Source organism: Amycolatopsis sp. NPDC031561 (genome assembly GCF_055580625.1).
In genome coordinates this window covers 222,248-337,077 of sequence record NZ_JBVILA010000005.1, presented here as the reverse complement: position 1 = coordinate 337,077, position 114,830 = coordinate 222,248, and the positions used below count along the sequence as shown (strand labels likewise).

At 68.8% G+C, this 114,830-nt stretch carries 101 protein-coding genes, 1 tRNA gene and 2 pseudogenes (1 of these 104 cut by a window edge); 41 read left to right on the top strand and 63 right to left on the bottom strand.

Features of this window, described 5'->3' with window-relative positions:
• Window positions 1-206: 206 nt before the first annotated feature.
• The 9 genes from ACZ5IK_RS15595 to dnaA all read right to left on the bottom strand — a co-directional run bounded on the left by ACZ5IK_RS15595 (window position 207) and on the right by dnaA (window position 12,336).
• Window positions 207-280 (bottom strand) — tRNA-Ile (locus ACZ5IK_RS15595).
• Between the two features lie 48 nt (window positions 281-328).
• The gene (locus tag ACZ5IK_RS15590) at window positions 329-1,015 is read right to left on the bottom strand and encodes a DUF3566 domain-containing protein (protein ID WP_101611587.1); all 687 of its coding nucleotides are present in this window, start codon (window positions 1,013-1,015) and stop codon (window positions 329-331) included.
• A gap of 36 nt (window positions 1,016-1,051) precedes the next feature.
• Window positions 1,052-3,577: a DNA gyrase subunit A gene (gyrA, locus tag ACZ5IK_RS15585; RefSeq protein WP_465488270.1), complete on the bottom strand. Its 2,526-nt coding sequence runs from the start codon at window positions 3,575-3,577 to the stop codon at window positions 1,052-1,054.
• A 51-nt stretch (window positions 3,578-3,628) separates the two neighbouring features.
• On the bottom strand, window positions 3,629-5,596 hold the full coding sequence (gene gyrB, locus ACZ5IK_RS15580; protein ID WP_101611585.1) for a DNA topoisomerase (ATP-hydrolyzing) subunit B: 1,968 nt from the start codon (window positions 5,594-5,596) through the stop codon (window positions 3,629-3,631).
• Between the two features lie 204 nt (window positions 5,597-5,800).
• A complete protein-coding gene (locus tag ACZ5IK_RS15575) occupies window positions 5,801-6,292 on the bottom strand; it encodes a DciA family protein (protein ID WP_101611584.1) in 492 nt (163 codons plus the stop codon).
• Between the two features lie 274 nt (window positions 6,293-6,566).
• On the bottom strand, window positions 6,567-7,721 hold the full coding sequence (gene recF, locus ACZ5IK_RS15570) for a DNA replication/repair protein RecF (RefSeq protein WP_465488269.1): 1,155 nt from the start codon (window positions 7,719-7,721) through the stop codon (window positions 6,567-6,569).
• A gap of 26 nt (window positions 7,722-7,747) precedes the next feature.
• The gene (gnd, locus tag ACZ5IK_RS15565) at window positions 7,748-8,635 is read right to left on the bottom strand and encodes a phosphogluconate dehydrogenase (NAD(+)-dependent, decarboxylating) (protein WP_465488268.1); all 888 of its coding nucleotides are present in this window, start codon (window positions 8,633-8,635) and stop codon (window positions 7,748-7,750) included.
• Window positions 8,636-8,674: 39 nt separating this feature from the next.
• Window positions 8,675-9,808: a DNA polymerase III subunit beta gene (gene dnaN, locus ACZ5IK_RS15560; RefSeq protein ID WP_020632653.1), complete on the bottom strand. Its 1,134-nt coding sequence runs from the start codon at window positions 9,806-9,808 to the stop codon at window positions 8,675-8,677.
• A gap of 911 nt (window positions 9,809-10,719) precedes the next feature.
• Window positions 10,720-12,336, bottom strand: a complete 1,617-nt coding sequence (gene dnaA, locus ACZ5IK_RS15555; RefSeq protein WP_465488267.1) for a chromosomal replication initiator protein DnaA — start codon at window positions 12,334-12,336, stop codon at window positions 10,720-10,722.
• 607 nt (window positions 12,337-12,943) lie between these two features.
• Here dnaA and rpmH point away from each other — a divergent pair.
• From rpmH to ACZ5IK_RS15510, 9 genes are all read left to right on the top strand, one after another.
• Window positions 12,944-13,087: a 50S ribosomal protein L34 gene (rpmH, locus tag ACZ5IK_RS15550; protein WP_005154511.1), complete on the top strand. Its 144-nt coding sequence runs from the start codon at window positions 12,944-12,946 to the stop codon at window positions 13,085-13,087.
• A gap of 23 nt (window positions 13,088-13,110) precedes the next feature.
• Window positions 13,111-13,521 (top strand): ribonuclease P protein component, encoded by a 411-nt coding sequence (gene rnpA, locus ACZ5IK_RS15545; RefSeq protein ID WP_410601558.1) that lies wholly within the window; start codon window positions 13,111-13,113, stop codon window positions 13,519-13,521.
• Window positions 13,522-13,525: 4 nt separating this feature from the next.
• Window positions 13,526-13,831 (top strand): membrane protein insertion efficiency factor YidD, encoded by a 306-nt coding sequence (gene yidD / locus ACZ5IK_RS15540; RefSeq protein WP_410601557.1) that lies wholly within the window; start codon window positions 13,526-13,528, stop codon window positions 13,829-13,831.
• A 4-nt stretch (window positions 13,832-13,835) separates the two neighbouring features.
• Window positions 13,836-14,939, top strand: coding sequence for a membrane protein insertase YidC (gene yidC, locus ACZ5IK_RS15535; RefSeq protein ID WP_465488266.1), 1,104 nt, complete (start codon window positions 13,836-13,838; stop codon window positions 14,937-14,939).
• Between the two features lie 30 nt (window positions 14,940-14,969).
• Entirely contained in the window at window positions 14,970-15,527 is a 558-nt protein-coding gene (locus ACZ5IK_RS15530; protein ID WP_465488265.1) for a Jag family protein, read from the top strand.
• 213 nt (window positions 15,528-15,740) lie between these two features.
• Window positions 15,741-16,421, top strand: coding sequence for a 16S rRNA (guanine(527)-N(7))-methyltransferase RsmG (rsmG, locus tag ACZ5IK_RS15525; protein WP_465488264.1), 681 nt, complete (start codon window positions 15,741-15,743; stop codon window positions 16,419-16,421).
• 64 nt (window positions 16,422-16,485) lie between these two features.
• A complete protein-coding gene (locus ACZ5IK_RS15520) occupies window positions 16,486-17,415 on the top strand; it encodes a ParA family protein (protein ID WP_465488263.1) in 930 nt (309 codons plus the stop codon).
• Window positions 17,412-18,428 carry a ParB/RepB/Spo0J family partition protein gene (locus ACZ5IK_RS15515; RefSeq protein WP_465488262.1) on the top strand — a complete coding sequence of 339 codons (1,017 nt, stop codon included), beginning with the start codon at window positions 17,412-17,414 and terminating at the stop codon, window positions 18,426-18,428. Before ACZ5IK_RS15520 ends, ACZ5IK_RS15515 begins: the two co-directional genes overlap by 4 nt.
• 123 nt (window positions 18,429-18,551) lie before the next feature.
• Window positions 18,552-18,938, top strand: a complete 387-nt coding sequence (locus ACZ5IK_RS15510; RefSeq protein ID WP_465488261.1) for a hypothetical protein — start codon at window positions 18,552-18,554, stop codon at window positions 18,936-18,938.
• Between the two features lie 48 nt (window positions 18,939-18,986).
• Here ACZ5IK_RS15510 and ACZ5IK_RS15505 read toward each other — a convergent pair whose 3' ends face one another.
• The gene (locus ACZ5IK_RS15505; protein ID WP_101611572.1) at window positions 18,987-19,937 is read right to left on the bottom strand and encodes a D-alanine--D-alanine ligase family protein; all 951 of its coding nucleotides are present in this window, start codon (window positions 19,935-19,937) and stop codon (window positions 18,987-18,989) included.
• A gap of 37 nt (window positions 19,938-19,974) precedes the next feature.
• Window positions 19,975-21,294, bottom strand: a complete 1,320-nt coding sequence (locus ACZ5IK_RS15500) for an aminotransferase-like domain-containing protein (RefSeq protein WP_101613632.1) — start codon at window positions 21,292-21,294, stop codon at window positions 19,975-19,977.
• A 196-nt stretch (window positions 21,295-21,490) separates the two neighbouring features.
• Here ACZ5IK_RS15500 and ACZ5IK_RS15495 point away from each other — a divergent pair, with 196 nt between their 5' ends.
• The gene (locus ACZ5IK_RS15495) at window positions 21,491-22,135 is read left to right on the top strand and encodes a GNAT family N-acetyltransferase (RefSeq protein ID WP_101611571.1); all 645 of its coding nucleotides are present in this window, start codon (window positions 21,491-21,493) and stop codon (window positions 22,133-22,135) included.
• A gap of 316 nt (window positions 22,136-22,451) precedes the next feature.
• Here the strand turns inward: ACZ5IK_RS15495 and ACZ5IK_RS15490 are convergent, their stop codons facing one another.
• The 10 genes from ACZ5IK_RS15490 to ACZ5IK_RS15445 form a co-directional block, all read right to left on the bottom strand.
• Window positions 22,452-23,600 (bottom strand): N-acetylmuramoyl-L-alanine amidase, encoded by a 1,149-nt coding sequence (locus tag ACZ5IK_RS15490; protein WP_101611570.1) that lies wholly within the window; start codon window positions 23,598-23,600, stop codon window positions 22,452-22,454.
• 261 nt (window positions 23,601-23,861) lie between these two features.
• A complete protein-coding gene (trxA, locus tag ACZ5IK_RS15485; RefSeq protein WP_101611569.1) occupies window positions 23,862-24,185 on the bottom strand; it encodes a thioredoxin in 324 nt (107 codons plus the stop codon).
• A gap of 38 nt (window positions 24,186-24,223) precedes the next feature.
• Window positions 24,224-25,219, bottom strand: a complete 996-nt coding sequence (trxB, locus tag ACZ5IK_RS15480) for a thioredoxin-disulfide reductase (protein WP_465488260.1) — start codon at window positions 25,217-25,219, stop codon at window positions 24,224-24,226.
• Between the two features lie 163 nt (window positions 25,220-25,382).
• Entirely contained in the window at window positions 25,383-26,177 is a 795-nt protein-coding gene (locus tag ACZ5IK_RS15475; protein WP_465488259.1) for a hypothetical protein, read from the bottom strand.
• Window positions 26,174-26,833, bottom strand: a complete 660-nt coding sequence (gene sigM, locus ACZ5IK_RS15470; protein ID WP_101611566.1) for an RNA polymerase sigma factor SigM — start codon at window positions 26,831-26,833, stop codon at window positions 26,174-26,176. Before sigM ends, ACZ5IK_RS15475 begins: the two co-directional genes overlap by 4 nt.
• Window positions 26,834-26,864: 31 nt before the next feature.
• Window positions 26,865-28,424: a protein kinase family protein gene (locus ACZ5IK_RS15465; protein WP_465488332.1), complete on the bottom strand. Its 1,560-nt coding sequence runs from the start codon at window positions 28,422-28,424 to the stop codon at window positions 26,865-26,867.
• A gap of 120 nt (window positions 28,425-28,544) precedes the next feature.
• Window positions 28,545-30,680: a murein biosynthesis integral membrane protein MurJ gene (gene murJ, locus ACZ5IK_RS15460; RefSeq protein WP_465488258.1), complete on the bottom strand. Its 2,136-nt coding sequence runs from the start codon at window positions 30,678-30,680 to the stop codon at window positions 28,545-28,547.
• Window positions 30,623-30,883: a hypothetical protein gene (locus tag ACZ5IK_RS15455; RefSeq protein ID WP_465488257.1), complete on the bottom strand. Its 261-nt coding sequence runs from the start codon at window positions 30,881-30,883 to the stop codon at window positions 30,623-30,625. The genes murJ and ACZ5IK_RS15455 overlap by 58 nt, the downstream gene beginning before the upstream one ends.
• Before the next feature lie 99 nt (window positions 30,884-30,982).
• Window positions 30,983-33,133, bottom strand: coding sequence for a DUF6049 family protein (locus ACZ5IK_RS15450; RefSeq protein ID WP_465488256.1), 2,151 nt, complete (start codon window positions 33,131-33,133; stop codon window positions 30,983-30,985).
• Complete coding sequence (locus ACZ5IK_RS15445) at window positions 33,130-33,654, bottom strand: NUDIX hydrolase (RefSeq protein WP_465488255.1); 525 nt, start codon at window positions 33,652-33,654, stop codon at window positions 33,130-33,132. Before ACZ5IK_RS15445 ends, ACZ5IK_RS15450 begins: the two co-directional genes overlap by 4 nt.
• Before the next feature lie 160 nt (window positions 33,655-33,814).
• Between ACZ5IK_RS15445 and ACZ5IK_RS15440 the strand changes: the two genes are divergently transcribed.
• The 4 genes from ACZ5IK_RS15440 to ACZ5IK_RS15425 all read left to right on the top strand — a co-directional run bounded on the left by ACZ5IK_RS15440 (window position 33,815) and on the right by ACZ5IK_RS15425 (window position 38,306).
• Complete coding sequence (locus tag ACZ5IK_RS15440; RefSeq protein ID WP_465488254.1) at window positions 33,815-35,236, top strand: CCA tRNA nucleotidyltransferase; 1,422 nt, start codon at window positions 33,815-33,817, stop codon at window positions 35,234-35,236.
• 11 nt (window positions 35,237-35,247) lie between these two features.
• Complete coding sequence (locus ACZ5IK_RS15435) at window positions 35,248-36,051, top strand: DUF4241 domain-containing protein (protein ID WP_465488253.1); 804 nt, start codon at window positions 35,248-35,250, stop codon at window positions 36,049-36,051.
• A 79-nt stretch (window positions 36,052-36,130) separates the two neighbouring features.
• Complete coding sequence (locus ACZ5IK_RS15430) at window positions 36,131-37,438, top strand: sensor histidine kinase (protein WP_465488252.1); 1,308 nt, start codon at window positions 36,131-36,133, stop codon at window positions 37,436-37,438.
• 16 nt (window positions 37,439-37,454) lie between these two features.
• Window positions 37,455-38,306 (top strand): class I SAM-dependent methyltransferase, encoded by an 852-nt coding sequence (locus tag ACZ5IK_RS15425; protein WP_465488251.1) that lies wholly within the window; start codon window positions 37,455-37,457, stop codon window positions 38,304-38,306.
• 82 nt (window positions 38,307-38,388) lie between these two features.
• On the opposite strand, the gene ACZ5IK_RS15420 is transcribed toward ACZ5IK_RS15425, so the two are convergent.
• From ACZ5IK_RS15420 to ACZ5IK_RS15375, 10 genes are read right to left on the bottom strand one after another with little or no spacing between them, the layout of a single operon-like run.
• A complete protein-coding gene (locus tag ACZ5IK_RS15420; protein ID WP_465488250.1) occupies window positions 38,389-40,314 on the bottom strand; it encodes a TNT domain-containing protein in 1,926 nt (641 codons plus the stop codon).
• Between the two features lie 40 nt (window positions 40,315-40,354).
• On the bottom strand, window positions 40,355-41,443 hold the full coding sequence (locus tag ACZ5IK_RS15415) for an ADP-ribosylglycohydrolase family protein (RefSeq protein WP_465488249.1): 1,089 nt from the start codon (window positions 41,441-41,443) through the stop codon (window positions 40,355-40,357).
• A 4-nt stretch (window positions 41,444-41,447) separates the two neighbouring features.
• Window positions 41,448-43,475: a YrhB domain-containing protein gene (locus ACZ5IK_RS15410; RefSeq protein WP_465488248.1), complete on the bottom strand. Its 2,028-nt coding sequence runs from the start codon at window positions 43,473-43,475 to the stop codon at window positions 41,448-41,450.
• Between the two features lie 16 nt (window positions 43,476-43,491).
• Window positions 43,492-45,738, bottom strand: a complete 2,247-nt coding sequence (locus ACZ5IK_RS15405; protein WP_465488247.1) for an ADP-ribosylglycohydrolase family protein — start codon at window positions 45,736-45,738, stop codon at window positions 43,492-43,494.
• On the bottom strand, window positions 45,739-47,208 hold the full coding sequence (locus tag ACZ5IK_RS15400; RefSeq protein ID WP_465488331.1) for a TNT domain-containing protein: 1,470 nt from the start codon (window positions 47,206-47,208) through the stop codon (window positions 45,739-45,741).
• A 5-nt stretch (window positions 47,209-47,213) separates the two neighbouring features.
• On the bottom strand, window positions 47,214-47,669 hold the full coding sequence (locus tag ACZ5IK_RS15395) for a hypothetical protein (protein WP_465488246.1): 456 nt from the start codon (window positions 47,667-47,669) through the stop codon (window positions 47,214-47,216).
• The gene (locus ACZ5IK_RS15390) at window positions 47,666-54,892 is read right to left on the bottom strand and encodes a WXG100-like domain-containing protein (RefSeq protein ID WP_465488245.1); all 7,227 of its coding nucleotides are present in this window, start codon (window positions 54,890-54,892) and stop codon (window positions 47,666-47,668) included. Before ACZ5IK_RS15390 ends, ACZ5IK_RS15395 begins: the two co-directional genes overlap by 4 nt.
• Window positions 54,893-54,902: 10 nt before the next feature.
• On the bottom strand, window positions 54,903-55,232 hold the full coding sequence (locus ACZ5IK_RS15385; RefSeq protein WP_465488244.1) for a WXG100 family type VII secretion target: 330 nt from the start codon (window positions 55,230-55,232) through the stop codon (window positions 54,903-54,905).
• Complete coding sequence (locus ACZ5IK_RS15380; RefSeq protein ID WP_465488243.1) at window positions 55,232-55,852, bottom strand: YbaB/EbfC family nucleoid-associated protein; 621 nt, start codon at window positions 55,850-55,852, stop codon at window positions 55,232-55,234. Before ACZ5IK_RS15380 ends, ACZ5IK_RS15385 begins: the two co-directional genes overlap by 1 nt.
• Window positions 55,853-55,907: 55 nt before the next feature.
• The gene (locus tag ACZ5IK_RS15375) at window positions 55,908-57,206 is read right to left on the bottom strand and encodes an MFS transporter (protein ID WP_465488242.1); all 1,299 of its coding nucleotides are present in this window, start codon (window positions 57,204-57,206) and stop codon (window positions 55,908-55,910) included.
• Window positions 57,207-57,414: 208 nt separating this feature from the next.
• Between ACZ5IK_RS15375 and ACZ5IK_RS15370 the strand changes: the two genes are divergently transcribed.
• Entirely contained in the window at window positions 57,415-57,996 is a 582-nt protein-coding gene (locus ACZ5IK_RS15370; protein WP_465488241.1) for a YqgE/AlgH family protein, read from the top strand.
• Here the strand turns inward: ACZ5IK_RS15370 and ACZ5IK_RS15365 are convergent.
• Window positions 57,993-58,424, bottom strand: coding sequence for an SdpI family protein (locus ACZ5IK_RS15365; RefSeq protein ID WP_101611549.1), 432 nt, complete (start codon window positions 58,422-58,424; stop codon window positions 57,993-57,995). The two genes, ACZ5IK_RS15370 and ACZ5IK_RS15365, sit on opposite strands and share 4 nt — an antisense overlap.
• 65 nt (window positions 58,425-58,489) lie before the next feature.
• Here ACZ5IK_RS15365 and ACZ5IK_RS15360 point away from each other — a divergent pair, with 65 nt between their 5' ends.
• The 3 genes from ACZ5IK_RS15360 to ACZ5IK_RS15350 all read left to right on the top strand — a co-directional run bounded on the left by ACZ5IK_RS15360 (window position 58,490) and on the right by ACZ5IK_RS15350 (window position 63,489).
• Window positions 58,490-59,641, top strand: coding sequence for an esterase-like activity of phytase family protein (locus tag ACZ5IK_RS15360; protein ID WP_465488240.1), 1,152 nt, complete (start codon window positions 58,490-58,492; stop codon window positions 59,639-59,641).
• Window positions 59,642-59,806: 165 nt separating this feature from the next.
• Complete coding sequence (leuS, locus tag ACZ5IK_RS15355; RefSeq protein WP_465488239.1) at window positions 59,807-62,662, top strand: leucine--tRNA ligase; 2,856 nt, start codon at window positions 59,807-59,809, stop codon at window positions 62,660-62,662.
• A gap of 89 nt (window positions 62,663-62,751) precedes the next feature.
• Window positions 62,752-63,489 carry an SDR family oxidoreductase gene (locus ACZ5IK_RS15350; RefSeq protein ID WP_465488238.1) on the top strand — a complete coding sequence of 246 codons (738 nt, stop codon included), beginning with the start codon at window positions 62,752-62,754 and terminating at the stop codon, window positions 63,487-63,489.
• Here ACZ5IK_RS15350 and ACZ5IK_RS15345 read toward each other — a convergent pair.
• Window positions 63,486-64,202 (bottom strand): TetR/AcrR family transcriptional regulator, encoded by a 717-nt coding sequence (locus ACZ5IK_RS15345; RefSeq protein ID WP_465488237.1) that lies wholly within the window; start codon window positions 64,200-64,202, stop codon window positions 63,486-63,488. The genes ACZ5IK_RS15350 and ACZ5IK_RS15345 overlap by 4 nt on opposite strands.
• Before the next feature lie 17 nt (window positions 64,203-64,219).
• Window positions 64,220-64,612: a hypothetical protein gene (locus tag ACZ5IK_RS15340; RefSeq protein ID WP_465488236.1), complete on the bottom strand. Its 393-nt coding sequence runs from the start codon at window positions 64,610-64,612 to the stop codon at window positions 64,220-64,222.
• A 190-nt stretch (window positions 64,613-64,802) separates the two neighbouring features.
• Between ACZ5IK_RS15340 and ACZ5IK_RS15335 the strand changes: the two genes are divergently transcribed.
• From ACZ5IK_RS15335 to ACZ5IK_RS15300, 8 genes and pseudogenes are all read left to right on the top strand, one after another.
• Complete coding sequence (locus tag ACZ5IK_RS15335; protein ID WP_465488235.1) at window positions 64,803-65,351, top strand: YbaB/EbfC family nucleoid-associated protein; 549 nt, start codon at window positions 64,803-64,805, stop codon at window positions 65,349-65,351.
• A gap of 26 nt (window positions 65,352-65,377) precedes the next feature.
• Window positions 65,378-65,716: a hypothetical protein gene (locus tag ACZ5IK_RS15330; RefSeq protein ID WP_465488234.1), complete on the top strand. Its 339-nt coding sequence runs from the start codon at window positions 65,378-65,380 to the stop codon at window positions 65,714-65,716.
• Window positions 65,709-66,722, top strand: a complete 1,014-nt coding sequence (locus ACZ5IK_RS15325; RefSeq protein ID WP_465488233.1) for a hypothetical protein — start codon at window positions 65,709-65,711, stop codon at window positions 66,720-66,722. Before ACZ5IK_RS15330 ends, ACZ5IK_RS15325 begins: the two co-directional genes overlap by 8 nt.
• A 65-nt stretch (window positions 66,723-66,787) precedes the next feature.
• Entirely contained in the window at window positions 66,788-67,891 is a 1,104-nt protein-coding gene (locus ACZ5IK_RS15320; RefSeq protein ID WP_465488232.1) for a DUF6346 domain-containing protein, read from the top strand.
• A gap of 322 nt (window positions 67,892-68,213) precedes the next feature.
• Window positions 68,214-69,073: pseudogene (locus tag ACZ5IK_RS15315) on the top strand (ribokinase).
• Between the two features lie 68 nt (window positions 69,074-69,141).
• Entirely contained in the window at window positions 69,142-70,776 is a 1,635-nt protein-coding gene (gene ptsP / locus ACZ5IK_RS15310) for a phosphoenolpyruvate--protein phosphotransferase (RefSeq protein ID WP_465488231.1), read from the top strand.
• A gap of 48 nt (window positions 70,777-70,824) precedes the next feature.
• Window positions 70,825-71,358: a cadmium resistance transporter gene (locus ACZ5IK_RS15305; protein WP_465488330.1), complete on the top strand. Its 534-nt coding sequence runs from the start codon at window positions 70,825-70,827 to the stop codon at window positions 71,356-71,358.
• A gap of 68 nt (window positions 71,359-71,426) precedes the next feature.
• A pseudogene (locus tag ACZ5IK_RS15300) lies at window positions 71,427-72,832 on the top strand (MFS transporter).
• Here the strand turns inward: ACZ5IK_RS15300 and ACZ5IK_RS15295 are convergent.
• Window positions 72,829-73,494 (bottom strand): DUF1707 SHOCT-like domain-containing protein, encoded by a 666-nt coding sequence (locus ACZ5IK_RS15295; RefSeq protein ID WP_465488230.1) that lies wholly within the window; start codon window positions 73,492-73,494, stop codon window positions 72,829-72,831. The pseudogene ACZ5IK_RS15300 and the gene ACZ5IK_RS15295 sit on opposite strands and share 4 nt — an antisense overlap.
• Window positions 73,495-73,683: 189 nt before the next feature.
• Between ACZ5IK_RS15295 and ACZ5IK_RS15290 the strand changes: the two genes are divergently transcribed.
• Window positions 73,684-74,610, top strand: coding sequence for a hypothetical protein (locus ACZ5IK_RS15290; RefSeq protein WP_465488229.1), 927 nt, complete (start codon window positions 73,684-73,686; stop codon window positions 74,608-74,610).
• A 1-nt stretch (window position 74,611) separates the two neighbouring features.
• On the opposite strand, the gene ACZ5IK_RS15285 is transcribed toward ACZ5IK_RS15290, so the two are convergent.
• From ACZ5IK_RS15285 to ACZ5IK_RS15275, 3 genes are read right to left on the bottom strand one after another with little or no spacing between them, the layout of a single operon-like run.
• Entirely contained in the window at window positions 74,612-75,271 is a 660-nt protein-coding gene (locus ACZ5IK_RS15285; protein WP_101611536.1) for a response regulator, read from the bottom strand.
• On the bottom strand, window positions 75,268-76,434 hold the full coding sequence (gene macS, locus ACZ5IK_RS15280) for a MacS family sensor histidine kinase (protein ID WP_465488228.1): 1,167 nt from the start codon (window positions 76,432-76,434) through the stop codon (window positions 75,268-75,270). Before macS ends, ACZ5IK_RS15285 begins: the two co-directional genes overlap by 4 nt.
• Window positions 76,431-77,627 carry an AI-2E family transporter gene (locus ACZ5IK_RS15275; RefSeq protein ID WP_465488227.1) on the bottom strand — a complete coding sequence of 399 codons (1,197 nt, stop codon included), beginning with the start codon at window positions 77,625-77,627 and terminating at the stop codon, window positions 76,431-76,433. The genes macS and ACZ5IK_RS15275 overlap by 4 nt, the downstream gene beginning before the upstream one ends.
• Before the next feature lie 276 nt (window positions 77,628-77,903).
• Here ACZ5IK_RS15275 and ACZ5IK_RS15270 point away from each other — a divergent pair, with 276 nt between their 5' ends.
• Together ACZ5IK_RS15270 and ACZ5IK_RS15265 are read left to right on the top strand one after the other, a co-directional pair.
• Entirely contained in the window at window positions 77,904-78,902 is a 999-nt protein-coding gene (locus tag ACZ5IK_RS15270) for a hypothetical protein (RefSeq protein ID WP_465488226.1), read from the top strand.
• Window positions 78,903-79,098: 196 nt separating this feature from the next.
• Window positions 79,099-82,359 (top strand): beta strand repeat-containing protein, encoded by a 3,261-nt coding sequence (locus ACZ5IK_RS15265; RefSeq protein WP_465488225.1) that lies wholly within the window; start codon window positions 79,099-79,101, stop codon window positions 82,357-82,359.
• 76 nt (window positions 82,360-82,435) lie between these two features.
• Here ACZ5IK_RS15265 and ACZ5IK_RS15260 read toward each other — a convergent pair whose 3' ends face one another.
• Entirely contained in the window at window positions 82,436-83,623 is a 1,188-nt protein-coding gene (locus ACZ5IK_RS15260) for an ROK family transcriptional regulator (protein WP_465488224.1), read from the bottom strand.
• Window positions 83,624-83,713: 90 nt separating this feature from the next.
• Between ACZ5IK_RS15260 and ACZ5IK_RS15255 the strand changes: the two genes are divergently transcribed.
• Window positions 83,714-84,880: an MFS transporter gene (locus tag ACZ5IK_RS15255; RefSeq protein WP_465488223.1), complete on the top strand. Its 1,167-nt coding sequence runs from the start codon at window positions 83,714-83,716 to the stop codon at window positions 84,878-84,880.
• On the opposite strand, the gene ACZ5IK_RS15250 is transcribed toward ACZ5IK_RS15255, so the two are convergent.
• Complete coding sequence (locus ACZ5IK_RS15250; protein ID WP_465488222.1) at window positions 84,877-85,647, bottom strand: dioxygenase family protein; 771 nt, start codon at window positions 85,645-85,647, stop codon at window positions 84,877-84,879. The two genes, ACZ5IK_RS15255 and ACZ5IK_RS15250, sit on opposite strands and share 4 nt — an antisense overlap.
• A gap of 60 nt (window positions 85,648-85,707) precedes the next feature.
• Window positions 85,708-86,076: a MarR family transcriptional regulator gene (locus ACZ5IK_RS15245; RefSeq protein ID WP_465488221.1), complete on the bottom strand. Its 369-nt coding sequence runs from the start codon at window positions 86,074-86,076 to the stop codon at window positions 85,708-85,710.
• 63 nt (window positions 86,077-86,139) lie between these two features.
• Here ACZ5IK_RS15245 and ACZ5IK_RS15240 point away from each other — a divergent pair, with 63 nt between their 5' ends.
• Complete coding sequence (locus ACZ5IK_RS15240; protein ID WP_465488220.1) at window positions 86,140-86,601, top strand: MarR family winged helix-turn-helix transcriptional regulator; 462 nt, start codon at window positions 86,140-86,142, stop codon at window positions 86,599-86,601.
• Here ACZ5IK_RS15240 and ACZ5IK_RS15235 read toward each other — a convergent pair.
• A complete protein-coding gene (locus ACZ5IK_RS15235) occupies window positions 86,577-86,948 on the bottom strand; it encodes a VOC family protein (protein WP_465488219.1) in 372 nt (123 codons plus the stop codon). The genes ACZ5IK_RS15240 and ACZ5IK_RS15235 overlap by 25 nt on opposite strands.
• An 89-nt stretch (window positions 86,949-87,037) precedes the next feature.
• Between ACZ5IK_RS15235 and ACZ5IK_RS15230 the strand changes: the two genes are divergently transcribed.
• Window positions 87,038-87,997, top strand: coding sequence for a helix-turn-helix transcriptional regulator (locus ACZ5IK_RS15230; RefSeq protein ID WP_465488218.1), 960 nt, complete (start codon window positions 87,038-87,040; stop codon window positions 87,995-87,997).
• Here ACZ5IK_RS15230 and ACZ5IK_RS15225 read toward each other — a convergent pair.
• Window positions 87,951-89,147 carry an FAD-dependent monooxygenase gene (locus ACZ5IK_RS15225; RefSeq protein ID WP_465488217.1) on the bottom strand — a complete coding sequence of 399 codons (1,197 nt, stop codon included), beginning with the start codon at window positions 89,145-89,147 and terminating at the stop codon, window positions 87,951-87,953. The two genes, ACZ5IK_RS15230 and ACZ5IK_RS15225, sit on opposite strands and share 47 nt — an antisense overlap.
• An 84-nt stretch (window positions 89,148-89,231) precedes the next feature.
• On the opposite strand from ACZ5IK_RS15225, the gene ACZ5IK_RS15220 reads away from it, so the two are divergent.
• Entirely contained in the window at window positions 89,232-89,726 is a 495-nt protein-coding gene (locus tag ACZ5IK_RS15220; protein ID WP_465488329.1) for a MarR family winged helix-turn-helix transcriptional regulator, read from the top strand.
• A gap of 21 nt (window positions 89,727-89,747) precedes the next feature.
• Here ACZ5IK_RS15220 and ACZ5IK_RS15215 read toward each other — a convergent pair whose 3' ends face one another.
• Window positions 89,748-90,932 (bottom strand): serine hydrolase domain-containing protein, encoded by a 1,185-nt coding sequence (locus tag ACZ5IK_RS15215; RefSeq protein WP_465488216.1) that lies wholly within the window; start codon window positions 90,930-90,932, stop codon window positions 89,748-89,750.
• Window positions 90,933-91,126: 194 nt separating this feature from the next.
• On the opposite strand from ACZ5IK_RS15215, the gene ACZ5IK_RS15210 reads away from it, so the two are divergent.
• The 3 genes from ACZ5IK_RS15210 to ACZ5IK_RS15200 all read left to right on the top strand — a co-directional run bounded on the left by ACZ5IK_RS15210 (window position 91,127) and on the right by ACZ5IK_RS15200 (window position 93,079).
• Window positions 91,127-92,089 (top strand): NADP-dependent oxidoreductase, encoded by a 963-nt coding sequence (locus ACZ5IK_RS15210; RefSeq protein WP_465488215.1) that lies wholly within the window; start codon window positions 91,127-91,129, stop codon window positions 92,087-92,089.
• 125 nt (window positions 92,090-92,214) lie between these two features.
• A complete protein-coding gene (locus ACZ5IK_RS15205) occupies window positions 92,215-92,715 on the top strand; it encodes a TetR/AcrR family transcriptional regulator (RefSeq protein WP_465488214.1) in 501 nt (166 codons plus the stop codon).
• 13 nt (window positions 92,716-92,728) lie between these two features.
• The gene (locus ACZ5IK_RS15200) at window positions 92,729-93,079 is read left to right on the top strand and encodes a hypothetical protein (RefSeq protein WP_101611522.1); all 351 of its coding nucleotides are present in this window, start codon (window positions 92,729-92,731) and stop codon (window positions 93,077-93,079) included.
• Between the two features lie 199 nt (window positions 93,080-93,278).
• Here the strand turns inward: ACZ5IK_RS15200 and ACZ5IK_RS15195 are convergent, their stop codons facing one another.
• A complete protein-coding gene (locus ACZ5IK_RS15195) occupies window positions 93,279-93,785 on the bottom strand; it encodes a hypothetical protein (protein WP_465488213.1) in 507 nt (168 codons plus the stop codon).
• A 486-nt stretch (window positions 93,786-94,271) separates the two neighbouring features.
• Between ACZ5IK_RS15195 and ACZ5IK_RS15190 the strand changes: the two genes are divergently transcribed.
• Entirely contained in the window at window positions 94,272-94,730 is a 459-nt protein-coding gene (locus ACZ5IK_RS15190) for an SRPBCC family protein (protein WP_465488212.1), read from the top strand.
• Window positions 94,731-94,837: 107 nt separating this feature from the next.
• Here the strand turns inward: ACZ5IK_RS15190 and dnaB are convergent, their stop codons facing one another.
• The 12 genes from dnaB to ACZ5IK_RS15130 all read right to left on the bottom strand — a co-directional run bounded on the left by dnaB (window position 94,838) and on the right by ACZ5IK_RS15130 (window position 104,734).
• Window positions 94,838-96,247 carry a replicative DNA helicase gene (gene dnaB / locus ACZ5IK_RS15185; RefSeq protein ID WP_410601913.1) on the bottom strand — a complete coding sequence of 470 codons (1,410 nt, stop codon included), beginning with the start codon at window positions 96,245-96,247 and terminating at the stop codon, window positions 94,838-94,840.
• Between the two features lie 464 nt (window positions 96,248-96,711).
• Window positions 96,712-97,509 (bottom strand): ESX secretion-associated protein EspG, encoded by a 798-nt coding sequence (locus ACZ5IK_RS15180; RefSeq protein WP_465488211.1) that lies wholly within the window; start codon window positions 97,507-97,509, stop codon window positions 96,712-96,714.
• Between the two features lie 97 nt (window positions 97,510-97,606).
• Window positions 97,607-98,974, bottom strand: coding sequence for a PPE domain-containing protein (locus ACZ5IK_RS15175; RefSeq protein WP_465488210.1), 1,368 nt, complete (start codon window positions 98,972-98,974; stop codon window positions 97,607-97,609).
• A gap of 3 nt (window positions 98,975-98,977) precedes the next feature.
• Window positions 98,978-99,574, bottom strand: coding sequence for a DUF3558 domain-containing protein (locus ACZ5IK_RS15170; RefSeq protein WP_465488209.1), 597 nt, complete (start codon window positions 99,572-99,574; stop codon window positions 98,978-98,980).
• Entirely contained in the window at window positions 99,574-99,984 is a 411-nt protein-coding gene (locus ACZ5IK_RS15165) for a hypothetical protein (RefSeq protein ID WP_184897715.1), read from the bottom strand. The genes ACZ5IK_RS15170 and ACZ5IK_RS15165 overlap by 1 nt, the downstream gene beginning before the upstream one ends.
• A gap of 167 nt (window positions 99,985-100,151) precedes the next feature.
• Entirely contained in the window at window positions 100,152-100,607 is a 456-nt protein-coding gene (gene rplI / locus ACZ5IK_RS15160) for a 50S ribosomal protein L9 (protein ID WP_005168124.1), read from the bottom strand.
• Window positions 100,608-100,619: 12 nt separating this feature from the next.
• Window positions 100,620-100,868, bottom strand: a complete 249-nt coding sequence (gene rpsR, locus ACZ5IK_RS15155) for a 30S ribosomal protein S18 (protein ID WP_005168122.1) — start codon at window positions 100,866-100,868, stop codon at window positions 100,620-100,622.
• Between the two features lie 75 nt (window positions 100,869-100,943).
• Window positions 100,944-101,459 (bottom strand): single-stranded DNA-binding protein, encoded by a 516-nt coding sequence (locus tag ACZ5IK_RS15150; RefSeq protein WP_465488208.1) that lies wholly within the window; start codon window positions 101,457-101,459, stop codon window positions 100,944-100,946.
• Between the two features lie 16 nt (window positions 101,460-101,475).
• Window positions 101,476-101,796 carry a 30S ribosomal protein S6 gene (gene rpsF, locus ACZ5IK_RS15145; RefSeq protein WP_174720483.1) on the bottom strand — a complete coding sequence of 107 codons (321 nt, stop codon included), beginning with the start codon at window positions 101,794-101,796 and terminating at the stop codon, window positions 101,476-101,478.
• 101 nt (window positions 101,797-101,897) lie between these two features.
• Entirely contained in the window at window positions 101,898-102,794 is an 897-nt protein-coding gene (locus ACZ5IK_RS15140) for a hypothetical protein (RefSeq protein WP_465488207.1), read from the bottom strand.
• 118 nt (window positions 102,795-102,912) lie between these two features.
• A complete protein-coding gene (locus ACZ5IK_RS15135; RefSeq protein WP_465488206.1) occupies window positions 102,913-103,806 on the bottom strand; it encodes a hypothetical protein in 894 nt (297 codons plus the stop codon).
• Window positions 103,807-103,930: 124 nt separating this feature from the next.
• Complete coding sequence (locus ACZ5IK_RS15130) at window positions 103,931-104,734, bottom strand: hypothetical protein (RefSeq protein WP_465488205.1); 804 nt, start codon at window positions 104,732-104,734, stop codon at window positions 103,931-103,933.
• A 121-nt stretch (window positions 104,735-104,855) separates the two neighbouring features.
• Between ACZ5IK_RS15130 and ACZ5IK_RS15125 the strand changes: the two genes are divergently transcribed.
• Entirely contained in the window at window positions 104,856-105,635 is a 780-nt protein-coding gene (locus ACZ5IK_RS15125) for a deoxyribonuclease IV (RefSeq protein WP_465488204.1), read from the top strand.
• A gap of 56 nt (window positions 105,636-105,691) precedes the next feature.
• Here ACZ5IK_RS15125 and ACZ5IK_RS15120 read toward each other — a convergent pair whose 3' ends face one another.
• Entirely contained in the window at window positions 105,692-106,171 is a 480-nt protein-coding gene (locus ACZ5IK_RS15120) for a hypothetical protein (protein ID WP_465488203.1), read from the bottom strand.
• A 111-nt stretch (window positions 106,172-106,282) separates the two neighbouring features.
• Here ACZ5IK_RS15120 and ACZ5IK_RS15115 point away from each other — a divergent pair, with 111 nt between their 5' ends.
• Both ACZ5IK_RS15115 and ACZ5IK_RS15110 read left to right on the top strand, forming a co-directional pair.
• Complete coding sequence (locus tag ACZ5IK_RS15115) at window positions 106,283-106,792, top strand: hypothetical protein (protein WP_465488202.1); 510 nt, start codon at window positions 106,283-106,285, stop codon at window positions 106,790-106,792.
• A gap of 45 nt (window positions 106,793-106,837) precedes the next feature.
• A complete protein-coding gene (locus tag ACZ5IK_RS15110; RefSeq protein ID WP_465488201.1) occupies window positions 106,838-107,176 on the top strand; it encodes a hypothetical protein in 339 nt (112 codons plus the stop codon).
• Here ACZ5IK_RS15110 and ACZ5IK_RS15105 read toward each other — a convergent pair.
• The 3 genes from ACZ5IK_RS15105 to ACZ5IK_RS15095 form a co-directional block, all read right to left on the bottom strand.
• The gene (locus ACZ5IK_RS15105) at window positions 107,133-108,677 is read right to left on the bottom strand and encodes a glycosyltransferase family 87 protein (protein ID WP_465488200.1); all 1,545 of its coding nucleotides are present in this window, start codon (window positions 108,675-108,677) and stop codon (window positions 107,133-107,135) included. The genes ACZ5IK_RS15110 and ACZ5IK_RS15105 overlap by 44 nt on opposite strands.
• A 68-nt stretch (window positions 108,678-108,745) precedes the next feature.
• Complete coding sequence (locus ACZ5IK_RS15100) at window positions 108,746-109,090, bottom strand: hypothetical protein (RefSeq protein WP_465488199.1); 345 nt, start codon at window positions 109,088-109,090, stop codon at window positions 108,746-108,748.
• A 70-nt stretch (window positions 109,091-109,160) separates the two neighbouring features.
• Window positions 109,161-110,234: an ROK family transcriptional regulator gene (locus tag ACZ5IK_RS15095; RefSeq protein WP_465488198.1), complete on the bottom strand. Its 1,074-nt coding sequence runs from the start codon at window positions 110,232-110,234 to the stop codon at window positions 109,161-109,163.
• Window positions 110,235-110,289: 55 nt separating this feature from the next.
• On the opposite strand from ACZ5IK_RS15095, the gene ACZ5IK_RS15090 reads away from it, so the two are divergent.
• Complete coding sequence (locus tag ACZ5IK_RS15090; RefSeq protein ID WP_465488197.1) at window positions 110,290-111,339, top strand: Gfo/Idh/MocA family oxidoreductase; 1,050 nt, start codon at window positions 110,290-110,292, stop codon at window positions 111,337-111,339.
• An 84-nt stretch (window positions 111,340-111,423) separates the two neighbouring features.
• Here ACZ5IK_RS15090 and ACZ5IK_RS15085 read toward each other — a convergent pair whose 3' ends face one another.
• Together ACZ5IK_RS15085 and ACZ5IK_RS15080 are read right to left on the bottom strand one after the other, a co-directional pair.
• Window positions 111,424-113,970 (bottom strand): transglycosylase domain-containing protein, encoded by a 2,547-nt coding sequence (locus tag ACZ5IK_RS15085; RefSeq protein ID WP_465488196.1) that lies wholly within the window; start codon window positions 113,968-113,970, stop codon window positions 111,424-111,426.
• Between the two features lie 162 nt (window positions 113,971-114,132).
• On the bottom strand, window positions 114,133-114,830 hold the 3' end of the coding sequence (locus tag ACZ5IK_RS15080; RefSeq protein WP_465488328.1) for a transglycosylase domain-containing protein. The gene runs 1,690 nt beyond the window's last position; only the last 698 of its 2,388 coding nucleotides appear in the window; the start codon falls outside the window, past its right edge; the stop codon is at window positions 114,133-114,135.

The window sequence follows — 114,830 nt, the reverse complement described above, 5'->3', positions numbered from 1 at the left end:
CGCCTGGCGCCCACGTTCCACGTGGAACCACCCCATAGACCCGCCACGCGACCACGACCACGCGACCCACGACCACGCGACCAAACACGTTGGGGGGTCCAGGGGGGCGAAGCCCTCCCTGGCGGGGGTCTGGGGGTTCGACCCCCAGAACGAAAAACACCCGGTCGCGATCTGCGCTTTCTGCAGATGCAACCGGGCTAACCGGGTGGGCCCACCAGGACTTGAACCTGGGACCTCTTCGTTATCAGCGAAGCGCTCTAACCGCCTGAGCTATGGGCCCGAACGAGGAGAAGATTACAGGACGCCTTTCGGCGCCCTGCAACCGGGTTCACTCTCGTTCGGAAAGGGTCACTTCGAGGCCTCCGGCCAGATCGGCGGAGACGTTGTAGATGAACGCGCTGACCGTGGCGAGGGCCGAGATCAGCACGATGTTGATGGCGCCGAGGATGGCCGCGATCCCGAAGACGCGACCGGCACTGATCAACGGGTCGGCCGGCGCGTCGGCCCCTTCCCCGCCGACGAGCGACGAGTAGGTCCCGTTGAGTTTGTCCCAGACGCCCATGCCGTCGAGGACGGTGTAGAGGACGCCGACGGCGACGAGCCACACGAAGAACAGCGCGACGCCGAGGACGAGGGACAGTTTCAGCACCGACCAGGGGTCGAAGCGTTTGATCTGCAGGCTGGCGCGACGCGGTCCGCGGCCGGGGCGGCGGAGCGCGGTCGGAGCGGCGCGGGTGCGGGAGGCCGACGGGATGGCGGAGGGGGCGGGTTGGTCGCCCTCTCCGCTGTCGCCGAACAGCCTCTTCGCGGCGGTGCCGCTGACCCCGTGGTAATCGGTCACGGTTGCCGCGTCCTGCTTCGGTTCCGAGTGGGCCACGTCTTCGGTGGCGACCGAAGACACCGAGACCGTCTGCTCACTGGCGCCTTCGGCCTCCCCGGCGCTGTCGCGCTGCCAAGGCGGGCTCGACGAACCCGCCTGCGAGCCGCCTGCTTCGGGCTTCTCGGATGGTGTCACGAGGTGTCAGTCCTTACCCAGTACGTGGGGCGTCGCTCACTGCTCCGACGCCGGCGTGTCTTCTTCTCCTTCAGCACTGCCTGCAGTGGCGACGTCTGAGGGCTCGTCCGCGTTGCGTGCGACCGCGAGAAGAGTGGTTCCTTCGTCGAGATTCATCAGCCGCACTCCCTTCGTCTGCCTGCCGGCCTTGCGCACCTGTCCGGCCGAAGTCCGGATCACCCCACCGCTGGAAGTGATGGCGTAAAGCTCGTCTTCGGCGTCGACGATGACCGCGCCCACCAGCCTGCCACGTTTCCGGTCGTACTGAATGGTGAGCACACCCTTGCCGCCGCGGCCTTGGACCGGGTAGTCGTCGGTCGGGGTGCGCTTGGCGTAACCACCGTCGGTGGCGACGAGGAGGAACCTGTCCGGCTGGACGACGTTGATGCCGAGCAGTTCGTCACCGTCGTTGAACCGCATGCCCAGCACACCGGAGGTCGCGCGGCCCATCGGGCGCAGTGCCTCGTCGGTGGCGTGGAAGCGGATCGACTGGCCTTCCGCGGACACCAGGAGCAGGTCGTCTTCCGCGGCCGCGAGTACGGCCCCGACCAGTTCGTCGCCTTCGCGGAGGTTGACCGCGATGAGGCCGCCGGCGCGGTTGGAGTCGAAGTCGGTGAGCTTGGTCTTCTTCACCAGGCCACGCCGGGTCGCGAGCACCAGGTACGGCGAGACCTCGTAGTTCGGGATCTCGATGACCTGGGCGATCTTCTCGTCCGGCTGGAACGCGAGCAGGTTCGCGACGTGCTGGCCGCGCGCGTTGCGGTTGGCCTCGGGCAGGTCGTAGGCCTTGGCCCGGTAGACGCGGCCCTTGTTCGTGAAGAACAAGATCCAGTCGTGGGTCGAGCAGACGAAGAAGTGCTGGACGATGTCGTCCTGCTTGAGCGTCGCGCCCTGGACGCCCTTGCCGCCGCGCTTCTGCGAGCGGTACAGATCGGTTTTCGTCCGCTTGGCGTAACCCGTGCGGGTGATGGTGATGACGACGTCCTCGACGGCGATGAGGTCTTCGACCGAAACCTCGCCGTCGAACGGGATGATCTTGGTGCGCCGGTCGTCGCCGTACTTGTCGACGATCTCCTGCAGTTCCTCGGCGATGATCGAGCGCTGACGCTCGGGCTTCTCGAGGATGTCCTTCAGGTCGGCGATCTCGAGTTCGATCTCCGCCAGGGTGTCGACGATCCGCTGCCGCTCCAGTGCCGCGAGACGGCGGAGCTGCATGTCGAGGATCGCGGTCGCCTGGATCTCGTCGACGTCGAGCAGGCTCATCAGGGCGGGCCGGGCCTCTTCGGCCGAGGGCGAGCGCCGGATCAGGGCGATGACCTCGTCGAGCATGTCCAGCGCCTTGACCAGACCGCGCAGGATGTGGGCGCGCTCTTCGGCCTTCCGCAGCCGGAAGCGGGTCCGGCGGACGATGACCTCGATCTGATGCTTCACGTAGTGCCGGATCATCTGGTCCAGGCGCAGCGTGCGGGGCACGCCGTCGACCAGGGCCAGCATGTTGACACCGAAGTTCTGCTGCAGCTGGGTGTGCTTGAACAGGTTGTTCAGCACGACCTTCGCGACCGCGTCGCGTTTGATCGTGACGACGATGCGCATGCCGCTGCGGCTGTTGGACTCGTCGGCGATGTCGGAGATGCCGGTGAGCTTGCCGTCGCGGACCAGGTTCGCGATGTTCTCGACCAGGTTGTCCGGGTTGACCTGGAACGGCAGCTCGGACACGACCAGGATCGTGCGGCCCTTGGCGTCTTCTTCGATTTCGACGACCGCGCGCATGCGCACGGAGCCGCGGCCGGTGCGGTACGCGTCTTCGATCCCGGAGGTGCCGAGGATCATCGCCTTGGTCGGGAAGTCCGGGCCCTTGACCCGGACCAGCAGCGCGGCGAGGAGTTCGTCGTCGGTCGCCTCGAAGTTCTCCAGCGCCCATTTGACGCCTTCGGCCACCTCGCGCAGGTTGTGCGGCGGGATGTTCGTCGCCATCCCGACCGCGATCCCGGAACCACCGTTGACCAGCAGGTTCGGGAACCGCGCCGGCAGGACGTCGGGCTCCTGGGTGCGGCCGTCGTAGTTGTCGGAGAAGTCGACGGTGTCTTCTTCGATGTCCTGCAGCATGTGCATCGCGAGATGCGCGAGCCGGGACTCCGTGTACCGCATGGCCGCCGCGGGGTCGTTGCCCGGCGAGCCGAAGTTGCCCTGGCCGTCGATCAGCGGGTACCGCAGCGACCACGGCTGGGCGAGCCGCACCAGCGCGTCGTAGATCGCGGAGTCACCGTGCGGGTGGTAGTTGCCCATCACGTCGCCGACGACGCGGGAGCACTTGTTGTACCCGCGTTCGGGGCGGAAGCCGGAGTCGAACATCGAGTACAGCACGCGGCGGTGCACCGGCTTGAGGCCGTCCCGCACGTCCGGCAGTGCCCGCGACACGATGACGCTCATCGCGTAGTCGATGTAGGAGCGCTGCATCTCCTGCTGGATGTCGACCGGTTCGATCCGGTCGTGGTCCGGAGCAGGCGGCAAGGTTTCCGTCATGAGGTCCTTCTCGTGAGGGCAGTCCTGGTGGGACAGAGAAACGGGACGTGACTACACGTCGAGGAAACGAACATCCTTGGCGTTGCGCGTGATGAAGGAACGGCGCGCTTCGACGTCCTCGCCCATCAGGACGGAGAAGAGGTCGTCGGCCTGCGCGGCGTCGTCCAGGGTGACCTGGCCGAGCAGCCGGTTCGCCGGGTCCATCGTGGTCTCCCACAGCTCTTCGGCGTTCATCTCGCCGAGACCCTTGTAGCGCTGGATCGCGTCGTCCTTGGGAAGGCGCTTGCCCCGCTCGACACCGGCCTGGATGACGGCGTCGCGCTCGCGGTCGGAGTAGGCGTACTCCGGCTCGGCCCGCGGCCACTTGATCTTGTACAGCGGCGGGCGCGAGAGGAACACGTGGCCGTGCTCGATCAGCGGGGTCATGAAGCGGAACAGCAGGGTGAGCAGCAGCGTGGTGATGTGCTGGCCGTCGACGTCGGCGTCCGCCATCAGCACGACCTTGTGATAGCGCAGCTTTTCGAGGTCGAATTCTTCGTGGATACCGGTGCCGAGCGCGGTGATCAGCGACTGGACCTCGGTGTTCTTGAGGACGCGGTCGATACGGGCCTTCTCGACGTTGATGATCTTGCCCCGGATCGGCAGGATCGCCTGGTACATCGAGTCGCGGCCTTCCTTGGCCGAACCGCCCGCCGAGTCACCCTCGACGATGTAGAGCTCGCATTCCGACGGGTTGGTCGACCGGCAGTCCTTGAGCTTGCCCGGCAGGCCGCCGATCTCCAGCGCGCCCTTGCGGCGGACCAGGTCGCGCGCCTTGCGGGCGGCCATCCGCGCCTGCGACGAGGAGATCGACTTGTTGATGACCGTCTTCGCCTCGGTGGGGTTGCGCTCGAACCAGTCGGCCAGCCACTCGTTCGACGTCTGCTGCACGAACGTCTTCGCCTCGCTGTTGCCCAGCTTGGTCTTGGTCTGGCCCTCGAACTGCGGCTCGGCCAGCTTGATCGAGACGATCGCGGCGAGACCCTCGCGCACGTCGTCACCGGTCAGGTTGGCGTCCTTCTCCTTGAGCAGCTTCTTCTCGCGCGCGTACGCGTTGACGACGCGGGTGAGCGCGGCGCGGAAGCCCTCTTCGTGCGTGCCGCCCTCGTGCGTGTTGATCGTGTTGGCGAAGGTGTACACCGACGGCGTGAAGCCGTTGTTCCACTGCATGGCGACCTCGACCTCGAGGCCGGTGCCCTTGGCCTCGAAGGAGATCACGCTGTTGTGGATCGGGTCCTTGCTGCCGTTGATGTGCTTGACGAAGTCTTCGAGACCGCCGGGGTAGCAGTAGGTCTTTTCCTTGACCCGCGCCGCCTGGCCGGAAGCGTCCTCTTCGGTCTCTTCGTCGGCGACGCGCTCGTCGCGCAGTGAGAGGGTCAGGCCCTTGTTGAGGAAGGCCATCTCCTGAAGACGCCGGGAGATCGTCTCGAAGTTGTACGTCGTGGTCTCGAAGATGTCGCCGTCGGCCCAGAAGGTGATCGTCGTGCCGGTCTCGTCGGCCGGGCCGAGGTCCTGCAGCTCACCGGGAAGCTGGTTCGTGTATTCCTGGCGCCAGCTGCGGCCGCCGTACTTGACCTCGGCGAGCAGCGTCTTCGAAAGCGCGTTCACCACGGAGACACCGACACCGTGCAGACCACCGGACACCGCGTACGAGTCGCTGTCGAACTTGCCGCCCGCGTGGAGCACGGTGAGCACGACCTCGAGGGTCGGCTTCTTCTCCTTGGGGTGCATGTCGACCGGGATACCGCGGCCGTCGTCGACGACCCGCACCCCGCCGTCGGCCAGCAGGGTAACCTCGACCTTGGTGGCGTGACCCGCCATCGCCTCGTCGACGGAGTTGTCGACCACCTCTTGGACGAGGTGGTGGAGACCGCGTTCCCCGGTGGAACCGATGTACATACCGGGACGCTTGCGGACTGCTTCGAGGCCTTCGAGCACCGTGATCGATGACGCGTTGTACTCGCTCTTGTTCTCGGTCACAGGCGTTGATTCTCCTCGTCTACCCCGAGCGGAAGCTCGCTCGTCTCCAGTGTACTTGGCCGCGTCCGCTGACATGCGGCAAGGACACCCCTGATTTGCTCACAGGCGCGCTAATTCGTTCGAAGAAGAGTCTTGACGTTCGCGAAGCACTCTGGGCGCCTTCTCGGGGCGCTGGTACACAGTTGTCGCGAAGCGCAACTCGGATCAGCCGTACGTGTCACGCGGACCACGTCCTGGGACGTGCCGGGGGCCTTTCCGCCAGCTCGGCGCCGTCGGTCCCTGGATCCGCATCCTCTTCACGACGCCGTGCCCGACGCCGGCCGCGATCTTCGTCAGCAGCTGCCCCTGAAGCAGGCGCAACTGCGTCGCCCACGCCGTCGAGCTGGCGCGCACGGTCAGCTCGCCGTCCTTCAAGGCCACCGGCTGGGCGTGTTCGGCGACCTCTTCACCCACGAGCCGGGCCCAGTGACCGAAGACCTGACCGTTGGCCAGCCGCGTGTTCCAGCCGCGGTCGACCGCGATCCGGGAGGCCAGCCTGCCGAGCGGTTGCGGGTCGCGAGTATCGGCACCCGGCCCTGACCAGCGACGACGTCGCGGGCTCTGACCGTTCGAACCGGCCCCTCCTCCGGTGATACGGCCGCGGCGCACGCCCGGTTCAACTCCGCGCGCCTTCGCCTTGGCCTTCGCGGCCTCCAGAGCGGCATGCGCGAGGTCACGGCCGGTAGTCGACTCTTTGCTGTTGGTATCGGTTGGGCCGTTCGATACCGGAGCCCGTTCACTCTGCGTGTCGAACAGGGCTCCCTCACTCGGGGTACCACCCGAGCGGGGGGTGTCAAGCCGCTTATCAGGCCCTTTGGTCACGCGGGGCGATAACGCGTTCACGGTGTTATCCACACTGTCCACAGGTTTGTCCCCAGATCGGTGGGTAACTGCTGTGGCGCCGATCACCCGGGGTGTCCGCTTCGCGGGATCACCCTCGGCTGATCTCACCATCTGCCACGAGGAACCGGTGCCCGGCCAGTTCGGCGGGTACGTCCTCGTCCACGGCGGCGGTCACCAGCACCTGCTCGGCACCGGCCGCCACCTCCGCCAGCCGGGCCCGGCGACGCCGGTCCAGCTCGGCGAACACATCATCCAGCAGAAGCACCGGTTCCCCGGCCTCGCCACGCAGGAGCTCGTAGCTTCCCAGACGCAGTGCGAGGGCGAACGACCAGGACTCCCCATGGCTCGCGTAGCCCTTCGCCGGCGCTTCGCCGAGGATGAGGTCGAGTTCGTCCCGGTGCGGGCCGACCATGCTCACCCCGCGCTCCAGTTCGAGGTTCCGGGACCGTTTCAGCGCTTCTACCAGTACTTCCTTGAGCACCGCTTCATCGGCGCGAGGACCGTCCGGGGCGCCGTAGCCCTCTGGCATCGCTTCGCCGAGACTCGACTTGTACTCGATCTTCGCCGGTCTCGAGTCGGGCGCGACCCCCATGTACGCGGCGGCCGCGTACGGCGCGAGGTCCGCGATGAGGTTGAGCCGGGCGGCCAGCAACGCGGCGCCCGCCACCGCCAGGTGGTCGTCCCAGACGTCGAGCGTCGACAGCGCGTACGGGTCTTCGCGCCCCGTACGCCGCTTACCCGCCGTCTTGAGCAGGGCGTTCCGCTGCTTCAGCACCTTCTCGTAGTCGGCGCGGACCCCGGCGTACCGGGGCGCGCGCAGCACGAGGAGCTCGTCCATGAACCGGCGGCGCTCGCCGGGATCCCCGCGCACGAGTGCCAGGTCCTCCGGGGAGAACAGCACCGTGCGCAGGATCCCGAGCACGTCGCGTGGCTTGCCGACCGCGCCGCGGTTGATCCGCGCGCGGTTCGCCTTGCCGGGGGTGATCTCCAGCTCGACCGTCAGTTCACGGTCCTCGTTGACCACCGCGACCCTGATCAGCGCGCGTTCGCAGCCGTGCCGCACCAGCGGCGCGTCGGTCGCGACGCGATGCGAACCCAGCGTCGCGATGTAGCCGATCGCCTCCAAGAGGTTCGTCTTGCCGCGGCCGTTCTGTCCGACGAGGACGGTGGGGCCGGGTTCGAGCGCGAGATCGGCTTGTGGCCAGGACCGGAAGTCGGTGACCTGGAGGTGTCTTAAGTACAACCCGTCTGCCTAGTGGCCGGCCGTCGTCACTGGACCTTCTTCACGGCGTGGCCGCCGAACTGGTTGCGCAGCGCGGCGACGGCCCGCATGGCGGCGGAGTCCTCCTGGCGCGAGGCGAACCGCGCGAACAGCGCGGCCGAGATGACCGGCGCCGGGACCGCGTTGTTGATCGCCTCTTCGAGGGTCCACCGGCCTTCGCCGGAATCCTCGACGTAGCCCTCGAGGTCGTCCAGCTCCGGGTCCTCGTCGAGCGCGCGGACGAGGAGGTCGAGCAGCCACGAGCGGACGACGGTCCCCCGCTGCCAGCCCTTGATCACCGCGGGCACGTTCTCGACGACCTTCGCGGCTTCGAGCAGCTCGAAACCTTCGGCGAAGGCCTGCATCATGCCGTACTCGATGCCGTTGTGAATCATCTTCGCGTAGTGACCGGAGCCCACGGCGCCGGCGTGCGAGAAGCCTTCTTCACGCGGACCCTCGGGGCGAAGCGCGTCGAAGATCGGCATGGCCTTCTCGACGTCCGAAGCGGCGCCGCCGACCATCAGGCCGTAGCCGTTGTCCTTGCCCCACACGCCACCGGAAACCCCGCAGTCGAGGTAACCGATCTGCTTCGTGGCGAGCAGGTCCGCGTTGATCCGGTCGTCGGTGTACTTCGAGTTGCCGCCGTCGATCACGAGGTCGCCCTCGGAGAGCAGGTTGCCGAGCTCCGCGACGGTCTGCCGGGTGGGTTCACCGGCGGGCACCATGATCCAGACGATCCGGGGACCGTCCAGTTTGGACACCAGGTCCTCGAGCGACGTGGAGTCGGTGACGTCGGGGTTGCGGTCGTAGCCGACCACCTCGTGACCGGCGCCGCGCAGCCGCTCACGCATGTTGAACCCCATTTTGCCGAGGCCGATGAGTCCCAGCTGAGCCATGAAGATCCCCTTTGGTGCGAAACAGAAACTAAAGACCGGTCAGCCCGGGAGGCGGACCGGCATCAGCAGGTACAGGTAGCCGGGGACGACGTTGCCCTCTTCGTCGGCGGGCTTGATCAGCGCCGGCCGGTTCGGCGTGGTGAAGGTGAGCTCGGCGCGGTTGGCGTTCAGCGCGCCGAGGCCGTCCACGAGGTAACCCGGGTTGAACGCGATGGTCACCGGCTCACCCTCGTAGTCGACCTGAAGCTCTTCTTCGGCCGAACCCTCGTCGTCGCCACCGGCGGAGAGCCGCAGCGAACCGTCGTTGAATTCCAGCCGCACCTGGGTGCCACGTTCGGCCACCAGCGAAACACGCTTGATCGACTCGGCGAGCGCGGAGACTTCGATGACCGCGCGCGACGTGTGCTGCGCCGGCAGCAGCTGCCGGTACGGCGGGAACTCCGCGTCGAGGAGGCGGGTCGTGGTGTAGCGGCCGGAGCCGGACAGGCCGAGGAGGCCCTCACCGCTGGCGAGTGCGAGGCGGATCTTGGCGCCGCTGGCACCGAGCGTCTTCGCGGCCTCGGCGAGCGTGCGCGCCGGGACGAGCACGGCGGCGTCGGACAGGCCCTCGGCGGGCTCCCAGGTGAACTCGCGCATGGCGAGCCGGAAACGGTCGGTGGCGACCAGGGTCAGCGAGGAGCCGGAGATCTCCAGCCGCATGCCGGTCAGCATCGGGAGGGTGTCGTCCTTGCCCGCGGCGACGACGACCTGGGTGACCGCCTGGCCGAACGCGTCGCCGGTGAGTTCGCCGGCGAAGGCGGGCTGGGACGGGAGCTGCGGGTAGTCCTCGACCGGCATGGTCGGCAACGAGAAGCGCGCGGAGCCGCAGGTGATGGTGGCGCGGGCGCCGTCGACGGAGATCTCGACCGGCTGCGCGGGCAGCGACTTGGTGATGTCGGCCAGCAGACGACCGGAGACCAGGAGACGGCCCCCGTCGGCGATGGTGGCCGGGACGCCGACCGTGGCGGAGACCTCGTAGTCGAATCCGGAGACGGTGAGTGCGTCACTCGTCCCGTCGGATCCCGCATCGAGCAGGACACCGCCCAGAACCGGGACCGGAGGCCGCGACGGGAGGCTTCTCGCCACCCACGCGACGGCGTCGGCCAGCCCGTCACGCTCGACGCGGATCTTCATGCGCGCTTCCTTTCGACAGCCGAGCCCCTGACGGCTCGAAAGCTCAACGGGTCACCGCGGCCGGAGAGCGCGATGGCCGGGTGCCTCGCAGGTTCGTTCGGTCCGAGCGAGACGCGAACGCACGTCGACACGCAGACCAGGTGCAGGGACCCACGTTAGGCCGTCCCCGGGGTCCGCGTCACCTCGGCCTCCCCTTGCTTTTGTCGACAAGACGACACGGTTCGCCGTCTGTCCCCAGATTCGTCCATCGCCTGTTTTTGTTTTATTCCCTTCTTAAGAAGAACTAAGAACAGCAGTAGTAATAGGCGTTGTGGATTGTGTGGACAAGCCTCGTTCGCGCAGGTCCGGATGGCTCGGACCCTGTGGACTCCGGGTGTGTACGGACGGTGGACAGCTTGGGCCGTCGGTGGATGGTTTCGGGCCGCGCTCGATCTATCCACATTCGGCCCGAGTTGTCCCCATGGTTATCCCCAGATGTGGGGCGGGTTGTACCCAGGGGCTGTGGGTCCGGTTCGTGACCGGAATCGCTCGGGAGAGTGATCCGTGCAGCCTGCGTCACCCTTGTGCACAACATGTGGGCAACCTGGGGGCAACGTGTGGATCATGGTGTGGAAATGCTGTGGATTTCCTGTGAGTGCGATGTGGACGAAAAACCGATCGCCGCTGGTCTCGCGTCCGCCGGAGTTGTGCACAAAGTACCCACAGCATGTGGATTTCCTTTGTACACAAGGGAAAACCTGAAATGCACTCAAGCACGTTTCGTGTCCTTCTCACCCGTACGTGCTGTCTTCGGGGTACCCGGTCCTTCGTGCCTTCACACGCTCTAAGACCTATGTGGACGGCTGCGCGCGCACCAAAAAGGGCTCCCACCTGGACGGTGAGAGCCCCTGAAGTCCTTGTGTGCTAAGGGATTACTGCCGTGCGCGCTGTTTGATCCGCGAGGTCAGCTCTTGGACCTGGTCGTAGATGCGCCGTCGTTCGGCCATCTCCTTGCGGATCTTCTTGTCCGCGTGCATGACCGTCGTGTGGTCGCGGCCGCCGAAGGTCTGCCCGATCTTCGGCAGCGACATGTCCGTCAGTTCGCGGCAGAGGTACATCGCGATCTGACGCGCCGTCGCGAGGGCCTTCGTCTTGCCGGGCCCGCAGAGGTCGTCGAGCGTCACGTCGAAGAACTCCGAAGTGACGCCCATGATGGTCGGCGCGGTGATTTCCGGCGCGTGCGAATCCGGGATGAGGTCGCGGAGCACGATCTCGGCGAGAGCGACGTCGACCGGTTGCTGGTTCAGCGACGCGAAGGCGGTGACGCGGATGAGCGCGCCTTCGAGCTCCCGGATGTTCGCCTCGACGCGCGAAGCGATGAACTCCAGTACCTCGTTGGGGACCGCGAGCCTGTCCTGCGCGGCCTTCTTACGGAGGATCGCGATCCGGGTTTCGAGCTCGGGCGGCTGGATGTCGGTGATGAGGCCCCACTCGAACCGCGTGCGCAGCCGGTCTTCCAGCGTCTCGAGGCGCTTCGGCGGGCGGTCGGAGGAGACGACGATCTGCTTGTTCGCGTTGTGGAGGGTGTTGAAGGTGTGGAAGAACTCTTCCTGCGTACCTTCTTTTCCTTCCAGGAACTGGATGTCGTCGACGAGCAGGATGTCTATGTCGCGGTAGCGGCGCTGGAACGCGACCTTGCGGTCGTCTCGCAGCGAGTTGATGAAGTCGTTGGTGAACTCTTCGGTCGACACGTACCGCACGCGCATGCCGGGGAACAGCCGCTGGGCGTAGTGCCCGACGGCGTGCAGGAGGTGTGTCTTCCCGAGGCCGGACTCTCCCCAGATGAACAACGGGTTGTACGCGCGTGCCGGTGCTTCGGCGACGGCGACCGCGGCCGCGTGCGCGAAGCGGTTCGAGGCACCGATGACGAAGGTGTCGAACGTGTACTTCTCGTTGAGCTTCGTCTTCGACGTCTGCGGCTGCGCCGGCGCGGTGTAGGGCTGGCCCGCGATCGGCTGGCCGGAGAACGTCGGCCAGATCTCGGTCACGGCCGCGAGGGCCTCGCCCTCTTCGTCGACTTCTTCATCGCTGTCGTCGCCATCGTTCAGGCTGTTGTCCACCGGCTGCCGCGGCGGCCTCGGCTTCGGGGGCTCGGGCCGGGGGCGGTTCGGCGACAACATGCCGTCACCGTCGGGCAGCGGCGGCGGGCCGGGCACCGGGCTACCGCCGTTTTCCACCCGGCCGGGTGACGCTTCGTAGCGGGGGCCGGGCGAAGCGGGAGGCATCTCCGTGCTGTCGACCTTCACCGCGAGGGAGACCGCGCGGCCGAGCCGTCGCGAAAGGGCTTCGGTGATCGCGCCGCGGAGGGCGCGTTCGATCGCTTCCTTGGCGAAGTCGCTGGGAGCGGCGAGCAGTGCGGTGCCGTCGAGCAGGCCGATCGGCCGGGTCACCCGCATCCAGGCGCGCTGCTGCGGGGAGAGGGTGCCATCGGACAGTTCGCGCACGACTTGTTCCCAGATGACGCCAAGATTGTGCTGGTGATCGGACACCTGCCTGACTCCCCTCCCCTCATCGGTGCGTGTGAACATCCGGGAAACACCGCGCTCCGAAACACCGGGTCGGGCGCCACCATGGCCCGATCAGCTCATGCGCACAGCAAATATCCACATAGTTGTCCACAGCTGTGCACTAATGTACGGCGGCCCGCGGCGACGTCACCTGCGGGCTCGACGTAGGCCGGCGGGACGCCTCCACGCCCCGAGGACACCCGGGCGCCTGCACCGTTCCACCTTGGCGAAAACCCGGGGAGAGGCACGCTAACAAGCCCCGCCCGATGCCACAAGGCATCCTCGCGCGCAAGCATTTCACGGTGTACGGCGTGTTGCCATTCGGTGCCTTCACGTCGCCGATGATCACTCTCCACGCACGGTCGCGGTCCGTGGTCGAGGGGGTGCCTGCCGGGCCCGGGCGGTGGGTGCGTACCCTCGTAAGGTCTCCCGTATACAGCGGGGGCGTTTCGCGTGCCCACGTTGTCGTCGCTCGACGTGACGAGGCCACACGTTGGTAGGAGACACCAGAGACTGCCGTGCGTCAGCACGACACGCCAGGAACGGGTCGAACCGTCCCCGGCGGCCGATGAAACAGGAGAAGTAAGTCGTGAGCAAGGGTAAGCGCACCTTCCAGCCGAACAACCGCCGACGCGCCCGGGTCCACGGGTTCCGGCTTCGGATGCGGACCCGCGCCGGCCGGGCCATCCTGGCGGCTCGTCGTCGCAAGGGCCGCGGCGCACTGTCCGCCTGATCCGGCCGCCGTCGAGGGACGTCGTGCTGCCGGCCGCCGCGAGGTTGCGGCGCAGTGAGGATTTCCGTGCCGTGATGCGGCGTGGGGCCAAGGCAGGCAGGCGCCGCCTCGTCGTCCATGCGTTGACCACGGACCCGTCCGAAGCCGCCGAGGCGGCGCGGGCGGGTTTTGTGGTGAGCAAGGCCGTGGGGAATTCGGTGGTCCGCCACCGGGTCTCCCGCCGGTTGAGGCATCTCGTTTCCGCCAGGATCGGAACACTGCCGCCGGGGAGCTCGTTGGTGGTACGGGCACTACCTCCGGCCGCGGACGCGTCCAGCGCGGAACTCGGCTCGGATCTCGACGCGTCGCTACGGCGCCTCGGGTTGTCCGGGCCTTCCGCCGTCACCGGGAAGTCCCGCCAGACGCGACCCTCCGACAACGGATCAGCGGTGTAACGGCATGCGAGCCACCGAGAGCGAGACCACCGAAGAAGCCCGCCCCGGCCCGGTGGCCTGGGTGCTGCTCCTGCCCGTCAAGCTGTATCGCAAAGCGATCTCTCCCTTCCTTCCTCCGGCGTGCCGGTTCTACCCGAGCTGTAGCGCGTACGCCGTAGAGGCACTGACCCGGCACGGCGCCGGCCGCGGTACCTACCTCGCGGTCCGGCGCTTGCTGCGCTGTGGCCCGTGGACGATGCCCGGCCGCGACCCGGTCCCCGAGACGTTCTCGTGGCGCCACCGCCGACCTGAAACACCGATCGAGGAGTAGCTCAGTGCTCGACTTCATCTACTACCCCGTGTCCTTCATCTTGTGGTGTTGGCACAAGGTCTTCGGGCTTGTGTTCGGTGAGGCGAACGCGGTCTCCTGGATCCTGGCGATCATCTTCCTGACGTTCACCGTCCGCGGCATCATGTTCAAGCCGTTCGTGAACCAGGTCCGGTCGATGAAGAAGATGCAGGACTTCGCACCGGAAATGAAGAAGGTGCAGAAGAAGTACGCCAACGACCGGCAGCGCCAGGCGATGGAGATGCAGAAGCTCCAGAAGGAGCACGGCGTCAACCCGCTGGGCAGCTGCCTGCCGATGCTGCTTCAGATCCCGGTCTTCATCGGCCTGAACCACGTCCTGCGGATGTTCACCATCAACCCGTACGGCGGCCCGAAGACCGAGAACTACTTCTTCGACCAGGCCGGCGTGGACTCCTACGTTCACGCGAAGATCTTTGGTGTCAACCTCGGTGAGGCCATCTACACCGGTGTCGACATGGTCAGCGGTGGCAACACGGCCGCCGGGTTCCACTGGAGTGTCGCTCCGGTCGCGATCCCGCTGATGATCGTCGCCAGCATCGCCACGCACCTCACCGCGCGTCACTCGGTCCAGCGTCAGAATCCCGAGTCGGCGACCCCGCAGACCGCGATGATGAACAAGCTGACGATGTACGTCTTCCCGATCGGTGTGCTCATCTTCGGTGCGCTGTTCCCGCTCGGCCTCCTCTTCTACTGGCTGGCGAACAACGGCTGGACCCTGATGCAGCAGCGCCTCGTCTACACGAAGATCGACAAGGAAGAAGAGGCCCGCAAGGAAGCCGAGAAGGAGAAGCGCGCGAACCTCGGCCCGAAGCCCGGCCAGAAGCCGACCGCGCCGCGCCCCGGCCAGAAGCCGGTCCAGCAGAAGAGGAACAAGCAGTCCTCCGGTGGTCAGGTCAAGAAGGCGGGTTCGCCCCACGGCTTCGCCCAGACCGGTTCGTCCGCCGCGGAGAAGAAGGACGCCGAGAACGCATCAGCCGAGCCGTCGACCAACGGCTCGAAGGAGAACGGCGCCGACGTGCCCGGTCTCATCTCTGACTCGACTAAGAAATCAGGCCGGAAGCGTCGCTGACGCCGATCCGGGCTGGAGAGGAGACCAACTATGGCGGAGACGATCGACACGATCGACGCCGAAGAGAACAGCGCGGCCGAGGTCGAAGACTCGGCTGAGGAGACCGGTCGCAAGGGAGGTGTCGACGACGACGTCCTCGTGAAGGAGGGCGACATCGCCGGCGACTACCTCGAGCGGCTGCTCGACCTTTTGGACTACGACGGCGATATCGATCTCGATGTCGAAGCGGGCCGCGCGATCGTCAGCATCGACGGTGGCGAGGATCTGGAGAAGCTCGTCGGTCCCCGCGGCACCATCCTCGAGGCGCTGCAGGAGCTGACGCGCCTGGCGGTGCAGCAGGAGACCGGTTCGCGGAGCCGCCTGATGCTGGACATCGCGGGCTGGCGCGCGGACCGTCGCGAAGAGCTTCGCGAGCTCGGCCGCTCGACCGCCGAGACCGTGGTCTCGTCCGGTGAGCGTGTCCGGCTGCAGCCGATGAGCCCGTTCGAGCGGAAGGTCGTGCACGACGCGGTCGCCGCCGTCGATGGGGTCAAGAGCGAGAGCGAAGGTGAGGACCCGAAGCGCCGGGTCGTCATCTTCCCCGCCTGACGAGTTTCTCTGAACGAAGCGGCCCGCCGGTCATCCGGCGGGCCGCTTCTTCGTTGCCGGGGAGAATTACACGCGTGGCGTTTCACGTGAAACGCGTGAAGACGAGTGGAGTTGTCCACAACTTCGGACTGTCTCCCCGCTTTGCGGTCGGCGTCATGGACAATCGGTGAAGCGCGTTTCACGTGAAACGGCGTCGAGGGTTGAGGAGCAAGAGTGGGCTTGGACGGGGTCGCCGCATCGGTTCGGAGTGCGGCGTCGGAAGTGTTCGGAGACCGCGTCGAGCAAGCCATCGGCTACGTCGAACTCCTGGAGCGGCACGGCGTCGAGCGCGGCCTGATCGGTCCCCGTGAGGTCGACCGGCTCTGGGAACGGCACGTGCTGAACTCCGCCGTGATCGGCGAGCGGATCCCCGACGGCGCCCGCGTGGTCGACGTCGGATCGGGCGCGGGGCTTCCGGGTGTACCGCTCGCGATCAGCCGACCGGACCTCGATATCGTTCTGCTCGAACCGATGGCCCGCCGGGTCGACTGGCTGGCCGAGGTTGCCGAGAAGCTGAAACTCCCCATCACCGTTGTCCGCGGGCGCGCGGAAGAGCGGCAGGTACGCGAGGAGCTCGGTGACGCGGATGTCGTCACCGCCCGGGCAGTCGCTCCGTTGGCCCGGCTCGCGAACTGGTGCCTCCCGCTCGTGCGTGCCCAAGGTGCTCTGGTCGCCCTCAAAGGAGCGAGCGCCGGAGAGGAAATCGAACGCGATCGCGTCGCCGTCCGGAAGGCCGGCGGTGGCGAGCCGGAAGTCTTCGAGTGCGGCGCCAAGGTGCTTGAGGTCCCCAGCACGGTCGTCGTGATCCATCGTCTGCCTTCGAAACCGTCTCGACCGCGCGGCAGGCGTAGCTAGACCGGTTCCACGTGAAACAACGCAGACCGACTCCCACTTCTAATACAGAGGAGGTTCGAGACCGGTGACTCCCCCACCGTCCGACCCCGCGAGCACTGGCCACGAACTCGGCTGGACGCCCATCGCCGAAGAGGCCGTCCGGGCCGCCAGCGTGCTGCACCCCAAGAAGGGCGCGCTCCCGCGTCCGACCCGTCGGCGCGTGCTGACGGTCGCCAACCAGAAGGGCGGCGTCGGCAAGACCACGAGCACGGTGAACCTCGCCGCCGCCCTGGCCGTCCACGGGCTCAAGACGCTCGTGATCGACCTCGACCCGCAGGGCAACGCGAGCACCGCGCTCGACATCGAACACCGATCCGGCACGCCGTCCATCTATGAGGTGCTGATCGGCGAGGTCACGCTCGCTGAGGCGGCCGCGCAGAGCGAGCAGTCGGAGAACCTCTACTGCGTGCCCGCGACCATCGACCTCGCCGGCGCCGAGATCGAACTCGTGTCCATGGCGTCCCGCGAGATGCGGCTCAAGGAGGCGCTCTCGGCCGAGATCCTCGACGAGATCGGCGTCGACTACGTCTTCATCGACTGCCCGCCGTCGCTCGGTCTGCTGACCGTCAACGCGATGGTCGCCGCGCAGGAGGTGCTGATCCCGATCCAGTGCGAGTACTACGCGCTCGAAGGTCTGGGTCAGCTGCTGAGCAATATCGAGCTCGTCCAGAAGCACCTCAACCGCGAACTCAGCGTCTCCACGATTCTGCTCACCATGTACGACGGCCGGACGAAGCTGGCCGATCAGGTGACGAACGAGGTCCGGAATCACTTCGGGGACACCGTCCTCAAGACGGTGATCCCGCGCAGCGTGAAGGTCTCAGAGGCGCCCGGATACGGGCAGACGGTCCTCGCGTACGACCCAGGTTCCCGGGGTGCGATGAGCTACGTGGACGCGGCGAAGGAGATCGCCCAACGTGGGGCGGAGATGAAGGAAAGGAGCGGTACGGCATGAGCGAGCGCAGAGGGGGGCTCGGGCGCGGGCTCGCCGCCCTGATCCCCACCGGCCCGCCGCCGGGCTCGGCGGCCCCGGCCGAGAACGGTTCCGCCGCGACCCCCGCTCCCCCGGCGGGCCCGACGGGACCGGACGACAAGGGCTGGTTCGCGGCCAACGGCGCGGCCGGTTCACACGGTGGCGCGGTGGCGGGCGCGGTCTACCGCGAGGTGCCGATCAGCCAGATCAAGCCGAACCCGAAGCAGCCGCGGCAGGTCTTCGACGAAGACGCGCTCAGCGAGCTGGAGCACTCGATCCGCGCGTTCGGGCTCATGCAGCCCATCGTGGTCCGGGAGCTCGGGACCGACGAGTACGAACTCGTCATGGGCGAGCGGCGTCTGCGCGCGTCTCAGCTGGCCGAGCTGGAGGCGATCCCGGCGATCGTCCGCCAGACCGCCGACGAGGCGATGCTGCGCGACGCGCTGCTCGAGAACATCCACCGCGTTCAGCTCAACCCGCTCGAAGAGGCGGCCGCCTATCAGCAGCTGCTCGACGAGTTCGCGGTCACGCACGAGGAGCTGGCCGGTCGGATCGGGCGCAGCAGGCCGGTCATCACGAACACGATCCGCTTGCTCAAACTGCCCCTCGCGGTCCAGCGACGGGTCGCCGCCGGGGTGCTTTCGGCGGGGCACGCGCGGGCGCTGCTCTCTCTCGAAGACGCCGAAAGTCAGGAAGAGCTGGCCGCGCGGATCGTCGCGGAGGGCATGTCCGTCCGCGCGACCGAGGAAGCCGTCACGCTCAAGAAGAGCGAAAAACCGGCCAAGCCGAAGCCCGCTCCCCGTAAGCCGATCCAGGCACCTGGTCTCCAAGAACTGGCGAGCCGGCTTTCGGACCGGTTCGACACTCGCGTGAAGGTCGACTTGGGCCGCCGCAAAGGCCGGATCACCCTCGAATTCGGGTCCGTTGACGACCTTGAACGCATTGTGGCATTGATGGACGAAAATCAGGCAAATCGGACTCGTGAAACCGATTAGGGATCACCCCAGGTCGTTTTGTCACGGTGACGATTGCTGAGTGATGATGAAGAGGTAACGTTGAGTGCTTGTTTTCGGACGGGCGGGCTTTCGGAAATGTTTCCCGTGAAACCGGCCCCGGCGATGACCGAGCTGCCCTTCGTTCGTTTCCAGAGCCCGGACCGCAACGAGCGAGGAACCTTCACCGGGGTCTTCGGTCTCGTCAACGGGCTCGCCCGGGCCGGACGCCTCACCGTCGAGCAGGAAGCCTTTCGTCGGAGGAACAACGACTGGTACGACGCGAACTTCAGCAACCCGGCACACACCGATCCGAGCGTCTACGACGCGGAGGTGAATCCCGGGGCGATGGCGTGGTTCAAGGCGACGGCCCATGTCTTCATCGAACGGGTCGACGGCTACCTGTCGATTCTGAAGACACACGGGATTCCGTGCGACGCCGTCTGGTCGGCGGACCCGGGACTGGTCATCTACGAGGACGAGCGTCAGGTCGTCGCCGTGGCCCGGAAATGAAAAAGGGGACTCGCCCGCGGTGGGCAAGTCCCCTTCGTCGAGTCCGGCTCAGCTCTTGCGGGAGATCGCCCGTCCGACGAGGTCGGCGAACACCGATCCGAGCGTGGCGCCGCCCGCCTCGATCGCCATGGGCACGATCGACGTCTCAGTGAGGCCCGGCGACGGGTTCACCGCGAGGAAGTAGACCGTGCCGTCTTCGGTGACCACGGCGTCGGTGCGGGAGATGTCGCGAAGACCCAGTTGCCGGTGCGCGGCGACGGCGAGCTCGCCGACCGCCTTGGCGGCGTCGTCGGCGATCCGCGCGGGGGTGAAGAAGTCGGTCAGGCCGGCGGTGTAGCGAGCGGTGTAGTCGTACACGCCGCTCTCCGGCACGATCTCGACCGCGGGCAGGGCCTCGGGTCCCTGTTCGCCTTCGATGACCGTCACGGCCACCTCGACGCCGGAGACGAACTTCTCGGCGAGAACGGTGTCTCCGTAAGCGAAGCAGCCGACCATCGCACCGGGCATCTCCGAGGCTTCCTTGACGACCTGGGCGCCCAGCGCCGAACCACCCTGGTCGGGCTTGAGGATCAGGGGCAAGCCCAGTGTCTCGACCATCGCGTCCAGCACGGCCTGCGCGCCGAGCTCGCGGAAGGTGCTGTGCGGCAGCACGACCCAGTCCGGCGTCGTGAAGCCCGCGTTGGCGACCAGCGCCTTGGCCGTCGGCTTGTCCCACGCGCGGCGGCAGCCCTGCGAGCTGGTGCCGACGTAGGGCACGTCCAGCATCTCCAGCACCGTCTGCACCGCGCCATTCTCCCCTTCACCACCGTGAAGGGCGACGATGGCCGCGTCGGGCCGCTGGGTGCGAAGACGTTCGAGCAAGCCCGCGTCGGTGTCCCACTCTTCGACGATGAGGCCTTCCGCCCGCAGGGCGACCGAGAGCCGCCGCCCGGACCGGAGAGAGACATCGCGTTCGTGGGAAAGTCCGCCTGCGAGTACGGCGACGGTGCGGTCGACCATCGAGGACTCCTTTGGGTCTAAGGGGACGCCCGGTCGATCAGACCGTGTCCGGAGAGGGGTTCTGTGGCCCCGAGATCGAGCGTGGGCTCACGTTACCGAAGGTACGCGCGAGGTCCATTTCGGACTCGAGCACCGCGGCGAGCCTTCGGACGCCTTCGCGGATCCGCTCCGGCGTCGGGTAGCAGTAGGAAAGACGTAGTTGTCTGCTGCCGAAACCGTCGGCGTAGAAACCGGTTCCGGAGGCGTACGCGACCCGGGCGGTGACGGCCCTCGGCAGCATCGCCTTCGTGTCGACGCCTTCGGGGACTGTCATCCAGACGTAGAAACCGCCATCGGGTTTGGTCCAGCTGCAGCCGGCGGGCATGTGCTGTTCGAGCGCGGTCAGGATCGCGTCCCGGCGCTCCCGGTAGTTCTCGCGGAAGGTCTTGATCTGCCCCAGCCAGTCGTGAGTCGAGAGGTATCGCGACACGATCAACTGGTTAAGCGTCGGCGGGCAAAGCGTCGCGGACTCGGCCGCGAGCACGAGTTTCTCCCGGACGGCGTGCGGTGCGAGCACCCAGCCGACCCGCAGGCCGGAGGCGAAGGTCTTCGAGAACGAGCCCAGGTACACCACGTTGTCGGGGTCGATCGAGCGGAGCGCCGGGTACGTCTGCCCGCTGAAGCCGAGCAGACCGTACGGGTTGTCCTCGACGATGAGGATGTCGTGCTCGCGGCAGATCTCCACGATCTCCGCGCGGCGCTCGACGGCCAGCGTGACGCCGCCGGGGTTGTGGAAGTTGGGGATCGTGTAGAGGAACTTGACCCGCTGGCCCGTCTTCTTGGTCTCCGCGAGCGCGGCTCGCAGCCCTTCGGGGACCAGGCCGTGGTCGTCCATCGCGACGTGTACGACGTTCGCCTGGTACGCGGCGAAGGAGCCGAGCGCGCCGACGTACGACGGGCCCTCGGCGATGATGACGTCGCCCGGGTCGCAGAACAGCCGGGTGACCATGTCGAGTCCCATCTGGGAGCCGACCGTCACGACGACGTCGTCCGGGTGGGCCTTGATGCCTTCGAGGGCCATGATTTCGCAGATCTGCTCACGCAGCGCGGGGACGCCGTGCGCGGAGCCGTACTGGAGTGCGACCAGACCTTCTTCGGCGATGAGCTCACTGACCTGCGCGGACAACGAGTCGAGCGGAAGCGCGGCGAGGTTCGGCATCCCGCCGGCGAGCGAGACCACCTCGGGGCGACTGGCCACCGCGAACAATGCCCTGATCTCGGAAGCAGTCATTCCGGCCGTACGCGCGGCGTAGCGGTCGAGATGCGGGTCGAGGTTGTGTCGGCCGCTCTGCGGCCTGACAGGGCGATTCTCGGTCATCAGGCGCTTCACCCGTGCTTCGAAGTGGACATAGTCGCTACCGACTGGTAGTTCCATCGAGTGTAACCACCCTCCCTTGAGGGGCCCTGGCCTTCCGGTGTTCATCACATCCGCCTATCCTCGATCAGGACCCCTTCGGCAAGCCCTGCTCGGGACAGGGCTGCGTCGGGTGTCCGTTGTCCAGGGAGGTTTGTCGGTGTCGCGTCGCGTCGTGGGCGTAACCCTGGACAATCTCGAGCATCTGCCCAAGAGCTGCCGCCGCTGCGTGTACTGGGAGCTGGCGCCGCACATGAAGGCGCAGGCCGAGGAGTACGGCGCGACAGAGGTCGAAAAAGAAGCCTGGGTTTCCAGCGTGCTGCTTGAGTGGGGCTCCTGCGGCCGCATCGTCTACAGCGACACCTTGCCTGTCGGCTTCGTGCTCTACGCGCCGCCGAACGCCGTGCCGCGTTCGCTGGCCTTTCCCACTTCCCCGCCCGGTCCGGACGCGGTTCTGCTGACCGCCTTCCAGATCCTCCCCGAATTCCAGGGCGGCGGGCTCGGCCGGATGCTGGTGCAGGCGGTCGCGAAGGATCTGACCAAACGCGGGGTCCGCGCGATCGAGGCCTTCGGTGACGCCAAGCCCGAAGAGACCGATCCGGACGGCGGTCACAGCTGCGTGCTGCCCGCCGCGTTCCTGCAGAGCGTCGGATTCAAGACCGTCCGGCCGCATCCGCGGTGGCCGCGGCTGCGACTGGAACTGCGGTCGGCGATCTCGTGGAAGGAAGACGTGGAGGCGGCCCTCGAACGGCTGCTCGGCCAGGTCTCCATCACCACCGCCGAACCGAGCATGGGTCGCGCCTGACTTTTCGGCCGTTCCGGAGTCCTCGGAAGGCCCCTTCATCTCAAGCCACTAGCAGAGTTTTCGGGTGCGCGCAGCAGCCATCCCCCGCCTTGGGGACAGCTGTGGGTAACCTGCCGAGTTATCCACAGATCGCTGCTAGGAGCGGTGGAAAATCTGTGGATGGGTAGGCTGGACCTGGGGACGCCCCCCGGGAAGGGCGGGGGCTGCGCGCCGGGTGGAGCTAGGGGTGGCGTGGTCCGGCGAGGGGGCACACAACCGGTTGTGCCGAGGGCGTCGGCAGGGGCATGTGCGCCTTTGTGCGGGTGTGGAGGACTGGCTACTCCGCTTTGGCGAGTTCGTGGGCCAGGACGTCGGCGAAGGTGAACGTGCCGGTCGGCTGGTCCCCTTCGCCGAGCAAGTACAGGCGCTTCACGGCGACCAGGATGCCTTCGGCGACGATGTCGCGGAAGGCCGGGTCGGCCAGTTTGCGGCTGTCTTCCGGGTTGGTCAGGTAGCCGATCTCGATCCGCACCGCCGGGCAGCGGGTACGGGTGAAGATCTCCCAGGTCTTGTAGTGCGTGCGGCAGTCGCGCAGGCCGGTGCGGGCGGCCAGCTCGCGCTGGATGAAGCCCGCCAGCAGCTCACCGACGGTCGACGTCGTGCCGTTGCCGGTGCCGAAGTGGAAGCTCGCGACACCCTGCGCCTTGGGCGAGGGGTTCTTGTCGTTGTGCAGCGAAAGGAACAGGTCGGCGCCCGCTTCGTTCGCGAACTTGGCGCGCTCACCCTCGGTCGGGCTCTGGTTCGGGCCGCGCGAGATCAGCGCTTCCATGCCCGTGGCCTGCATACGGCCTTCGAGCCGTCGCGCCAGATCCCAGGCGATGTCCGCTTCACGCAGGCCGCTCGCGACGACACCGAGGTCTTCGCCGCCGTGGCCAGGGTCGATCACGATGCGCTTGCCGCGCAGCCGGGGGCCCGCCTGGCGCACCTGCTCCTGCTCGCGCAGGAAGACGGGGCGGCCGCCGCGGGCGCGCGGCGAAGAGAGCCGGTGCAGCTCGCGGATGGTGGCCGGACCGCACATGCCGTCGGCGACCAGGCGCATGTCGCGCTGGAAGGTCTTGAGGGCGCGCTCGGTCTGGGCGCCGAAGTGCCCGTCCGGGCGGCCGGCGTCGAAACCGAGTTCGGTCAGCCGCTCCTGGAGCGCGAAGACGTCGTCGCCCTGCATGGGGGCGGAGAACATGTAAGTCAGCGGGCGGCTGCCGAGATGGAAGCCCGCGCCACGAAGCGCCTGATAGGTCGCCGGACCCACCAGACCGTCGGTGATGAGCCCACGGCCCTGCTGGAACGCTCGCACGGCATGTTCCATCGCCGTGTCGAAGACCTCGTACTCCCCGGATTCGGTCACCGGCGGGAGCAGCTCCATCGCCGCCAGCGTGGACCTGATCTCGGCGACGTCCGGTCCGGCGTCACCGCGGCGGAGTACCCGCATGCACTCCTCGCTCTTCCTTTGGGGCACCGAAGGAGCTCGATGCACGACTTTGAAAACCCTGCGGGGCGGACCCCGGTGCTCTATTGTGCCCTGTGAACTCTCGGTGAGCGCGGAGGCCCGGTCGGTGCGTCAAGTCCCCGTTCGTGGAACCCTTCCCGGCGCCATGATCATGTTCCCGTGACGGTGAGGAATACCCGTCCGGCGGAACGACGAAACCCGGAGCCTGGGCAGGCCCCGGGTTTCGGCTGGTGAAACGCGAGATCAGAGGACGTCGGCGAGGTCCGAGAGCAGCGCGGCCTTCGGCTTGGCGCCGACGATCTGCTTCACCGGCTTGCCGCCCTGGAACAGGATCAGCGTCGGGATCGACATCACCTGGTAGTCACGCGCAGTGTTCGGGTTGGCGTCGATGTCGAGCTTCGCGACGGTCAGCTTCTCGCCGTTCTCCGCCGCGATCTCCTCGAGCACCGGGGCGACCATCTTGCACGGACCGCACCAGGTGGCCCAGAAGTCGACCAGCACGGGCTTCTCGCTCGTCAGGACGTCGTCGACGAAGGTCTTGTCGGTCACCGTCACGGTGTTGGCCATGGTGTCTCCTCCTGGGTGGTGAACGGATGCTGTGAAAGTCAGCTGGTGGTGGCGCCGTAGCCGCCGCCGACCAGCTCAGGGGTCTCCTGGGCGGTCTCGACACCGGCGTGTTCCGCCAGCCATCGTTCCGCGTCGATCGCCGCGGCGCAGCCCGAACCCGCGGCCGTGATCGCCTGCCGGTAGGTGCGGTCGACCAGGTCGCCCGCCGCGAAAACGCCGGGGAGGTTCGTGTACGAGGTCCGGCCCTTGGTGAGCACGTAGCCGTCCTCGTCGAGGTCCACCTGACCACGCACCAGTTCGCTGCGCGGGTCGTGACCGATCGCGACGAAGAACCCCGTCACGTCCAGCTGGGACTCCTCGCCGGTCACCGTGTCCTTGAGCTTCAGGCCTTCGACCTTGCCCTCACCCTCGACGCCGGTGATCTGCTTGTTGAGCGCCCACTTGATCTTCTCGTTCTCGCGGGCCCGGTCCAGCATGATCCGGGAGGCGCGGAACTCCTCGCGGCGGTGGACGATCGTGACGGACTTGGCGAACTTCGTCAGGAAGGTCGCCTCCTCCATCGCGGAGTCGCCGCCGCCGGCGACCACGATGTCGTGGTCGCGGAAGAAGAACCCGTCGCAGGTGGCACAGGCCGAAACACCGCGGCCGAGCAGTTCCTGCTCACCCGGGACGTTCAGGTAGCGGGCCGCGGCGCCCATCGAGAGCACGACCGCGCGGGCCGCGTAGCGCTTGCCGTTCGCGACGACGTACTTGACGTCACCGGTCAGCTCGACGGACTCGACGTCCTCCGAGCGCAGGTCGGCGCCGAAACGCTTGGCCTGCTCGCGCATCTCTTCCATGAGGTCGGGACCCTGGATGCCTTCGCGGAAGCCGGGGAAGTTCTCGACCTCCGTCGTCGTCATCAAGGCACCGCCGAACTGAGTGCCCTCGAACACCAGCGGTTCGAGCTGCGCTCGTGCCGCGTAGACAGCGGCGGTGTACCCCGCAGGACCCGACCCGACAACGATCAAGTTCCTGATTTCCTCGCCAGCCACCCGTGACCTCCGCTCGTAGTGACCTGTTCACCAGGCTCAACACGATCGTAAGGGCCGGTGTTCCCGGGGTGACCGGCGCTACTTCTCCCGGCTTGCGACGGCGATAGCAAAGGTCCCTTGCTCCCGACCGGGAGCAAGGGACCTTCGCTATCGCTCTCCGCTGCTACTTCTGTCCGATGATCTTGTCGAAGAGGACCGACGCGTTGCCCGGGCCGCAGTCGGCACCGAAGGCGACGATGCGGAACTGGGCGAGCTTGCCTGTGGTGTAGATCACCATCACGCCGTCCTTGCCCGCGACGTTCACCGGCCGGATGCCCTCCGGCCGAACGTCGGGGTCCAGTCCGGCGGCTTCGACGCAGGCGTCGAGGCGCTCTTCGGTCTTCAACGAGCCGAAGTCGCGGACGCCGATCGCCTTGCCGACGAGGGCTTCGGCCCCGCCGCCGTCTCCGCCGACCGACGAGCCGGTGGGGGCGGGCGGAGGCTGCGCGACGCCGCCCGGCGTCGACTGCTGCGTGGTCGGTACGACGATCGCGACGGCGGCGATGGCCGCCGCGGCCACGGTCGCTATCCCCGCGCCCCAGCCGATCCGCTTGTTCCGCTTCCGCCGTGCTGCCGCGAGGTCCACCACCGGGGCGACCTGCGCCTGCTGCCCTTCAGGTGCGCCTTGAAACGCAGGCGACGCCTGACGGGCCTGCATCTCGGCGGCCAGCGCCGCGTCGAGCCGCGCCGCGAACTCCGCGGGCATGGGAGCGACCGGCTCGTTCGCGAGTCCCGCGAGGTCGGCCGTCGTCGCTTCGAGTGCTTCGATGATCGCCAGTGCTTCGGGGTCGGCGTTCACCAACGGCCAGAGTTCGGCCGCCTCTCGCTCGTCCAGCACACCTGCGTGCAGGTCGGCGAGCATATCGACAGACCACGGCGGACCGACGGTCCCACCGATCCCCCTGCTCTCGTCTGTCATCGTCCCTCCCCGTCACCCGGCGTGCCCTGAGGACGCCTGGCACCCCGTTCCGGGGTAGCGCGAACACGTTTGCTTTCGTGAGTTGGGACGTTCGCAATCGCATCGGGGTTCCGCAGATGTCCGAGAACCTTCGCGAGCTTTCCTCGACCTCGAGCGCACCTGCTCTTGACCGTGCCCTCGGCGATACCGAGCATTTTCGCCGTCTCCGCGACGGAGTATCCCTCGACGTCGACCAACACGATCGGGGCACGTTGCTCTTCGGGAAGCTGGTCGAGGGCTTCCTTGACGACGAGGCTCGTCTCGCGCTCGGACATCGAGTCGCGCGGTGAGGCGGGCTCGTTGAACTGCCCGGTTTCGGGCAGCGGAACGGTCGGTCTGGCCTTGCCCCGCCGGATGCGGTCGAGGCACGCGTTCACGACGATGCGGTGCAACCACGTCGTGACCTGTGATTCGGCTCTGAAGTTGCCCGCTGCGCGGAACGCGGAGATAAAGGCGTCCTGCAGGGCGTCCGCGGCTTCTTCCGGGTCCCGCACGGTGCGCAGGGCCACCGCCCACATGCGGTCTCGATGTCGCTGGACCAGTTCACTGAACGCGTGCGGGTCACCGGCGGCATGCGCCGCTATGAGATCCGCGTCCGTTGGAGCTGCAGCTGTCACCCGGGAGAGCCTACTGACCCGGTGTTCGGCGTCACCCCGCAGGCAGGAAGGTCAGCTCCTTGAGTTCGGTGATGAACTTGCCGTCCGCGTCTTCACCCAGCTGAGTGATCCAGATGATGAAGTACTGACCCTGCTGCGGCTGCTGCAGCGCGATGGTCGATTCACCCGCCGCGAGATCCCCGGTGCCGACGACCTTGGTCTCGTCGAGCTTCGGGTTCTTCTTGTCGGCGGAGCGGATCTCGACCTTCGAGCCGGGGCTTGCCGAGTCGATCTTGATCTGGCTGAGGTTGATCGGGTCCTTGAAGGTCACGACCATCCCGACACCGTCCTTGAGCACCGGGAACTGCTTGTCGTACTCGTCGGTCTTCCAGGAGGTGCCCGCGTCGCCGTCGGTGGTGTTCTTGGCGCGGCCGGGGCTGTCGCCCTTGCTGCCCGGGTTGAAGACGGCGACGGCCGACGGCTTCACCGCGGCGCCCAAGGCGGGTGCCGGCGGCTGCTGGGTGGGCGGCGGCTGTTCGCCCGGAGGCGGCGGAGCCTGTGAGGACGACGACGCGGCGACGTTCAGGTTCGGGCCGCTGGACTTCGATTCGCCCTGGAACAGGTTGATCAGCATCATCCCGCCCCAGGCGAGGATGACCACGGTCGCGACGACCAGCACGGTCACGCCGAACGCCAGCTTCTTGCGCCGCGCGACGTCCTTGACCGGTTTCTTCGTCGTCCAGACCGTGCCGTCCGGTTCGGCCACCGCTTCTTCCTCGCCGACGGCCTTGATGAGCTGGGTGCGCTCCTCGGCTTCGGCGGCCTGGTCCAGGACGCGCAGGATGGCCGCGCTGGTGCGGATGCCGCCGTGGCCGCCGTCCTCGATGGTGCGGACGGCGAGCGAGGACAGCTCGACCGGCACCGTCGGGACCAGTGAGCGCGGCGGGATGACGCGGCCGGTCGGCGCGTGCGGCGCCGCCGGGATCGCGGCAGGCCCGCCGGGCAGGGCCCAGCGACCGGTCAGCAGCAGGTACAGGACCGCGCCGAGTGCCTTGACGTCGTCGCGAAGGGTCGCTTCGGGCAGCGGACCGGGGAAGGCGAGCTTCAGCGCGCCGTCCGGGGTGAGCCGCAAACGCTGTGGATGATCGAGGCCGAGGACGAGACCGTTCTGGTGCGCGTGGTCGACGGCTTCCGCCAGCGCCTGCACCATCCTGGCCGCCGCGGCAGGCGCCACCGGGCGCTGCGACACCAGGTCGACCAGGTCGCTGCCCTTGGTCCATTCCGCCACGACGACACCGAGCAGACCTTCGCTCGAAGTGACGCCGCTGCCGAGGCTCAGCACGTCGAGGACGCGCGCGACCCCGCCGTGCCCGAACTTCGAAGCGTGCGCGGCACGCTCCAACGTCCGGCGTGCGAGCCTCGCTGCCTCCGCGTCCGCCGGGTCGCCGACCAGCAACGTCAGCGCGACATCACGCTTCAGCTGTCCGTCGCGCGCGCGCCAAAGATGCGCGGCGGCTCGTTCGTCCACCCCGAACTGTGCGAGCAGGCGATACCGGCCGTCACCGACGACCCGGCCAGGTGCCAGCGACCCACCTTGGGCACGAACGCCCACCTGGCTCGCCTCCCCTGCCTGTTCGCTCCGTCTCGTATCCACCGCACTCTCCCGCGTAGCTCCCGCCCCGAGGGTACCCAGAATACGACGCGTGAACGCGGGCCATCCGTGCGTGAATCGTTATCCGCGCTTGATCAACCGGGTGATCCGCGCCGTGGCGGGCTTCAATTCCTCCACCTTCAAGGCCATGAGCACGCCGAACGACACCACGATGCCGACCATCGTCTGCAGCAGAAGTTTCACCCAGGCATGGAAAGTAGGCCCGAACGAGTCAGGGACGATCTGCCCGGCGAGCCACGCCGCGCCGACCCCGAGCACACTCGCGACGACCGTGAAGAGGATCACCCCGAGAATCCGCTTGCTCCGGAGGTTGCCGAGCGTCACCCACAGCCAAACCTGGCCGAGGATCGCGCCGACGACGAACGTGAGGCCGTTGACCATCATCACGCCGAGCACGATGTTGTCCGGCGAGAGCAGCGCGGGGCACAGGTAGAGCAGCGGCACCTTGACCACGGTCATCACGATCATGATCAGCACCGGCGTCCGCGCGTCCTTCATCGCGTAGAACACCCGCATCTGCAGCATGACCAGCGCGTACGGCAGCAGCGCGAACGCGCTGATCGCCAGTGCCTCGCCCATCCTCGACGCGTCTTCGACCCGGCCCTTGCCCAAGGTGAACAGGGCGATACCGACCGAACCGCCCACAACGGTCATCACCGCGGAAATCGGCAGGAGTGTCACCGTCGAGATCCGGGAGGCGTACGAGAGGTCGCCGATCAGCTTCTTGTGGTCGCCGTCGGCCGCCGCGCGGCTCATCCTCGGCATGATCGCGGTCAGCAACGACACCCCGATGACGCCGTACGGCAGCTGGAAGAGCAGCCACGCGTTGCTGTACGCGGTCACCCCACCCTGCGAACCACTGGTCAGCACCCGGGTCGTGATCGTGTACCCGACCTGGCTGACGGCCACGTAGCCGACGGTCCAGAGGGCGAGCCCGCCGAACTCCTTCATGCGCTTGTCGATGCCCCAGCGCCATTTGAACTTGAACCCGGACCGCAGCAGCGGCGGGATCAGCAGCACCGACTGCGCCACAATGCCCGCGGTCACGCCGAGGCCCAGCGTCAGCAGCTTCGGGTCGGTGATCGACACCGGATCGGTCGAGATGTTCCCCGGCATGATCCACACCACGAGGATCGTGAAGATGACGACCAGGTTGTTGATCACCGGCGCCCAGGCCGTCGGGCCGAAGATGCTCTTCGCGTTCAGCACCGCCGAGAGCAGGGCGAACACGCCGTAGAAGAAGATCTGCGGCAGCAGCAGGTACGCGAACGCGGTGACCAGGTCGGGATTCGCCTGTCCCTTGTCGTCCACGTACAGCTTGGTGATCAGCGGCGCGGCGACGACCGCGATGGTCGTCCCGACGACGAGCAGCGTGCCCGCCACCGTGACCAGTCGCTGGGTGTAGGCCTCGCCGCCGTCCTTGTCGTCCTGCGACCGCACGAGCAGCGGGACCACCAGGCTGGACAGCACGCCGCCCATCAGCAGTTCGAAGATGATGTTCGGCATCGTGTTGGCGACGTTGAACGAGTCGTTCTCCACCTGGGCGCCGATGGCCGCGACCAGCAGCAGCTTCCACGCGAAGCCGGTGATCCGGCTGATCAGCGAGGCGATCGCCATCCGGCCGCTGGACTTCGCGAGCGAGGGCGCCTTCGCCGGGGCGGCGACGTCTTGTTCGCCGGTCTCGCCCGGCCGCGGTTTGACCAGCGGCGCGTCCTTGATCGCAGGCATGACCTGCGTGGCGAGCTGGTCGTACGGGCGGAGGACGTCGGGGTCGGCGACCGGCCAGCGCGATCCCATCGGCACGCCGGGGGTGCGCGGGATGAACCGCGTCGCGTCGGGTTCGTCGCGCCGGTCCACCTGCCACGGACGGACCGGTGGCGGCTGGCGGCGCCCGCGATGCGGCGGGGGCGGTGTCTGGTTCAGCGCCTGCGGCGCCTGCGGCGTCTGGGGTGCTGCCGGACGGCGCTGGGGTGGATTCTGAGCCGGGTTCTGGGACGGCTGAGGCTGCGGAAGCGGCTGCCCCGGCGGGGGCGGAACCGGCTGACGACGGGTCGGCGGAGGCGGCGTCGGTGACGGAGCCTGCTGCCGGGGCGGCGCCTGGTTGGGCGGCGGGTTCTGCGGTGGGTTCTGGGGCGGCCTCAGCCGCCGTGTCTCGTCGTCGGGGCGGCCCGCGGCTCGCTGACGACGGCCGTCCACCGGCGGCGGGGGCGGCGGTGCCGCACGCCGCGGGCGCTCTCCGCGTTCGGGCGGGAGCTGCTGCGGGGGCGGCTGACGGCGTTCCGCGCGTTCAGGCCGTTCAGGACGTCCTGAACGCTCAGGACGGCGCGCTGGGCCATCGGTGCGACGGGGCGGCGGAGTACCTTCGCGCCGGGGACGGCCTGCACGCTCGGGCGGTACACCCGGCTCTCTTTCCAACGTGCGCCCAATCCTCGGTGCTCGACTACGTGATGCCCGGCGGCATCGTTCGACCCAGGGTAATCGGCAACGGCCGGAAACACTTAAACCTGTGCGTCCTCGGTCACACGCGGGGCGGTTTCGTTCGCCCGATCGGCGCGTGAGTCCTTGATCCTCCGGTAGATCCGGCGGGACGAGAGCAGCAGCAGCGCGCCCGCCGCGGTGACGGTGATGATGATGGTGATCGCGCCGTACTCCGTGGAGGTCAGCTCGAACCGCGCGTCGGTGCCGAGCCGGGTCCCGTCGGGCGTGGTCAGGGACACGTCGACGCTGAACCGGCCCGCCCGCAGCGCCTCGACCGGCACCAGCTGGTTGACGGCGCCGTTGGCCGGGACGGTCCGCTCCGGGACCGCTTCGGTGGGGCGCAGGCCCACGTTGTTCTTCAGCACGGTGCGGACGTTGATGCCGACCGGCAGGCCGTTGGTGATGAACGCGGGCAGCGGCGACGCGCCGGAAGCCAGCGCGATCGTCTGCTTCGGCCGCTCCACGGTCACCTGGCTGCGGATCGCCTCGAGGTCACCGCGGGCGTTGCCGGTGGCGGTCCCGGCGTCCGCGCCGCGCCACGAGGTCGACGCGGCCCGGATGATGGCGAGCCGGACGGGGGCGATCACGTCGGCCGGATTCACCCGTTTTGTTGAATCCATCGTCATCGCCGACGACAGGCCCAGGGTCTCGTTGTCGATCTGGGACATCCTCGCGGTGACGTCGCCGCCGGTCGCGGCCGATACGTCCTGCGGGTCGTAGTTGACCGAGGCCGTCCCGGACGGGCTTTCGCCGAGCAGGTCGGGCAGTGGTGTCGACTTGGCGAGGCCTGTCGAGTAGAAGTCGCCCATCCGCTCCAGGAACGTGGTGAGCTCGGTGCCGGAGGCGTCCCAGTGCCGCGGCGGCGCGATCAGCAGCCGTGAGCGCTCCTGCCCCGGGGCCTGCCCGCCGAGCCCGGCGCGGAAGGCGATCGCGCCGAGACCGTTCTGGGTGCCCCCCGGGCCGTTCAGCGCGGCCGTGATCAGCGCGTCGATCGGCTGCGCGCGGAGATCCGTTCCTTCGATCGAGACCCCACTCGAAAGCGGGGAATCGGACTGGAGCTTGCCGGAGTCGGTCAGCACGGTCTTGACGCCCGCCTTGCCGATCGCTTCGACGGTCTGCGAGTCGAGGGCGCCGCCCGGCCAGAGCACGCCGTCCTGCGGCTGGATGCCGAGCAGGTTCTTGATCGTCGCCGCGCCGCCGACCGCACTGGCCAGGAGCGCGGTGTCGGTGGCGTCGCCCGCCCGGACCTTCGTCAGCGCGGTGAGGTCGGTGTCGGCGAACGGGAGGGTGATCACGCACCGGCCCGCGACCAGGGCCTTCAGCTGGCCGAGCCAGTTCCTCGCGGCGTCGACGCCCCTGCCCGGGACGGGAGCGCCGCCGTTGGCGACCTGATAGCCGCGGGCCATCCCGTCCACGGTCGCGACCAGGTCGGGATCGATGGCCAGGCACAACGACGACGAGACCTTCGTGTCGGCCTCCGCCGCCCGTGCCGCCGCGACCAGTGAGTCCAGCCGTCCCCCGGCGCCCAGTTCACCGGCCAGCCGCTCGTCGGCCAGGGTCAGCGGCCCGCCGAGCGGGGACGAGACGACGTGGACGGTGCTGTTCGCGATCGGCCACAGCAAGCTCGCCGACGGCGCAGACGGCGGACGCGTCGCGGGTGCCCTGCCGGGGACGCCGAGCACCGGCATCAGCAGGCTGACCGCCGCGAGCCGTTCCGCGCCGCCGAACTCCGGGGTGCCGTTGACGTTGACCAGCAGCGGGTACACGCCGGGCTTCGCGAACTGCAGCTTCGAGGACTGGCCGAGCGGGATGTTCAGGTTCAGCGTCGCGCTCCGCCCCGCTTCCAGGGCGTCCGGTTCGAGGTCGACGAACTCGGTCGCGGACTGGTCCTTGAACTTGCCGCCGGCGAGCACGTCGCCGATCTGCTGCTCGCTCTGCAGCCGGGTGCCCTGCTGCAGCCGGACGCTGAGCTTGCGGATCGGCCGGTCGCCGATGTTGGTGACCCGGCCGGTGACGATGAGCGACGTCGAGGTCGAGGTGATCACGCGGGGGTTCAGCTGGTCGAGGTCCACGCGCAGCCGGGGCTGCTCCTGCGCCTGCGCGACCGCGCCGAACAACGCGGGCAGGGCCAGGAACAGGATCGACAGGACAGTGGCGGCAAGCCGCTTCACTCAGGTGCTCCCTCGGCGGTGTGCTGTTGCTGCGCGAAGAGTTCTTTTGCCTTCCGGACCAGCTTGCGCTCGTCGGAGTAGGCGAGGGTGGTCTCCAGGTCGGCGAGCGGCACCCAGGCGACCTCGGTCACCTCGACATCCTCGTCCGAAAGTTCGCCGCCGGTGGATTCCAGGATGAAATGGTGCACCGTCTTGTGCACCCGTCGCCGTTCGGCCACGAACCAGTAGTCGATGGTGCCGAGGGGCTCGAGGACCCGCGCGGAGATGCCGGTCTCTTCCTTCACCTCGCGCATCGCGGTCTGCTCCACCGTCTCACCGTCCTCGATGTGGCCCTTCGGCAGCGACCACAGCAGTCTGCCGTGCCTGTCGAGCCGCCCGATCAGCGCGGCGTTGGCCCGCTCGACGTCGACGACGAGGCCGCCGGCCGAGGTTTCGTCGACCGTGGTCAGCCGCCTTCCCCGCCTGCGCCTCCGCCGGCGGCCCGGCTTCGAAGCGCCGGAGCGGCCGGCTGATCCAGACATGCTGCGATGCTAGAGCAAACGGCGGTACGGGTACGCTGGCTCTCCGTGCCCGTGTTGGGCCGGGTCGTAGTAAGTGTCTCGGTAAGTACATCCAAATCGTGGTGGGATTGTCGTGAACAAGGTGGTCGCCGGGCAGGCGATTGCGGGGAAGAGCACTGCGATGCAGAACGCTGTGACGGAGCTGATGCGCATCTCCCCGCTGGCGGACGAGCTCGCGAAGCTCTTCGCCAAGGCGGGCTACAAGCTGTACCTCGTCGGCGGGAGCGTCCGCGACATGATGCTCGACAGGCTGTCGAGCGACCTCGACTTCACCACCGACGCGCGGCCGGACCAGGTGCTCAAGATCGTCAGTGTCTGGGGCGACGCGGTGTGGGACGTCGGCATCGCGTTCGGCACGGTCGGCGTGACCAAACAGGGCATGACCCTGGAGATCACCACGTTCCGCGCGGACAACTACGACCGCGTCGGCCGCAATCCCGAGGTCACCTTCGGCGACAGCATCGAGGGCGATCTGCTCCGCCGTGACTTCACGGTCAACGCGATGGCGATCGACCTGGCGAACCAGACCTTCGTCGACCCGTACGACGGGCTCCAGGCGTTGCAGGAACGGGTGCTCGACACGCCCGCGACCCCGCAGGAGTCCTTCGCCGACGATCCGCTGCGCATGCTGCGGGCCGCGCGGTTCTCCGCGCAGCTCGGCTTCACCGCGGCGCCGCGGGTGATCGACGCGATGACGTCGATGGCCGAGGAGATCGACCGGATCACCGCCGAGCGCGTCCAGGCGGAGCTGTCGAAACTGCTGCTGGCGGACGACCCCCGGCCCGGTATCGAGCTGCTGGTCGACACCCGCCTCGCCGACCGCGTGGTGCCCGAGGTGCCCGGAATGCGGCTGGCGATCGACGAGCACCACCAGCACAAGGACGTCTACCAGCACTCGCTGACCGTGCTCGCGCAGGCGATCGACCTGGAGAAGTCGCACGAGCCGACGTCCGAGCCGGATCTGATCCTGCGGCTCGCGGCGCTCCTGCACGACGTCGGCAAGCCCGCGACGCGCGAGTTCCAGCCGGGCGGCGGCGTGAGCTTCCACCATCACGAGGTCGTCGGCGCGAAGATGGCGCGCAAGCGTTTGCGTGCCCTGAAGTTCTCGAAGGAGATCATTCAGGACGTCAGCCAGCTCGTGTTCCTGCACCTGCGGTTCCACGGGTACGGCAAGGGCGAGTGGACCGATTCGGCGGTGCGGCGCTACGTCACCGACGCCGGTGACCTGCTGCCCCGGCTGCACAAGCTGGTGCGCGCCGACTGCACCACGCGCAACCGGAAGAAGGCGGCCGCGCTGCAGGCGACGTACGACGACCTCGAGCGGCGGATCGAAACGATCCAGGCGCAGGAGGACCTCGACCGGGTCCGGCCGGACCTCAACGGCGAGGAGATCATGCGGATCCTCGACCTCAAGCCGGGGCCGGACGTGGGCAAGGCGTGGAAGCACCTGAAGGAACTGCGGCTCGACCGCGGTCCGCTGGAGCACGACGACGCCGTGGCCGAATTGAAGAAGTGGGCCACCGAGAACGGTGTCGGCGGCTAGCGTCTTCACCCATGGGGGTCAGAGCGAAGCTCGCCATCGGCCTGGTGGTGGTGGCGTTGGTCGCGACCTGCGCGGGTATCGCGGTGTTCTCCGGCCGTCCGGTCGCCACGCCGGTGCCGAAGGACTTCTCGTGCGATCCGAAGCCGGTCCAGGCGGTCGTCTTCGCGCAGCCGAGCGAACCCGCCCCGCCGCTGCGCCGCGACGGATTCGACGAGCTTTTCCGGACCGGCCGTGAGGTCCTGGCGGGCAAGGAACCCGCCGTCGTCGAGGTCGTCGAACTCGGCGCCCTCGACCTGCCGAGCGGCCGCGTGCTCGGCGGCGATCCGACGACCATCAACGACCTCACCGAGCCGCCGGTGCCGTTCGTCGTCCGGGTGCCGCCGGGGGCGTACCCGGTTTCCGTGGCGAAGGTCCGGATCGCGGGTGCCACCGACCACCGGCGCGTCGCGGCGGCCCGGCTGACGATCCGCCCGGAGCCGGTCATCCGCTGGGAACTCGCGCTGGTCAAGGGCGAGGATCCAGCGAAACTGGGGCCGAACGAGTTCTACGGATACGGCGTCGACGCCGGCCTCGGCGCGTTCGTCGACGCGGACGCCGTCCCGGCGCTGTGCCGTCTCGTCGGAGAAGACCTGGAAGGTCCGCTGATCAAGGCGCTCGACGGTCCGGAGGCGGCACTCGTCCGCGATCCGGTCAGCGGGCTGAACGTCTCCGCGTTCGGCTCCGGCTGGGGAGACGGCAGCTATCCGACCTGGATCGGCTACACGGCGAAGGGCGAAGTCGCCCGGTTCGTCACGGATTTCCACGTCATCAGCTGAGATAAACACCGTTGGTCTCTGGATCCACATGGAGTAAACGGCGATACTCCTGCCGGTGCTCCTGGTAGGGGGAAAATCCATGGCGAAGCGGCCGCCCAGTTTTCTGGTGACGTTGCTGCGTCGCGGCGCGCCCGCGCTGGCCACGGCGACGAGCGAGCTGTCCGACGAGGTCGGCGACCCGACGCCGATCCGCGCGCTCCGGCGGATCCAGCAGATGTCGGGTCCCGTCGATCCGGCGCATCGCGACAACCTCCTGCTCCGGGCTGCCCGCTACGTCGCGCTCGTGCCGCTGGTCTACCGGCTCTTCGCGGTTCCCGGCGCGTTCGGCGTCTACGTCTCCGCGCACGGCATGACCGGGATCGGCCCGGTCGGGCTGGTGACGCTGGGGTCGGTCGTGCTGAGCCTGTACGGGATCCGCTGGATGCTGCGCTCGGCGCCGTTCCAGCCGCAGCACGCTGCCCGGCTGCTGGCCGTCGACCTCGTGTTCACGCTGCTCGCGCCACTGGCCATCGGCGCGCTCGTGCCGGGTTCGGTGTTCACCGAGGCGATGGCGGTGCCCGGCAAACACCTGCTCGGCGAGGTCGCGTTGCTGGCGCTGGCGCTGGGCATGCCCGCCGCCGCGGCACTGGCCATCGTCAGCTTCCCGATCCGGATGCTCGCGTCCCTGTTCGCCACCGGTCACGGCGCGCCCGGCGACGCGCTGGCCACCCTCCCGTCGATCCTCGGCGTGCTCTTCACCGCGACCGGCGCGCTCGTCCTGATCGGGCTCGGCACGCGGCTCGCCCTCGCGTACGGCATCCGCAACGGACGGCTCGCCGAACGCGCCCGTCAGCACCGGGTGCTGCACGACTCCGTGCTGCAGACCCTCGAAGCGATCGCGCTGGCCAACAAGGGAGACCCGGCCGACCGGCTCGCCGAGGTGCAGCGGCTCGCGCGGGCGCAGTCGATGGAGTTGCGGCAGACGATCGAGACCGAGGCTTCGGAACGGTCGGAGGCGGGCTCACGGCCGCTGGGCGAGAAGCTGGCGTCACTGGCGGCGGAGATGGCGCGGGACGGTCTGCGCGCCCAGCTCGTGATCGCCGAACTCGACGACGACACCCTCTCGGAGGTCCGGCAGATCGCCATCCGCGACGCCGTCCGCGAGTCCCTGCGCAACACCCTCAAGCACGCGGGGACGGACAAGGTCGTCGTGCGCGTCGAAGAGCAGGAAGGCGGCGTCGCGGTGATCACCCGCGATCACGGTGCCGGGTTCAGTCTCGACTCCCGGCCCGCCGGTTTCGGGATCAGCGAGTCCATCACCGCCCGGCTGAACGAGGTCGGCGGGACCGCCAGGGTGGAGTCCGCTCCGGGCAATGGCACCAGAGTCACCCTCTGGGTGCCGTTCTGACGGTAAACAGGAGAACATGAAGAAAACGGACGTCCTGGCCAAAGCGCTCACCGCGTACCGCGACGGTGACCGGGCCAAGGCAGCTGACCTCGCCGAGCGGGCCGGATCCACGCTCGGCATCGAACTGCACCGGTACCTGACCGAAGGCGGCGGCGGAGGTGTCTACGACCAGCCCGCCGCGTTCACGGCGTTCATCCGCGGCGGCGGGAACGTCAAGCTCTACCGCAGGCTCAGCGTGATGCTCGCCAAGCGCTACGGAAGCGTCGGCTCACTGCTCGACCTCGGCTGTGGCGACGGGCTCGCCGTCATCCCCGCCCTCGAACAGGCGGACCGGCAGCCGGGCCGGATCGACCTCGTCGAGCCGTCGGGCGCGCTGCTCGCCGAAACGCGCAAGCACCTCGACGGCACCCACGGCCTGCACACCTGGGACGACACCGCGCAGGAGTTCCTCGCCCGCGACGACGACAGGCAGTGGCAGCTGACGCAGTCGACCTTCGCGCTCCAGTCGATCCCGACCGCTGAGCGCACCGAGGTCCTGCGGGCGCTCCGGCCCCGCACCGCCTGCCTGGTGCTCGCCGAGTTCGACGTGCCCGAGTACGACGAAGACTCCGACGAGTACCTGCTTTCGCTGGTCACGCGCTACGAACGCGGGATCTCGGAGTACGGCAAGGAGGCGTCACTGGTGGCGCAGGGGTTCCTGCTGCCGATCCTGCTGGGCCTGGTCAAACCGGGTGCGGACCGGACGAACTGGGAGCAGCCCGCCACCGATTGGGCTTCACAGCTCAAGGAAGCGGGCTTCACCGGCATCCGGATCGAGCCACTGGCCGACTACTGGTGGTCCCCCGCGGTGCTCATCACCGCGTCCTGAGTTTGGCAAGGACCGCGTTTAGAGGACTGAACGCGGTCCTTGCACGCGCAACTACAGCAACCAGAGGACGAAACGCGGGGTATCAGACCCGCGAAAGCGCGCCCGTTTCGAGGTGCTGGGCGATCGGCCGGGGCAGCACGTAGGCCACGGCCCCGCCCGGCGTCCCGTTCCACGGCGCGGTGATCCCGGTGACCACGCGCAGCGGCCGCAGGACGCGGTACAGGCGGTGCTCCCGTTCGCGGTCCGCGGCCAGCGACGTCTCGACGAACCGCGCCGGCTCGGCGTGCACGAGGTTGCCGGTCTCGTTCCCGAACCGCTGCACGGTGGTGCCCGCCGGCAGCACGACGATCCGCTTGCGCCGGAAGAAGTTCAGCGGCGGCTCGCCCCGCAACGGCAGGATCGGCCAGTCGGCCGGGTTGTCGGCCTCCTCGTTCGCGCCCACCGTGGCCCGCGCCGGATACAGCAGCAGGGTGCCGAGGAAGAACCGCGCCGCCTCTTCGAGCTTGGCGAACGCCACCGGCTCGTCCGTCGGAGGACGCGAGACCTCCCAGCCGTTCTCGGCGCGGCGCAGGGTCCAGAGCCCCGGCTCCGGCACCGCGTTCGCGCCGATCCGGTAGGACGTCGGCGCGACCCCGTGCTCGGCCAGCCGCTGGTACAGGACGTCCAGCACCTCGACGGCGCGGATGTCGCGGCCCGGTTCGCCGTCGCGTTCGACGCGGGTGCGGACGCTTTCGTCCGGCAGATCCGCTTCGGTCTGCGGCGGCCGCGGCTTGCCGACGATCTCCGCCTCGGCGGTCGCCCGCACCAGCTCGCCGACCAGCGGCGGGCGGAACCCGGCGGCCCGGATGTGCTCGACCAGCTCCGGCTCCGGCGGCACCCCGTACTTGCGCAGGTAGTGCGGGACGGCCGCGGGCCAGATCCAGACGCCGTCGGTGTGGAAGGCGTTCGGCACGTCCGGCGGGCCGTTCGGGGTGAAGATGTCAGGCTGCGGACCCGGCCGGGACAGCGCCACCGGCGAGCGGAAGAGGTAGTCCAGCACGCCGCGGACCTGGTCCGGCGGCACCGGCGGCCGGTTGACGACCGGCCGTTCGCCCTCGTTGTGCGCGTCGGCGACCTTCGCGTGCCGGAACACCACGTCCAGCGGCAGCCCGGCCTTGGCCGCGAGCCAGCCCGGGACGTGCTTGTGGTCGCGCGGGAAGATCGCGAGTTCGGTCGCGTACGCGCGCGGCGTCGGCTTCCCGCCCTCGTTCGGCGCGAGCCGCCAGGTCGGTTCCTGTTCGGCGTCGAAGTCGAAGTCGAAATGCGATTCCGAGTCCAGCGTGAAGGTGCCCTGGAACCAGGTGCCGGTCTCCGGGGCGTACATCGCCGCGCGCAGCCGCGCGAACAGCGTGCCGAGCTCCGGCGGCGCCGCGATCGACACCGAAACCGGGCCGTTGCCCTCGTCGCCGACCGAGCGGACCTCGAGTTCGGCGTAGTCCCCGACCTGCCGGAACTGGGCACCGACCCGCTGCCAGCCCGGCGGCAGCACCCGCAGCAGGGTCCGGCCGATGGCGCGCAGCAGTGGGGGCTGGTCGCCCGTGCCGATCTCCGGCCGGGCTTCCGGCGTCTCGACGAAGTCGTGCCTGGTCTGCCACAACGCCGTCAGCCGTGACGGCGCGGCCGTGGTCGAGAAGTCCGTCAGGCCCAGTTCGGCCGCGCGGGCCGCGTCCTCGCCCGCCCAGCGCAGGGTCAGATCGCCGCCGCCGGTGTGCGGCGCGATCTGGAAGTGCTCGTCGTCGAACCGGCCGTGTGTCTGCAGGCTGAAGGTCGCGCCGACCTCGCCGTTCAGCACCACCCGGGCGGCGCGGCCGTCCCACTCACGATCGAAGCCCTCGGGCGCCGCTTCCCCCGGCGGCGCGATGAGCAGCAGCGTGCCGTCTTCGGTCGACCGCTGGGCCGCGAAGACAGTTTCCCCCCAGACGGCGTACAGGCCGTCCGGCCGCTCCGCCGCTTGAACCCGGTAACGCACGATGTGTCCCCTCCCCAAGTTCCCCAAACCGGAGGTAAATCTAGTGGGCCGGATAGCGGGCGTACCACCGGTCGTCACCCGGCGCGTTGCCGCCGAACTCCGCGAGCGCGTCGTCCGCCAGCGCACCGATCACCCCGGACAGTTCCAGCTTCGAGACCCAGTCCGTGTCGAGCTCTTCCTCTCCGTACATCGCGCCGACGAGGTTCCCGCAGATCGATCCGGTCGAGTCGCTGTCCCCGCTGTGGTTCACGGACGCGAGCAACGCGGTGTTCGGGTCCGTGGTGGTCAGGGCGACGTAGACCGACATCGAGAGCGCGGTTTCGCCGATGTTCCCCTGTCCGAGCGTCTCGAGCTTCTCCGGCGTCGGGGCTCCCTTCTCGGCCAGCGCGAGCGCCTGGTCCAGCGCGACGCTCTGCTCCTCGTGCCCCGGGTACTTCTCCAGTTCGGCACGGGCGATCGCGAGGGCGTCGAGCAGCGGTTTCCCGAGCAGAAGTTCGTGCACGATCACCGCGAAAGCCCCCGACGAGAGATACCCGCTCGGGTGACCATGGGTCAGCGCCGCGCACTCGGCGCCGAGCCGGAACACCTCGGCGAGGTCGTCCGACCACAGCGCGATGGGCGCCACGCGCATGACCCCGCCGCAGCCCTTCGAGTTGTTCACCGGCTTGGCCATGCCGGCGCGCACCCCGGTCTTGCCGTACGCCTCCAGCTCGCTGAAGCAGGTGAGACCGGGCGCGCGACGGCTGAACAGCTCGCGGTTGGTGATCAGCCAGCCGTCCGGTTCCGTGCTCGTGTTCTCCGGGCCGCGTGCCCGTTCCCACGAGACGCCCTGGGTGTGCAGCCAGCGCTGGTAGGCCAGCTGGAGCGACTGCTCGACCGGAACCGTGCCGTGGTGGGCTCTGATCAGGCCTTCCAGCGTGAACAGCGTCATCTGGGTGTCGTCGGTGATCCGCCCGAGCCCGCCGTACGCGGGGATGAGGCCGGTGATCCCGTCGGGGCCGGCGATCTCCCGGATGCGGTCGATCGAATCGAACTCGGTCTTCGCGCCGAGCGCGTCGCCGAGAGCCCCGGCGAAGAGGCTGCCGCGCAGCCGCGAACGGGTCGCCGGATCGTGAAGCCACTCGCGCATTTGTCTACTGATCTCCTCGTGGGTACCGTTTCGCGTCCCAGCGGCGCCGCTCTTCGGGCTCACGGGGCAGGCCGAACCGGTTGAAGTAGTAATAAGCGTCGCCCGCCAGGCCGTCGACGACCCCGAGGTCGGAATACGCGGCGAGCCACGACTCCGGCAGACCGGGCACGGTGAGCCTGGCACCCACCATCGCCCCGGTCAGCGCCGCGGTCACCGAGCCACCGCGAGCGGCCAGCGCCAGTGCCGCCTCGGGGTCGTGGCCCCGTTTGGCGGCGGCGAACAACGCCCTGCCCAGCACCGAAAGCGGCGTCCGGCCGTCCCCGATGCTGTCGAACTGTTCGACGTCTTCGCCGTCGATGTCGTTCCTGAGGTCGAGCACGGTCTTGACCAGGTCGCCGACCTCGCCGCTGTACCCGTCGAAGCCTTCGAGGAAGTTCGCCACAGCGGGCTGGCCGTTCCTGGCCGCGAACTGGGCGCGGAACAGGTTCACCAGCAGTTCGGCGCCGTGGACGACCTCGTGACCCGCGGCGGAGCCGACCAGTTCGCGGACCACCTTCATCGCGTAGAAGGCGTTGTCGGCGGGACCTTCCACGCCACCGGTCACCGTCGCGGCGAGCGCTGTCGCCAGCATCGTCGAGAACTCGGCGGGAGCCGGGCCCGCGCCTTCGGTGGCCTTGGCGACCCAGCCGTCCGCCCGCCCGCCCGCGGGCAGCGACGCCGGGATCTCGGCCTTGTCCGGGGTCGGGTCCAGGCCGCGGATCACCGACTCGGTGTGGAACAGCAGTTGCCGGGTCAGCCCTCCGAGCGGCAGCCCGTCGCCCGGATCCGCGCCCGAGCCGAGCGCGTCCCCGAGCGCGAAGCCCACGTACGCGCCGAGAAGCCGCGGGTACGCGAAGCTGCCGACGGGGATAGTCGGGTTGTAGAACTTCCCGAACGTCCAGGCTGCGGGACGCGGTTCGCCGTCGTCGTAGAAGTGCGTGACCAGTCCGTTGGCGAACAGGTCTTCGGGCAGTTCCGGCAGCGGACGGCCGTCGTGCTTCGCCCGGGAGCGCTCGAACGACAGCGTCGCGGCACGGACGTAGCGGGCGAGCTCGTCGGCGCTCAGGGAGTAGCCGTTGTCCCTGGCCTGGTCGACGAGGCTGCGCAGGTTCGCGACGGCCGCGCCGTCGTACTCCCCGCTGAAGTAGGCGGGGCGCCCGACGGATTCGGGGCGCTCGGTGCCCTTCGGGAGTTCGAGGTCGGCGACCTGCCGCAGCGTCTCCGGGTAGATGTGGAAGGTCTCGGGCCTGCCCGGGTTGACCAGGAGGCCGACCCCGGGGGTGTCCTTGGCCCGTCGCAGGAGCACACGGGGCTGGATCCGCTGCCACATCGTGTACTCCGACGGGATCTGCGCCTCGGAGGTGTAGACGACGAACCTCGCGCCCGCGTCGCCGAAGTCGCGGACCTGCAGATGGCCGTCCTTCGCCGGGGCGAGCACGTCGAGATCGAGCATCCAGTGGACGAACTCTTCCGGCGTGATCCACTCGACGCGGAGGTAGCCGAGAAGCGTCTCGACCTCGCTCTCCGGCTTCGGCCGTCCGGAGAACCGCGGCCCCGGCCGGTGATCCGGATTCGCGCGGACGGCGCCGGTCGGCTCGCCGTACAGCGTGTGCTGGTCCCAGCGCAGGATCGCGGCCTTCGGGACGGGCAGACCGGGCACCACGGCCGGATCGAACTCGGGATCGACGACCTCGGCCCAGCGGGTGAACGCGTCGTCGTCGCCATTGCCGTCGCCGCCCGCCGCCGAAACCGCCATCAGCTCCAGGTCGAGCCGGATTTCCCCGCCGTCGTCCGGCACGAAGGCGACCGGGCTGGGGAACAGTCCGGCGCCGGGGTCGGTCCCGTCGAGCCAGCCGACGGAGTTGTAGGTGACGTTCCAGCCGTCGGTCGCGCGCACGACGTACTCGCGGCGGACCCGCAGCGCGCCGGTCCCCTCCCCACCTCGGCCCGCCAGCCACTCCTCGACGCGGCTGACGGCTTCCTCTTCGTTCATCGTCCCCATTCCAGATTCACCAGCGCGGATACCGCTGGGCCCAGCCGTCGACCTCGTGCAGCGCCGAATGGCGGTCGAAGTGCCAGAACGCGTCCGTCGCGATGTTCTCCACCAGGTACCGCAGTTCGAGCTGCTCGACCCACTTCTGCGGCAGACCGGGAATGCCGGTGCGGGCGCCGAGCAGCGCACCGGCGATCGCACCGGTGATGGCGCTGCGGCCCGAGTGGTTGACCGCCCGCAGCAGCGCCTGCTCCGGGTAGTTCTCGAAACCGGACAGCGCCGCGAACGCGCGGCCCAGCACCGAAAGCGTGCCCTTGCCGTCGCCGATCAGTTCCGGGACGCGCAGATCGGGCAGGCCGTGCTTGCCGAAGAACGGCACCGATTCCGCGACCATCGCCTTGAGATCCGCCCAGACCGGCCCCCGCTGGTGCGGGTTCTGCTCGGTGAAGATCTCGCGGGAGGTGTTCCAGATCGGGTAGCTGAACGCCTCCGAGGTCAGCGCGGGTTCGAACAGCCAGGTCAGGTAGGTCGCCGCCTCGACGTCGATCTCCCCGGGATGGGTGACCGAAACGAGGTCACGCACCGCCTGGCGGACCCCGCCGCTCATCGCGGTGCCGGGTCCGGCCGCGGTCATCGCCGCCGGCAGCGCCGCGACCAGCGCGTCCGGCCCGCTCAGCGGCATCGCTGTCGGCGAGATGGTCGCCAGCGCGTGGTACGCGTTCAGCTCGGCGTCGTCGGGGGTGCGGCGGACGCGGAGCTCCGGCACCTTCACCAGCCAGCCGTCGGCGTTGTCCAGCGGTGCGCCCTGGGTGTGCAGCCAGCGCATCAGCGAGTTGCGGGCGACCGTCCCGAGTGCCTGTTCCGCGCCGCGGTTCTCCGGCTGCTCGCGATGCGGGCTGCGGATCACCGCCTCGGTGTAGAACAGCAGCCGCTGGGTGAGCGGCCCGACCCGGCCGGGCAGGTCGAACGCGACCGGCAGGTCGGTGACCCCGTCCGGGCCGTAGGTGCCGTGGATCTCGTCGAGCCGCATCCGGTCGACGGCCGCCCCGAGCGCCTCGCCGAGCGCGAAGCCCACGAAGGCGCCCGTGACGCGCTGCCAGCCGTAGCGCGAGCTGGAGCGGTCTCGCTCGAAGTACTTGCCGAAGGTGTCCAGGCGCGGCTGGATCTGTCCTTCGTTGTCGTAGCTCGGCGCCAGCCCGTTCGCCCGCAGGTCGTTCGGACGGCCGCGCGGCGGTTCCGGCCGCTTGAGCGCCGCCAGCCACGACTGGCCGAGGACGGTCTTCTGGCATTCCTCGACGGTCAGTTCGAAGCCGCGGCGGCGGGCCCGTTCGGCGGCGGGCAGCGGCGGCTTCACCGGTTCGGGCAGGCCCATCTTCGCGGCGGTTTCGGCGGCGAGGGTCTCCAGTTCCGGATCCGCTTCCGGGCAGCGTTCGTTGACGTCGACCGAGGTGTCCCGGCGCGGGAACTTGGCCGCGGTCCCGGCGAGTTCCGCGCCGCCGACGTCCTCGAACGTCGCGGGCCCGCCGTTGATCACGAGGTTCGGCGGGCTCTCGTACCCGGCCAGCGTGGCGATGTCGACCTTCCAGTACCCGTGCTCGCGGGACGGGAGGTTCCTGGACGAGCTGAACACCCTCAGCTCGGCGCGTTCCTCGTTGAAGTAGAAGCGTTCCGTCTTGCCCGAAGCCAGGTCCAGCGGGACGTAGACCTCGCAGCGCAGCAGTCCGATGAGCAGTTGTTCCCTGGTCAGCCAGCCGACGCTGGCGAACGACAGCAGCGTTTCGAGCTTGTTCTCCGGCTTCGGGTAACCGCGGCGGACCGGCCCGGCCTTGTACTCGGGGTTCTCCCGTTCCTGCCCGGTCTGCACGCCGTCCGCGTTGACCTGGACCCAGCCCGCGACGACCGCGAGCGGGACCCCGAGGTCACCGAGCCCGGCCTTCGCGTACTCGGGGTCGACGACCTCGCGCCACGCCTCCTGGCCGGGGAACGCGACCGGGACGCTGAGCCCGCCGGGCTGCGGATGCGCCTGGCGCAGCTCGCCGTCCGGTTCGCGGACGATCACCGACGGCGGCGGGAAGATCTCCTTCTCGGCATGACCCTCGTCGAGGAAGGCGATCGTGTTGTAGGGGACCGACCAGCCCTCGGGGATGCGCAGGACCTTTTCGCGGTGCACGCGCAGGCCGGCGCCGCCCGGTTCGGACACGTCCGGACCGTGGACCGCGCGCAGCCACTCTTCGACCTTGGCTACCGCTTCCGCCGATTCCACCTACTCGATCCTCTCCAGGCTGCCGTCGGACACGTGCTCGGCGATGGTCCTCGGGAGCACGTAGGCCACCGCCCCACCAGGCATGTTCGCCCAAGGGACGGTGACTCCGGTGATCACGTGGAGCGGGCGGCGCAGCCGGTAGGTCCCACCGGCGCGTTCCCGTTCCAGCGGCAGGGACGTCGTGGCGAACCGTACCCCTCCGTGATGAACCAGATTGCCGGTTTCCTCGCCGAACCGCAGTACGACCGTACCGGCGACCATCCGGCTGACGCGCTTGTTGCGGAGCAAGGTGAGGGGAGGCTCACCCGCCGCCGCCTGCACCGGCCAGTCGGCGAGTTCCTTCGCGGTCTCCAACGGTGTTTCGTGCCCGGCCGTCATCCTCGCCGGATGCAGCAGGACGGCGCCGAGGAGCTGATGCGCCGCGTCCTCGAGCTTGTCGAAGTACTTCGGCGACACCGGGACGCCGCCCGAGTACGCGGCGACCTCCCAGCCCTTCTCGGTGAAGTTGAGGCACCAGGCGCCGTCCGCGCGGTCGCCGATGCGGTACGCCTCGGGCCAGACCGCGTGCTCGCCGAGCCTGCTGACCAGCACGACCAGGAGCTCTTCGTCGGCCAGCGCCGGATTCGGCGACGTCTCCAGCTCCGCGGCGATGTCGCCCTCGGTCTTCTTGACGTCGGAGCGGCCCGGTTTCGGCCTCGACTTGCCGAGCAGGTCCGCCTCCGCCGTCCGCCGCACGAGGTGCTCGACGTACGGCGGCTGGAACCGCTGGCCCCGGATGTGCGCGACCAGCTCCGGTTCCGGCGGGATCCCGTATTTCCGCAGGTAGTGCGGGACGGACGCGTGCCAGATCCAGGTGCCGTCGGTGTGGTAGCTCTCCGGGACGTCGCCGTCGGCGTCCGGCTCGAAGATGTCCTTCCCGAGACCGCTGCCCGAGAGGATCGCCGGTTCGCGCTCGAGATACTGCGCGACCAGCGGCGCTTCGGACTCGTCCAGCTCCGGTCTGTCCACCACCGGCGGCTTGCCCTCGGTGTAGGAGTCGACGATCCGGGCATGCCGGAACTCGACGCGCAACGGCAGCTGCGCGCGCAGCCGCCACCAGTCCGGGACGTGCTCGTCCTCGCGCGGGAACGTGGCCAGCTCGTCCGGGTACGCCGAAGACGCCGGAGCCTTGGTCCAGGCCGGTTCGTCGTCGAGGGTGAAGTCGAAGTCGAAGGTGCCGTCGGGTTTGAGCGTGAACCTCGACTGCAACCAGGTCCCCCGGCCGGTGGTGTACATCCCGGCGCGAAGGCGGCCGAAGAGCTCGTTCAGCTCGGGCGCGGGTGTGAGGTTGTGGCCCTCGATCTCGGTGTGCTCCCCGGCCTGCCGGAAATCGGCGGCCGCGGCGTGGGCGGGGTCGGTGATCCCCGCCAGGATGAGTCTGCCGATCTGGACCAGCAGCCCGCGCTGCTCGTCAGAAGTCAACTGTTCCACGTGAATCATTCCGCCGGAGGGTCGTACTTCGGGAAGCGCGGCTCCGCCCGGAACGACGGCGGCTCACCGGCGGCGCGGCGGGCCAGCTCGTCCTCCCAAAGCTTGAAGGTGCGCTGGCGGAGCGACTGGATCAACGCCAGTTCCTGTGGCTGCATCCCGCGCTCTTCCCGCTTGGCCTGCGCGTACAGACCGTCGATGGTCTCGTAGAGCGCGAAGGCCGCCCCCTCGCCTTTCAGGTAACGCGCGCGGGCGAACTCGGTCTCCTGCACGAACTTCTGCTCGGACACCTTGCTGATGTCCGAACTCGCCATCGCGCGAAGGACCTCGCGGACGTGACTCGGATCCTCCTCGAACTCGCCGGTGCGCAGATTGAGGAGATATCCGGTGAGGCCCCCGTCCGGCGTCGCCTCGACCCGGTAGGTCTGCGCGTAGTAGGTGAAGTAGGCCGGTGTCTCGATCACGCGTTCTCCTCCGGGGGCTTCGGCAGCCCCAGCCGCAGGCCTTCCATGAACTTCACCCGCACCTGGTTGATCAACGCGGCTTCCAGCTGTGCCTGTTCCCTGGTCAGCCTGCCTTGGCTCGCCTCGTCCGCCGCCCGGTTGTACGTCGGGAAGTCCCGGCGGACCTCGTACAGCGCGTGCTCGAACACGGCGACGTCGTCGATGCTCTCCAGGTGCAGCCGCAGTTCGGCGACGTGCCCGTTCGGCAGCCGGACGTTCATCTGCAGGTCGCGATAGCCGCTCGCCTGCGGATTCGCGAACCGGTCCTCGAATTTGACGATCTTGAGATCCGGATGCGCCATGACGGCGTTCAACGCGTTGTAGGCGTCGGCGACCGTCTTGAACTGGATCTTCGCGCCGACCAGATCGACGAGACGGGAGGCGTCGCCCCCGTACTTGGCGATCTTGGCCATCGCCCGGCCTTCCTTCTTGGGCTCGGTCCGCGCGCCCGCCGTGCCGTCGTTGTCCCCGGCGATCTCGGCGACGATCCGGTTGAGCCTCCCCTGGTTTTCGGGCCAAGCCGCCGCTTCCCGCCGCAGGAACTCCCTGATCCGGGGTTCGTCGCCCACGTGCTCGTCCGGGAAACCGGCGTGCACCCGCTCGCTCGGATCGACGCCGGCGGCCACGTCGGCCGCCGCTTGCGCGAGCTCCCGCTGTTCCGGAGTCAGCGGAGTCTCGCCGGGGCCTGCCTGCTCCACGTCGTCGATCAGCCGATAGTCGCTCGAATGCGCTTCGCGGATCGCGTCTTCGAGCATCGGGATCGCTTCCGGATGCTGAAGAAGGCTGCCGATGGTGACCGGGTTGTGCAGGAGCGACTCGGCGAGGTACGCGTTCGCGGGGTCCTGCAGCAGGTGCATGAGCTCGGGATGCCGGGGCAGCTGCTCGGCGATGAAGTCCCGCATCGGGCCGAGATCGTGGGTGACACCGTCCTCGTCGACGTGCTTGGCCCGGTCCTTTTCCGGATCCAGCCGGTCGAGCGCGGCCGAGATCTCGGGGTCGTTCAGGAACCGCTCGACGTCGGCGCGGACCGCCGGGTCCACGTCGCCCGTGTTGTCGTGCGCCATGCCGTAGCCCCCGTCGCGCGGCGGCGTGACGATCGGGCGGCCGTCCGGGCCGATCCGCGACGGCTGCACGTCAGGCGTGTCTTCCCTGGCGAACGCGATGCGCGGGTCCACCGGCTGATCCGGTCGCGCGAACGCGATCCGCGGGTCGACGGGCCGCGCCGAAGCGGTGTCGGTCTGCGTGGTGTGGCCGTCGGTGTGGTGCGCGGCCGGGCCCTCCGGGACGCCGACGTGCATCAGCCGCACGCCCAGCGGCGGATGCGGCAGGTTCATCAGCGCACCGGACTGCGGATCGATGAACGCGACGCCGTCACGGGTGTTCGCCACCATGGCGACGTGGCCGCGCTCGACGCCGTTCTCGTCGAGGTACTTCACCGCCACGACCGCGTGGTGATCGGTCGGCATGCCCCGCATCTCGCGGATGACCGTGTCGTAGTCGGCCCGATCCGAGAACTGGCCGCCGAAGCGCTGTTCGACGTGCTCCAGCGTGCCGCGGCTGTCCATCTCGTGCACGAGCAGCGGATCGGCCGTCGAGTCGATGCCGTTCAACCGGTCCATGTACGCGCCCGGGGTCCGGGTGCAGTTGGACCGGTAGCCGTTCGCCAGCGCGTCGGGGTCGTTGAAGTGCGGGTTGACCTCGCCGAGCCTCGGGTGCCGGTCCGCGAGGTAGGCGGCCTGCTGCGCGGGGCTCGCCGAACCGGCGTGAATAGCCGGCTCGCTCGGCGGGTTCGTCGCGACCGCCATCGACGAGTAGTCCCGCTCAGGGGCGGGCAGCTCGGCTGTCTGGTCGCCGTCGGAGTGGTCCTGAGCGGGCTGTTCGCCGTACTCGGGTCCCTTGTCCGCGTCCGCGACCCCGTGCTCCGCCGGGTTCTCCGTGGTGAGGTGCGGGGTCTGCGGTTCGTCGAAGCCGCCGAGGCGCGCCATCGACCGTTCCTGGGCGAGGCGTGCGAGTTCGGGCGCCTCCGCGGCGTGCCGGGCCCGCCGCTCGTCCATCTTCTGCTTGGCGGTCTCGGCGTCGAGGTAGCGCGGGTCGCCGGGAGTGACCTCTTCGGCGTGGATGACCCACTTCGGCCGGTCGACCAGCGGCGGAGTCTTGAACTCCTTGCTGTGCACGTAAAGCTGGGTCGCCGGCTTGTTGATGGACTCGTTCTCGCCCGGGTTCTCGGCGAGCGACGAGACGTCCTTGCCCGTCTTCGAGACGATGTGGATCTCGACGTCTTCGCCGAACTTCGACTTCGTGTCGGGCGACGTCTTGATGGTGGCGCTGGTCATCGTCGGCTCGGGGACGGTCTGACCGGGTTCGTAGTGCGCGGCCATGATCGCGGCGGCCCGCTGGTCGCCCTTGGTGTCGATGCCGCGGATGGCCTCGCCGTGGAAGTCCGGCAGCTCGTTGAGCGCGCCGACGATCGCCCGGGTGCTCCGCTGGGCGTTCTCGAAGTCGGGGTGCGACTCACCCCGGCGGTTCGCTTCGTTGATCGCGTAGGCGTGTTCGCGCGAGTACGAGTAGATCGCTTCCGCGGCCTCGGGCGAGACGCGGTCCTGCAGCGGGCTGGCTTCGAGCCGCTTGAGCGCCTTTTCGCGGGCCTGTTCGGCGAGGTCGGCGCTGTCGTAGCGGTCACGGAGGCTCTTGTGATCCTCCGGCGTACCGCGGAAGTCGTCGTCGCCGAGGTAGCTCTCGTCGAGTCGTGACGGCGTCTCCTCAGGACCCCGGAGCCGCTCGCTGATGTCGAGTTCGGTCTTGGGCGCCTGCTCCTGGACGGGCGTTTCGGTGCCGCCGGTCTTGTCGGTGTCGCCGGTCCTGTCGGCGGGCGTCTCGGTGTGCGTCGTCTCCGGTGCTTCCGGCGTGTGCGCGTGCGGAGCGTCGCCGCCGCCCATCGGCATCGCCTTGATCGACGTCGGGTCGTCGGGCAGCGTCGCGAGCCGCCCGGTCATCGGGTCGGCGAAGACCACGCCGTGCGGCGTGTTCACCGCGGCGACGATCCGCGTCTCGATCCGGTCCATGGATCGCGGCGAGCCCGCCGGCGCGTTCGGATCGGCCGCGGCGTGATGCTCGAACGCCACCGCGGTCCGCGCGCCCACCGGACGTTCGCCCAGCTCACGGGCGATGTCGCCGAAGCCGTTCCGATCCGACCACTGCCCGCCGAGCCGGTCGCTGACGTGCTGCAGCGGCGATCCGCCGGTCGACGGACCGGCGACGGCGTCGCCACCGTCCATCCGGTTCTCGAACGCGACCAGCGCCTCGGCCGAGTTGGTCTGGAAGCCGTCCTTCCACGACTCGGGCGCGTAGTAGTTGCGCGTGTTGGCCTCGCCGATCGCGGGAAGCTCGTCCATGACCAGCCGGACCTGCTGATGCGGCGTCTCGGTCGAACCGGCGTGGATGACCGGCGTCCCGCCCTCGTCGAGCGGCTTCGCCAGCTCGGACCAGCCGCCGTCGGGAACGTGTTCCCTCGGCTTGGGGACATCGCGGACCGGGGCGTCGGCGGCGTCGATCCAGCCGCCCTTGCCGTCGGAGATCTTGGTGTCGAGACTGGCGAAGCCCTTGTTCTGGAACAGTTCCGGGTGATCGCGGCGCAGCTGCCGGTCGCGGTCGGCCTCTTCCTGAGCCAGCCGTTCCTGCTCGGCGTTGTTGAACTCACGCCGCTCGGCGACCTTCTGCTGGACCTGCTCCGAGGTCATGTGGCCGTCGTCCCCGGCGACGACCTCTTCGCATTCGACGATCCACTTCGGCTGGTTGCCCGCCGTGCCGTCCGCGACCCGCGCCGCGTATTCGGGGTGCTCGGGATGCCCCGGCCCCGGTTTGACGTCGGTGACGCGCAGCTGCGTCGCCGACTTCATCAGCACTTCGCGCTCGTCCTTGATCGACGCGAGATCCTCGATGTGGCGTCCGGTCTTCGACTGGATGCGCATCTCGACTTCGCCGGGGAACGTGCTGCGCGGATGTTCGGGCGTGACCCGTGACGTGCTCAGCATCTGCGGGTCGACGATGACCTGCCCCGCGGCGTGCGCCGCGAGGAAGCCCTGGATCGCGCTTTCGTTGCCGTGGAAGTTCACCCGCCGCGAGACGACACCTTCGTACGCGGGCATCTCGTTGAGGCCGGAGGTGATCGCCTCGATGTGCGGCCTGAGCGCGTCCAGCTCCGGACCACCGTGACGCTGGGCGTGCGTGATCCGCTCGGCCATGTCGGTCCGCGTGTAGCTGTGCACCGCGTACGCGCCCTGATCCGACATGTTCTTGACGCGCGGATCTTCGTGCGCCTGACGCTTGTCGAGTGCTTCACGACGGACCTGTTCGGCCCGCGACTCCCCGGTCTCGGCGTCGAAACCACGCCTGTCGATCTGCGTTTCGGCGAGCGCGCGGTACGCCGCCGGGTCGTCGGTGTGGAAGTCCGGATCCGTCAGGTACGGCTCGTCGACCGTGGAACCGATGTCGTCCGAGGTCTTGTCGTCGGGAGTGACGTCCTGGGGCGCCTCGGTCTCGTGCGGAGTCTCGGTGTCCTTGGGCAGGTCGTCGTCGAGTTTCCCCTGGTACGACTGGGGCGCGGGTTCCTTCGGCGGTACGGGTGCCTGCTCCGCGGGGCGGACGGGCTCGGCCTGCTGCGGCGGACGCTGCTGCTGCGGACCCGGGTTCGCGTCCTGGCCGGGGCGCGGCGCCGGGACTTGCTGCGGACGTGGTGGCTGCTGGCCACCGAACCGCGGCGGCTCGGCGCCGGGCGGCATCGGGCGGCCGGGCTGCGGGCCGGGGTGCCGGGGCTGTCCGGGGTGCTGGCCAGGGTGGTGCCCGGGCGGGGGCGGCGGCACGGGACCGCGATTGCCCTGGAACGGGCCGTTGCCCGGATGCTGGGGCCGCGGCGGGGGCGGCGGGTGGCCCGCCGGGCCGCGGTTGCCCGGAGGCGGACCGGGCGGAGGCGTCTGCGGACGCGGCGGAACCCCGCCGGGGCCAGGCCTGCCCTGATAGGCCTGCGGGCCCTGCGGCGGCCGCGGACCTTGAGGCGGTGGCGGTTGCTGAGGACGCTGCTGCGGATATCCGCCCTGACCCGGGTGCTGGGGAGGCGGCGGCCCGGTGGGACGCGGCCCCATCGGACCCTGCTGCCCACGAGGCGGCATGGGTCCCTGACCACCACCGGGAGGCGGCGGAGGCGGAAAACCGCCCGGCGGCGGCTGCTGCTGCATCGGCTGGCCCTGGAAGGGCATCTGGGCGGGCGGCTGGTCGAAGCGCGGCTGCTGCGGTCCGCCGTTGCCGGACAGACCGGCGGCCTGGACGCTGTCGTTCGGCCGGGGAGGCCGGGACGGATCGTGCCCGCCCGGCGGGAAACCGCCCGGTGCGGGCCCGTTGCCCGGCGGATTGCCGCCGGGCGCCATGCCGTGGCCGCCCGGGCTCGAACCCTGGTTCGGCGCCATGCCGTACCCGCCGGAAGACGACCCACCGGCCGAGCCCGAGGAGGCGGCCGGTGGCATCGCGCTGGACTGCGAGGGGCTCGGCCCCTGCGAGGGACTGGGCGCCGGAGTTTGTGCCGGACTCGCCGCCGATGTCTGGGCGGGCGTCTGGGACGCGGCCGCCGGTGTCTGCGCCGGACCCGCCGCCGGTGTCTGCGCCGGAGTTTGTGCCGGTGCTTGTGCCGGTGCTTGTGCCGCCGCCGCGGGTGCCTGCTGCTGGTTCGCCGCCGCGGCCTGCTGCTGCTGCTGGCCGGAACCGGCGCCGTTGTCCGCGGCCGGTGCGCTCTGGTGGGGCTGCGCCGCGCGCTGACCGTCGCCGGTGTTCGCCGGGGCGTCCGCCGGACGTTCCGGAGCCTGCGTCGACGACTGGCTGACCCGGTCACTGTCCGGCGCCCGCTGCGGGCCGTTCTCCGAACTCGGCGTGTGCTGCTGTGAGGCCTGCTGAGGAGCCTGGTTCCCGCCGTCCGGCCGCGACTGCGACTGCGCCTGCGACCCGGATGACCCGGACGAAGGCTCGGACGAACTCCGCGACGAGGAATCGCCACTAGAGGACGAATCGCGATTCGAAGGCGAGTCACCGTTCGAAGTGGACCGCGACGAGGAATCGCCATTAGAGGACGAATCGCGGCTTGACGAGCTGTCCGGAGAGCGCGAAGGCGTCCCGGAGTCCCCGGAATCCACGTCCGGCGTCGTCGGACCGTCGACGTCCGGCGTGGCATCGGGCGTGTTCGCGGTGCGGATGTCGCCGATCTGGCTCTTCGCCCCGTCGACACCGCCGCCGACGGCCCCGCCGGAGGCGCCCATCAGGACGTCCTTGGCCGAAAGCTTGTCCAGGTCACCGGTGACGGCGGCCTGCCCGACCGTGCTGGCGACCCCTTCGGCCGCGCCGCGCACCGCACCCCGCGCCGCGCTGTCGACGATCTGGCCGCCCACGCTGTCGGAAAGTCCCTTGGTGGCGCCCTTGCCGATACTGCTGCTGCCCGCGCCGACGACGCCGTCGACGGCGCCGCTGATCGCGGAATCCTTGGTCTTGCTGAAGTCCCAGCTGTCGCGGTCGCCCTTGGCCATCTGCAGGCCCTGGATGCCCGCGTCCATGGCGAGGTTCATCGCCGTGTTCTGCAGGACCTCTTTGCCGATCTTCTTCAGGCCCTCTTTGAGAAGCTTCTCGAGGAGTTCCTTCGCGACCTTCTTGAAGCCTTCCTGCGCGAGCTTCTGCATCAGCTGGCGGAAGATCATCTGGACGGTCATGCGGGTGGCGATCTGCGCCGGCGCGATCCCGGCCGTCGAGCCACCGAACGTCACCGCGGCGGCCGCGATCATCGCGACGATCTGCGCGGCGAGGATCACCAGCGAGATGATGATCATGTACTTCGTGTACTCGACGTCCAGCGCGGTCGCGTTGCACGAGTCGCCGAGAGCCTTCGAGGAATCGGCGAGCGACTTGAAGTACGCCTCGTCGCCCTCGACGAACTTCTTCCATGCCTCGGCGAACTTCTCCGCGCCCTCGCCGGTCCAGCCGCCGAGGACCTCGGTGGCACCCTTGGTCGCGGTGTCGGCGATCGGCTGGACGGCGTTCGAAGCGTTGTGCCAGGCGTCGCGCAGTTCGCGGAGCTTGTCCTCGTCGCCTTCGGGCCAGCTTTCCCCGACGACGATCGGCAAGAGCCACTTGACCGCGTCGGGCATCTCCATACCCACGGCGCTAGGCCTTCTTGTCCAGCGTCGTCTTGATCTCTTCCTCGGCGTTCGTGAACGCGGTCATCGACCGTTCGACGTTGTGCTGCATGCCCCGCAGCGCCTCGACGATGTTCGCGAACCCCTCGGACGAACCCTGCGCGCCCGGCTCGTAGTCCTTCGCGAACTCCTTGCCGGCGTCGTCGTTCCCCCAGCACTGGCCGAGCGAATTGATCGCGGCCATCAGTTCCTTGCCCGCGTCGTCCAACTGGTCCGCGGCGATTCCCAGCTTGGCCGCGGCCGTCTTCACCGCGTCCGGATCCGCGGTGAACCCGCCACCGCCCCCACCGTTCGGCATCAGACTCCCCTGGTCAGCCAGCTCGAAGGCGGCTCTTCCTCGTCATCGTCCTGAGTCTGACGCACGCGTTTCGGAATCGGTTTCGGCGCCGGAGGCGCGGGCGCGGGCGGGACCGGAGGCGGAGGCGGGGCGTCGTCCTTGCGCAGCAGCGGATCCTCGAAGTCTTCGGACTTCGCGGGCGCTTTCGGCTCTTCCTCGTCCGCGAGGAAGTCCGGGATGGCGGGCATCAGCCCTTGCAGCGAAGGAGCGCCTTCGATGAGGTCCGAGAGGTCCGGCAGGCCTTCGGTGATCGGTGCCATCAGCTCGGCGACCTGCTGCTTGACCTGCAGTGATCCCTGGCGCACCAGGGTCAGCACGGTGTTGGCCAGCTGCGCGGGATTGGTGCGCTCGAAGGCGTTCGGCTGGATCTCGAGTTTGGCGAGCGTGCCTGTCGCGTCGATGGTGGCGCGGACAAGACCGTCCTGCGAGACCACCGTCGCGGACGTCTGCGAAGCGGCTTCCTGCGCGTCCCGGAGCTGGGCCGTCTGGCGCTCGAACTGTTCGAGCAGCGTGTCGACCTGGTCCTTCATGGCGGCATTGCGCGCTTCGAGGCGTGCGCTGTCGTCGCCGGCCGTCGTCACTTGAGCCCCCGCAAGTACTTGATCCCGGGCCTACGCCACCCGGTGTCGGTAAGCGTCACCCTAATGCCAAGGGCGGAGCGGTATCGCCTGTTCTCCGTTTTCGCACGGCGAGAAGGTAACCGGCGGCTCCTGCCAGGTAGAGGACGGTGGCCGTGATCAGCAGTCCGGGCGTGTAGGCGTGCCACAACGCAGCCAGCGAGACCGCGGCTACCTGGGTGATGTTGAAAAGCGTGTCGTAGAGGGCGAAGACCCGTCCTCTCGCCTCGTCGGCGACGTCGAGTTGAACCGACGAATCGACACAGAGCTTCAGCACCTGTCCGGCGCCGGTCACCAGGAACGCCGCGAGCAACGCGGCCGGGACCACCATCGGCAGGCCGAGCGCGGACTGCGCGATCGCCGCCAGCACCAGCGCGCCCACCACCGCACGGACCCTGCCGAACCGCCGGATCAGCCGGGCGGTCAGCAGCCCGGCGACCAGGATCCCCGCCCCGGCGAACGCCGCCATCTGGCCCAGCCCCGCCATCCCGGCGCGGAAGATCCCGGCGTCGGTGAAGTGGTTGCGCATCAGCAGCACGGTCACCAGCAGCGAGATCCCGAACGACGCGCGATGGGCGAACAGCGCGACGAACCCGGCCATGACACTGGGCGTGCGCCAAGCCGCCTTCGCACCGTCGGACAGGCCGCGGGCGACGGCGAGGGCCGGGTTCGACGGTTCGTCCACCGTCGACGGCCCGAGCAGACCGCGTGTGAACCCCGAGGCGAGGACGGCGGCGCCGATCCCGCCGAGCGCGGCGACGGCGGTGACCCAGGCGGAACCGGCGTCGTCGGCTCCGGTCAGTCCCCGGAGGCCGATCGCGCAGCCGCCACCGACGACCGCGAGCACCGAACCCCACGTCGCGGCGAAGGCGTTCGCGGCGACCACGGACTTCTCTTCGACGACGTGCGGAAGCGACGCGGACAACCCGGAACCGATGAACCGCGAGATGCCTTCGGACGCCAAGGCCAGGGAGAACAGCCCGATCCCGGCCGCTCCCGTGCCGACGGCGACTGCCGTCGCGAGGATGGTGAAGGACCGGAGGAGGCTCGCGAAGATCAGGACCTTCCGGCGGTCCCACCGGTCGAGCAGGGCACCCGCGAACGGCCCGACGACCGAGTACGGCAGCAGCAGCGCCGCGAACCCGCCCGCCATGGCGAGCGCGTCGGCGGCGCGTTCGGGGTTGAAGAGGACGGCTCCGGCCAGTCCGGCCTGGTACATCCCGTTGCCCCAGTGCGCGGAGAAGCGCGTGAACAGGAGGCGGCGGAAGTCTCGATCGCGAACGAACGCCCTGGTGGGCGCCGTGGCGGTGGTCGTCACACGCGGAAGCGTAGTTGGGGGTCGGTGCGCTTTGAGGTCGCCTCTCGGCGGCTATGCGCAGTGTGGCTCCAGCCGGACGGTATTCCACAAAGGCGGTTCTTCAGTGAGCCCGGGGGACACGGAAAGCGCACCGACCTGGAGTGTCCAACGGTGCTCGTGATGCTCTTGTTCCCTGGCCGGACGATTTGCCTGTGCTCGAAGTGGGATCATGGCGGACGTGCCAGCGGACGCCGAGGTCGAACCGGGAACGCTCCTGGTCGCCGCCCCCACGATGTTCGATCCCAACTTCCGGCGAACCGTCGTGTTCGTCATCGATCACCGGGACGAGGGAACGCTCGGCGTCGTGCTCAACCGGCCGAGTGACGTTCCGGTGTACGACGTGCTCCCCAACTGGGGCGGGCACGTCGCCGAACCGCAGTCGGTGTTCGTCGGCGGTCCGGTGGAGAAGAAGACCGCGTTGTGCCTGGCCGCCCTGCGGACGGGCGAGACGGCGTCCAGCGTTCCCGGCGTGATCGCCGTGCGCGGCCCGGTCGCGCTGGTCGACCTCGACACCGATCCCGAGGTCCTGGTCCCGAAGGTCCGCGGCGTGCGCGTCTTCGCCGGGTACGCGGGTTGGGACTCGGGCCAGCTGGCGAACGAGATCGAACGCGACGACTGGCTGATCGTCCCGGCGCTGCCCAGCGACGTCCTGGCGTCGCCGAGTCACGACCTCTGGGGCCAGGTGCTGCGCCGTCAGGGCATTCCGCTGGCACTGCTGGCCACCCACCCGGGCGACCTCCAGCGCAATTAGGCGGTGGCGGTGTCGGCCTTCTTGAAGACGCCGCAGGTCCCGCAGGCACAGCCGCTGCAGCCAGCAGGCGCTTCCGGCGCGGCGGGTTCGGGCGCGGGCACCGTCGTCGCGGCGCGGTTGCCGAGCGCTCCCCCGGTCACGACCAGCGCGATCATCCCGACGACGCCGACGAACGAGGCGAGCAGCAGACCGAACGTCGTCGGCATGACCAGCGCGGCGACACCGGCGAGCACGGCGATCACGCCACCGGCCAGCGTCGGGAGCCCGGCGACCTTGTTGCCGAGGCGGAAGGCTTCTTCGCTGCGCATCGTGGCGGCCGTCCGCACGCCCGCGCCGCGGTCACGCGGCAGCTTCTCGCGCAGGCCGAGGAACCCACCCCAGCCGACGAGGACACCCAGCACGATCGGGACCAGCGCTATGACGAACACTCCACGAGGATAAGCGTGACGTTCCGGCAACCTGCCGGATACCCTGATCGACTGTGCTACAGGCCATGTCACGCCGAGTCCTAGCCGCAGCCCTGATCGGGGCCGTTCCCCTCACCCTGATGGCGGCCCCGGCCGCTCAAGCCGAACACCGTCCGTTGCGGTTGATCGGTGAACAGATCGTCCCGAATTCGCTGCTCTACCAGGGCACCGTCGTCGGAGGACTGTCCAGCATCGACTACGACCACCGCACCGGCGAGTACGCGCTGATCTGCGACGACCGGTCCGCCATCAACCCCGCCCGGTTCTACACGGCGAAGTTCTCCCTCGACGCCAAGGGACTCGGCCCGGTCACCTTCACCGGCACCAAGCCGCTCCTGCGGCCCGACGGCACGCCGTACCCGCCGCTCGCGAAGAACGACCCGGCGCAGCCGCCGAACATGCAGACCATCGACCCCGAAGAGCTGCGTGTCGACCCCTGGACCGGCCACTATCTCTGGTCACAGGAGGGCGAGCGGTCGGCGGCGGCGCGCATCGACCCGTCGATCCGCGAGGCGAAACGCGACGGCTCCTACGTCCGTGACCTGCCGATCCCCGCCAACGAGAAGATGACCGAGACGGCGGGGCCGCGGCAGAACCTCGTCCTCGAAGGACTCACCTTCGCCGGTTTCGGCTCGCTCGTCGCCAGCTCGGTGGAGGGTCCGCTGCTGCAGGACGGTCCTGAACCGACCACCACGTCGGGCGCCCTCTCGCGCATCACGCTGCAGTCGCGGTTCGGCCCGGTGCTCGCGCAGTTCGCGTACCCGCAGGACAAGGTCTTCGCGTCGCCGAACCCGCCCGGAGCGTTCGCGACGACCGGCGTCTCGTCGCTGCTGGCCGTCGACCAGGCCGATCCGACGCGTTTCCTGGTGATGGAGCGCGCGTTCGTCACCGGCGTCGGCAACAAGATCCGGATCTACGAGATCGACACCAAGGGCGCCACGAACATCGCGAAGACGCCTTCGCTCGGCGACGCCAAAAACGTCAAACCGGTCAAGAAGCGCCTGCTCGCGGACCTCGCGGACTTCAAGTTGTCCACTGTGGACAACGTCGAGGGGATGACCTGGGGTCCGCGTCTGCCGAACGGCGAGCGCAGTCTCGTGCTCGTCAGCGACAACAACTTCTCCGCGACGCAGGTGACCCAGTTCATCGCTCTGGCGGTCCCCTCGGAACGGCTTTGACCAGCGGGTTAAACTGGCTTCATGAACACGGCTCGGCTGCTCCTTAGCCTGCCGCGCTGACCTCGGCCGAACGGCCGGGACCAGCGCGGCGACCCCTCATGCCCTCCGGGCTGAGGGGTCGAGTTGTTTCTGGAGTGGCTTGACGTGGATGAGCACGGAGGATCGATGAACCAGGCGAGCGAAGCGCCCAGCGGCGCCGACGCGGCCCCTCAGCACCGCTACACCGCGGAGCTGGCGGGCCAGATCGAGCAGCGCTGGCAGGACTACTGGTCCGACCACGGCACCTACCACGCGCCGAACCCGGTCGGCCCGCTCGCCGATGAGAGCGGTGAGGTCCCCTCGGACAAGCTGTTCGTCCAGGACATGTTCCCGTACCCCTCGGGCGCCGGTCTGCACGTCGGGCACCCGCTGGGCTTCATCGCGACCGACGTCTTCGCGCGGTACCACCGCATGATCGGCCGCAACGTGCTGCACACGATGGGCTTCGACGCCTTCGGCCTGCCCGCCGAGCAGTACGCGGTGCAGACGGGACAGCACCCGCGCAAGACCACCGAAGAGAACATGCAGACCTACCTGCGCCAGATCCGGCGCCTGGGCCTGGGGCACGACGAGCGTCGCCGGATTTCCACGATCGACCCGGACTACTACAAGTGGACCCAGTGGATCTTCCTGCAGATCTTCAACTCCTGGTACGACGAGAAGGCCGGTAAGGCCCGCCCGATCGTCGAGCTGGAGACCGAATACGCGCAGGACAAGCGCAGCACGCCGGACGGCCGCAACTGGTGCGAGCTGACCCGCGCCGAGCAGCTGGAGATCGTCGACTCGCACCGGCTGGTCTACATCTCCGAGGCGCCGGTGAACTGGTGCCCGGGGCTGGGCACCGTGCTGTCGAACGAAGAGGTCACCTCCGACGGCCGCAGTGAACGCGGCAATTTCCCGGTGTTCCGGCGCAATCTGCGGCAGTGGATGATGCGGATCACCTCCTACGCCGATCGTCTGGTCGACGATCTGGACCTGCTGGACTGGCCGGAAAAGGTCAAGTCCATGCAGCGCAACTGGATCGGCCGATCGCACGGCGCGCGGGTGTCGTTCGATTCCGGCGAGCGGAAGATCGAGGTCTTCACGACCCGCCCGGACACCTTGTTCGGCGCGACGTACCTGGTGGTCGCCCCCGAGCATCCGCTGGTCGACGAGCTGACCGCCGCCACGTGGCCGGAAGGCGTCGACGCCCGCTGGACCGGCGAGGCCGCCAACCCGGCCGAAGCCATCGCCGCCTACCGTGCCGCCGCGGCGCGGAAGTCCGAATTGGACCGTCAGGAGAACAAGGAGAAGACCGGCGTCTTCACCGGCTCCTACGCGGTGAATCCGGCCGACGGCAAGGAAATCCCGGTCTTCGTCGCCGACTACGTCCTGATGGGCTACGGCACCGGCGCGATCATGGCCGTCCCGGGCCAGGACACCCGCGACTGGGAATTCGCCGAGAAGTTCGGCCTGGAGATCATCCGCACCGTCCAGCCGTCCGACGGCTTCGACGGCAAGGCGTTCACCGGCGACGGACCGGCGATCAACTCCGGCTTCTTGGACGGCATGGCCGTCGACGAGGCCAAGAAGACGATGATCGGCTGGCTGGAGGAGCACGGCCACGGTCGAGGCACCGTCCAGTACAAGCTGCGCGACTGGCTGTTCTCGCGCCAGCGCTACTGGGGCGAGCCGTTCCCGGTCGTCTACGACGAAGACGGCCAGGTCCACGCGCTGCCGGACAGCATGCTGCCGATCGAACTGCCCGAGGTCGCCGACTACTCGCCGGTGACGTTCGACCCGGAGGACAAGGACAGCACGCCGTCCTCGCCGCTGGCGCGCGCCACCGACTGGGTCGAGGTCGAACTGGACCTGGGCAACGGCAGGAAGACCTATCGCCGCGACATCAACACGATGCCGAACTGGGCGGGCTCCTGCTGGTACCAGCTGCGGTACCTGGACCCGACCAACCCGGACGTGTTCGTCGCCCCGGAGAACGAGGAGTACTGGGTCGGCCCGCGTCCCGCCGAGCACGGTGTCGACGACCCGGGCGGAACCGATCTGTACGTCGGCGGTGTCGAGCACGCGGTGCTGCACCTGCTGTACTCGCGGTTCTGGCACAAGGTGCTGTTCGACCTGGGCCACGTGTCGTCCAAGGAGCCGTACCGGAAGCTGTTCAACCAGGGCTACGTCCAGGCTTACGCCTACACCGATTCCCGCGGCGTCTACGTCCAGGCCGACAAGGTCGAGGAACGCGACGGCAAGTTCTTCTTCGGGGACGAAGAGGTCAAGCAGGAATACGGCAAGATGGGCAAGAGCCTGAAGAATGTCGTCACGCCCGACCAGATGGCCGCCGATTACGGCGCCGACACCTTCCGTTTCTACGAGATGTCGATGGGCCCGCTGGACGTTTCGCGGCCGTGGGCGACCAAGGACGTCGTCGGCGCGCAGCGCTTCCTGCAGCGGCTGTGGCGCCTGGTCGTCGACGAGGAGACCGGCGAGCTGCGTGTGTCCACTGTGGACGCCACGGACGCCGATCGCAAGCAGCTGCACAAGGCGATCGCCGGTGTCCGCGAGGACTACGCGGAACTGCGGTTCAACACGGCCGGCGCGAAGCTGATCGAGCTGAACAACTACGTCACCAAGACCTACGGCTCGACCGAGGCGACGCCGCGTGAACTGGTGGAGTCGCTGGTGCTGATGCTGGCGCCGCTGGCCCCGCACCTGACCGAGGAGCTGTGGAAGCGCCTGGGCCACGCGGATTCCCTGGTGCACGGGCCGTTCCCGGTCGTCGACGAGAAGTACCTGGTCGAAGACACCGTGGAGTACCCGATCCAGGTCAACGGCAAGGTGCGCTCGCGCGTCACCGTGCCCGCCGACGCGGACAAGGACGCCGTGCAGGCGGCCGCACTGGCCGACGAGAAGGTCGCCGCCCTGGTCGGCGACGGCACGCCGCGCAAGGTGATCGTGGTGCCGGGACGTTTGGTCAACATCGTCCTGTAGCTACACGGCGGAAAGACGCCAGCGTCGAGGGTCATGAGGCGATTCGATGGAGTTGTTCAAGGACAACGAAATCGAACGGAGAACACCGCATGACCCTCGACGGCAAGGTGGCAATGGTGACCGGCGGCAGCCGAGGGATCGGTGCCGCCACGGCGATCCGGCTCGCCGAGGACGGCGCCGACGTCGCGCTGACCTATCAGCACAACGCCGAACTCGCGGCGGGCGTCGTCGACAAGATCAAGGCGCTCGGCCGTCGAGCGCTGGCGATCCAGGCCGACAGTGCCGACGCCGCGGCCGTGGCGGCCGCGGTCGAGACGACGGTCGCCGAGTTCGGCAGGCTCGACGTGCTGGTCAACAACGCGGGCGTCGGCTTCGTCGGCCCGCTCGACCAGACGAGCCTGGAGGACATCGACCGCGTGCTCGCGATCAACGTCCGCGGCGTCTACGTGGCCACGCAGGCCGCGGCGCGGCACCTCGGCGACGGCGGACGCGTGATCACCATCGGCAGCTGTGTGTCGGATCGCGTGCCCGGCCCCGGGATGTCGTTGTACGCGGTGAGCAAGACCGCGCTGCTGGGCCTGACCAAGGGCCTCGCCAGGGAACTGGGGCCGCGCGGGATCACCGTGAACATCGTCCACCCCGGCCCGACCGACACCGACATGAACCCGGCCGACGGCCCGTACGCCGCCGACCAGCGGAGCCTGACGGTGTTCGACCGCTACGGCTCGCCGTCCGAGGTGGCGGCGTCGGTGTCGTTCCTGGCACGGGCCGAAAGCAAGTACGTGACCGCCACGACCGTTTCGGTCGACGGCGGGCACGCGGCCTAGCCGGCGGTCAGGCCGATCTCGCGCGCGAGATCGGCCAGCATCGCGTCGAAGAGGACGTCCGGTTTCGAGAACGGGATCGGATAGTTGCCGAAGACCTCGAGCGTGACGTGCCCGTAGAGCCGGGCCCAGAACTGGATCATCAGGTACGTCACGCCGAGGTCGAGCTTCTCGAGCGGGAACTCCGCACCGGACTCCTTGAGCACGGTCAGCAACTCTGCCTGGAACGCGGTGAGATCGTCGCGCAGCTCGGCGGGGACCACGTCGTTCGACGGCGTCACCAGATCGTGCATCGCGAGCACCCGGCCCGCCGCGGCGAGGAAGATCCGCCCGAACGGCTCGTCCAGCCTGTTCCCCGCGTCCGACGACGGCGACGCGAAGACCAGCGTGAACTCCTTGGTGTGCGCGAGCGCCCAGCGCCGGAAACCCTTGCAGATGGCGAAAAGCTGAAGAGCGCCCTCGTCCGGCAACTGCGCGATGTCCTCGGCGAGACCGGCCGCGAGATCCGCGACCACGTCCGCGCGAAGATGCTCGACCAGGTCGTCGCGTGAGCCGTAGTAGCGGTACAACGCCGGCGCCGTGATGCCGAGCTCGCGTGCGATCGCCCGCAGCGTCACGGCCTCCGGGCCCTGCTCGACCAGGAGTGCCCGCGCCGTCCGGCGGATGTCCTGATCGGTCGCAGCCCGCTCGCGACCCCTGCGGCTGGGGTTGTTCATCCGGGCATTCTAGGTGGTCAGTGCCCCATTACCGGGGATGAGCCCAGAAGGCGAGCCTGGAGCCGGGTGAGTGGCCGGAGCGCCAGGAAAACCGGAACGGACATCCCGAGCGCGACGAAGAAGTGCACGACCCATGCCCCCACCAGCGTCGGGCCGCCCCACGTGCCCTCGGGGTCGCTCCCCGACCAGAAGAGACCGTAGGTCGCGATGCGCCCGGCGAGATAGAAGAGCAGCAACGCGAGCAGGAACGCGACCGCGCTCGGACCGAAGGCCGCCACGAACCGCGGCCGTCCCCCGCCGTGCTCCCCGAGCCAGCGCCGCGCGAGCCCACGCTGAACCTTCGCGCCGCCGAGGTAACCCGGCAGTGCGAGAAGCGCGTAGATCGCGCGTTTCCAGTCCGAAATCGTCATGTTCAGTACGGTATGAGCCGCTGACCTGGGCGAACACCGGGCTGGCCGCCATGTCCGGTAGGGAAAACCGGGGCCCGCTGTGGTGATCCACACGACCGGGGTGTGGATGCGCGCGAAACGTTCCCCGATGTCAGACGGGTATGCCACACTCGGTCGCCGAATGGCTACGACGTGAACAGGGGAGGTTCGCGTGTCGAACCCTGAGCAGCTCTTCGCTGATTTCGAGGCCAAGTTGGCCGACGCCCAGCGGAAGGCGAATCAGATGCGCACCGAGATCGAAAGCGTCTCGGTGTCCGAACGCAGCAAGGACGGCCAGATCTCCGTCAAGGTCAACCACGCGGGGAACCTGGTGGGCCTGGAAATCGGTCCGTCGGTCCGGGACAACCCCGCGCTCGCGCAGGAGATCCTCCGCGTCGTCCAAAGCGCACAGAGCAAACTGGCGGACGCGGTGCAGACCGGCGTCCCGTCCATCGCGGGCAGCGAGACCATGAACGAACTGGTCGACCAGCTGCACAACGAGTACCCGGAACCCGAGCCGGCGGGCTACGTCGAGGGCGGCCACCGGACGGTAGACGAGGACGACCGGTTCGTCGCCGAAGACGAACTCGACGCCCCTCCGCCCCCGCCTGCTCCCAAGCCGCCCGTGCCGCCCGCTTCGCCTGCGCCGCCTCGTGCCGCGCGACGGCAGCAGACGGATCACGAGGACGACTACTTCACCGGCGGCGACTTCCTGCGCTGAGCGGGTACTTGAGGGAGGGGAGAACCATGGGGCAGCCACAAGGAGACCAGGGTTTCAACGTAAACCCTGACCAGATCGACGAGCACGCCAAACAAGTGGAAGAGACTCACGAGCATTTACGGGTCGCGCTCGACGCGGACAAAGATCGTGTGGACATGTTGGCCTTCGGTCTGATCGGCAACATGTGCGGGATGCCGTTGATCTGCAACAACCTTTCGGAGAACGTGCGGGAGGCTCTGCAGTCCGCGATCTCGGCGGGCGAGCACCACGTCGCGGCGGTACGGAAGTGGGCCGAAGTGCGTCGGGTGACCGAGCAGGACGCGATCGACCTTCTGAAGCGGGCAGAGCAGGTGGAACGTGGCTGAGAACGACGTCCTCAAGAACGCCAAGGGCGAAACGGACGCCGAGAAGTACAAGGTGGACAACGCTCTGGAGGGTGCGGGCGCCGTCCAGGATGTGTTCGGCGGCGCGGAAAAGCTCCTGAACGGTGACTGGACGGAGGGACTCCTCAGCCTCGCGGGAGCCGTGCCGGATATCGTCGAGGTCATCAAGAACCCGCTGGAAACCCTGATGAGCTGGGGTTTTGGGTGGATCATCGAACACGTTGACTTCTTGAAGGAACCTCTTGACTGGGTTTCCGGCGACCAAGACGCACTTGATCTCGAGGTGCAGAAATGGCTTGAGGTCGGCAAGTACGTCAAGACGACGGCCGAGACGCTGACCGATGAGGTCCAAAAGAACTGCATGGAATGGTCGGGTGCCGCCGCCGACGCGTATCGCGCCTACGTGCAAAAGCAGCTCAACGGGTACCGGGAAATAGTCCGGCTCGCCGAGCTCGCCGGGAACATCATCAACATCTGCAAGACAGTGCTCTCGGTGGTTCGAACGATCATTCGCGACTTGATCACCGACACTCTCGCCAAGATCGTCATGATCATCGCCAGGTATCCGCCGCCTGCCTACCCGGCGGCTTTGGCCGCGGAGGGTGTTCCCTTCGCGATCGAAAAAAGCACTGAAGCCATGACATGGGCCGAGAAGCTGATGCGCGTCCTCATGCGCGCGAAGTCCATGTTGATGGACTTTTACAAGAACGTCGGTGACCTCCTCAAGAAGGGTGACGTGTTCGAGGGCGCGGGGATGGGGGCGTTCTGGGAGGTGGTGAAGGAAGCAGGTAAGTCGGCCGTCAAAGAGGTGGTCAAGAGCGCGTCGGAAGACAAGGCGCGTGACCGGCGAGAGACGACCATCAACGCCACCGGCGAACCCAAGCCGCCAGAGAAGGCCAACGGAGCAGTCGGCTCCAGGCAGCCTGTCGAGCAACAGCCGATTTTCGAGCAGCCTGGAACGCAACGGATATCCGGGTCTATCCAGTGAGTAGTGGTCTTCTGATGACCGGGTACGAAGCAGTTCCCACGGTCACGCGCAGATCCCCTTGGAAGGTGGCGGGTGTCGCCGTCGGCGTGTTCCTCTACGCGCTGATCTGCTGGACTCTGCTCGGCCGCGGGTTGGTGTCCCACGACGAGGAGGGAACGAGCAAGTTCGTCGACATGGCGACGGCGAAGACTTGCGAGGAGATAGGGCCGCTGAGCATCGCCGGGATCGGCTACTACTGGGTCTGCGACATCGAGGTTCGCCCCTATTCGTCTGGATCCAGGAAGGAAGTCGTGACGGCGCGCTCGTTCCCGGACGAGTTGACCCCGGCCGACATCGGTAAGTCCGTCCGGGTCAAAGAGCTCGGCAGGTACTACGCCCGGGACTTCAAGGGCGACGTTCCGTGGTGGAGCGTCGCACCCGGCATCGGCGGGTTCGTGGGGTTGGGCCTGTTCGCCCACTGGCGACGGAACAAGCGTTTCCGCAAACCTGTCTCCGAGGCTTCCGTGACCACCTCGCTTTCTCTCTCGTCGGTTCGTCCACTGGGCGGCGTGGCTGCTCCTGTCGGTCTTCCCTCGACGGCATCGAGGACGGTCACGCCCAACGACTGGTCGTCCGCGAAGTTCTGGCGCGTTTGCGGGGCGATCTTCGTCGTCGCCGTCGTCTCCGGGATCGTAGGTTTCACGGCGGGACGCGGGACAGAGCTCCGCGAAGCCACACTGACGATCGCTGCGATCGGACTTCTCTCTCCCGGATGGCTCTGGTTCTGCACTCCAGCGCGGTGGAAAAAGGCGACCTGGTGCACCAAGTTCACGGTGTCGGTCGAAGGAATTCGCTGGTTCCGTCGTGACAAGGCGACCTTCGAGGTGGGGTGGGAAGAGCTCCGCGAGCTTCGGCTGACCACTGTGAACGGTGGCAAACGCGCCTTGCGGATGATCGACTTCTTCCCCCTCGACGAGGAATTCGCGAAACGCCATCGAACGCTGAAGGGGCTATGGGAAATCGGGGCGAACCTCGACGGCCGTCCGCTTCCGCCGGTCGTGAAGGGCTACCGGATTCCCGAGGCGTTCAGTGACGCCGCGTTCGCCGAAATCCGGGTCGCGATGACCATGATCCGGCCGGACAAGTTGAGCGAGTATCGGGGAGTCCCGCAGAACACGACCGCATCCTGAGTTGAGGCGCCCGTCGAAACGGGGCGCCGCCGGCGCCGATCACTCGGGGGGCTACGTGATCGACGCCGGCGACCCGATGCCCTGGTCCAGGCTTACGCCGGGATCGGGGCAACGTCACCGCGTGAACGCGGCAACGCATCTCAAGAGCGGGCGTGATCGCCGAAGTGACGCCCGGGGGAAGGTTATCCCCCGAAAGAGTGACGGCGTTCCGCTGCTCGCCTGATTGTCGCACTACGCACCAGGAAAGTTACAAAGTTCTTCACATCTTCGCCGGGAGAAGGGTCATGACCGGACAACCACTGGTCATGGCAAGGTTCCCTCCATGACTTCTCAGGTGCTGGTCATCGGGTCCGCCAATGCCGATCTCGTGGTCCCGGTCGACCGGCGACCCGGTGGTGGCGAAACCGTACTCGGTGGCGACACGACCTTGTCGCCGGGTGGCAAAGGCGCCAACACCGCGGTCGCGGCAGCGCGGCTCGGGGCCGACGTCGCGCTGCTCGGGGCGGTCGGCGACGACCCGTACGGCGAGCTGCTCAAGCGCTCGCTGGCCGAGTCCGGGGTGAACACGGCCTCGTTGCGCACCAGCGAACGTCCTACCGGGATCGCGTACATCACGGTCACGCCCGACGGCGAGAACTCGATTCTCGTCTCGCCCGGTGCCAACTCCGGGTTGCGGCCCGAGGACGTCGATCTCGACGGCGCCGAGATCGTGGTGCTGTCGCTGGAGATCCCGCTCGAAACCGTCGAGCACGCCGTCGCGAAACCGCCGAAAAAGGCGTGAAGACACTGTTGAACCTGTCGCCGGCGGCCGAACTCTCCGCGAAGACACTCCAGAGTCTCGACGTTCTTTTGGTCAATGAGCACGAGGCGGCGTTCCTCCTCGGTGGCGAGGCCGACTTCCCCCAGCTGCTCGACCTCGGTCCGAAGGCGGCCGTCGTGACGCTCGGCGCGAAGGGAGCGGTGGTGGTGACCGCGGACGGGGTCACGGAAGTGTCGTCGCCGAAGGTCGAGGCCGTCGACACCACCGGCGCGGGTGACGCTTTCGCGGGCGCGCTCGCCACGGCGCTCGCGAAGGGCGAGGAGCTGGCCGACGCGGCGCGCTGGGCGGTGAAGGTGGCGGCGATCACGGTGACTCGCCAGGGCGCGCAGCCTTCGTATCCGACGGCATCCGAACTGGAATGATGTGTTCTTCTGTGTTGTGCTGTTGGCTATGAGCCAGGTCACGCCCCCTATGAGATATGGTCTAGACCATGCCGTCTGAGTCACTGACCGGGGTTGCCGTCAGTCCCGGCCGCGCGAGCGGTCCTGTCGTCCGAGTCGCCGAACCCCTTGGCGAGCCCGCGAGTAAACCGGCACCGGCCGATCCCGCCGCCGAGGCCGCCCGGATCGCCCCGGCCGCGCAGATCGTGGCGGCCCGGCTCGAGAAGCTGGCCGAGACCGCGACCGGCGAGGCCGCGACGATTCTCATCACGACCGCGGCCATGGCCGCCGACCCGGCGCTCGTCTCCTCGGCGGAGCAGCTGGTCAAGACTCAGAACCTGCCCGCTCCGCGTGCGGTCTACCAGGCGGCGGGGAAGTTCGCCGACGCGCTGGCTGCCGCGGGCGGTTACATGGCCGAGCGGGCCCGCGACGTCCTCGACGTGCGAGACAGGCTCGTCGCCGAGTTGCTCGGCATCGCGCCTCCGGGCGTTCCCGATTTGGATTCGCCGAGCGTGCTCGTCGCGCGCGATCTCGCGCCCGCCGACACCGCCGGACTCGACCCGGACAAGGTGCTCGCGCTCGTCACCGAAGAAGGTGGCCCCACCAGTCACACCGCGATCCTCGCTCGCGCGCTCGGCATTCCGGCCGTCGTCGCGGTCCGTGGGCTCCTCTCGCTCGACGCGCAAGCGCTTGCGGTGGACGGTGACACCGGCGTGGTCGAGGTCGCCGACCCCGACGCCGAGATCGTCACGGCCGCCAAGACCGGCGCGATCGAGTGGGACGGCACCGGCGCGACCGCCGACGGCCACCGGGTGAAGGTGCTCGGCAACGTCGGTTCCGCCACCGACGCCCAGGCCGCGGCCGAGGCCGGAGCCGAAGGTGTCGGTCTCTTCCGCACCGAGTTCTGCTACCTCGACGCTTCCGCTGAGCCGACCGTCGACGAACAGCGCAAGGCTTACACCGCCGTGCTCTCGCCGTTCCGCGGCAAGCCGGTCATCGTCCGCACCCTCGACGCGGGCGCCGACAAGCCTCTCGCCTTCCTGGAGCCCGAGGCCGAGCCCAACCCGGCTCTCGGCGTACGCGGGCTTCGCGTCGCCTTCGACCGGCCCGAGATCCTCGACCGCCAGCTCGAGGCCATCGCGGGTGCCGCGCAGGATTCCGGTGCCGAGGTGTCGGTGATGGCGCCGATGGTCGCCACCGCCGCCGAGGCCGCGTGGTTCGCCGAGCGCGCGCGTGCCGCCGGTATCGCCCGCGCGGGTGTGATGATCGAGATCCCGGCCGCCGCGCTGACCGCCCGCGAGATCCTCGACGTGGTCGACTTCGTCTCCGTCGGCACCAACGACCTCGCGCAGTACACCTTCGCCGCGGATCGCCAGCTCGGCGCGGTCGCCAAGCTCAACGACCCGTGGCAGCCCGGGCTGCTGCGCCTGCTCAAGGTCATCGGCCAGGCCGCCAAGGACACCGGCAAGCCCGCCGGGGTCTGCGGTGAGGCCGCCGCCGACCCGAGGCTCGCGCTGGTGCTGGCCGGGCTCGGCCTGACCAGCCTCTCGATGAACGCGCCCGCCGTGCGCGCGGTGGGTGCGAGCCTGGCCGCCACGACGCTGGCCGAATGCGAGGCCCTCGCCGAGGCCGTACTGGCGACGGCAGACCCCGTTGAGGCGAGGGCAGCCGCAGCCAAGCGATAGCAAAGGTCCCTTGCTCCCCTGGTGGTGATCTTCGGCCAGGCCGCGGCGATGTTCGTGGTCACCAACATCGACGACATCGTCCTGCTCGCGCTCTTCTTCGGCCGCGCGACGGGACGTGCGGGCGCGGCGAGGGTGGTGGCCGGGCAGTACCTCGGGTTCGCCGGGATCCTCGCCGTTTCGATCGTCGGGGCGCTCGGTGCCGGTCTGTTGCCGGAAGCCGTTCTGCCCTGGCTCGGGCTGGTACCGCTCCTGCTCGGTCTCCGGGCGGCGTGGCGCGTCTGGCGTAAGGACGACGAGGACAACGAGCCCGACGTCGGTCCCGGCGTTCTCGCCGTGGCGGGCGTGACCTTCGCCAACGGCGGCGACAACATCGGCGTTTACGTGCCTGTCTTCGCCAACACCGGCACCGGCGGGCTGATCGTGTACGCGGCCGTGTTCCTCGCGCTCGTCGCGGTCTGGTGCGCGGCGGGCCGCTACTTCGCGACCCGTCCGGTGATCGCCCGCGCCCTGACGCGCTGGGGCCACTTCTTGCTTCCGGTCGTCCTCATCGGTATCGGCCTGGTGATCCTTCTGCACGCTTGATGTCGAAATCCGGTCCACCGCTTCGACGCACTGGTGAAGACACCGAGTGCGACGAAAGGAACCGGACCATGACGACCACCGAGACCCCGACACGGGCGGGACGCCGGGAGTGGGTCGGGCTGGCCGTACTGGCCCTTCCCACCTTCCTGGTCTCCCTCGACGTGTTCGTGCTGATCCTCGCGCTGCCGAAACTCAGCCAGAGCCTCGGCGCCGACAGCACCCAGCAGCTGTGGATCATGGACGTCTACGGCTTCATGATCGCCGGGTTCATGGTCACCATGGGCACCCTCGGTGACCGCGTGGGCCGCCGGAAACTGCTGCTCATCGGGGCCACGGCGTTCGGACTGGCTTCCGTGCTGGCGGCGTTCTCGACCAGCGCGCTGATGCTCATCGCCGCCCGCGCGATCCTCGGCATCGCCGGGGCGACACTGGCGCCGTCGATGCTCGCCCTGATCAGCAACCTGTTCCTCGACAGCCGCCAGCGCTCCCTCGCGATCGGCATCTGGGCGGGATGCTTCACCGTCGGCGCGATCGTCGGCGGCGTGCTGCTGGAGCACTTCTGGTGGGGTTCGGTGTTCCTGCTCGGCGTTCCCGCGATGGTCCTGCTGCTCGTCGTCGGACCGAAGTTCCTGCCCGAGTACCGCAACGAGAACGCCGGCCGTCTCGATCCGGCGAGCGTCGCGCTTTCGCTGGTCACGATCCTGCCCGCGGTCTACGGCGTGAAGGAACTCGCCGCGACGGCGTGCACGTGGTCCCGGCGGCCGCGCTCCTGATCGGCCTCGGCTTCGGCGTGGTGTTCGTGCGGCGCCAGCGAATCCTCCAAGACCCGCTGATCGACCTGAAGTTGTTCCGCAGCCGCGCGTTCACGACGGCGATCGGCGGGATGTGCGCGTTCACCATGCTGGGAGGGACGACGATGCTCTTCGTCGCGCAGTTCTTCCAGGTCGTGGTGGGACTTTCACCGGTCGGCGCCGCGCTGGCGTTGCTGCCGGGCATGCTCGCGTCGACCGTCAGCTTCCTGGGCGCGCCGATCCTCGCCCGCCGTTTCCGGCCCGCCACCCTGATTTCGGGCGGCCTGGCCGGGGCGATCGCCGGTTTCCTGCTGCTGACGCAGGTCGAGGCGGGCGCCGGTCCGGTGATCCCGTCGATCGCGTTCGCCATCACCTGCCTGTGCGGCGGGCCGCTGGTCACCCTCGGCACTGATCTGGTGGTCGGCTCGGTTCCGCCGGAGAAAGCGGGTTCGGCGGCTTCGTTGTCGCAGACCGGCAACGAGTTCGGCTACGCGCTGGGCATCGCGACCGTCGGGACGCTGGGCAACGCCGTCACCCAGGCCAGGCTCGCCGACGCCGTGCCCGCGCACGACGCCTTCGCCAGCGGGATGCACGCGGTGTCCGGGCTGGCCGCGCTGGTGCTGGCCGCGGTCGCCTGCTTCGTGATCCGGCACCTCCGGCACGTGCGGCCGGTCGGTGCCTAGCCGAAGAAGCCCCGACGCGGGTACTTGATGATCAGCGATCCCCCGTGCACGCGCCCGGTGATGACGAACCGGGGCGTGCCGGGGCGTCCGTTCGACCGGGTCCGGTCGTCGAGGTTGCCGAACTTGATGTCGGAGATCGAGTTGGTGTCGACGGCGCCTTCTTCGGGAATGGTGATCTCCACCGGACCCCATTTGGCCTGCAGTTCGATGTGCACCACCGGATGCGGGATCTCGGCCTGGGAGAAGTCCAGTTTCGTGGCGCCGTACTTGTTCCGGATCACCATCGACTCCGGGACCAGCCAGTTCCCGTCGCGCTGCAACGCCGAGTACTTGCCGTTGAGCTCCATGACCTGCCCGGACGGCTGCGCGTAGGCGTGCTGCCCCGGCGGCGGCGCCCACGGGTTCTGCTGCTGACGCGGCACCACTCCCGCTTCGGGATGCACCAGGCCCGGCAGATCCGTGAGCACCGCGTTCAGCTCACCGCGGGTCTTCGAGGCGAGGGCGCGGTCGGTCCGCTCGGTGAACTCGTCGAGGTTCAGCATCCCGAGGCCGATCGCCTTCTGCAGCACCACGACGACGTGCTCGCGCTCCGCGTCGGAGACCCGGATGTCCCGTCCGGTCAACGGCTTGGTTTCGGTCGTCGGCTGCTCTTCCTCGCCCATGACTGGAATGGTAGAACCGGATCTCACGCGCGAGATCGGGGAAATACCCTGAACAGACCCGCACTTCTCCCCTGTACCGCCCTGATGGCGGTGGTTCTCTTGCTGGCCGGATGCACCGACGCCACGCCAGCACCCGCACCCGCGCCTGCGTCGACACCTCCGCCACCGTCGCGAATCGAAGGCGAACCGGTGGACTACAGCGGATTCCGGCTCGTCATGGCGACCTCACCACCGTCGATCCTCGATCCCGCCACCGGCGCCACGACACCGTTGCCCGGCGCTCCGGCCGGGGACCGGGTCAACGACGTCCTGCGGGTCGGCAAGTTCCCGGTCGTGCTGTCGGCCGCCCGCTGCGGGCCGTCGTGCTTGGAGCCGTCCGAAGTGCTCGTCTACGGGGATCCCAAGAACCAGCCGTGGAAGCTGGGCAAGGCCAGGAGCGTGGCCCCGTCCGCCGACGAGACCGGCGTCTGGCTGATCCGCGATGACGGCAACGACCTCTGCCGTCTCCAGTACGTGTCCCTGCTCGGCGCCGAACGGGATCGCGGCCGCCCGGCGAGCTGCACGACGGCGGTGCGCCAAGAGGTGCCGAAGGGCCTGCTGATCACGGTGAACAGCGGGACGGCCGCCGCCGAGGACGTGCTGATCGACCCCGCCACCGGCCGCGCCGTGCACCAGTTCCCGCGGATACTGGCGATCACCAAGGACCGGCTGCTGCTCGCCGAGCTGACCAGGTTCTCCGTGCTCGACCTGCGCAACGATCAGCGCGTTCCGGTCGAACGCCCGGTGCCCAACGGCATGCCGGGCCAGGTGCTCCCGAGCCGCGACGGCTACAAGGTCGCCGTGCTGTTCGGCGACCCGGCCTGGGCCGCGACGAGTACGCAGACCGCCGACGTCTGGGTGCTCGCCCTCGACACGCTGACCTGGACCCACGCGCCCTCGATGCCGATCGCGACCCCGCTCAAGCAGGTCGCGATCGAATGGTCCGAGGACGACGTCCTGGTGCTCGCCACCGACGTCGTCGCGAGCTGGCGACTCGACCGGCCGGGATGGACGGTCGTCAAGACACCTTTGCCCGCCGAACGGAACCGGTCGGTGGTGACCGTGGCCCAGGGCTGAGCTACTCCCCGTCGAGCCCGTGCTCGATGGCGTAGCGGGCGAGCTCGACGCGGTTGTGCAGCTGGAGTTTCCGCAGCGTCGACTGGACGTGGTTCTCCACCGTCCGATGCGACAGCACGAGCTTCTCGGCGATCTGCCGCGCCGTCATCCCCTTCGCGACCAGGCGCAGGACGTCGGTCTCGCGTTCGGTCAGCCGCGGTGGGGCGGGCCCGTCGTCCGGGGCGTCGGCCATCCGCCGGTATTCGCCGAGCACGAGTCCGGCGAGTCCGGCGGTGAACACCGGATCCCCCGCCGCCGTCCGCTTGACCGCGTCCACCAGTTCGCTCGCCGAAGCCGATTTGACCAGGTATCCGGACGCCCCGGCCTTGACCGCCTCGAGGACGTCGCTGTGCTCGCCGCTCGCGGACAGCACCAGGACCTTGGTCGACGGCAGCTCCGCGGTGATCTCCCGGGTCGCGTCCACGCCCGACGTCTCGCCGAGGTTGAGGTCCATCAGCACGACGTCCGGCTGGACCGTGCGCGCGATCCGCACCGCGGCGGGCGCGTCCGGCGCGGTGGCCCGTACGTCGAAACCGTGCTCGGCCAGGTCGCGCGCGACCCCGTCCCGCCACATCGGGTGGTCGTCGACCACCATCACCGAAATTTGAGGCGCGTCGGTCATCGCTTTCCCCTCGCCGCCACTGGAACCTTGACTTCCCATTCCGTGCCCTGGCCCGGCGCGGTGTCCAGGGCGGCGCTCCCGCCCAGATCCCGCACGCGCCCCTTGATGGACTCCGCGATACCTAGATGTCCCTCGGCCGCCGCTCGTTCCATCACCCCGGGCGCGATTCCGGGGCCGTCGTCGCGGACGCTGACCACTACCTCGGTGCCGAGGTCCTCCAGCAGCACCCAGGCATGCGCTTCTTCACCGGCGTGCTTCTCGACGTTCAGCAGCGCTTCGCGTGCCACCGCCACCAGCTCCGCGGTCATGTGTTCGGGCAGCCGGACCTCGCCGGCGGGCGTCGAGACCTGCACCGACGGTGTCGCGAGCAGCTGTAGCGCGGCACGGAGGTCGGTCGTCCCGTTCGCGCTCGGCCGCGTCGGCTCGGTGGTGACCAGCGCCCGTAGCGCGATCTCCTGCTCACCGGCCAGTTTCGCCAGCTCGGCGGCCTCCCCGCCGAATTCGGCGCCGCGTTTGCGCACCCGCGCGAGCACCTGCAGGACGCTGTCGTGGATCGAGCGGGCGAGCCGCTCACGTTCGGCCGTCGCGGCCTCCATGCGCAACGCCCTGGTCAGCGCGTCCGCGGACCGGCGCGCCATGGTCGCGGCCAGCCCGATCACGAACCCGCTCGCGGTCAGCAGGAAGCCGTCCCGCGCGACGTCGACGTCGAACCGCCAGCGCACCAGCCCGGTGACCACCGAGACCACCAGCCCGGCGAGCACCCCGCCGAGCGCGCCGAAGCGCGTCCCGGCGGCCGCGGGCGGGACAGCCGCCCACACCGTCGTGAGGAGCGGGGTGTTGGCGTCGAACTGCGCGGTGGACAGGACCCACGCCGACGTGAACATGAGGACGACCGTCAGCGCGAGATCGACGACGACCAGCCACGGCCAGCGTGTCGACGGCCGCGCGTAGAACACGCTGCTGAGCACCGTCCACGCCGTCATCACGCCGAACGCGGCCCACGCGAGCCACTGCTTCGCGTAGCCGTCGTAGTGGACGATGAACGAGCCGAGTGCGAAGAGCAGCGTCGTCACGCGAAGCACGATCACCCCGCGCCACAGCGGCGTCGCGGGGTCCCGCGTGCCCAGCGCCGAGACGGCTCGCCAGAGCGGGGTGTTCGTCATGACTCCGTTTTGGTCGCTTCCTCGGCATCGTTCGGCTGCGCCGCCTGATCCCGCAGGACGTCGACCTCGTCCGGATCGGGATCCCGTTCGTGCAGCAGCGACCGGATACCGGCGTTGAGCACCGCGAGCAGCGGCACCGACAGCAGCGCCCCGGCGATCCCGGCGGTCACGAGGCCCGCGGTGATCGCGAGCACCACGGCGAGCGGATGCAGCTTGACCGCGCGGCCGAGCAGGATCGGCTGCAGCACGTGGCTCTCCAGCTGCATGACGCCGATGACGATGGCCAGCACGATCAGCGCGCCGACGACGCCCTTCGTCACCAGTGCGATCAGCACCGCGACAGCGCCCGCGATCACGGCGCCGATGATCGGGATGAAGGCGCCGAGGAAGACCAGCGTCGCCAGCGGGATCACCAGCGGCACGCCGACGATCGCCAGCCCGACGCCGATGCCGACCGCGTCGACGACGGCCACCGCCGCCGTCGCGCGCACGTAGCTGACCAGCGAGGCGAACCCGCGCCGTCCGGCGACGTCGACCCGGTTGCGCACCCGGCGGGGCACGCCGAGGACGAGGAACTTCCAGATCTGGTCGCCGCCGGAGAGGAAGAAGATGAGGATGAACAGCGTCAGGATGAAGCCGGTGACGATCTCGCCGACCGTGCCCGCCGTGGTGAGCGCGGTGGTGGTGATCGACGCCTGGTTGTTCTGCAGGAAGCCGATCGCCTGGTTGATGAACTCCTGGATCTGCTCCTGGCGCAGGTGCAGCGGTCCGTCGATGAGCCAGGTCTTGATCTGGTTGAGGCTCTCCGTCAGCTGCTTCTGCAGTTCCGGCAGGCCGGAGGAGAACTGCGCGACGACGAACGTCAGCAGCCCGCCGAGGACCGCGAGCCCGGCGATCAGCACGATCCCGGCCGCCAGCCCGCGCGGGAACTTCAGCGCCTGCAGCTTGGCGACCGCGGGAGCGAGCAGCGCGGCCAGCAGCAGCGCGATCGACAGCGGGATGACGACCACCGACAGGTAGCCGATGAGGAACACGATGACGTAGAGCGCGGCGATCACCACGATGAAGCGCCACGACAGCGCCGCGCCGATCCGCAGGCCGCGAGGCACCACGTTGGTGACGTCTTCGGTGGACTCGGAGAGAAACGGGTTCGCCGGGCCGGATTCCGGCTGTTTGCGCTGGGACTCGCTCACGCGCTCACCGTATCGGTCCGGGACGGCGTTCTTGAACATTCCGGGCGACGCGCACGGTCGAATTCGCCCAAAGCGACGCTTGACACATCGCCCCATGATCGACTCGGAAGTAACCGTGTCCCGCCAGCGCTGATCACGTAACGTGATTTCGGGCTACACCGTGTGTTCTTCACACTATCGTGCCATCAAGGTGTTCCTGGCTCGCTTTGCCCTTCCTCCCTTTGCTTACCTCGGTTCCGCAACCACCGACGGCATACCGACACGGCAGGAGACCGAGTGACGAACGCGGCGAAGAACGAGGGGCGGGGCGCGGCGCGCTTCGGTCGTCTCGCTTCGCGTGCGCTGTTCGTTCTCGGCGGCGCCGTCGCCGGTTCCGCCGCCGCGTGGGCCGTGTCCGGTGCTTCCGCTTCGGCCGACATCGCGCCGGTGGTCTCCGCTCCCGAAACGAGCGTCACCCCGGTCACCGATGCCACCGTGGCCGGGCTGAACGACGTTTCGCACGGCGCGGGCAAGTTCTCCGGCGATGTCGCCGGAGCGATGTGCGGCGACCAGCAGCAAGCCACCGCGTGGTCGATGCCGGGCAAGAACGGGTCGAAGCACCACTGTGGAGACATCCGCGCCGACCGGCACGAGGTCTCCACCCGCGTCAGCGACGCGGTCACCGACTTCGCCGACAACTCGGTGGTCACCCCGGTCAAGCGGACCCTCGGCGCCGTCGAGCACATCGTGCGCAAGCCGCAGGACACCCGTCAGGTGCTGGACGAGACGTTCGCCCCGTCGCCCGATTTCGGCCGCAAGGTCTGGGACCTCCTCGACCCGCAGGGGCACGGCGGCCTCGTCCCGGACCTCCCGGTCAGTGGCGGTCCGGTCGACCCGAAGTCCCCGCTGGACACCATCGGCGCCGGCGACCAGGTCACCGACTTCGCGCAGCTGGCGACGACCCAGTTCCCCGCTTCCTCCGAGACCTTCCTCCCGATGCCGGCCGTCGTGCAGCAGCACGACGCCTCCGCCCAGGACGAAGACTCTCCTTTCCGTGACGGACACCGCGGTGACTTCCCGCGTCCGCTCACCCCGGCGCCGCTTCCCGTCGCGCCTTCCATCCCGACTGTCCCCGGTGGCGGCAACGCTCCCGGTGGTCACCTCGACGGCCTGACCCACGGCGTTCCCGCCTGGCTCGTCTCGGCCGTCGAGCGTTCCCTGACCGGCTACTCGCCGGCAGGCACGCGGTACATGCCGCTCACCCCGGGCTCGCAGCCCGGCGTCACTCCCGACTGAACACCTCCCTCCGCGGGGTAGCCGACGCGCCTCACGCCTCCCGATTCCGGGCTTGGCTTCGCGTCCGCTCCTGATCCCCCGCGAAACGGCGGTGCGCTTTTTCGCGCCCGCATTCGCTCCACCCCCCCCTCAGGTGCTTCTTCGAGAGCACCTCCTCGAACCCGAAAGGGAACCCGAAATGAAGGAGAAAAACCCCATGCAATCCTGGGCAAAGCGCGGACTCCAGACCGCGTTGGTCACGGGTGGGTTGTTGATGCTGGGCACCGGCATCGCTTCGGCTGACGAACAGGTCAACCCCGACACCCCGGCCTCCCCGCTCGACGCGAACGTCACCGTTCCCATCGAGATCGACAACAACGCCGTTGGCACGCCCCTCGGCCAGCTCGACGTCCCCGGCTACAGGGGCGAGGTCAGCACCAAGGCCGTCACCAAGCCCGTCTCGGACGCGCTCGACGGTGTCACGTCGCCCGGCAGCAGCAGCGACGGAATCGGCGGAGGGCTTCCCCAGCTCTCGAACAAGGGCGCCGTCCCCGCGCCGCTGGCCGCCAAGGACTCGGCCCGTCAGGTCAGCGGTGGGCTGACCGGTGGTGGGTTCACCACCACGGACGACATCCTCAAGGGCAACAAGGTCGTCGGTGACGTCGTCGTCCCGATCCAGATCGTCGACAACGCCATCGGCGTGATCGGCGACGCCGAGGTCGAGGGTGGGAACCACCAGCAGACCTGGTCGCACAACCAGGACGTCGAGACTTCCGGTGAGGACTCCAGCCTCGCCGGGAACGTCGTCGCCCTCGACTGGGCGCTGCCCGTGCAGATCGCCGGCAACGGCGGCGGGCTCGCCGGCGGCACCGGCCGCGTGGTCGGCGGTTCCGCCAGCCAGAGCACCACCGAGACCGGCAACATCACCACCGACGGCGAGGGCTCCGCCCTGTCCGGCAACGTGGTGGCAGGCCAGCTCGCCACCCCGGTCCAGGTCACCGGCAACGCCGCTTCCTGGATCATCGGCAACGCCAACAGCTCCGGCTACGAGGCCGAGACCGACGCCACCTCCGGCGGCTGGGTCGAGACCGACGGTGACGACTCCGCCCTCGGCGGCAACGTCGCCGCGGTGCCGGTCGCGCTGCCCGCGAAGGTGAACGACAACGCCGCCGCTGTGCACGGTTCGCTCGCGAACTCGAACAGCAGCTCCTCGGCGGACGCGCAGGCCGGCGACACCACGCCCGGCTGGAGCAACGTCCCCAGCTACGTGCAGACCTCCGGTGAGGACTCGGCCGTCGCGGGTAACGCGATCGTGCCGCAGACCGCGGACGTCGCGAACGTCGGCGGCGTGGCCGCCAGCTGGGTCGGCCTCGCCAACACCGGCAAGGATGGCGGCACCAGCCACTCGAGCGTCGTCGACGCCGGTGGCTTCGTCAGCACCGAGGGCGAAGGCTCCGCGGCCGGCGGCAACATCGTCGACCCGGCCGTGGCGGCCCCGGTCGAGGTGACCTGCATCGCGGGCACCTACATCGGCAACGTGTCCTCGACCTCGTGCGAGAACACCGTCGACGCGAACGCCGGCAACGGCAGCCACACCAACGGTGACGACTCCACCCTCGCGGGCAACATCGTCAACACCCAGGCCGCGCTGGCCCCCGAGGTCTACGGCGTCGGTGGCTCGCACATCGGACAGGCCGTCGCCGAGGCGACCGAGACCAAGACCGTGACCGCCGGCGGGTACGACGGCACCACGGGCAACGACTCGTCCGGCTCGGGCAACATCGTCCAGGTCCCGGCCGCGGTTCCGGCCGAGGTCTTCGGCGTCGGTGGCTCGTTCATCGGCCAGGGCTCCGGCTCGGCCGACGAGACCAAGGTCGTCTCCGGCGGCGGCGGCGGGAACACCGCCGACGACAACGGCTTCCTGAGCTCCAACCTGGCGACCGTGCCGGCTTCGCTGCCGGTGCAGGCGTTCGGGATCGGTGGCGCGTTCATCGGTCAGGGTCACGGTGGCGCCGACGGCGACACCACCTCCAACGCGGGCGGCGACGTCCACGCGACCGGTGACGGTGGCGCGGGCGCGGGCAACCTGGTCTACGGCCCGGTCTCCCTGCCGGTCCAGGCGCACAACTTCGCCGCGGTGCTGGGCGGAATCGCGTCGGGCGAGGGCTCGAACCTGACCGACTCGTCGGCCGGTGGCGACGCCACCGCCAACGGTGAAGAAGGCGCGCTGGCGGGCAACATCGTCCAGACGCCGGTCGGCGGCACGGTCCCGGTGACCGGGCTCGGCGTGGCCGGTGCGGGCATCGCCAAGGGCAACAGCCTGAACGACGTCATGTCGGCGGCCGGCGGCGACGCCACCACCACCGGTGACAACGGCGCGGTCGCGGGCAACATCATCGGCGCGCAGGCGCTGCCGATCGTGCCCGTCACGCACGACGCCATCGCGGCGGCGGGCATCGCCGACGCCGAGGGCCTCGACACCATCGACGCCACCTCGGGCGGCGACGTCGAGACCTCGGGCACCGAGGGATCGCTGTCGGGCAACATCCTCGACATCCCGGTCGCGGCCGTTCCGGAGGTGTTCGGCGACGCCATCGCGGCGGCCGGCGGCGTCTCCGAGACGAACGCGGACAGCGTGATCGACGGCCAGGCCGGCGGCGACAGCATCACGGACGGCAGCGGAGAGGCCCTTTCCGGCTTCAACCTGCACCACCCGCTGGTGTTCTCGATCCCGCTGAACGAGCTCGAGATCCCGGTGCTGGCCATCGCGGACGAGAACTCGACCGACGACACCGAGATCAACGACGCGGACTACACCCGCGCCTTCACCGACTCGGTCGGTTCGGAAATGCCGATCGACGCGCTCCCCGCGCTGCCCTTCGGTTCGATCCCGTCGATGAACGGTGCCGGCACCCTGCCGACCACCCCGGCGGTCGGTGGCGCTCGCGCCGACGCCCCCCAGCTGGGTGGCGTTCTCGCCGGCGTGTCCGCGCTGAAGGGTCTGACGTCGCTCCCGACTCAGATGCCGAAGGCGGACCTGCCCGTGCTGCCCGTCACCCCGGCCCTGCCCGGTGTCCCGGCCCTGCCGAAGACCCCGGGTCTGCCCGGTGACGCCGCTCGTGCGGACGCTCCGAAGCTCGCGCAGCTCCCGGCGCTGACCGCGCTGCCGATCGCCGGTGGCCTGCCGGTGGCGCTGCCCACCGCGGGTGGCCTGCCGATCGCCGGTGCTCTGCCGACCGCCGGTGCCCTGCCGGTGGCTCTGCCCACCGCGGGCGCCCTCCCCACGGCCGGCGCCCTGCCGACCGCGAGCACGCTGCCGGTGCAGCTGCCCACCGCGGGCACCCTGCCCGTCGTGAGCAACGCCCCGGCGATGCCGACCGCGCAGGTCCCGGCTCTGGCGGGCGTCGACTCGTCGCCGCTGAGCATGTTCCAGCGTTTCATCGGCACCCTGACCGGCAAGAAGTTCCACACCATGTGAACCTGCCAGTCGGCTAGCGCCAACTGATCGAAGAAGCGGGCCCGGGAGATTTTCTCCCGGGCCCGCTTTGTCGTGGTCACGACATCGTGAACAGCGCGTCCTGGGCGGCGCCCATCGCGGTCAGCACCGCACCCTCCAGCACCCCGCTCCCGCCGACGGTCCCCGCCCGCACCTCGGTCCGCAGCGGCGAGATCTCCGCGAGCCGCCGGCTCACCCTGGCCGCCAGCGCCTCGCCACCGGCGCGGCCGACTTCGCCGCCGAGCACGACACAGCCCGGGTCCAGTACCGCGGTGATGGCGGCGGTGCCGATCGCGATCCGCTCGGCGACGATCTCCAGGAATTCCTCGGCCTCCGCGTCGATCGCGTACCCGACAGCGGCTTCGGCCGCTTCGGCGTTGTCGGCAGACGAAGCCGGAAGGCCGTGCGCGCGGGCGAGTTCGCAGATCGCGGCGCTGCCCGCCAGGGTGTGGAAGCCGCCGTCGCAGTCGGTCGACGTCGGGAGCCGTCCGGGTCCCAGCATCGGCAGGAACCCGATCTCCCCCGCGCCGCCCGACGCGCCCCGCCGCAGCGAACCGTCGAGGACGACGGCCGCGCCGACGCCGAACCCGAGCCACAGCAGCACGAACGTCTCCCGGTCGCGGGCGGCGCCGAGCCGTTGTTCGGCCGCGGCCGCGAGGTTGACCTCGTTCTCCAGCAGCACCGGGACGCCCAGCCGCCGCCGGAGCTCGTCGACGAGTTTCCCGTGCCACGCGGGCAGTCCCCCGGCGGGCCGCAGCCCGCCGGTCGCCGGGTCGACCAGGCCGGGAGCGCCGACGGCGATCGTGTGCAGCCCGCTCGCACCCGCTTCGGCCGTGGTGGTCTTCAGCAGCGCGATCGCCCGTTCGACGGCCGCATCGGTGTCGACGTCCAGCTCGAACGGCAGTGCGGCTTCGGCGCGGGTCCGGCCGAGCAGATCCGCGACCGAAACGGCGATGCCGTGGGTGCGGACGTCGAGCCCGGCGAGGTACGCGCGATCGGCGACGATGCCGTACAGCTTCGCGTTCGGCCCCCGGCGTTCGGCGCCCGCTTCGCCGACGATCTCGATCAGCCCGGCGTCCCGCAGCCGTTCGACGAGGTCGGCGACGGTCGGCCGGGACAGCCCGGTCAACGTCTTGAGCTGGTTGGCCGTCAGCGGGCCCTCGCGTTGGAGCAGGTCGAGGGCCAGGCGGTCGTTGATGGCCCGCGCGGTGCTCGGGGAGGCGGACGGCATCCGGATGACACTCACCGGCAGATCCTCCCAGAATTAATTATCAGGTTCCCTTCCTGATAGTTTACGCTGACGTCGTCGAGTTGTCTCATGGACCTTGGGGGCCCAGTGACCAATACAGTGGAAACCGTCGGCGGGCCGACGCGGCGGGTGCGGCAGGCGCGGGTCGCCGTCGCCGCCATCTTCGCCGTGCACGGCGCGGTGACCGGCAGTTTCGCCACCCGGATCCCGTGGATCCAGGAACACGCGGGGATCAGCGCGGGCCAGCTCGGCCTCGCGCTCGCCTTCCCCGCCATCGGTGCTTCGCTCACCATGCCGCTCGCCGCGCGGATCGGGCACCGGCTCGGCGGCAGGCAAGGCCTCCGGATCCTGCTCGCGTACTGGACGCTGGCGCTGATCCTCCCCGCGCTGGCGGGGAACCTCGTCACCCTGTGCGTCGCGTTGTTCGTCATGGGCACCGCGGCGGGCACCTCGGACGTGCTGATGAACGCCCTCGGCGTCGACGTCGAGGAGAGGATGGGCAAGTCGGTGATGTCGGGGCTGCACGGCATGTGGACCACGGGCGCGCTCGTCGGATCCGCCGCCGGAGCGCTCGCCGCGCACGCCGCGCTGGACGCCCGGGTGCACCTGGCGATCGCGTCCGCCGTGCTCACCATCGCCGGACTGATCATCTGTCAGGGCGTTTTCGACGTCCGCAGCGCACCCGACGAGCACCCGCCGCCGAGGTTCGCGCTGCCGCCGAAGTCGGCCGTCATCATCGGCGCCGTCGCGTTCTGCGCCGTCTTCGCCGAAGGGGCGAGCCTCGACTGGTCCGCCGTCTACCTGCGGGACGTCCTCGGCACGTCGCCCGGGATCGCGGCGGCGTCGACCACCGCGTTCACCTGCACGATGGCGGTCGCCCGCCTCTCCGGCGACGCGCTGGTGAGGCGTTTCGGCTCGGTCAACACCGTCCGCGCGGGTGGTGTTCTCGCGACGGCGGGCGGCCTGCTGGTGGTGCTGGCCGCGCATCCGGTGATGGCGATGGCCGGCTTCGCGTTGATCGGACTCGGCGTCTCCGTCGTCGTCCCGCTCGCCTTCGCGGCGGCCGGACGCAGCGGGCCGACGCCGAGCCAGTCGATCGCGGGCGTCGCGACCATCACCTACTCCTCCGGGCTCGTCGCGCCGTCGCTGATCGGCGGGATCGCCGACCTGACGTCACTGACGGTGTCCTTCGGGCTGGTCACGCTGCTGGCACTCGGCCTGGTCGCGGGTGCCGGGGTGCTCCGCACGCGCTAGTCGAACTGAAGGGAACGCTTGGCGAGGCCGTGCCAGTAGCCGTCGATGACGGTCTCGCCTTTCCCTTCGGACGAACTCGCGCCGAGTGAGACGAACAGTGGCGCGAAGTGCTCGATCCTGGGGTGCGCGAGGGCCGCGGCGGGGGCCTTGTGCTGGAAGTCCAGCAGTGCGTCGAGGTCGCCTTCGCGCAGGGTTTCCGCACCCCAGTGATCGAATTCGCTCGACCACGACGGCGGCGCGCCGTCGGTGCCGTCGGTCTGGCCCAGCGCGCTCAGGTTGTGGGTGAAGAAGCCGCTGCCGATGATCAGCACGCCCTCGTCGCGCAGCGGCGCGAGCTTGCGGCCGAGGTCGAACAGCTCGCGCGGGTCCAGTGACGGCATGGACACCTGGAGCACCGGGATGTCGGCGTCCGGGTACATCTCCACCAGCGGGACGTACGCGCCGTGGTCGAGGCCGCGATCGGGCGCGTCGTGGACCGGGGTCTGCGTCGAGCGCAGGAGCTTCCGCACCTTGTCCGCCAGCTCGGGAGCGCCGGGCGCGGCGTATTCCACCTGGTAGAAGCGATCGGGGAAACCCCAGAAGTCGTAGACCAGCGGCACCGTCGTGGTCGCGCCGAGGGTCAGCGGCGCCTCTTCCCAGTGCGCGGAAACGACGAGGATCGCCTTCGGCTTTTCGAGCTCGGCCGACCAGCCGGCGAGCTGGCGGGTCCAGGTGGCGTCGTCGGCGAGCGGCGGCGCGCCGTGGCTGAGGTAAAGCACCGGGGTCATGTCAGCTCCAGGTGTTTGAACTTTCAACTACCAGGATAGACGACGCCGCGGTGTTCCGCGTTATTCCCGCGCGAGGTTCGCCGCCATGCGTTCCAGGACGCCGACCGTCGTCCGGTAGTCGTCCTCGCTGATGCCCTCGGTCGCGCGCGAGCGGAACTCGCCGACCTCGGTCTTGAGTCGAAGGTGCGCCTGTCTTCCGGTGGGGGTCAGGCCGCCTTCGTCGTCGATCCAGTCGCGAGTGCGCAGTTCGGCGATGGCCTCCTGCGCTCCCTCGAACGGTGACAGTGCTTCGGCGATCGGGGCTCCGCTGTCGATCGTGTTCAGCACTTGCCAATGACGGCGGGTCAGCGCTTCGCCGGAGAGGGCTCGATCGAGGGAGGATTCAAGGGCCTGGTGAAGGTGGGCGAACCAGAATCCGATGGGCTTCATGGATACTCCTTCATGTAGACGGCAACTACATGTAAAAGTACATGCATTTGGTGAGGGTGAGCAATGACGGACGCCGTGGCCGACGTGGAACGCGCGATGATCGCCATCCGGCGGAGCCAGGCGAGGCGCTCGCTCTCGAAGCTCGCCCGCGACCGCGCCGAAACGATGCCCGACCAGGCGGTACAGGGGCTTCTCGACGCCGTCGAGGCGGCCGAAGAGAGCGGCGAGCCGGGCACGGTGACCAGCCTCGCGGCGGCGTTGACCATCGACCAGCCGCGCGCGAGCCGTCTGGTCGCGCGGGCCGTCGAGGGTGGCTTCCTCCGGCGTGAAGCCGATCAGCGGGACGGCCGCCGCGCCGTCCTGGTCCTCACCGAGAGCGGACGTGACGAGGTGACGCGGATGCACGAATTCCGCCGCTCGGTGTTCGCCGAGGCGATGGCGGACTGGCCGGACGACGACCGCCGCGAGTTCGCCCGGCTGCTGACCGCGTTCGTCCGGAACTACGGCGCGCTCGGCGTGAAGTAGTTCACCAGGTTGCCGTCGGGGTCGCGGAACAGCAGGGATCGGTTCCCCCACGGCATCGTGGTCGGCTTCTGCACGATTTCGGCCAGGCCCGCCAGTCGTTCGTACTCCCGGTCGACGTCCTCGACCCAGAACTCGAGGATCGCGGTCCGGTTCGACTCGGGCACCGCGGCGGCCCCGCCGAACAGGGTCATCGTCTCGGCGCTACCGATCGCCAAGGTGCACGACGGGCCGACGAGTTCGGCGAACTGTTCGGCGGGCCTTCGCGCTTCGAGGCCGGTCACTTTCTCGTAGAACTCGGTGAGGCGGGTGACGTCGTGGGTGATCACGCGGACGGAAACGAACTGCACGGCAGGTCCTTTCGAGGTGGAATCAGGAACACCGGCCACGCTAAGAGCAATACTGGACAGGATCCGCCCGGTATTGAGACGCTTTCGCTGTGACGCGGCCCATCGCCCGAGTGCTCGCCCTCCTGGAGATCCTCCAGAGCGGCGGCACCCGCACCGTCGCCGAGCTCGCGGGGCGGCTCGACGTCGACGAACGCACGGTCCGCCGGTATGTCGAACACCTCCTCGACCTGGACATCCCGGTCTGCTCGGTGCGCGGCCGGTACGGCGGGTACCGCCTCGCCCCCGGCTACCGGATGCCGCCGCTGATGCTCACCGACGAGGAGGCCCTGGCGGTCCTGCTCGGCCTGGTCGCGGGGCGGCGAGCCGGCCTGATCACCACGTCGGTCGTGGCCGCCGAGAGCGCGGTCGCGAAAGTGCGCCGCGTACTGCCCGAAGCACTGGGACGGCGGCTGGACGCGCTGATGGAGGCCGCCGACTTCACCTCGCCCGCCCGGGAAACCCTGTCAGCCGAGGCCGAAGTGCTGCTCACCGTCGCGGAAGCGGCGCGGGATCGCCGCCCGGTCGGGCTCGCGTACCTCGCCGGTCACGGCGGGGCCAGCGAACGCGTCGTCCATCCTTATGGCGTCGTGGCGCATTCCGGGCGGTGGTACCTGACCGGCTTCGACTCGGCGAGCGGCGAGGTGCGCACCTTCCGCGTCGACAGGATCAAGTCGGCCGAGGCGCGGACCGGGACTTTCGAGGTGCCCGCCGGATTCGACCCGGCCGAGCGAGTGCTGACCGCTCTCGCCGAGACGCCGCACCGGCACGACGTCTCCGTGCGGATCCAGGCGACACCCGGGCAGATCCGCGCCGTCTTCCCGCCGTCCGTGGCGACTCTGGAGACGGACGGCGACTGGGTGCGCGCCCGGATCCGGGCCCAGCGGCTCGACTGGATCCCGCCCCTGCTCGCCGCCCTCGACCAGCCGTTCGTCATCGAACGGCCGGACGAATTACGTGATCTGGTCAGCGCACTGGCAGACCGGCTGGCCGCGCGGGCGCGGGAAGCGTGAGCGCCGAATGCGCGGGCTCCTCCTCGTTTCTGGGCAGGGTCGAGAGGCCGCGCAACACGGCATTGCGCTGCTCCAGGGCCTCGGTCGTACTCGGGAACATGGTCGAGTTCCCGTCGGTGACCAGTGCCTGATTCAGCCGCACGTACTCCCTGATGCCTTCTTCGTAGGCGGCGAACGCCTCCGTGTGGTCGGCCTTCGAGGCCAGCTCGCGGGCCAGCATGTACGCGCCGACCAGGGCGAGGCTCGTCCCCTGCCCGGTGAGGAACGACGGCGCGTGCGCGGCGTCACCGACCAGGGCGACCCGGCCGCTGGACCACCGCGGCATGCGGATCTGGCTCACGACGTCGAAGAAGAGGTCGTCGGCGTTCCGCATGGCGTCGACCATGAGCGGGATGTGCCAGCCGTCCCCGGCGAACACCGAGGCGACCAGGTCGCGCTGCGCGGCGGGATCTCGGAAGGCGTGGATGGGCGGTTCGGGGCGGGCGAAGTTCAGGAAGCCGTGCACCATGTCGCCGTCCCTGACGGCGTAGAGCGCCGCTGCCCGGCCTGGCGTGTTCCAGAGGACACCTTCGTGTGAGAGCCCGAAGTCGTTTCGCAGGGTGAAGCCCGCGAAGCAGTAGCCGATGTAGTGATGGAACTGCTCTTCGGGACCGAAGACGAGGGCGCGGGTGTTCGAGTGCAGGCCGTCGGCGCCCACGACGAGGTCGAAGGTGCGTCCGGTTCCGCCGCGGAAGCGCACGTCCACGCCGTCGCCGTGCTGGTCGAGGGTGGCGATGGAGTCGTTGAAGAGGAACTCGACGTCGTCGCGGACCGTGTCGTAGAGGATGGAGGTGAGGTCCCCGCGAGGGACCTCGAGGTCGCGGCCCTCGACTCCGCCGGTGATCGAATCGGGCCGGAGCGAGGTGATCCGCCCGCCGTCGGCGTCGACGAAGCTGAGCCTGCGCGTGTTGATGTGGGCGTCCTGGAGCAGGGGAAGAACACCCATGTGCCGGACGGCGTCCAAGGCGGTGCCCCGGATGTCGATGGGATAGCCGCCACCGCGGACCGCGTCCGACTTCTCGACGACCGTGACGTCGAAGCCGTAGCGGTGCAGCCAGTAGGCGAGGGCCGGGCCCGCGATGCTGGCGCCGGAAATCAGGACGGTGCTCATGAGTGCTCCTTGGATAGGTAACTTAGGTATCCTTATGGACTCAAGGCGACTATATACCTAACTTAGGTATCTTTGTGAGGCGTGATGGACGACACAGGTTCACCGGAGCTCGACCTGATGGCGGTGCTCCCCCGACTCACGCAGCTCAGCACCGTGCTCAACCGCAGCCAGCTGGTCGAGCGGGCGATGGACCGGGCCGGGATCACCCTCGACCGGCCGGCGATGACGGTGCTGGTCACGCTGCACATGGCCGACCGGCCGCTGCGGGTCGGGGAGATCGCCGAACGCATGCAGGTCGTCGGGCCGCATGTCACCCGGCATCTCAACGGTCTCGAACGGCGAGGGCTGGTCGTCCGGGTCGCGGATCCCGACGACCAGCGGGCGCGCCTGATCGAGCTGACACCGGACGGGAAGGAGGTGCCCGACCGGTACCTGCGGACCCTGCTCGGCTGGTTCGGCGACGCCCTGACCGACTGGTCCGAGGAGGACCGCAAGACCTTCGGCGGTCTCCTCGGACGGTTCGTCGACGACCTCACCGCCCGGCTCGCGGTCGTCGACGACGAGACGGCGGGCAGATAGCCGCCCGCCGTCCCGGTTCTTTCACTTACCGCAGAAGACCTTCCTGACCAGTTTGGTCAGTTGCGCCGGGAAGTTCCGTGCCGCGTTCGGGTCGTCTCCGGCGGTGATCGAGGCGGTCAGCGTCTTGCTGCCGTCCGGTGTGCTGTACATCAGCGCCGCGTAGCCGTTGTTGCTGCCGTTGTGGTTGAGGACGGTGGTGGGGCAGCCCGGGCCCAGGTCCTGTGAGAACTGCCCGAGGCCGTAGAAGCCGTAGAGGCTTTCGCTCTGCGGATGCGTCTTGCGCATCTCGGTCAGCAGCCAGGCGGGGAGGAGCTTGCCGCTCTGCAGTGCCGAGAAGTACGTCTGGAGATCCTTGGTCGTCGAGATCATGTCCCCGGCGCTGGAGGCCCAGGACGGATTCTGGTGGGTGACGTCGATCGTCTTCCACTGACCGGCGTCCTCATACGGGTAGTAGGCGTGGGCGTACGGCTTGGGCATCCCGGACCAGGCGCCCGGCGACAGCGTGTCCCGCAGCTTCAGCGGCCGCAAGATCCGCCGGTCCAATTCGTCGGCGAAGGGACGGCCGCTGAGCTTCTCGACCAGCAGCCTGAGCACCACGTAGTTGGTGTTGGCGTAGCTCCAGCCCGCCCCCGGCTCGAACCGGGGCGGCTTGGACAGCGACAGCCGGACCAGCTCCTCGGGCTGGTAGGTGTGGAAGCGCTTGTCGACCCATTCCGGGCCCGACCACGGGATCCCCGGCACGACCGTCCCGTCCGGGAAGTACTCGCCGGTGTAGTTGAACAGCCCGCTGGTGTGCTGCAAGAGCATCCGCACGGTGATCCGCCGGTCGAAGTCGAACCGGGGCAGGAAGCCCGCGATCGGGGTGTCGAGCCCGATCCTGCCTTCGGCCACCAGTTGCAGCATCAGGGTCGCGGTGAAGTTCTTCGTGGTGCTGCCGACGCGGAAGTGACCGTCGGTCGGCGGTTTCGCGGTCCCGCCCAGCTCGCGCACCCCGGCGCTGCCGGTCCATTCGCCGCGCTGGTCACGGACCCGTAGTTGCATTCCGGCGAACCCGGCGTCCACGAACTCCTGGACGGCCTGCCGCAATTCCGGGCGATCCTGCCCGGCGGAGGCCGTCGACACGGTGACGCCCGCCAGCAACGTGGCTGCCACCGCGGTGACGCCGGCTCGCCGGATCAACTTGGTACCCCTCAGTGAAGTGGTCATGGGACCACGATCGCGGGTCGCGCTGACACGAGGCAGTCACGCCGCTGACACCGCCGAAGTGGATTGCGTTGAACGCAATTACTCCTTATTTATATTGCACTGGAAATCATGTCCCGATGGATCAATACTGGTTTTCAGAAGCCCTCGGCAGCGGATATGCCGATCACCATCCCCACAGCACCAGGAGTTCCGTCATGCCCAGAATCGTGCGCCCGACCACCTACGGCACTCCCGACGTACTCGCCGTGACCGAGACGCCCATCCCGGAAGTGGCCGCCGACGGCGTGGTCGTCGAGGTCCGGGCGGCGGGGGTCAACCCGATCGATTGGAAGCTCTACAGCGGGGCCTTCCACGACGTGGACGACGACCACAAAGACGCCGCCGGGATCGCCGCTTCGATGCCCTCGATCGGTCTCGAGTGCGCGGGTGTCGTCACCGAGGTCGGTGCGGAGGTGACCGATGTGCGGGTCGGGGACGAGGTCGTCGTCTACCCCGTGACGGCCGCCTACGCCGACTACGTCGCGGTCCCGGCCACCTCGATCATCGCCAAGCCCGCCGGGCTCGGGTGGGCCGAGGCCGGGTCGCTGATCCTGACGGGCGCCACCGCGGTCCACGCGCTGCACGCCGCCGGCGTGGGCGAGGGTGACACGGTGCTCGTCCACGGCGGTTCGGGCGGGGTCGGCCTGATGGCCGTGCAGCTGGCCGCCGCTCAGGGCGCGACGGTGATCGCCACCGCCGCCGAGCGCAACCACGCCCTGCTGCGCGAGCTCGGCGCCATCCCGGTCGTCTACGGTCCCGGGCTCGCCGACCGGGTGCGCGCCGTCGCGCCGCAGGGCGTCACGGCCGCCGTCGATTTCGCCGGTACCGACGAGGCGCTCGACGTCTCGCTGGAACTTGTGGCCGACCCCGCGCGGATCTCCTCGATCACCGGAGGCCCCCGCCGCGCCGAGACCGGCATCAAACTGCTCGGTTACGGGCCGGGAGAGGACGCGGGCGCCGACCTCCGCGATGCCGCCCGAGGTGACCTCGTCGAGCGCGCCGGGTCAGGCTCGCTGCGCGTCATCATCGATTCCACCTTCCCACTCGCCGAGGCCTCGAAGGCTCACGAGGTCGGCATCGCCGGACACGCGCCCGGCAAGCTCGTGCTGATCCCCTGACCGGGTACGCCCGCCATCGTGCGGTAATGGAGAGTTTCGCGCCGACCAGCGCGAACCACTTCCGCCCGACTTTTGAGGAACGATCGTTCTTGACTGATCGTTCCTCAAAAGGCTAACCTCGAGGCATGGGCAGGCGAAGGGCGTTCGACGAGGACGAGGTGGTGCGCGCCGCCGTGGGGTTGTTCGGTGGCCGCGCGTACGACGGGGTGTCCATCGACGACCTCGTCGCCCACCTCGGCGTGCACCGCAACAGCCTGTACAAGACGTTCGGCAGCAAGCGCGGCCTCTACCTGGTCGCCTTGCGCCGCCACCTCGCCGACGACGTCCGCCCCTTGGCCGAAGCGCTCGCCGCGGCGACGGACTCGGCGACCGCGCTGCGGCTCGTCATGTCGGCCGACCTCGGTCTGCTGCTGCTCGCGGCGGTCGAACGGGCACCGGCCGACGAGGAGGTGGCCGCCGAGGTGGCCGCGGCGCTGGCCGCCGTCGACCAGGCGATCGCCGACGCGCTCGGCATCTCCACCGCCCTGGCCGCCGCCCTCACGGCCGCCGCACTGGGTATCCGCCTGCGCGGCGACCCCGACGGTGTCGGCACCGCGCTGACCCAACGCCTCGATCCTCTCGACTGACAAGGAAACAGACATGGCACTGGTCACCATCGACGGCGACGAACTCGTCGTCGTGATCGAGGGTCTCGACAAGCTCTGGGCCTTCAAGAGCAGCCTGACCATCCCGCTGGCCAACGTCCGCGGCGCGACCGCGGATCCCGGCATCGCCGCCGATCCCAAGGGAATCCGGGCGCCGGGCGCCCACTTGCCCGGCGTGATCACGGCGGGCACGTTCCACCTCGACGGCGAAAAGGTCTTCTGGGACGTCAAGAACCCGTCGAAAGCCGTCGTGATCGAACTCGCCGACGAGCGCTACACCCGGCTGGTCCTCCAGGTCGACGACCCGCGCGAGACCGTCGCGCTGGTCGAAAACGCCCTGCGCTGAAGGTCTGCAGGGTCTCATCGCACCTGACATGTTGATCTTGCGTGACCTGCGGTTTCGCAGCTTGTCTCACGGCCGATTCATCAAGATCAGTCTCACGGCCGCTTCACTTCTTTGGCCACCACGGTTCGTCGCACGGGCCAGATGATCCGTTGGTGTGATTGGCCGGCTGCCACGGCGGGTGCACCTTGTGGCTGCGGATTCACTGCCCGTGATCGTCGGTGGCCGCCCTGAGCCGTTCCGCGGTTTCGAGCGACTTGGCTCGCACCCGGTCCGTCTGGTTCCGGTACCACTCCAACCAGGGGCTTTCGGGCGCTCGCTGCGTCACGATGAGCTCCGCTCCTGAGTCGTCATCGACTGTCACCACCTCGTAACCGATTGAGGACAGGATCGTCGCCATCGCGTTCTGCATCGCGGTGTCGATTGTCTTCTTCCACTGCCCGGCGGGATTGTCTGGACCGGAACGGCCCTCGCTCCACGCCTCCAGCGACGCGGACTCCAGGATCGAATGGCTGACCCAACTGATAAACACACCACGATGCCCGGGGTTGTCGGCGAAGACGTGCGCGCCGACCGGCCCCAGAGGATGGCCGCCGTGCATGTAATCGGGAACCAGGGGTATTCCGGCGACGGCGAGGTCGGAGCTGACGAGATCGGCCAACGCGTACAGTCTGGCGAGCGGATCTTCGGGTTCGTGCTGGTCTGGCATGTCTGCTCGTGCTCCTGGTTCCGGATGTGATCGGTGAGTGTTGGTTGTTCGCGCCAACGGTCATCGAGTGACCACCCCACTCAAACGGCCCAAGACCCGGGCGACTGTCTCAACTACTTGGCGAATCCGCCATCCATCCGCCAACTCAACCGAGAATCCGCCATCAAATTTGAGACCCTGCAAATGCTGTAGGTTCTCACTGCCGATGACATGCCGATCTTCTGTGACCTGCGGCTTCTCAACTGTCTCACCGCGAGGTCACCCAAGATCAGTCTCACGACCGCTTGATTCTTGCACCTCTGGCTCATGCCACGCCGCTCCAGCGCAACGCGTTGAACTGCAGGGGCCGACTTGAACGCTGAAGCACTCAGCAGAGATCGGTGCTATGACCGACGGCACAACCACAGCTGTCACATCCGGCTTCCACCAGCTGTCCTGACTACAGCCGGCCCGCAAGGGCCGGCGACGACAGAAGGGAACCGGAACATGGAAACCGTGACCGCGCAGCGTGTGATCGCGGCACCGATCGACGAGGTCTTCGACTGGTGCGCCACCACGACCAACTACACCCGCAGCCCGCACGTGCTGCGCGCACGCCTGGCCCGCCATGGCCAGGGCGCGCCCTACGGTGTCGGCGCCATCCGTCTGCACACCTGGCTCATCGGCTGGTTCCGCGAGCGCATCACCGCCTACCACCCGCCGCATGAGTTCGCCTATGTCGTCGAGCGCAGCTTCCCCCCAAGCCGCCATGAGCTCGGCCGGATGACCTTCACCGAGGTGCCAGGAGGCACCCAGGTCGTGTGGACCACCCGCGTCGGACTGCCCGTACCGTTCGGCGACGCGATCATCCGCCAGGTCGCCAGACCCGTAGTGGCCCGAGTCTTCGGCAGGATCCTCGACGCGGCCAGCACCGCGCTCACCAGCAGCCCTGACCGCCGCACATAACCCCGGCAACCGAAAGCGCAAGTCTCATTTCCACCTCATTCATGAAGTGCAGATGAAGTCTGCTCTGAGAAAATGAAGTCAAATTCGAGAACCTACAAGGTCCCGCTCTAGTCGTGCGACAGGTCGACGAACCGGCTGTAGTGCAGCTGGTGCGCGACGGTGATCGTCGCCGTCGGCCCGGCACGGTGCTTCGCGATGATCAGGTCCGCTTCACCCGCGCGCGGGTCGTCCCGCTCCCAGGCGTCGGGCCGGTTGACCAGGATGACGAGGTCGGCGTCCTGCTCCAGTGAGCCGGACTCACGGAGGTCGGACAGCATCGGGCGTTTGTCGGTCCGCTGCTCGGGACCACGGTTCAGCTGGCTGATCGCGATCACCGGGACCTCGATCTCCTTCGCCAGCAGCTTCATCTGCCGCGAGAACTCCGAGACTTCCTGCTGCCGCGACTCGACGCGCTTGCCCGAGGTCATCAGCTGCAGATAGTCGAGGACGACGAGCTTGAGGTCGTTGCGCTGTTTCAGCCGCCGGGCCTTCGCGCGGATCTCCATCATCGTCATGTTCGGCGAGTCGTCCACGAACAGCGGCGCCTCGGAGACCTCGCTCATCCGGCGCGCGAGCCGGGTCCAGTCGTCGTCGGACATCTTGCCACCGCGCATGTCCGCCAGGCGGATCCGGGCCTCGGCCGAGAGCATGCGCATGACGATCTCGGTCCTGCTCATTTCCAGCGAGAAGATGACGCTGGTCAGACCGTGTTTGATGGAGGCCGAACGCGCGAAATCCAGTCCCAGGGTCGATTTTCCGACGCCGGGACGTGCGGCGACGATGATCATCTGGCCGGGGTGCAGGCCGTTGGTCAGATCGTCGAAGTCGGCGAACCCGGTCGGGATGCCCTGCGACTGCCCGCCGCGCGACGCGATCGCGTCGATCTCGTCCATGGTCGGCTGGAGCAGTTCCTCCAGCGCGACGTAGTCCTCGCTGGTGCGCCGCTCGGTGACGTCGTAGATCGCGGCCTGCGCGCGGTCGACGACCTCGTCGATGTTCGCGCCGTCGGCCGCGGCCGCGCCGTAGCCGTACTGCACGATCCGCGTGCCCGCCTCGACCAGGCGCCGCAGCACCGCCTTCTCGGAGACGATCTCCGCGTAGTACCCGGCGTTCGCCGCCGTCGGCACCGTCGCGATCAAGGTGTGCAGGTACGGGGCGCCGCCGACGCGGCCGAGTTCGCCGCGGCGTTCCAGTTCGGCCGAGACGGTGATCGGGTCGGCGGGCTCGCCTCGCCCGTAGAGGTCGAGGATGACGTCGTAGACGGCCTGGTGCGCCGGCTTGTAGAAGTCGTCGGGCCCGAGGGCTTCGATGACGTCGGCGACGGCGTCCTTCGACAGCAGCATGCCGCCGAGCACGGACTGCTCGGCCGCGATGTCCTGCGGCGGCTGGCGGTCGTATTCCCCGCCACGCGGACCGGGGTCGCTGGGACCCGGGTCGGACTCCGCGTACATCGGATTGCGGTCGTCGGTCAGCGCCACCGCTGCTGCCACCTCCTCAAGCATCGAACACGCGTTCGATTATGCCAGAATTTCCCCGGTCGGTCCGCCTGTGCCCACCGGCCGCCCTCCCTCGGCCCCCGGTGCTCCCCTTCGGCCGGAAGAACGCCACTGTGCGTACCGGCCAATCGGGCACGGTAGGCCCCTCGAAAGGACCAGCGCAATTTCGCCTGGGGACCGCCCTGTGGACAACCTGGGGATGACTGCGGGCATCCCTTCACAGGTGGCCCAATGCCTGTGTACAACTTGTGGGCAACGCTGGAGCGGTCTGACAAAAGTGCTGGTCAAACCCTGTGGAGACACTGTGGAGAACTTTATTCAACTCCGTGCGGCGTGTCGGGCAAAACTGGTCGTTCGGCGTGTCGCACGGCGGCGCACAGAGGTGCCCTGTGGATGAATACTACGGAGCGTAGAGCCATGACCCGGTGGGCTGAACGGCGTGGAATTCAGGACGCGAACAACCTGCCCTGTGCGCTCCGTAGTCGTTCTCCGAGAACCTGCTGGTCGGCGGGTGTGAAGGCGATCCGAGGCTCGCCACTCCCCGGTATCTCTTCGGTCAGCCACCGGCCCTCGGTCGTATCGATGTAGTTCACCGGGCGTTCGATCCGCTGCCGCGCGCCGCTCCGGCCGCGGGCGGCGACGTACAGGCTGCCGCTCCCCAATCGGCGCAGCGCGAGGATGCGGCGAAGCTCGTCGGCCTCCTGGCTGCCGGCGCTCTGCCGTCCGCTGCGAAGCACCTCGAAGCCCTCGTCCTGCGCCGTCGACGACGAGCGCGAGGCCTCGACCTGACTCTTCGGGACGGCCACCGGACGACCGCGTCCCGGCGCGAGCTTCGGGATCTGGTCGAGGAACTCGGTGAGCAGTTCTTCGGGCCGCGCCGAAGCGAGCGCGACACCGTCGTGCTCGCTGTGGCGGGCGAGGACGAAGCCTTCCCCGCCGGCGCTTCCCGCGAGCAGGGTGTAGCTCAGCGCCTTGCCCTCGAACCCGCCGTCGACCCAGCCGTAGTACTCCAGGGACGGCCTGGCGATGGCTTCGAGCGTCGCCTTGAACCCGGGGTGCAGGCCCCGCGCACCGAAGAGGCCCTGGCTCGCCAGCTCCTCGTTGGTCCGCTCGTCCTCGGCCCGCTGCGCGTCCTCGTCGTACCAGGTCGGTGTTTCCGACAGGATCGTATGAGGCTCGCCGCCGCGGCGGCGGATCAGCGTGATGAGGGTGCCGGTCGTGATGGTGACCTGCTTGTCCAGCACCGGAACTGCCCCCTAGTCGTTCTTGGTCGTCCAGCCCGGAACAAGACAAGCCGGGCGCGGGCCCAATCTTGGCACGCGCCCGGCTCGCCTGTTCGTATTACTCCCCGATCACCGGCGGTGCGGTGAGTTCGTCGGTTCCGAAGATCTCGTTGGGGTCGTCGCCGACGAGGAACTTGGAGCTGCGCTCCTCGTCCTCGGCACCCTTCCCCTTGGCGCCACCGGCTCCCATACCGCCCATGCCGCCCATCATTCCGCCCGCGCCGCGACCCGCTCCGGAACCGGCGCCCGCCGCGCCGCCGCCCATACCGGCGCCGCCCATCGCGCCCGCGCTGCCGGGCATGGCCGCGCCACTCCCGCTGCCGGGGCCGAAACCGCCGCCACCGGGGCCGAAGCCACCACCGTCCGGGCCGAAGCCGCCCGCGCCGGGGATGTCGGTGCCGCCGAAACCGCCGCCACCGCCTCCACCGCCACTCGGGCCGAAGCCTCCGGCGCCGGGGATCTTCGGCGGGGTGAAGCCGGACGCGCTCGTCCCGTCGTCCCAGCCAGGCGGCTTGTAGTTGCTGCCGGGGATGTTCGGGTTGTACTGCCCGCCGGGCAGGTTCGAGCCAGGCAGGTTCGACCCGGGGAGGTTCGATCCTGGAAAGTTCGACCCGGGCATGTTGCCGCCCGGCAGATTCGAGCCGGGCAGGTTCGAGCCCGGCGTGCCGATGCCCGGCATGTTCGAACCGGGGACGCTCGGCATCCCGCCGGGCGGCATCGAACCGGGCGGCGTCGAGATGCCCGGCATGCCGTTGTTCCCGTTGCGGTCGCCCTGGCCGCCGCCGTCCTTGTCCTTGTCGTTACCGCCGCCGCCGCCGCCGCCGTTGACGTCGACGTTCGACTTCTGCCCCTCCATCTTGTTGTAGGTGGGCAGCCCCTTGCCGTTCTCGGAACTGGACTTGAAGTACTCGTTGAACGCGTCGACGTTCGCCTGACCCTTGGAGTTGTAGTCCCGGATCGCGCGGTCGGTGTCGGTGGTCCACGGGGTGATCGAGTTGATCAGGTTGTTCTTCGGCGGGTCCTTCGGGACCTGCTGCACCTTCGCCTTCACCGTGGTGAACGCGGTGTTCTGCTCGCCGAGGTACTTGTCGGAGTCCGCCAGCTTCTTGCCGGAGTCGTCCATCCACACGCGCAGCGGATGCGCGCCGGACTGCTGCGCGGCTTCGGCGCTCTTACCGGTCCAGGCGGCGTCCATCTCCTTCGACAGATTGTCGATGGTGGTCAGCCTGTCCTGGTAACCGGCTTTGAGCCGGGTGGCCGCGGCCTGCCCCTCCTGGATCGACCCGGTACCCGGACCGGTGACGATCTTTTCCCAGATGTTGTAGCAGTCGATCTTGCGATCGCCGCCCGACGCTTCGAAGTCGCCGGATTTCGTGGTCGCCAGGTTGTAGGCCGAGTACCCGGCGATGATCGGCAGCAGGAACACGCGTCAGCCCTCCTTCAACGTCTCGATCATCGCTTCCCCCACTTTGAGCGCGACGGGACACGGCTCGCTCGCGCCGGGCCCGTTGTCGTACTGCACCAGGATGTTGACCGACAGCTGGTCGGTCACGCCGACGAAGAGGCCGCATTTGCCGCTCTTGCGGTCGTCGAGCGCCGCGGCGTACACCGCCGGGTATCCGGCGACCTGGGTCTCCTCGAAGTAGGCGTCGTTGGCCTTCGTGTCGTAGACGTCGCTGAGGCCGTTCTTGTTCGCGAGCACCGGGCTGATCTCGATCTGGTTCAGCCGGTCGTCCGCGGCGAAGATCGAGCAGCCGGGCCCGGCGCTCGTGGTCCGCCGCTCGCCTTCGCCGAGCCCGAGCTCGGACCGCTTCGCCGCCGAGAGAGCGGCGCACGCGTCACTCTCGATCGACGAGGTCTTCAGAGGGTTCGACACCTTGGGCGCGGAGCCGGACGAGCCGCTCGACGCGCTCGGAGAGCCTGTCGTGTACGACGGCTCCGAGGTGGAGGCGGTGCCGTTCTTGGTGCCGGAACAGCCGGCGAGCAGCGCGCCGGCGGCGAGGAAGAGAACGAGGGAACGTCGCATCACACGGCCTTGTGCTTGTTGAGCGAAGCCTGCGTCTCGGCTTCGTTCGTGGCGATCTTCTGCTTGGCGGCGGTCAGCTGGTCGATGTAGTTCTTGACGTAGTCCTGCATCTTCTGGTTCTGCTCCAGGAACGCCTTGCCCGACGGGTTGGCCAGCTTCTCCCAGTCGCCGCTCGCGAACTCCTTGCCGGGCGCCTTGACGTTCGCCATCAGGTTCGCGTCGGCGTAGTCCTTCTTGAGCTCGACCTGCAGGTCCGTCCATTTTTTGATGATGCCGTCGATCTTGTCCTTGTCGAAGGCGAACCCGCCGCCACCTCCGCCCGACGTCGAGGGCGCCTTGTCCGGGTTGGCCGGCGCGGACACCGTGACCTTCTCCTGCCGGTTCTGCTCGGCGTTGCTGTCGTAAGCCATTGGTTCCAGATCCCCTTTTGAGTCCCCGTGCCTCAAATGTCGAGTCTCATAATGCCTTGATCCCCCGTCAAGGGCTCAGACGCAGCCCGCGGCGGCCGGGTTCCGCGGAAAGCAAAGGGCGGGACACCTCCTCGAAGGAGACGTCCCGCCCTTTGACGAAAGCGGTGCTACTTGGCCTTGACCTCGAGCCGCACGTCGACGCGGACGTCGGGGTGCAGGCGGGCGCCGACCGAGTGCTTGCCCACGGTCTTGATGTGGTCCTTCAGCTCGATGACGCGCTTGTCGAGCAGCGGGCCACCCGCGGCCTTGATCGCGTCCACGATCTCGGCGGTGGTGATCGAACCGAAGAGCTTCTTCGAGCCCTCGGCCGCCTTGCCGCTCAGCTGGATGGCGCCGAGGCCCTCCAGGGTCGCCTTGATCTCCTTGGCGTGGTCGAGGTCGCGGATGCGACGGCTCTCCTGCGCCCGCTTGATCGTGCGCACGTTCTTCTCCGCGCCCTTGGTGGCCACGATGGCGTAGCCGCGGGGGAGCAGGTAGTTACGTGCGTAGCCGTCCTTGACCTCGACGATGTCGCCGGGTCCACCGAGGTTGGCGACGTCGGTGGTGAGAATGATCTTCGCCATTGACGTGCCTCCTTAGCGTGCGGTCGAGGTGTAGGGCAGCAGCGCCATTTCGCGGGAGTTCTTGACCGCGATGGCGATGTCACGCTGGTGCTGGCTGCAGTTGCCGGTCACCCGACGGGCACGGATCTTCCCGCGGTCGGAGATGTACTTCCGAAGCAGGTTGGTGTCCTTGTAGTCGATGTTCTCCGGGCGGCCCTTCTTCTCGGCCTTGCAGAACACGCAGACCTTCTTCTTGGGCTTGCGGATGGGTGGCTTGGCCACGGTTCTACTCCTGAATTCCTACGTAGTGGTTGTGTCGAGGCGACTCGCGGGCCGGAGCCCGCGGTGGACGCCTGGCTAGAAGGGCGGCTCGTCGGAGAAGCCGCCGCCACCGCCACCGCCGCCACCGGCGGGCGGAGCGGAGCCCCACGGGTCGTCGGCGGGCGGGCCGCTCTGGCCACCACCGCCGCCGCCACCGAAGCCGCCGCCTCCACCGCCACCGGTGCCACGGCTGACCTTGTTCACCTTGGCGGTGGCGTAACGCAGCGAGGGGCCGATTTCATCGACCTCGAGCTCGACGACGGTGCGCTTCTCGCCTTCCTTGGTCTCGAAAGACCGCTGCTTGAGGCGCCCCTGCACGACGACTCGCGCGCCGCGGGTCAGCGACTCGGCGACGTTCTCGGCCGCCTGACGCCAGATGTTGCAGCGCAGGAACAGGGCCTCGCCGTCCTTCCACTCACCGGACTGCTTGTCCAGCGTGCGCGGGGTGGACGCGACCGTGAAGTTCGCGACCGCCGCACCGGAAGGGGTGAAGCGAAGCTCCGGGTCGGACGTGAGGTTGCCGATCACCGTGATGACGGTGTCTCCAGCCATCGGGAAGTCCTTCGGCTCAGGCCTTGGCGGCGACGGCAGCGGCGCGCTTGATCTCGCGGCGCATGACCTTGGTGCGGAGCACGGTCTCCTGCAGCGAGAGCTGACGGTCCAGCTCCTTCACCGCTTCGAAGCTGGAGTTCAGGTCGAGGAGCGCGTAGATGCCCTCGGCGTGCTTCTTGATCTCGTAGGAGAGCCGGCGACGGCCCCAGACGTCGACCTTCTCGACGCTTCCGCCCGAAGTGCGGATGACGTTGAGGAAAGTGTCCAGCGTGGGGGCGACCGTGCGCTCGTCGAGCGTGGGGTCAAGGATGACCATTACCTCGTAATGGCGTGACACAACCACTCACCTCCTATGGGCTCGCGGTCACGGACTGTCCGTGACAGGAGGGTTTGTCCAGGTAAGAGTACCTGGCGGCTTCCGGCGGTCCCGAGTGGGCGTCAGGAGACGCGGCGCAGGACCCAGGTGCGGACCAGTGCGGCGGTCACGCCGGCGAGCACGAGGACCGCGAGCAGCATCGGCAGCTGGACGTCGCCACCGGGCATGCCGTCGGTCGCGAGCGCCTCGGCGTTGCCCGCGTTGCGGACGTCGGTGCCCTGCCCGGCCTGGCCGTTGGCACCGGGGACGCCGTACTGCGGGCCACCCTCACCGGGAAGCGGGCTGTTGGCCGGGTAACGCACGCCCGGCGCCACCGCGACACCCGGCTGCGCGACCGGCAGGTTGCCGTATTCGCGCGGCGGGGCGTAGCCCGTGCCCGTGCCGTTGCTGCCGCCGGGGAGCAGGTTCGAGGACGACGGGGCGCCGTTGGTGCCGCCGCCGGTGCCGCCCTGCTGCGGGGAGGTGGTGCCGGGGGTGGGCAGCGCCGGCGCGACGTAGTTCGTCGCGACCGTGGTCAGGCCACAGCTGCCGGCGACCTTGTGCGCGATGGTGTCCAGCGTCTTGTCCGGGTTGAGGCCGAGGCCCCAGGACTTGGTCTCCTTGACCGCCTGCCGCACGGCCGCGCCGATCGTCTTGCCGTCGATCGTGCCGCCCGCGGAGCTCGGGACGGAGCCGACGGAGATGGTGTTGACCTTGGCGATGTCGTTCGCGGCGACGTCGTAGAGGGCGAGCGTGCCCGCTTCCTTCGCACCCGCGCGCACCAGTTCCTTGACCGACGAGCCGGTGATCGCGACGGTGTCGTTCATCCCGCCGTTGACGGTGCCGCCGCAGGCGTTCGCCAGCGTGGTGGCGGCCGAGGCGGTGCCCGCCGTCAGGAGCGCGCCACCGGTGACCATGGTCGCGAGTGCGGTGACGGTGAGCGCCTTGCGGGTGGTCTGCCAGATGGTGGTCTTCCGCACGAGCGCGATCCTCCGGGTCGGTGGGGGCGTCAGGCAGTGCATCAGGTTTTCACCAGAGAGAAAAGCACTGCCAACGGGGATAACGAGGAAGTGACCAGAAAGATACTAGGCGGTAGGACTAACTTGTAGCGGCCATTCGGCGGAGTACCCAGGTGCGAACCAGGCCCGCGCTGACTCCGGAGAGTGCCAAAACGGCGATCAGCAGCGGCAGTTTCCCGTCTTGAGTGAATCCGTCGCTCACGCTCGGTAGCGCCTCGGCCTGTCCCGCATTCTGGACGTCCGGGTTCCCGGCGGCGTTCTCACCCTCGGCGGCGATGCCGAACTGCGGCGTGTAGCCCGGGATCTGGCCGCCGTACCGAAGTCCGGGCGAGGGGCTGAAGAGACCCGCCATCGCCATCGGGATGGAGCTGTAGTCGCGCATCGGGGCGTAGCCCGTGCTGGCGCCCCACGGGAGGCCGCCGAAGTTCGGGGTGAAGGTGCCGGGCAGCAGCGGGCTGTTCGCCGCCGGGATGCCGCCCGCCGGGTTCCCGCCCTGTGCCGGAGCGCCCGGTCCGCCGGTCTGCGGGCCGCCGCTGCCGGGCGTGCCGGTGCCGGGCTTCTCGGGTGCGGGCTTGCCGCCGGGGGCGGGCTTGCCCGCGCCGGTCAGGGCGTCGTGAGTACCGGTGACGGCGCCGGTCAGCGCTTCCGCGGCGGGTTCGCCGATGACCGGGACCGGCGCGACCACGGCGTTCACCACGGTCACCGTCACCTTGCAGACCGTGCCGAGCAGCGCGTTGATCGTGCCGGTGAGGATCCCGGAGACCGGGCCGGCGTGGCCGAGGTCGAGCGGGATGCCGAGCAACGGCGTCTTCCCGAAGATCTTGTCGCCGGTCTTCGCGGTCACCGAACCGCCGCAGACGGCGGTCTTGGTCTCGGCGGCGGCGGCCGTGCCGGGCATGGCGAGGGCGGCCGAGCCCGCGAGAATGAAGGCCGAGGCACCCAGGGCCGTCGCCCTCCGTGTCCGTTCGCGCATGCCTTCGACTCCTCCGTCGTCGGGTTCACCTACCTGCCCAACGACGCTAATGGAGACAAGTAACGCCCGCTCACTCGAAGAGGTCAGGCATTCGAGTGGAAGCGGGCGTCACTGACGGTGAAGATCAGGCGGGCTTGCCCCGCAGCCAGGCACGGACCAGCGCCGCGGCGACGACGGCCAGCGCCAGCACCGCGAGCAGCAGCGGCAGCTTGGCCGGGGTGACCGGCGCCTGGACGGCCTGCGCGTTGCCGGTGTCCTTCTCATCGACGGTGGGCGGCACCTCGCCGGGGATGATCTCGGTGATCACCGGCGCCTGGACGAAGTTCCCCGGCAGTAGTGCCGCGTTGCTGATGACGCCCGCGATCGAGTCGCCGCCGATGCCGGTGGAAGAACCCGGGCCGGTTTCGACCGGGAGTTCGCTGCCCGGTCCGCCCGGCTGGCCCGGCTTCGGAGGCTGGGGCTGCGGCGGGTTCGGCCCGGGGATGGGCGGTTCGGGCTCGGGGTCCGGACCTGGAATGGGCGGGACGGGGAGTTCGTCGACAACGCCCTGGGTCAGGTTGCCGACCGCGTTCACCACGCCCTGCGCGGGCGGGCAGACGCCCTTCGCGGCGAGGTCGCCGACAGCGTTGTCGGTGAGTCCGGTGGCCTTGACCAAGTCACCGACCGGCAGTGACAGCAGCGGCTTCTTGCCCTCGGCCGTCTTGGCCTTCGAGTCCAAACCGACCGTCAGCGCCTCGGGCGAGTTGAGCGGCGCGCCCGCGTCGAGAACGAGGCCGTTGGCGGACTTCCCGTTCTGCAGCGTCGAGGCGCAATCGCCGGAAAGGGTCGGATTCGGCTCGGCGGCCATCGCGGTCATCGGGAACGCGAGTCCGGCAGATACCGAAAGTGCGAAACCCAATGCCGTGATCCGCCCGGCAGTCTTCCCCATCGAGTTTGTCCTCCGCCCCTCAAGACCCAACGCGGTTTTAACGGAACGCGCACACGCTACCCCACGAGCGTGACGAACCTGGGCCGCGCCGGAGAAAAAGCGACGAGGGTAGTTTGCTGGCATGAAAATCGGTGCCCATGTCCGCGACGACGACCCCCTCTCCGCGGTCGCCGAACGCGAGGCCGAGGTCCTCCAGTTCTTCCTTTCCGACCCGCAGGGCTGGAAGGCTCCCAAACCCCATCCGCACGGCGAAGCCATCAAAGAGTCGCCGGTCGAGGTGTTCATCCACTCGCCGTACCTGATCAACGTGGCGTCGTTGAACAACCGCATCCGCATCCCGTCGCGGAAGAACGTCACGCAGCACGCGAACGGCGCGGCCGAGATCGGCGCGAAAGGGCTCGTCGTGCACGGCGGCCACGTCGGTTCTTCGGAAGACGTCGAAGACGGCCTCGTCAACTGGCGCAAGCTCTTCGAGCGTGAACAGGAGAAGGGCGGCTTCGCCGTGCCGATCCTGATCGAGAACACCGCCGGCGGCGACAGCGCGATGACCCGCGACCTCGACACGATCGCCCGGCTCTGGGACAAGGTCGGCGAATTCGGCGCGGGCTTCTGTTTCGACACCTGCCACGCGTACGCGGCGGGCTGGGACCTGACCGAGGCGGTCAAGAAGGTCAAGGCCATCACCGGCCGGATCGACCTGGTGCACCTCAACAACTCGCGCGACGAGTTCGGTTCCACGCGGGACCGGCACGCCAACATCGTCGGCGGCGACGGCACGATCGACCCCGAGGTGCTGGCCGCGGTCGCCGCCGAGGCGGGCGCCCCGGTGATCGTCGAGACCCCGGCCGACGGCCAGGCCGCCGACATCGCCTACGTCCGCGAGCGCGTCGTCTCCGCCTGACCCTCCCGCGTTTAGTCCGCTAAATGCGTTCCACCGCATTTAGCGGACTAAACGCGTCAGTCCTCGTCTTCGCGCTTCCGCCGTCGCATCTCGGCACGCGCGGCGAGCATGGTGCGCTGCTTGACCATCTGGGAGACGAGCGACGCGGCGTCGCGCAGGGCTTCCCGGGTGTCGAGCTCGTAGTCGTAATCCGACGACTGGTAGCGGGCCCACGCCAGCTCGGTGTCGGTGCCGACCGCGGTCCTCCGCAGCCACTCCACCGTGGTGTCGATCATCGAATCCAGCTGGGCGAGCCGCGCGTTCAGCCCGCTTGCGATGCCGTCTTCCGGCGGGAGCGCGAACGGGCTGGGCTCGTCGGCGGCCTCCCCCAGCATTTCCCGCACGGTGTCGTCGGTGAGCTCTTCGGCGTCACGTGGCAATTCCGCCGCGAGTTGCCACCGGCCTCCGGTGAAGCGCTCGACCATGATGATCGCGGAATACCCGTGCAACGTCGTCGTGCGGTGGACGACCGTGCCGTGCGCCAGGTGGAAGGCCATCCGCGCAGGCTACTCAAGCGGGAGCTCCTTCCCTCTGCAGCGGGAGGACCGGACGGGCGCGGGGAGGAAGGCTCATTCCCACCAGGAAGGTCCTGGTACTGGAGGGAAGCCATGAACATCAAGTCGAAGCTCGCCGCGGTCGCCGTGCTCGCCATCGCGGCGGGAACACTGGGGGCGACGCAGGCGAGTGCCGCGCCGGAGCGGGGTTCGGTCGTCTTGGGATCGGCGGGCGGGCCGCTGACGTTCCCCGGCTACGACAACGACCCGGTCCGCTTCGATTTCGCCGCGTTCGGCGAACCCGGCAAGTCTTCGGGCCGGTTCCACGTGAATCACGTGACCAAGGACGGAAAACTCGTCGCCGACTTCGACGGCCGGGTCGACTGCGTCTCCCGCGCCGGCAACCTCGCCATCCTGACCGGCGTGATCGAACGCGCCGACATCCCCGGCCTCCCGGTGAACGTCGTCGGCCGCCGGGTCGGCTTCTCGGTGCAGGACGAGCCGCGCGGCCACGATCGGATCGGCTGGAGCTGGGCCTACGGCGGAATCGAGCACGACGTCCTGCCGTGCACCGGACCGGTGCCGTTCTTCCCGACGAGCACGGGCGGCTACACCGTCCGATGAAATCGGCTTGACCCTCTCGCCACGGGAGGGTCGAACCTGGTCCGCATGATCGAGAATCGGACCGTCTACCGGGCGGAGGACGGCGAGCACGTCGGCTACGTCGTCCCCGCGCCGGACACGCGCTGGCAGGCACTGACCGTTTTCGGCTACCCGCTCGGCGGGCCGGCCGCCTTCGACGACTCCGTCGCGTTGCTGGAGGCCGAAGGCCTGGCCGTGCTCGCCGAGCGCTGGTCGGTCAAGCACGGCGAGGACTGGGTCACCTGCCGCCTGGTCGAGACGTCACCCGAAGCGGTCGTCGTCCAGATCAACGACTTCGGTGCCGACGACTTCGGCAAGAATCTCAGGCTGGAACGTCCTGGGCCTGACGTGTTGAAGCGCGCTTAGCGTCAGGGGCGCCATCGAGGAAGCCGCCCACCGGATCGTCGTCACCGGCTAGGCGGACGGGGTCGGTCCGCGGCCGGTAGATGTCGCGGACCACCAGCGCGCACAGGCCGATCACCGCGAGGTCGCGGACGACGACGGTGCCGAGGAACCAGTCCTCGGGCAGGCCTTTGTGGTCGACGCCGAGGTAGTACATCATCCGCGGCGCCCAGACGAGCGCGTCGATGACCATCCAGCCGAGCAGCAGCCGCCAGCGCGGGATCGCGAGGACCGCCAGCGGCACCAGCCACAGCGAGTACTGCGGGCTCCACACCTTGTTGGTCAGCAGGAACGCGGCCACCACCAGGAAGGCCAGCTGGCCGAGCCGCGGACGGCGCGGTGCCTTCAGCGCGACGTACCCGATGCCGGCGCAGGCGGCGAGGAACAGCACCGCGACGACGGTGTTGAGCACGACCGGTGTCTGGCCCGCGGTGAGCTTCCCGTCGAAACCGGCCCAGCCGGAAAGGTGGGAGAACACGTTGTAGAGCGAGTCCGGATCCATCGGGCGCGTCGTGTTGAGCCGGAAGAACTCCCACCAGCCGGTCGGCGCGGCGAGCGCGAACGGGACGTTGACCACCACGAACGTCGCCGCGGCGAGCCCGGCGGTGAGTGCCCAGTGTTTGACCTTGCCCGCGCGCAGGCACAGGAAGAACAACGGGATGAGCAGGAGCAGCGGATACAGCTTCGCCGCCGCGCCCAGGCCGAGCAGGAATCCCGCGATCTCGGGCCGCTTCCGGGCCCAGGCGAGCAGCGCGGTCGCGGTGAACGCGGTCGCGATGGCGTCGAAGTTGGTGAAGGTGTGCACCAGCACCAGCGGCGAGATCGCCACCAGCACCGCGTCCCACGGACGGCGTTTCAACGACCGGCCGGTCGCCCACACCGTGACGAGCCAGGCCAGCGCGAGCCAGAGCGCCGAGATGTTGAAGTAGACGGCGACCGGGAGCGCGCCGGGCAGCCAGCCCGATTCCGCGATCGAGAGCCAGGCTTCGGTGAGCTTCGCGTTGATCCACTGGAACAGCCCGGTCGCGACCGGGTACTCCATGTACCGCGTGGTCTCCTTCGCCGTTCCCGCGTCCTCGGTCCACGAAGTCACGTACGGGAAGGTTTCGGGATCGTTCAGCCGCTCGGAACTGTAGAGCGGGATGATGTCCGAATAGCACATCGCGACGAACGGGCGGCCCGCCCGCCAGTCGAGCTGGTTCATGCCGGAGTCGTCGGTGTACTGCTGGATGCAGGACGCCTTGCCGAACCACGAGAGCAGCAGCGCGAGGCAGGCCAGCAGCAGCCCGACCCGTTGCGGCGACCAGAACCAGTGCCGCCCCACGGCCGCGTGCTCGCCGAGCGGGCCGCCGATCGGCCGGGTGGCCGCGGCCACGAGCGGTTCGTTCCAGCTCGGGATGACCCGCTCGCCCGGGGTGAGGGACAGCGGGGTCTCGCGCTCCGGCGGGGTCGTCTGGTCGGACACGTGGCGGATGTTAGCGCCTATCCGGGTGACCCTCCGGTGATATCGCCGCTGTCGTAGAACTCGGCGAGCTATTGGTGTCCGCAGACCCACTTCCAGGTGGCGTCTCCGTAGGCCTTGGCCGCGGTGTCAGGGTCCTTGCCGCGGGCTGGCATCGCCGTGCGATCAGCCATGTCAGGTGTCAGAACGGTGCGCGCGAGCCCGCTGATCGCGAGTGCGGATCCAGCACTGCAGAAGTTCTTCGCCGCATCGAACATCTCGTCATAGGTATGCGGGGAGTTAGGTGTGAACCCGGCGGTCTTCATCGCGGCCGTCCACTCGGTTTTGGGGTCGGGAGGGGTCTCCTCTGCGCCGCAACCTGTCAGCAAAACCCCGTAAGTCGCGGCTATGGTCGCGATGATCGTCCTGGCGCGCAACTGGCTCCCCTTTGACTCCCGAATGTGATGCTAGGTCGTCGAGAGGGTGCTGTCCGTTACTGGCAAGCTCCTAGGTGATATCGCCGCTGTCGTAGAACCCGGCGAGTACCTCGGCCGCCGCGCCGAACGCGACGACGTCGTCGCCCATCTCGTCGAGATCGACCTGGATTCGTTGCCAGTGCGGCAAAGGCAGCAGTTCCCGGAGCCGCGCGGCGACCGTGTCGCGGTACACCTCCGGCTCCTCGCGGACCGAACGCCCGGTCAGCACGACACGTTCGAGGTCGAGGACCTGGACGAGGTCGGCGAGCCCGATCCCCAGCAGCCCCGCCGCCTCCTCCGTGGTCGCCGCCGCGTTGTGCAGCACCTCGACGCAGCCGCGGCGCCCGCACGCGCAGCGCGGTCCGTCGAAAGCGAGGGTCGTATGCCCGAATTCACCCGCGTTGGTGCGCGGTCCGCGGTACAGCCTGCCGTCGATCAGCAGGCCGACGCCGATCCCGGTGCCGACGAGCACGACGGCGGTCGCGGCCCGGTCGCCCTCCGGCCAGTGCTGGGCGAAGGCGGCGGCGTTGGTGTTCTTGTCGAGCCGGACGGGCAGGCCGGTGCGCTTCGCGAGCAGGTCACGCAGGGGGACGTGGTGCCAGCCCGGCATGTTCGTGGCGTCCCGGACCACGCCTTCGTGGTGGTCGAGCGGGCCGACACTGCCGACGCCGAGGCCGAGCACGCGTTCACGCTCGATGCCGTCGAGCAGCGCTTCCGTCGCTTCGGCCAGTGCGGAAACAGCCTGGTCAGGGGTGAATCCCGGCGACAGCGGCCCGCCTTCCGAAGCGACGATCTTCCCGGCCAGATCGGTCCGGACCACCCGGAAGGAGTCCCGGTCGAGCTGCGCGCCGAGCGCGTGCCGGGCGTCCGGGCGGATGCGCAGCAGCGTGCGCGGCTTGCCGACCCCGGCCGCGGGCTGGCGTTCCTCGTCCAGCAGGCCGGCTTCGAGCAGTTCGGGGACGATCTTCGAGACGGCCTGCTGCGTGAGCCGGGTGCGTTCCGCCAGCTCGACGCGGCTGAGCCCGCCCGCGCGCAGGATGTGCGTGAGCAGCAGTGCCCGATTGTGCTGGCGCAGCCCGCGCAGATTGACCCCGGTCTCCGGCATAGCGCGCATCCTGCCACGGCTGGCTGATTACGCAACACTGTTGTTTAATGGACGCATGGCTGACTTGCGAGTGGGGATCTTCGGATACGGCATCGGCGGGCGCGTCTTCCACGCCCCGCTGATCAGCGCGACGCCGGGGCTGACCCCGGCCGCCATCGTCACCTCGAACCCGGAGCGGGTCGGGCAGGCCAGCGCCGACTATCCGGCCGCCGAGGTGCTGCCGGACGCGGACGCGCTGTTCGCGAAGGCGGCCGACCTGGACCTGGTCGTCGTCAGCACGCCGAACCGCACGCACGTTCCGCTCGCGCTTCGGGCGATCGAGGCAGGGCTGCCCGTCGTCGTCGACAAGCCCTTCGCGCCGACCGCGGCCGAAGCGGCGAAGGTCGTCGAAGCCGCGCAGGCCAACGGCGTCGGCCTGACGGTGTTCCAGAACCGCCGGTTCGACTCGGACTTCCTCACCGTCCGGAAGCTCCTCGACGCGGGCCGCCTCGGCGACGTCTTCCGCTTCGAGTCACGCTACGACCGCTGGGTGCCGAAGCCGCGGGACAACTGGCGCGAGTTCGGTGATCCCGCCGAGGCTGGCGGGCTGCTCTACGACCTCGGCGCGCATATCGTCGACCAGGCGCTGCAGCTGTTCGGCCCGGTCGCGGAGGTCTACGCGGAGGTCGACAAGCGCCGTGACGGGGTCTCGGTCGACGACGACGTCTTCGTCGCCCTCCGCCACACCAACGGCGTGCGCTCGCACCTGTGGGCGTCCGCGCTGGCGGGGACCCGGAACCCCCGGTTCCGCGTGCTCGGCGACAAGGCGACGTTCACCAAGTTCGGCCTCGACGTCCAAGAGCCGCAGATCAAGGACGGGCTGCGGCCCGGCGACCCCGGCTGGGCGGTCGAACCGCCGTCGGACGCCGGAAAGCTGGGCGTGAACGACGACGTCGAGACCGTGCCCACCGAGGTCGGCCGCTACGAGGACTTCTACGCGCAGGTGCGCGACGCGCTCCTCGGCAAGGGCGAGTTCCCGGTCGACCCCGCCTCCGCCGTCGAGGCGCTCCGGGTCATCGAAGCCGCTCACCTTTCGGGTGCCGAACGGCGCGTCGTCACCCTCTGACCGAGGGGCTGAAGGGGACTTCCCCGCATAGGACGTAGCAAAGGGGCCCTTCACCGCATGACATGCGGTGAAGGGCCCCTTCAGCTATCCGTTATCCCCTCTACCGCCACCGCGGCCGGGACCACCACCGTTGCCTTCTTCCCCGTTGTTCTCACTGGAAGAAGGCGGGTTCTTCGAGCTCGACGGCGGGTCCTCTTCGTTCCGCGAGGACGACGGAGCCGTCGACGGGCCCGTCGACGGCGTGCCGGTCTCGTTCGGGTCCTCGTTGTCGCCCGGCGGGGTCTGCGTCGACGGGACGGTGTTGCTGTCGTCCCCGCCGATGATCTTGACCTTGTCGAAGCGCTCCCCCGCCTTGCCGTTCAGGTACAGCGAAAGGAACTTCTGCCAGATCGGCCCGGCGATCGTCGAACCGAAGATCGCCTTGCCGTTCTTGCCCTTCAGCGCCTTGTCGCCGTCGCCGCCGACCCACACCGCGGCCGAGATCGACGGCGTGTAGCCGACCATCCAGGTCTGCGAGTTGGAGTCCTTCGCCGACGCGGGCTCGCCCTGCCGGTAGGTGTGCTGCTGGGTTCCCGTCTTGCCCGCGCACTCGTGACCGTTGGGGCACTTGAGCTTCGAGAACGGGATGACACCCTTGAGCGACTCGGTGACGTTGCCCGCGATCTGCTTGCTCTTGTCGGAGTTGTCGGAGAAAGCGGGCTTCGCCTCCTCCGGAGCCGAGTACGCGGCCTCGTCCTGCGAGTTGGTCACCTTGGCGACGAAATGCCTGGTCCGGCGCTGGCCATCACCCGCGAAGGTCGCGTACCCGGCGGCCATGTCCTCCGGGCTGACGGCCGTCTTGCCACCGCCGAGCGCGATGTTGTTGTCGGCGAACAGTTCGGAGGCGCCATCGGGGGCGGGTTTGATCCCGGCGTCCTTGGCCGCCTGTGCCACCGGCCCGGGCTTGGTCACGTTCACGACCATGTCGTAGAACACCGTGTTCGCGGAGCGCTGCATCGCCTCGGACACCGTGCACTGCGCCGAACACGAGCTGCCGGGACCGGCGTTGCGGATCGTCTGCTTCCCGAACTGCCGGTTGTTGGACCCGTCGAACGTCGAGTTGATGCCGCCCTTGCCCATCTGCATGTACGCGGTGAGGTCGAACGGCTTCATCGACGACCCGGGGTTCTGCGGCGTGTTCGCCCAGTCCCGGCCCTTCTGGTCCTTGCCGTCGGGTCCCTTCACGATGGACGGGCCACCGTAGTACGCCTTCACCCCGCCGGTTTTGGGGTCGATCGCGACGAGAGCGTTGAGCAGGTTCTCGTCGGTCTGGCCCTTCATCCCGTCGGCGATCGCCTGCTCGGCCGCGGCCTGCGCCTTCGGGTCGATGGTCGTGTAGACCTTGTAGCCGCCCGTGTAATAGGAGCTGTCGGTGATGCCGTTCGCGGCCAGTTCTTCCTTGACCTTGTCGCGGATGAACGGGTTGACCACCCCGGCCTGTTCCTTGTCGGCCTGCGGCACCGGCGTCGGGAACTGCAGGTTCGCGCGGTCCGCGGCGGAGAGGAAACCGTTCTGCACCATGCGGTTCAGCGCGACGGTCCAGCGTTCGTTCGCGACCTTGGGGTTCTCCGAACGGCCGGGCTGCTGGATGAGGCCCGCGAGGAGCGCCGCTTCGGAAGCGTTCAGCTCGCCGGCGGGCTTGGCGAAGAACGCCTGCGCGGCCGATTCGATGCCGTACGCGCCGCGCCCGTAGTAGATGATGTTCAGGTACGCCGAGATGATGTCCTTCTTCTCGTACGTCTGGTTCATCTTGAAGGATTTGGCGAGTTCGGTCCATTTACGGGTGAGTGACGATTCGTCGTCCCCGCTGGCGACCTTGATGTACTGCTGGGAGATGGTCGAACCACCGCCCTTGCCCGCGGTCACCTGGTTGTAGACCGCGCGCAGGATGCCGCCGATGTCGAAGCCGGAGTTCGTCTCGAAGGAGGCGTCTTCGGTGGCGATGACGGCCTTCTTGACGATGTCCGGGATCTGCTCCGGCGTCAGGATCTGCCGGTTGCCACCCTTGGGCACGTCCTTGCCCATTTCGGTGTTGTCGGCGTAGTAGTACGTCACCGCTTGGCCCTGCGTCGCCGCGATCGCCTGCGGCGACGGGACGTCGACGGCGAAGTAGGTGATCACGAACGCGATCCCCGGGATGACGACGAACAGGCAGAACAGGGCGAGCAGCACCCGCCGGACCCGTCTCCACCGGCGCTTCTTGCGCTGCGCCGGGGTGAGGATCGGCTTCCCGTTTTCGTCGGTCTCCGGGGGGTACTGCTCGTCTTCGTACGGCTCTTCGTAGCCGCGGTCGGCGTCGTACCGGTGCTCGGTGCCGTTGTGCTCGTGATGCGTAATGAGGTCCGGCTCATGCTGCGGCGCGACCGGCGGTCGCTGCGAACGTCGCTGCTGCTGGGGCGGCGGCTGCTGCTGGGGTGAACCCTGCCGCTGCCATGGTGCCTGCCCCGGCCCCTGCGGTCCGGGACCCTGTTGCTGCCCGTAACCCGGAGGAGGTCCTCCGGCGGGGCGGCGGGGCGGTCCGGCCGGGCGTTGCGGACGACGGGCGGGGTCCGGGTCCTGACCTGGCCATCCGCCGTGGGGATCGTCGTTCACCTTGACGTCCTCCGAACCTTTCGTGGGTGAGCGCGGTCCTGCGGTCGCAGGTCTCCTTCTACCTAAGACGTATCAAATCGGTTCAGGTTCACCGGGGGCGACGAAAAAAGGTGTGCCGGGCAGCCTGCCCGGCACACCTTTTTCCTGCGCTTCGCCCGGTCATCACGGATCTTCGCCGTTCGGGAACAACGGCTCCGAAGTCCCCGGCCCGGGTCTGGTCGGCTTCGTGGGCTTGGTCGGTTTCGTCGGCCAGCCGCCGGTTTCCGACGGCTCTGTCGGCTCGGTGGGAATCGTCGGTGTCGGAGTGGTCGTCGGCGTCTCGGGCGGCGTCGACGTCTGCGGCGGCTTCGAGGCCGTCGTCGGCGGCACGTACCTGGCGTCCTTGCCGATCGGCTTGACGTTGTCGAACTTCTCCGACGGCTTGCCGGTCATGTACCGGGACATGAAGTCTTCCCAGATCGGGCCCGCGATGGTCCGGCCGTAGACCGGCTTGCCGCCCTTGTCGTGCAGCGGCTTGTTGCCGTCGCCGCCGACCCACACCGAGGTCGAGATGGTCGGCGTGTAGCCCACCATCCAGGTCTGCGCGTTGCGGTCGCGATAGCTGGCCGGGTCGCTGTCCTTGAAGTCGTACTGCTGCGTGCCGGTCTTGCCCGCGCAGTCGTGACCCTTCGGGCACTTCAGCTTCGAGTACGGGATGACCTCTTCGAGCGCGTCCGTGACGTTGCCGGCGATCTGCTTGCTCTTGTCGGCGTCGTCACTGAAGGCGGGAGAGCCCTTGGGGGCCGTCTCGTCGAACTCGACCTCGTCCTGGGAGTTGGCCAGCTTGGCGACGAAGTGCTGCTTCTGCCGGACGCCTTCAC

Excerpts from the sequence above, each read along its gene's own strand:
- gyrA (WP_465488270.1), bottom strand. The coding sequence starts at position 3,577 with ATGACGGAAACCTTGCCGCCTGCTCCGGACCACGACCGGATCGAACCG.
- gnd (WP_465488268.1), bottom strand. The coding sequence starts at position 8,635 with ATGGCTCAGCTGGGACTCATCGGCCTCGGCAAAATGGGGTTCAACATG.
- dnaN (WP_020632653.1), bottom strand. The coding sequence starts at position 9,808 with ATGAAGATCCGCGTCGAGCGTGACGGGCTGGCCGACGCCGTCGCGTGG.
- yidD (WP_410601557.1), top strand. The coding sequence starts at position 13,526 with ATGCGAGCCACCGAGAGCGAGACCACCGAAGAAGCCCGCCCCGGCCCG.
- ACZ5IK_RS15530 (WP_465488265.1), top strand. The coding sequence starts at position 14,970 with ATGGCGGAGACGATCGACACGATCGACGCCGAAGAGAACAGCGCGGCC.
- ACZ5IK_RS15515 (WP_465488262.1), top strand. The coding sequence starts at position 17,412 with ATGAGCGAGCGCAGAGGGGGGCTCGGGCGCGGGCTCGCCGCCCTGATC.
- ACZ5IK_RS15510 (WP_465488261.1), top strand. The coding sequence starts at position 18,552 with ATGACCGAGCTGCCCTTCGTTCGTTTCCAGAGCCCGGACCGCAACGAG.
- ACZ5IK_RS15505 (WP_101611572.1), bottom strand. The coding sequence starts at position 19,937 with ATGGTCGACCGCACCGTCGCCGTACTCGCAGGCGGACTTTCCCACGAA.
- ACZ5IK_RS15500 (WP_101613632.1), bottom strand. The coding sequence starts at position 21,294 with ATGACCGAGAATCGCCCTGTCAGGCCGCAGAGCGGCCGACACAACCTC.
- ACZ5IK_RS15490 (WP_101611570.1), bottom strand. The coding sequence starts at position 23,600 with ATGCGGGTACTCCGCCGCGGTGACGCCGGACCGGACGTCGCCGAGATC.
- trxA (WP_101611569.1), bottom strand. The coding sequence starts at position 24,185 with ATGGCCAACACCGTGACGGTGACCGACAAGACCTTCGTCGACGACGTC.
- ACZ5IK_RS15475 (WP_465488259.1), bottom strand. The coding sequence starts at position 26,177 with ATGACAGACGAGAGCAGGGGGATCGGTGGGACCGTCGGTCCGCCGTGG.
- ACZ5IK_RS15445 (WP_465488255.1), bottom strand. The coding sequence starts at position 33,654 with ATGTCTGGATCAGCCGGCCGCTCCGGCGCTTCGAAGCCGGGCCGCCGG.
- ACZ5IK_RS15440 (WP_465488254.1), top strand. The coding sequence starts at position 33,815 with ATGCAGAACGCTGTGACGGAGCTGATGCGCATCTCCCCGCTGGCGGAC.
- ACZ5IK_RS15435 (WP_465488253.1), top strand. The coding sequence starts at position 35,248 with ATGGGGGTCAGAGCGAAGCTCGCCATCGGCCTGGTGGTGGTGGCGTTG.
- ACZ5IK_RS15430 (WP_465488252.1), top strand. The coding sequence starts at position 36,131 with ATGGCGAAGCGGCCGCCCAGTTTTCTGGTGACGTTGCTGCGTCGCGGC.
- ACZ5IK_RS15425 (WP_465488251.1), top strand. The coding sequence starts at position 37,455 with ATGAAGAAAACGGACGTCCTGGCCAAAGCGCTCACCGCGTACCGCGAC.
- ACZ5IK_RS15415 (WP_465488249.1), bottom strand. The coding sequence starts at position 41,443 with ATGCGCGAGTGGCTTCACGATCCGGCGACCCGTTCGCGGCTGCGCGGC.
- ACZ5IK_RS15410 (WP_465488248.1), bottom strand. The coding sequence starts at position 43,475 with ATGAACGAAGAGGAAGCCGTCAGCCGCGTCGAGGAGTGGCTGGCGGGC.
- ACZ5IK_RS15390 (WP_465488245.1), bottom strand. The coding sequence starts at position 54,892 with ATGGAGATGCCCGACGCGGTCAAGTGGCTCTTGCCGATCGTCGTCGGG.
- ACZ5IK_RS15385 (WP_465488244.1), bottom strand. The coding sequence starts at position 55,232 with ATGCCGAACGGTGGGGGCGGTGGCGGGTTCACCGCGGATCCGGACGCG.
- ACZ5IK_RS15370 (WP_465488241.1), top strand. The coding sequence starts at position 57,415 with ATGGCGGACGTGCCAGCGGACGCCGAGGTCGAACCGGGAACGCTCCTG.
- ACZ5IK_RS15360 (WP_465488240.1), top strand. The coding sequence starts at position 58,490 with ATGTCACGCCGAGTCCTAGCCGCAGCCCTGATCGGGGCCGTTCCCCTC.
- leuS (WP_465488239.1), top strand. The coding sequence starts at position 59,807 with ATGAACCAGGCGAGCGAAGCGCCCAGCGGCGCCGACGCGGCCCCTCAG.
- ACZ5IK_RS15350 (WP_465488238.1), top strand. The coding sequence starts at position 62,752 with ATGACCCTCGACGGCAAGGTGGCAATGGTGACCGGCGGCAGCCGAGGG.
- ACZ5IK_RS15345 (WP_465488237.1), bottom strand. The coding sequence starts at position 64,202 with ATGAACAACCCCAGCCGCAGGGGTCGCGAGCGGGCTGCGACCGATCAG.
- ACZ5IK_RS15340 (WP_465488236.1), bottom strand. The coding sequence starts at position 64,612 with ATGACGATTTCGGACTGGAAACGCGCGATCTACGCGCTTCTCGCACTG.
- ACZ5IK_RS15330 (WP_465488234.1), top strand. The coding sequence starts at position 65,378 with ATGGGGCAGCCACAAGGAGACCAGGGTTTCAACGTAAACCCTGACCAG.
- ptsP (WP_465488231.1), top strand. The coding sequence starts at position 69,142 with ATGCCGTCTGAGTCACTGACCGGGGTTGCCGTCAGTCCCGGCCGCGCG.
- ACZ5IK_RS15305 (WP_465488330.1), top strand. The coding sequence starts at position 70,825 with ATGTTCGTGGTCACCAACATCGACGACATCGTCCTGCTCGCGCTCTTC.
- ACZ5IK_RS15295 (WP_465488230.1), bottom strand. The coding sequence starts at position 73,494 with ATGGGCGAGGAAGAGCAGCCGACGACCGAAACCAAGCCGTTGACCGGA.
- ACZ5IK_RS15285 (WP_101611536.1), bottom strand. The coding sequence starts at position 75,271 with ATGACCGACGCGCCTCAAATTTCGGTGATGGTGGTCGACGACCACCCG.
- macS (WP_465488228.1), bottom strand. The coding sequence starts at position 76,434 with ATGACGAACACCCCGCTCTGGCGAGCCGTCTCGGCGCTGGGCACGCGG.
- ACZ5IK_RS15265 (WP_465488225.1), top strand. The coding sequence starts at position 79,099 with ATGCAATCCTGGGCAAAGCGCGGACTCCAGACCGCGTTGGTCACGGGT.
- ACZ5IK_RS15250 (WP_465488222.1), bottom strand. The coding sequence starts at position 85,647 with ATGACCCCGGTGCTTTACCTCAGCCACGGCGCGCCGCCGCTCGCCGAC.
- ACZ5IK_RS15245 (WP_465488221.1), bottom strand. The coding sequence starts at position 86,076 with ATGAAGCCCATCGGATTCTGGTTCGCCCACCTTCACCAGGCCCTTGAA.
- ACZ5IK_RS15240 (WP_465488220.1), top strand. The coding sequence starts at position 86,140 with ATGACGGACGCCGTGGCCGACGTGGAACGCGCGATGATCGCCATCCGG.
- ACZ5IK_RS15225 (WP_465488217.1), bottom strand. The coding sequence starts at position 89,147 with ATGAGCACCGTCCTGATTTCCGGCGCCAGCATCGCGGGCCCGGCCCTC.
- ACZ5IK_RS15220 (WP_465488329.1), top strand. The coding sequence starts at position 89,232 with ATGGACGACACAGGTTCACCGGAGCTCGACCTGATGGCGGTGCTCCCC.
- ACZ5IK_RS15215 (WP_465488216.1), bottom strand. The coding sequence starts at position 90,932 with ATGACCACTTCACTGAGGGGTACCAAGTTGATCCGGCGAGCCGGCGTC.
- ACZ5IK_RS15210 (WP_465488215.1), top strand. The coding sequence starts at position 91,127 with ATGCCCAGAATCGTGCGCCCGACCACCTACGGCACTCCCGACGTACTC.
- ACZ5IK_RS15205 (WP_465488214.1), top strand. The coding sequence starts at position 92,215 with ATGGGCAGGCGAAGGGCGTTCGACGAGGACGAGGTGGTGCGCGCCGCC.
- ACZ5IK_RS15200 (WP_101611522.1), top strand. The coding sequence starts at position 92,729 with ATGGCACTGGTCACCATCGACGGCGACGAACTCGTCGTCGTGATCGAG.
- ACZ5IK_RS15195 (WP_465488213.1), bottom strand. The coding sequence starts at position 93,785 with ATGCCAGACCAGCACGAACCCGAAGATCCGCTCGCCAGACTGTACGCG.
- ACZ5IK_RS15190 (WP_465488212.1), top strand. The coding sequence starts at position 94,272 with ATGGAAACCGTGACCGCGCAGCGTGTGATCGCGGCACCGATCGACGAG.
- ACZ5IK_RS15170 (WP_465488209.1), bottom strand. The coding sequence starts at position 99,574 with ATGCGACGTTCCCTCGTTCTCTTCCTCGCCGCCGGCGCGCTGCTCGCC.
- ACZ5IK_RS15165 (WP_184897715.1), bottom strand. The coding sequence starts at position 99,984 with ATGGCTTACGACAGCAACGCCGAGCAGAACCGGCAGGAGAAGGTCACG.
- rplI (WP_005168124.1), bottom strand. The coding sequence starts at position 100,607 with ATGGCGAAGATCATTCTCACCACCGACGTCGCCAACCTCGGTGGACCC.
- ACZ5IK_RS15150 (WP_465488208.1), bottom strand. The coding sequence starts at position 101,459 with ATGGCTGGAGACACCGTCATCACGGTGATCGGCAACCTCACGTCCGAC.
- ACZ5IK_RS15135 (WP_465488206.1), bottom strand. The coding sequence starts at position 103,806 with ATGCGCGAACGGACACGGAGGGCGACGGCCCTGGGTGCCTCGGCCTTC.
- ACZ5IK_RS15130 (WP_465488205.1), bottom strand. The coding sequence starts at position 104,734 with ATGGGGAAGACTGCCGGGCGGATCACGGCATTGGGTTTCGCACTTTCG.
- ACZ5IK_RS15125 (WP_465488204.1), top strand. The coding sequence starts at position 104,856 with ATGAAAATCGGTGCCCATGTCCGCGACGACGACCCCCTCTCCGCGGTC.
- ACZ5IK_RS15120 (WP_465488203.1), bottom strand. The coding sequence starts at position 106,171 with ATGGCCTTCCACCTGGCGCACGGCACGGTCGTCCACCGCACGACGACG.
- ACZ5IK_RS15115 (WP_465488202.1), top strand. The coding sequence starts at position 106,283 with ATGAACATCAAGTCGAAGCTCGCCGCGGTCGCCGTGCTCGCCATCGCG.
- ACZ5IK_RS15110 (WP_465488201.1), top strand. The coding sequence starts at position 106,838 with ATGATCGAGAATCGGACCGTCTACCGGGCGGAGGACGGCGAGCACGTC.
- ACZ5IK_RS15095 (WP_465488198.1), bottom strand. The coding sequence starts at position 110,234 with ATGCCGGAGACCGGGGTCAATCTGCGCGGGCTGCGCCAGCACAATCGG.
- ACZ5IK_RS15090 (WP_465488197.1), top strand. The coding sequence starts at position 110,290 with ATGGCTGACTTGCGAGTGGGGATCTTCGGATACGGCATCGGCGGGCGC.